104 protein-coding genes, 2 tRNA genes and 1 pseudogene (1 of these 107 running past the window's edge) are annotated in these 111,974 nt (G+C 61.9%); 46 read left to right on the top strand and 61 right to left on the bottom strand.

What is annotated here, in order from left to right:
* Positions 1–248, bottom strand: the 5' portion of a protein-coding gene (locus KBY75_RS02080) for a type II toxin-antitoxin system Phd/YefM family antitoxin (protein ID WP_254936056.1). 46 nt of this gene lie to the left of the window's left edge; the window shows 248 of its 294 coding nt (coding positions 1–248); the start codon lies at positions 246–248; its stop codon lies off the left edge, out of view.
* Between the two features lie 94 nt (positions 249–342).
* Between KBY75_RS02080 and KBY75_RS02075 the strand changes: the two genes are divergently transcribed.
* Complete coding sequence (locus KBY75_RS02075) at positions 343–876, top strand: hypothetical protein (RefSeq protein ID WP_255022779.1); 534 nt, start codon at positions 343–345, stop codon at positions 874–876.
* A 29-nt stretch (positions 877–905) separates the two neighbouring features.
* Here the strand turns inward: KBY75_RS02075 and KBY75_RS02070 are convergent.
* Positions 906–1,811: pseudogene (locus KBY75_RS02070) on the bottom strand (carbohydrate porin); the annotation flags it as partial.
* Between the two features lie 409 nt (positions 1,812–2,220).
* On the opposite strand from KBY75_RS02070, the gene KBY75_RS02065 reads away from it, so the two are divergent.
* Positions 2,221–2,970 carry a J domain-containing protein gene (locus tag KBY75_RS02065; RefSeq protein ID WP_254936059.1) on the top strand — a complete coding sequence of 250 codons (750 nt, stop codon included), beginning with the start codon at positions 2,221–2,223 and terminating at the stop codon, positions 2,968–2,970.
* On the opposite strand, the gene lipA is transcribed toward KBY75_RS02065, so the two are convergent.
* From lipA to KBY75_RS02050, 3 genes are all read right to left on the bottom strand, one after another.
* On the bottom strand, positions 2,949–3,875 hold the full coding sequence (gene lipA / locus KBY75_RS02060) for a lipoyl synthase (RefSeq protein ID WP_255022778.1): 927 nt from the start codon (positions 3,873–3,875) through the stop codon (positions 2,949–2,951). The genes KBY75_RS02065 and lipA overlap by 22 nt on opposite strands.
* Positions 3,876–3,894: 19 nt before the next feature.
* Positions 3,895–4,473 (bottom strand): recombination mediator RecR, encoded by a 579-nt coding sequence (gene recR / locus KBY75_RS02055; protein ID WP_315858406.1) that lies wholly within the window; start codon positions 4,471–4,473, stop codon positions 3,895–3,897.
* A 62-nt stretch (positions 4,474–4,535) separates the two neighbouring features.
* Entirely contained in the window at positions 4,536–5,246 is a 711-nt protein-coding gene (locus KBY75_RS02050; RefSeq protein ID WP_255022777.1) for a pentapeptide repeat-containing protein, read from the bottom strand.
* Positions 5,247–5,388: 142 nt separating this feature from the next.
* On the opposite strand from KBY75_RS02050, the gene psbP reads away from it, so the two are divergent.
* Complete coding sequence (psbP, locus tag KBY75_RS02045) at positions 5,389–5,919, top strand: photosystem II reaction center PsbP (RefSeq protein ID WP_254941218.1); 531 nt, start codon at positions 5,389–5,391, stop codon at positions 5,917–5,919.
* Entirely contained in the window at positions 5,916–7,001 is a 1,086-nt protein-coding gene (locus KBY75_RS02040) for an FAD-dependent oxidoreductase (protein WP_255022776.1), read from the top strand. Before psbP ends, KBY75_RS02040 begins: the two co-directional genes overlap by 4 nt.
* A gap of 162 nt (positions 7,002–7,163) precedes the next feature.
* On the opposite strand, the gene mqo is transcribed toward KBY75_RS02040, so the two are convergent.
* Together mqo and KBY75_RS02030 are read right to left on the bottom strand one after the other, a co-directional pair.
* Positions 7,164–8,648: a malate dehydrogenase (quinone) gene (mqo, locus tag KBY75_RS02035; protein WP_255022775.1), complete on the bottom strand. Its 1,485-nt coding sequence runs from the start codon at positions 8,646–8,648 to the stop codon at positions 7,164–7,166.
* Positions 8,645–9,070: a hypothetical protein gene (locus KBY75_RS02030; RefSeq protein ID WP_255022774.1), complete on the bottom strand. Its 426-nt coding sequence runs from the start codon at positions 9,068–9,070 to the stop codon at positions 8,645–8,647. Before KBY75_RS02030 ends, mqo begins: the two co-directional genes overlap by 4 nt.
* Positions 9,071–9,145: 75 nt before the next feature.
* On the opposite strand from KBY75_RS02030, the gene fumC reads away from it, so the two are divergent.
* The gene (gene fumC, locus KBY75_RS02025) at positions 9,146–10,561 is read left to right on the top strand and encodes a class II fumarate hydratase (protein ID WP_255022773.1); all 1,416 of its coding nucleotides are present in this window, start codon (positions 9,146–9,148) and stop codon (positions 10,559–10,561) included.
* A gap of 8 nt (positions 10,562–10,569) precedes the next feature.
* Here the strand turns inward: fumC and poxB are convergent, their stop codons facing one another.
* Positions 10,570–12,303, bottom strand: a complete 1,734-nt coding sequence (gene poxB / locus KBY75_RS02020; RefSeq protein WP_255022772.1) for a ubiquinone-dependent pyruvate dehydrogenase — start codon at positions 12,301–12,303, stop codon at positions 10,570–10,572.
* A 172-nt stretch (positions 12,304–12,475) separates the two neighbouring features.
* Between poxB and KBY75_RS02015 the strand changes: the two genes are divergently transcribed.
* Positions 12,476–13,816 carry an NHLP bacteriocin system secretion protein gene (locus KBY75_RS02015; RefSeq protein WP_255022771.1) on the top strand — a complete coding sequence of 447 codons (1,341 nt, stop codon included), beginning with the start codon at positions 12,476–12,478 and terminating at the stop codon, positions 13,814–13,816.
* A complete protein-coding gene (locus tag KBY75_RS02010) occupies positions 13,813–14,019 on the top strand; it encodes a hypothetical protein (RefSeq protein ID WP_106632756.1) in 207 nt (68 codons plus the stop codon). Before KBY75_RS02015 ends, KBY75_RS02010 begins: the two co-directional genes overlap by 4 nt.
* A gap of 4 nt (positions 14,020–14,023) precedes the next feature.
* Here the strand turns inward: KBY75_RS02010 and KBY75_RS02005 are convergent, their stop codons facing one another.
* Genes KBY75_RS02005 through KBY75_RS01980 form a run of 6 tightly spaced genes read right to left on the bottom strand, consistent with a single transcriptional unit; the run spans position 14,024 to position 20,736 of the window.
* The gene (locus KBY75_RS02005; protein WP_255022770.1) at positions 14,024–15,049 is read right to left on the bottom strand and encodes an FUSC family protein; all 1,026 of its coding nucleotides are present in this window, start codon (positions 15,047–15,049) and stop codon (positions 14,024–14,026) included.
* On the bottom strand, positions 15,046–16,071 hold the full coding sequence (locus KBY75_RS02000) for a hypothetical protein (protein ID WP_255022769.1): 1,026 nt from the start codon (positions 16,069–16,071) through the stop codon (positions 15,046–15,048). The genes KBY75_RS02005 and KBY75_RS02000 overlap by 4 nt, the downstream gene beginning before the upstream one ends.
* A 14-nt stretch (positions 16,072–16,085) precedes the next feature.
* Entirely contained in the window at positions 16,086–17,873 is a 1,788-nt protein-coding gene (locus KBY75_RS01995) for a TolC family protein (RefSeq protein ID WP_254936066.1), read from the bottom strand.
* Between the two features lie 17 nt (positions 17,874–17,890).
* Complete coding sequence (locus KBY75_RS01990) at positions 17,891–18,721, bottom strand: hypothetical protein (RefSeq protein ID WP_255022768.1); 831 nt, start codon at positions 18,719–18,721, stop codon at positions 17,891–17,893.
* 9 nt (positions 18,722–18,730) lie between these two features.
* A complete protein-coding gene (locus KBY75_RS01985) occupies positions 18,731–19,792 on the bottom strand; it encodes an FUSC family protein (protein WP_255022767.1) in 1,062 nt (353 codons plus the stop codon).
* Complete coding sequence (locus KBY75_RS01980) at positions 19,789–20,736, bottom strand: aromatic acid exporter family protein (protein ID WP_255022861.1); 948 nt, start codon at positions 20,734–20,736, stop codon at positions 19,789–19,791. Before KBY75_RS01980 ends, KBY75_RS01985 begins: the two co-directional genes overlap by 4 nt.
* Positions 20,737–21,003: 267 nt before the next feature.
* Between KBY75_RS01980 and KBY75_RS01975 the strand changes: the two genes are divergently transcribed.
* From KBY75_RS01975 to KBY75_RS01965, 3 genes are all read left to right on the top strand, one after another.
* On the top strand, positions 21,004–21,309 hold the full coding sequence (locus KBY75_RS01975) for a hypothetical protein (RefSeq protein ID WP_255022766.1): 306 nt from the start codon (positions 21,004–21,006) through the stop codon (positions 21,307–21,309).
* A gap of 113 nt (positions 21,310–21,422) precedes the next feature.
* Positions 21,423–23,321 carry a carbon-nitrogen hydrolase family protein gene (locus tag KBY75_RS01970; RefSeq protein ID WP_255022765.1) on the top strand — a complete coding sequence of 633 codons (1,899 nt, stop codon included), beginning with the start codon at positions 21,423–21,425 and terminating at the stop codon, positions 23,319–23,321.
* A complete protein-coding gene (locus tag KBY75_RS01965) occupies positions 23,318–24,655 on the top strand; it encodes a chloride channel protein (RefSeq protein WP_255022764.1) in 1,338 nt (445 codons plus the stop codon). The genes KBY75_RS01970 and KBY75_RS01965 overlap by 4 nt, the downstream gene beginning before the upstream one ends.
* On the opposite strand, the gene KBY75_RS01960 is transcribed toward KBY75_RS01965, so the two are convergent.
* Both KBY75_RS01960 and KBY75_RS01955 read right to left on the bottom strand, forming a co-directional pair.
* Positions 24,622–26,238 (bottom strand): gamma-glutamyltransferase family protein, encoded by a 1,617-nt coding sequence (locus KBY75_RS01960; protein WP_255022763.1) that lies wholly within the window; start codon positions 26,236–26,238, stop codon positions 24,622–24,624. The genes KBY75_RS01965 and KBY75_RS01960 overlap by 34 nt on opposite strands.
* Before the next feature lie 406 nt (positions 26,239–26,644).
* Positions 26,645–26,791: a hypothetical protein gene (locus tag KBY75_RS01955; RefSeq protein WP_255022762.1), complete on the bottom strand. Its 147-nt coding sequence runs from the start codon at positions 26,789–26,791 to the stop codon at positions 26,645–26,647.
* Between the two features lie 176 nt (positions 26,792–26,967).
* On the opposite strand from KBY75_RS01955, the gene KBY75_RS01950 reads away from it, so the two are divergent.
* Positions 26,968–27,450, top strand: coding sequence for an MgtC/SapB family protein (locus tag KBY75_RS01950; RefSeq protein ID WP_254936072.1), 483 nt, complete (start codon positions 26,968–26,970; stop codon positions 27,448–27,450).
* Here KBY75_RS01950 and KBY75_RS01945 read toward each other — a convergent pair.
* The 3 genes from KBY75_RS01945 to KBY75_RS01935 all read right to left on the bottom strand — a co-directional run bounded on the left by KBY75_RS01945 (position 27,432) and on the right by KBY75_RS01935 (position 29,777).
* Complete coding sequence (locus KBY75_RS01945) at positions 27,432–28,355, bottom strand: LCP family protein (protein WP_255022761.1); 924 nt, start codon at positions 28,353–28,355, stop codon at positions 27,432–27,434. The two genes, KBY75_RS01950 and KBY75_RS01945, sit on opposite strands and share 19 nt — an antisense overlap.
* Before the next feature lie 201 nt (positions 28,356–28,556).
* The gene (locus KBY75_RS01940; RefSeq protein ID WP_255022760.1) at positions 28,557–29,276 is read right to left on the bottom strand and encodes a MarC family protein; all 720 of its coding nucleotides are present in this window, start codon (positions 29,274–29,276) and stop codon (positions 28,557–28,559) included.
* 99 nt (positions 29,277–29,375) lie between these two features.
* Entirely contained in the window at positions 29,376–29,777 is a 402-nt protein-coding gene (locus KBY75_RS01935) for an RNA-binding protein (protein ID WP_255022759.1), read from the bottom strand.
* Positions 29,778–30,028: 251 nt separating this feature from the next.
* Between KBY75_RS01935 and KBY75_RS01930 the strand changes: the two genes are divergently transcribed.
* Positions 30,029–30,232 (top strand): hypothetical protein, encoded by a 204-nt coding sequence (locus KBY75_RS01930; RefSeq protein WP_255022758.1) that lies wholly within the window; start codon positions 30,029–30,031, stop codon positions 30,230–30,232.
* Between the two features lie 3 nt (positions 30,233–30,235).
* On the opposite strand, the gene KBY75_RS01925 is transcribed toward KBY75_RS01930, so the two are convergent.
* From KBY75_RS01925 to KBY75_RS01895, 7 genes are all read right to left on the bottom strand, one after another.
* Positions 30,236–30,472 carry a hypothetical protein gene (locus tag KBY75_RS01925; RefSeq protein ID WP_255022757.1) on the bottom strand — a complete coding sequence of 79 codons (237 nt, stop codon included), beginning with the start codon at positions 30,470–30,472 and terminating at the stop codon, positions 30,236–30,238.
* A gap of 82 nt (positions 30,473–30,554) precedes the next feature.
* On the bottom strand, positions 30,555–32,450 hold the full coding sequence (locus KBY75_RS01920; protein ID WP_255022756.1) for a DEAD/DEAH box helicase: 1,896 nt from the start codon (positions 32,448–32,450) through the stop codon (positions 30,555–30,557).
* Between the two features lie 219 nt (positions 32,451–32,669).
* Positions 32,670–32,999, bottom strand: a complete 330-nt coding sequence (locus tag KBY75_RS01915) for a phosphomannose isomerase type II C-terminal cupin domain (protein ID WP_255022755.1) — start codon at positions 32,997–32,999, stop codon at positions 32,670–32,672.
* Between the two features lie 32 nt (positions 33,000–33,031).
* Positions 33,032–34,609, bottom strand: a complete 1,578-nt coding sequence (locus tag KBY75_RS01910) for an AAA family ATPase (protein WP_255022754.1) — start codon at positions 34,607–34,609, stop codon at positions 33,032–33,034.
* Positions 34,606–38,391 (bottom strand): UvrD-helicase domain-containing protein, encoded by a 3,786-nt coding sequence (locus KBY75_RS01905; RefSeq protein WP_255022753.1) that lies wholly within the window; start codon positions 38,389–38,391, stop codon positions 34,606–34,608. Before KBY75_RS01905 ends, KBY75_RS01910 begins: the two co-directional genes overlap by 4 nt.
* On the bottom strand, positions 38,388–41,645 hold the full coding sequence (locus tag KBY75_RS01900; protein ID WP_255022752.1) for an exodeoxyribonuclease V subunit gamma: 3,258 nt from the start codon (positions 41,643–41,645) through the stop codon (positions 38,388–38,390). Before KBY75_RS01900 ends, KBY75_RS01905 begins: the two co-directional genes overlap by 4 nt.
* A 23-nt stretch (positions 41,646–41,668) precedes the next feature.
* Positions 41,669–42,328, bottom strand: coding sequence for a metallophosphoesterase (locus tag KBY75_RS01895; RefSeq protein WP_255022751.1), 660 nt, complete (start codon positions 42,326–42,328; stop codon positions 41,669–41,671).
* Positions 42,329–42,441: 113 nt separating this feature from the next.
* Here KBY75_RS01895 and KBY75_RS01890 point away from each other — a divergent pair, with 113 nt between their 5' ends.
* The gene (locus KBY75_RS01890; protein WP_254936083.1) at positions 42,442–42,765 is read left to right on the top strand and encodes a hypothetical protein; all 324 of its coding nucleotides are present in this window, start codon (positions 42,442–42,444) and stop codon (positions 42,763–42,765) included.
* On the opposite strand, the gene KBY75_RS01885 is transcribed toward KBY75_RS01890, so the two are convergent.
* Positions 42,762–43,082, bottom strand: coding sequence for an MgPME-cyclase complex family protein (locus KBY75_RS01885; protein ID WP_254936084.1), 321 nt, complete (start codon positions 43,080–43,082; stop codon positions 42,762–42,764). The genes KBY75_RS01890 and KBY75_RS01885 overlap by 4 nt on opposite strands.
* The gene (locus tag KBY75_RS01880) at positions 43,079–43,828 is read right to left on the bottom strand and encodes a pyridoxine 5'-phosphate synthase (protein WP_255022750.1); all 750 of its coding nucleotides are present in this window, start codon (positions 43,826–43,828) and stop codon (positions 43,079–43,081) included. The genes KBY75_RS01885 and KBY75_RS01880 overlap by 4 nt, the downstream gene beginning before the upstream one ends.
* A 179-nt stretch (positions 43,829–44,007) precedes the next feature.
* On the opposite strand from KBY75_RS01880, the gene KBY75_RS01875 reads away from it, so the two are divergent.
* From KBY75_RS01875 to grxD, 4 genes are all read left to right on the top strand, one after another.
* Complete coding sequence (locus tag KBY75_RS01875; RefSeq protein WP_255022749.1) at positions 44,008–44,700, top strand: 1-acyl-sn-glycerol-3-phosphate acyltransferase; 693 nt, start codon at positions 44,008–44,010, stop codon at positions 44,698–44,700.
* A gap of 71 nt (positions 44,701–44,771) precedes the next feature.
* A complete protein-coding gene (locus KBY75_RS01870; RefSeq protein ID WP_254936087.1) occupies positions 44,772–45,269 on the top strand; it encodes a hypothetical protein in 498 nt (165 codons plus the stop codon).
* A 37-nt stretch (positions 45,270–45,306) separates the two neighbouring features.
* Positions 45,307–45,540, top strand: coding sequence for a BolA family protein (locus KBY75_RS01865; protein WP_254936088.1), 234 nt, complete (start codon positions 45,307–45,309; stop codon positions 45,538–45,540).
* A gap of 4 nt (positions 45,541–45,544) precedes the next feature.
* The gene (grxD, locus tag KBY75_RS01860) at positions 45,545–45,868 is read left to right on the top strand and encodes a Grx4 family monothiol glutaredoxin (protein ID WP_254936089.1); all 324 of its coding nucleotides are present in this window, start codon (positions 45,545–45,547) and stop codon (positions 45,866–45,868) included.
* 25 nt (positions 45,869–45,893) lie between these two features.
* On the opposite strand, the gene KBY75_RS01855 is transcribed toward grxD, so the two are convergent.
* Positions 45,894–46,160, bottom strand: a complete 267-nt coding sequence (locus KBY75_RS01855) for a DUF6761 family protein (RefSeq protein WP_254936090.1) — start codon at positions 46,158–46,160, stop codon at positions 45,894–45,896.
* A gap of 177 nt (positions 46,161–46,337) precedes the next feature.
* Here KBY75_RS01855 and KBY75_RS01850 point away from each other — a divergent pair, with 177 nt between their 5' ends.
* Positions 46,338–47,099: a response regulator transcription factor gene (locus tag KBY75_RS01850; RefSeq protein WP_254936231.1), complete on the top strand. Its 762-nt coding sequence runs from the start codon at positions 46,338–46,340 to the stop codon at positions 47,097–47,099.
* Here the strand turns inward: KBY75_RS01850 and KBY75_RS01845 are convergent.
* Both KBY75_RS01845 and KBY75_RS01840 read right to left on the bottom strand, forming a co-directional pair.
* Positions 47,083–47,619 carry a hypothetical protein gene (locus tag KBY75_RS01845; protein ID WP_255022748.1) on the bottom strand — a complete coding sequence of 179 codons (537 nt, stop codon included), beginning with the start codon at positions 47,617–47,619 and terminating at the stop codon, positions 47,083–47,085. The two genes, KBY75_RS01850 and KBY75_RS01845, sit on opposite strands and share 17 nt — an antisense overlap.
* A complete protein-coding gene (locus tag KBY75_RS01840) occupies positions 47,616–47,900 on the bottom strand; it encodes a hypothetical protein (RefSeq protein ID WP_255022747.1) in 285 nt (94 codons plus the stop codon). The genes KBY75_RS01845 and KBY75_RS01840 overlap by 4 nt, the downstream gene beginning before the upstream one ends.
* A 132-nt stretch (positions 47,901–48,032) precedes the next feature.
* Here KBY75_RS01840 and KBY75_RS01835 point away from each other — a divergent pair, with 132 nt between their 5' ends.
* Positions 48,033–49,403 (top strand): glutamate decarboxylase, encoded by a 1,371-nt coding sequence (locus tag KBY75_RS01835; protein ID WP_255022746.1) that lies wholly within the window; start codon positions 48,033–48,035, stop codon positions 49,401–49,403.
* Complete coding sequence (locus KBY75_RS01830; RefSeq protein ID WP_255022745.1) at positions 49,403–50,092, top strand: MarC family protein; 690 nt, start codon at positions 49,403–49,405, stop codon at positions 50,090–50,092. The genes KBY75_RS01835 and KBY75_RS01830 overlap by 1 nt, the downstream gene beginning before the upstream one ends.
* Here the strand turns inward: KBY75_RS01830 and crtH are convergent.
* From crtH to KBY75_RS01810, 4 genes are all read right to left on the bottom strand, one after another.
* On the bottom strand, positions 50,067–51,596 hold the full coding sequence (gene crtH / locus KBY75_RS01825) for a carotenoid isomerase (RefSeq protein WP_255022744.1): 1,530 nt from the start codon (positions 51,594–51,596) through the stop codon (positions 50,067–50,069). The genes KBY75_RS01830 and crtH overlap by 26 nt on opposite strands.
* Before the next feature lie 27 nt (positions 51,597–51,623).
* Positions 51,624–52,997 (bottom strand): FADH(2)-oxidizing methylenetetrahydrofolate--tRNA-(uracil(54)-C(5))-methyltransferase TrmFO, encoded by a 1,374-nt coding sequence (gene trmFO, locus KBY75_RS01820; protein WP_255022743.1) that lies wholly within the window; start codon positions 52,995–52,997, stop codon positions 51,624–51,626.
* Positions 52,998–53,001: 4 nt separating this feature from the next.
* Positions 53,002–53,124: a photosystem II protein Y gene (locus KBY75_RS01815; RefSeq protein WP_106632785.1), complete on the bottom strand. Its 123-nt coding sequence runs from the start codon at positions 53,122–53,124 to the stop codon at positions 53,002–53,004.
* A gap of 73 nt (positions 53,125–53,197) precedes the next feature.
* Positions 53,198–53,701, bottom strand: coding sequence for a gamma carbonic anhydrase family protein (locus KBY75_RS01810; RefSeq protein WP_255022742.1), 504 nt, complete (start codon positions 53,699–53,701; stop codon positions 53,198–53,200).
* Between the two features lie 97 nt (positions 53,702–53,798).
* On the opposite strand from KBY75_RS01810, the gene KBY75_RS01805 reads away from it, so the two are divergent.
* Positions 53,799–53,870, top strand: a tRNA-Lys gene (locus KBY75_RS01805).
* 704 nt (positions 53,871–54,574) lie between these two features.
* Here KBY75_RS01805 and KBY75_RS01800 read toward each other — a convergent pair.
* A complete protein-coding gene (locus KBY75_RS01800; protein ID WP_254936097.1) occupies positions 54,575–54,850 on the bottom strand; it encodes a ribbon-helix-helix domain-containing protein in 276 nt (91 codons plus the stop codon).
* A 1,014-nt stretch (positions 54,851–55,864) separates the two neighbouring features.
* Between KBY75_RS01800 and KBY75_RS01795 the strand changes: the two genes are divergently transcribed.
* Positions 55,865–56,707, top strand: coding sequence for a sigma-70 family RNA polymerase sigma factor (locus KBY75_RS01795; RefSeq protein ID WP_254936098.1), 843 nt, complete (start codon positions 55,865–55,867; stop codon positions 56,705–56,707).
* Positions 56,708–56,731: 24 nt separating this feature from the next.
* Here KBY75_RS01795 and KBY75_RS01790 read toward each other — a convergent pair whose 3' ends face one another.
* Entirely contained in the window at positions 56,732–57,001 is a 270-nt protein-coding gene (locus KBY75_RS01790) for a ribbon-helix-helix domain-containing protein (RefSeq protein ID WP_255022741.1), read from the bottom strand.
* Positions 57,002–57,477: 476 nt separating this feature from the next.
* Between KBY75_RS01790 and KBY75_RS01785 the strand changes: the two genes are divergently transcribed.
* The gene (locus tag KBY75_RS01785) at positions 57,478–57,732 is read left to right on the top strand and encodes a ribbon-helix-helix domain-containing protein (RefSeq protein ID WP_315859038.1); all 255 of its coding nucleotides are present in this window, start codon (positions 57,478–57,480) and stop codon (positions 57,730–57,732) included.
* Positions 57,733–57,944: 212 nt separating this feature from the next.
* On the opposite strand, the gene KBY75_RS01780 is transcribed toward KBY75_RS01785, so the two are convergent.
* On the bottom strand, positions 57,945–58,379 hold the full coding sequence (locus KBY75_RS01780; RefSeq protein ID WP_254936101.1) for an Hsp20/alpha crystallin family protein: 435 nt from the start codon (positions 58,377–58,379) through the stop codon (positions 57,945–57,947).
* An 855-nt stretch (positions 58,380–59,234) separates the two neighbouring features.
* Between KBY75_RS01780 and KBY75_RS01775 the strand changes: the two genes are divergently transcribed.
* Positions 59,235–60,731: a diguanylate cyclase gene (locus KBY75_RS01775; protein WP_255022740.1), complete on the top strand. Its 1,497-nt coding sequence runs from the start codon at positions 59,235–59,237 to the stop codon at positions 60,729–60,731.
* A gap of 1,267 nt (positions 60,732–61,998) precedes the next feature.
* Complete coding sequence (locus KBY75_RS01770; protein ID WP_255022739.1) at positions 61,999–62,334, top strand: hypothetical protein; 336 nt, start codon at positions 61,999–62,001, stop codon at positions 62,332–62,334.
* Positions 62,335–63,519: 1,185 nt separating this feature from the next.
* On the opposite strand, the gene KBY75_RS01765 is transcribed toward KBY75_RS01770, so the two are convergent.
* From KBY75_RS01765 to KBY75_RS01755, 3 genes are all read right to left on the bottom strand, one after another.
* Positions 63,520–64,620 carry a glycosyltransferase family 2 protein gene (locus tag KBY75_RS01765; protein ID WP_255022738.1) on the bottom strand — a complete coding sequence of 367 codons (1,101 nt, stop codon included), beginning with the start codon at positions 64,618–64,620 and terminating at the stop codon, positions 63,520–63,522.
* 479 nt (positions 64,621–65,099) lie between these two features.
* On the bottom strand, positions 65,100–65,321 hold the full coding sequence (locus KBY75_RS01760; protein ID WP_255022737.1) for a hypothetical protein: 222 nt from the start codon (positions 65,319–65,321) through the stop codon (positions 65,100–65,102).
* A 40-nt stretch (positions 65,322–65,361) separates the two neighbouring features.
* Positions 65,362–66,219 (bottom strand): cupin domain-containing protein, encoded by an 858-nt coding sequence (locus KBY75_RS01755; RefSeq protein ID WP_255022736.1) that lies wholly within the window; start codon positions 66,217–66,219, stop codon positions 65,362–65,364.
* 587 nt (positions 66,220–66,806) lie between these two features.
* Here KBY75_RS01755 and KBY75_RS01750 point away from each other — a divergent pair.
* Complete coding sequence (locus tag KBY75_RS01750) at positions 66,807–68,996, top strand: beta-glucosidase (RefSeq protein WP_255022735.1); 2,190 nt, start codon at positions 66,807–66,809, stop codon at positions 68,994–68,996.
* On the opposite strand, the gene KBY75_RS01745 is transcribed toward KBY75_RS01750, so the two are convergent.
* The 4 genes from KBY75_RS01745 to KBY75_RS01730 all read right to left on the bottom strand — a co-directional run bounded on the left by KBY75_RS01745 (position 68,997) and on the right by KBY75_RS01730 (position 71,008).
* Entirely contained in the window at positions 68,997–69,446 is a 450-nt protein-coding gene (locus tag KBY75_RS01745) for a hypothetical protein (protein WP_255022734.1), read from the bottom strand.
* Positions 69,447–69,466: 20 nt separating this feature from the next.
* On the bottom strand, positions 69,467–70,036 hold the full coding sequence (locus KBY75_RS01740; RefSeq protein WP_255022859.1) for a triacylglycerol lipase: 570 nt from the start codon (positions 70,034–70,036) through the stop codon (positions 69,467–69,469).
* 51 nt (positions 70,037–70,087) lie between these two features.
* Positions 70,088–70,480, bottom strand: a complete 393-nt coding sequence (locus tag KBY75_RS01735) for a molecular chaperone DnaJ (protein ID WP_255022733.1) — start codon at positions 70,478–70,480, stop codon at positions 70,088–70,090.
* A 78-nt stretch (positions 70,481–70,558) separates the two neighbouring features.
* Positions 70,559–71,008, bottom strand: coding sequence for a PilZ domain-containing protein (locus KBY75_RS01730; RefSeq protein WP_254936110.1), 450 nt, complete (start codon positions 71,006–71,008; stop codon positions 70,559–70,561).
* 111 nt (positions 71,009–71,119) lie between these two features.
* Here KBY75_RS01730 and KBY75_RS01725 point away from each other — a divergent pair, with 111 nt between their 5' ends.
* Together KBY75_RS01725 and KBY75_RS01720 are read left to right on the top strand one after the other, a co-directional pair.
* Positions 71,120–71,761: a DUF3721 domain-containing protein gene (locus tag KBY75_RS01725; RefSeq protein ID WP_255022732.1), complete on the top strand. Its 642-nt coding sequence runs from the start codon at positions 71,120–71,122 to the stop codon at positions 71,759–71,761.
* Between the two features lie 58 nt (positions 71,762–71,819).
* Entirely contained in the window at positions 71,820–72,143 is a 324-nt protein-coding gene (locus KBY75_RS01720) for a hypothetical protein (protein WP_255022731.1), read from the top strand.
* Positions 72,144–72,152: 9 nt separating this feature from the next.
* Here the strand turns inward: KBY75_RS01720 and KBY75_RS01715 are convergent, their stop codons facing one another.
* Complete coding sequence (locus tag KBY75_RS01715) at positions 72,153–72,356, bottom strand: hypothetical protein (protein WP_254936113.1); 204 nt, start codon at positions 72,354–72,356, stop codon at positions 72,153–72,155.
* A gap of 281 nt (positions 72,357–72,637) precedes the next feature.
* Here KBY75_RS01715 and KBY75_RS01710 point away from each other — a divergent pair, with 281 nt between their 5' ends.
* Positions 72,638–73,351, top strand: a complete 714-nt coding sequence (locus tag KBY75_RS01710) for a hypothetical protein (protein WP_255022730.1) — start codon at positions 72,638–72,640, stop codon at positions 73,349–73,351.
* Positions 73,352–73,367: 16 nt separating this feature from the next.
* Here the strand turns inward: KBY75_RS01710 and KBY75_RS01705 are convergent, their stop codons facing one another.
* A complete protein-coding gene (locus KBY75_RS01705) occupies positions 73,368–75,536 on the bottom strand; it encodes a glutamine synthetase III (protein ID WP_255022729.1) in 2,169 nt (722 codons plus the stop codon).
* A 177-nt stretch (positions 75,537–75,713) separates the two neighbouring features.
* On the opposite strand from KBY75_RS01705, the gene KBY75_RS01700 reads away from it, so the two are divergent.
* Positions 75,714–78,113 (top strand): glycogen/starch/alpha-glucan phosphorylase, encoded by a 2,400-nt coding sequence (locus tag KBY75_RS01700; RefSeq protein ID WP_254936116.1) that lies wholly within the window; start codon positions 75,714–75,716, stop codon positions 78,111–78,113.
* Here the strand turns inward: KBY75_RS01700 and KBY75_RS01695 are convergent.
* Genes KBY75_RS01695 through KBY75_RS01685 form a run of 3 tightly spaced genes read right to left on the bottom strand, consistent with a single transcriptional unit; the run spans position 78,110 to position 79,977 of the window.
* Complete coding sequence (locus KBY75_RS01695; RefSeq protein WP_315858403.1) at positions 78,110–78,781, bottom strand: hypothetical protein; 672 nt, start codon at positions 78,779–78,781, stop codon at positions 78,110–78,112. The genes KBY75_RS01700 and KBY75_RS01695 overlap by 4 nt on opposite strands.
* Positions 78,782–78,817: 36 nt before the next feature.
* The gene (locus KBY75_RS01690) at positions 78,818–79,264 is read right to left on the bottom strand and encodes a universal stress protein (protein WP_255022728.1); all 447 of its coding nucleotides are present in this window, start codon (positions 79,262–79,264) and stop codon (positions 78,818–78,820) included.
* Between the two features lie 50 nt (positions 79,265–79,314).
* On the bottom strand, positions 79,315–79,977 hold the full coding sequence (locus KBY75_RS01685) for a ParB-like protein (protein WP_255022727.1): 663 nt from the start codon (positions 79,975–79,977) through the stop codon (positions 79,315–79,317).
* Between the two features lie 77 nt (positions 79,978–80,054).
* On the opposite strand from KBY75_RS01685, the gene KBY75_RS01680 reads away from it, so the two are divergent.
* Both KBY75_RS01680 and KBY75_RS01675 read left to right on the top strand, forming a co-directional pair.
* A complete protein-coding gene (locus tag KBY75_RS01680) occupies positions 80,055–81,176 on the top strand; it encodes a sirohydrochlorin chelatase (RefSeq protein WP_254936119.1) in 1,122 nt (373 codons plus the stop codon).
* A 445-nt stretch (positions 81,177–81,621) separates the two neighbouring features.
* Positions 81,622–81,891 (top strand): DUF2811 domain-containing protein, encoded by a 270-nt coding sequence (locus KBY75_RS01675; protein WP_255022726.1) that lies wholly within the window; start codon positions 81,622–81,624, stop codon positions 81,889–81,891.
* A gap of 153 nt (positions 81,892–82,044) precedes the next feature.
* Here the strand turns inward: KBY75_RS01675 and KBY75_RS01670 are convergent, their stop codons facing one another.
* The 6 genes from KBY75_RS01670 to KBY75_RS01645 form a co-directional block, all read right to left on the bottom strand.
* On the bottom strand, positions 82,045–83,691 hold the full coding sequence (locus KBY75_RS01670) for a GMC oxidoreductase (protein ID WP_255022725.1): 1,647 nt from the start codon (positions 83,689–83,691) through the stop codon (positions 82,045–82,047).
* Positions 83,692–83,775: 84 nt separating this feature from the next.
* Positions 83,776–83,852, bottom strand: a tRNA-Met gene (locus tag KBY75_RS01665).
* Between the two features lie 43 nt (positions 83,853–83,895).
* Complete coding sequence (locus KBY75_RS01660) at positions 83,896–84,867, bottom strand: asparaginase (RefSeq protein ID WP_254930077.1); 972 nt, start codon at positions 84,865–84,867, stop codon at positions 83,896–83,898.
* Between the two features lie 19 nt (positions 84,868–84,886).
* Positions 84,887–85,369 (bottom strand): CGLD27 family protein, encoded by a 483-nt coding sequence (locus tag KBY75_RS01655; protein WP_254936121.1) that lies wholly within the window; start codon positions 85,367–85,369, stop codon positions 84,887–84,889.
* A gap of 5 nt (positions 85,370–85,374) precedes the next feature.
* Positions 85,375–85,785 carry a ribosome silencing factor gene (gene rsfS / locus KBY75_RS01650; protein WP_254936122.1) on the bottom strand — a complete coding sequence of 137 codons (411 nt, stop codon included), beginning with the start codon at positions 85,783–85,785 and terminating at the stop codon, positions 85,375–85,377.
* Positions 85,778–86,413, bottom strand: a complete 636-nt coding sequence (locus KBY75_RS01645) for a DUF3318 domain-containing protein (protein ID WP_106632970.1) — start codon at positions 86,411–86,413, stop codon at positions 85,778–85,780. The genes rsfS and KBY75_RS01645 overlap by 8 nt, the downstream gene beginning before the upstream one ends.
* Positions 86,414–86,510: 97 nt before the next feature.
* Between KBY75_RS01645 and carB the strand changes: the two genes are divergently transcribed.
* From carB to KBY75_RS01610, 7 genes are all read left to right on the top strand, one after another.
* Complete coding sequence (gene carB / locus KBY75_RS01640) at positions 86,511–89,837, top strand: carbamoyl-phosphate synthase large subunit (protein ID WP_255022724.1); 3,327 nt, start codon at positions 86,511–86,513, stop codon at positions 89,835–89,837.
* A 210-nt stretch (positions 89,838–90,047) separates the two neighbouring features.
* A complete protein-coding gene (locus KBY75_RS01635) occupies positions 90,048–91,694 on the top strand; it encodes a ShlB/FhaC/HecB family hemolysin secretion/activation protein (RefSeq protein ID WP_255022723.1) in 1,647 nt (548 codons plus the stop codon).
* Positions 91,667–95,440, top strand: a complete 3,774-nt coding sequence (locus KBY75_RS01630; RefSeq protein ID WP_255022722.1) for a filamentous hemagglutinin N-terminal domain-containing protein — start codon at positions 91,667–91,669, stop codon at positions 95,438–95,440. Before KBY75_RS01635 ends, KBY75_RS01630 begins: the two co-directional genes overlap by 28 nt.
* Before the next feature lie 33 nt (positions 95,441–95,473).
* Positions 95,474–96,178 carry a DUF3386 domain-containing protein gene (locus KBY75_RS01625; protein WP_255022721.1) on the top strand — a complete coding sequence of 235 codons (705 nt, stop codon included), beginning with the start codon at positions 95,474–95,476 and terminating at the stop codon, positions 96,176–96,178.
* A 32-nt stretch (positions 96,179–96,210) separates the two neighbouring features.
* Complete coding sequence (locus tag KBY75_RS01620) at positions 96,211–97,101, top strand: ABC transporter permease (protein WP_254936125.1); 891 nt, start codon at positions 96,211–96,213, stop codon at positions 97,099–97,101.
* Positions 97,098–98,006, top strand: a complete 909-nt coding sequence (locus KBY75_RS01615) for an ABC transporter ATP-binding protein (protein ID WP_255022720.1) — start codon at positions 97,098–97,100, stop codon at positions 98,004–98,006. The genes KBY75_RS01620 and KBY75_RS01615 overlap by 4 nt, the downstream gene beginning before the upstream one ends.
* On the top strand, positions 97,987–99,000 hold the full coding sequence (locus tag KBY75_RS01610; protein ID WP_255022719.1) for an ABC transporter substrate-binding protein: 1,014 nt from the start codon (positions 97,987–97,989) through the stop codon (positions 98,998–99,000). Before KBY75_RS01615 ends, KBY75_RS01610 begins: the two co-directional genes overlap by 20 nt.
* Before the next feature lie 18 nt (positions 99,001–99,018).
* On the opposite strand, the gene KBY75_RS01605 is transcribed toward KBY75_RS01610, so the two are convergent.
* Genes KBY75_RS01605 through KBY75_RS01595 form a run of 3 tightly spaced genes read right to left on the bottom strand, consistent with a single transcriptional unit; the run spans position 99,019 to position 101,326 of the window.
* Positions 99,019–99,255 (bottom strand): DUF6447 family protein, encoded by a 237-nt coding sequence (locus KBY75_RS01605; protein ID WP_255022858.1) that lies wholly within the window; start codon positions 99,253–99,255, stop codon positions 99,019–99,021.
* A 32-nt stretch (positions 99,256–99,287) separates the two neighbouring features.
* Positions 99,288–99,587: a hypothetical protein gene (locus KBY75_RS01600; protein ID WP_254936128.1), complete on the bottom strand. Its 300-nt coding sequence runs from the start codon at positions 99,585–99,587 to the stop codon at positions 99,288–99,290.
* Positions 99,587–101,326 carry an ABC transporter ATP-binding protein gene (locus KBY75_RS01595; protein ID WP_255022718.1) on the bottom strand — a complete coding sequence of 580 codons (1,740 nt, stop codon included), beginning with the start codon at positions 101,324–101,326 and terminating at the stop codon, positions 99,587–99,589. Before KBY75_RS01595 ends, KBY75_RS01600 begins: the two co-directional genes overlap by 1 nt.
* 35 nt (positions 101,327–101,361) lie before the next feature.
* On the opposite strand from KBY75_RS01595, the gene KBY75_RS01590 reads away from it, so the two are divergent.
* The 3 genes from KBY75_RS01590 to folP are packed head-to-tail and all read left to right on the top strand — an operon-like array spanning position 101,362 to position 103,223.
* Positions 101,362–101,559 carry an RNA-binding S4 domain-containing protein gene (locus KBY75_RS01590; RefSeq protein WP_254936130.1) on the top strand — a complete coding sequence of 66 codons (198 nt, stop codon included), beginning with the start codon at positions 101,362–101,364 and terminating at the stop codon, positions 101,557–101,559.
* Between the two features lie 28 nt (positions 101,560–101,587).
* On the top strand, positions 101,588–102,316 hold the full coding sequence (gene tpiA, locus KBY75_RS01585; protein ID WP_254936131.1) for a triose-phosphate isomerase: 729 nt from the start codon (positions 101,588–101,590) through the stop codon (positions 102,314–102,316).
* A 58-nt stretch (positions 102,317–102,374) separates the two neighbouring features.
* The gene (gene folP, locus KBY75_RS01580; RefSeq protein WP_255022857.1) at positions 102,375–103,223 is read left to right on the top strand and encodes a dihydropteroate synthase; all 849 of its coding nucleotides are present in this window, start codon (positions 102,375–102,377) and stop codon (positions 103,221–103,223) included.
* On the opposite strand, the gene KBY75_RS01575 is transcribed toward folP, so the two are convergent.
* Positions 103,189–103,821, bottom strand: a complete 633-nt coding sequence (locus KBY75_RS01575; protein WP_255022717.1) for a hypothetical protein — start codon at positions 103,819–103,821, stop codon at positions 103,189–103,191. The two genes, folP and KBY75_RS01575, sit on opposite strands and share 35 nt — an antisense overlap.
* A gap of 279 nt (positions 103,822–104,100) precedes the next feature.
* Here KBY75_RS01575 and KBY75_RS01570 point away from each other — a divergent pair, with 279 nt between their 5' ends.
* Genes KBY75_RS01570 through KBY75_RS01560 form a run of 3 tightly spaced genes read left to right on the top strand, consistent with a single transcriptional unit; the run spans position 104,101 to position 109,349 of the window.
* Positions 104,101–105,777: an ABC transporter transmembrane domain-containing protein gene (locus KBY75_RS01570; RefSeq protein WP_255022716.1), complete on the top strand. Its 1,677-nt coding sequence runs from the start codon at positions 104,101–104,103 to the stop codon at positions 105,775–105,777.
* A complete protein-coding gene (locus tag KBY75_RS01565; protein ID WP_255022715.1) occupies positions 105,774–107,906 on the top strand; it encodes an ATP-binding cassette domain-containing protein in 2,133 nt (710 codons plus the stop codon). The genes KBY75_RS01570 and KBY75_RS01565 overlap by 4 nt, the downstream gene beginning before the upstream one ends.
* A 36-nt stretch (positions 107,907–107,942) precedes the next feature.
* Positions 107,943–109,349 (top strand): HlyD family type I secretion periplasmic adaptor subunit, encoded by a 1,407-nt coding sequence (locus tag KBY75_RS01560; protein WP_255022714.1) that lies wholly within the window; start codon positions 107,943–107,945, stop codon positions 109,347–109,349.
* A 356-nt stretch (positions 109,350–109,705) separates the two neighbouring features.
* Here the strand turns inward: KBY75_RS01560 and KBY75_RS01555 are convergent, their stop codons facing one another.
* The gene (locus KBY75_RS01555) at positions 109,706–110,008 is read right to left on the bottom strand and encodes a hypothetical protein (protein WP_255022713.1); all 303 of its coding nucleotides are present in this window, start codon (positions 110,006–110,008) and stop codon (positions 109,706–109,708) included.
* A gap of 156 nt (positions 110,009–110,164) precedes the next feature.
* Between KBY75_RS01555 and KBY75_RS01550 the strand changes: the two genes are divergently transcribed.
* The coding region (locus tag KBY75_RS01550) for a DUF5801 repeats-in-toxin domain-containing protein (RefSeq protein WP_255022712.1) at positions 110,165–111,974 on the top strand (1,810 nt) is incomplete at its 3' end.

Below are 111,974 nucleotides of genomic sequence, written 5' to 3'. Positions count from 1 at the left end.
TCGTTCAGCTTTACGGGTGGTGGAATCACAGGATTCTTGCCATTCCAGCTGATCACGCCGGCATCAATCGCTTTCTGCAGCGGATTGGTTGAGGCTGAAGCAGCTGGGTTCAGAGCTGTGATGCGTGCGATGGGCTTGCGATGGGAGGTGACTTCCACTACCTCGCCAGATTGGGCACGGGCCAGCCATTCGGAGAGATGGGTCTTGAGATCCCGCACCGAAACCTGGCTTGCGACTACTTCTGACACGCTTGGAGCCACATATGCGACCACATTAGCCGCCTCCCGCTGCGATGGGGCGTTGGGCAACGGTTGAGACTGGCCCAGGCCGTGGCGGTTGTGGATGTCCAGCTCTTCCCCCGGGGCACCTACCTGCCCCAACCCCAGCCTGGAGCAGCTGGAGCAGGAAGCCCGCACGCGCGGCCTGTTGCTGCGCCTGCAGGTGGGCCGGCCAGCTGGGTTGGCCTGGAGCCTGCGGCTGGGAGTGGCGCGCAGGGATGGGAAGAGGCTGGTGCTGCTGGGTGAGATCAAAGGCTGGGCCCTGCCTGCGGCCGCTGGCCTGCGGCTCGACACGATGCGGGTGCAGGGCGAGGACACGGCCGCCGTAGGACCCTTGATCTGGGCGGCCACCTTTGCCTGGGCCATGGAGGCAACCCCCTGCCGCCAGGCCACGATCCTGGCCATCCGCGACAGCGAGGCCCAGCACCGCCGCCTGGTGCGCTACTTCCGCCAGCTGGGCTTCAGCCCCCTGCGCGAGCTCGGTGCCGGCGTTGCCGATCTGGCCCCCCGGCTGATCTGGGGCGGGGGTGGTCTTTTGATGCGGGCCGATTGCACTGAGGTGTTGCGCCGCAGTGGACGGCGGCTGGGTCTGGACTGATCAACTTCCAAGCCGATGCCGGCCGCCAGGATCGGCTCGGCGTTGCTGCCATCGGGGTTGAGGATCAGCTGCAGCAGCGGCTGAAGACTGAGGTTGGCGTTCACCAGCCAGCTGTAGTTGAGTTCGAGCACGGTTTCACTGCTTTGGCCAGGCGAGAGGGTGGGGCTAAAGCGGCTGCTGCCGATCCCTAGGGCCAGCACGTCGAGGGGGCGGCCTGGCACTAGCCCCTGACTGAGCCAGCCCCCACCGAGAAATAGGGGTACGGGATTGGTGTCCCACTCGAAGCCAGCGTTTACGCCCAGCCAGAAGCGGTTGTCGAGCCCCAGTGGCAGCTGCGCCGCCATGGTGAGGGTGGCCATGGCGGCCCCATCCAGGTTGCCAGTGCTGCGGTTGTCGACGTAGCCGCTGGCGATCTGTAGGAGGGGCGGTGGCAGCTGGCGGTTGATTTGCTGGTCGCCGACGCGGATTGGCTTTTGCATCGCCGCCGCTCCCGGTAAGCGCTCATAGCTCCACTGGACTACCTGGAGGTGGCCGTTCAGGCGCTGCTGGTCGGGGTTGACGCCGAATAGGGAAGCCAGGCTGTATTCGGGATCCAGCAGAAAGGCGCCGTAGTGCCATTCGCCCCAGCGGCCGGCAGGCTCCGGTCGCCAACTCAGCTGCAGGCCAGGAGCGGTGTAGGGGTTGATTGGCAGCCCGTCAACACTGAGGTTGAGGGTGTCGTTGAGGGCTGAGTGCACGTAGGCATCAAGCACCGGTGCACTGACGAAACCGGGATTGAGCGAGAACACCCCGGCCTTGATGCCGATGCCTCCCTGGCCTGGCTGGCGCTCCACGCTGGCTTCGGTGAGCCAGAGGCCGGTGGGGTGGGCCGTGCTCTGCAGGGGGAAGGCGGCGCCGAGGCTCTTTGCGTAGTTGGCATCACCGCTGAACAGCATCAACTGCAGGTTGGTGCGCCAGTGGTCGGCTTCTTGCCACTGCTGCTGCTCCTTGGCCAGCCCGCTGCTGAATGTTGCCCCCAAGGTGAGTTGCTGCATCCAGCTGGCGCCTTGACGATCGCCACCGCTGGGGTTGGCCAGGGGCTGGGCCTGCAGGTTGAAGTCGAGGTCGAGCCAGCTGGCTGTTGGCGCCGGCTCTGCCAAAACTGAATACGGCAGCAGCCAATTGGTTGCTAGCAGCAGTAGGGGTGCCAGCAGGCGTTTGGAGGATCGTGCCGCGCCGCTCAAACGCTTACAGGCTCCAGATGGGGCTTGCCACTGGCTTGGAGTGGCGTTGGGGCAAGTATGCCGGTGCTGGCATCTCCATGCTCCGCAACAATGGCGACCTGGGTTGAGGTAGGGGGGTTGGATGGGTTTTGATCCCCGCCACTGGCGCCCCTCTGCCACCTCACCTCCGGTTACGGCCAATCTGGAGGAGCTACTGGCCGAAAACGAGAGCCTGCGCCGGGAGGTGCGGGCTCTGAGGCAGCAGTTAGACCAGCAAGTCTGGTCGCACCAGCAAGCCTGGTCGCAACAGCAAGCCTGGTCATCCAATCGGGCCCGCAGCCGTGTCACCTCCGCCGCTTCCCACGGGATCACGCCGGCTCGGCTGGAGCGCTGGGGAGCCGCCATGGCATCCCATCCCCGCTGGCAGGAGCTGCGCCTGGGGCCGCCCGCTGGTTTGCGGGGTTTGGTGGAGGAGTTGCGTAGCCAGTGGTGGGATCCGCGACTCGAGCTGGAACAGGAGCTAAACCGCCGCTGCCCCGGCCTGGGCTCTGAGCTGGTTGAGGCCTTGCGGGGACCCCACTGCCGCTGGCGCTGGGCTGTGCGGGCTGCCTTTGCGCTCTATGGTCCGCGCGCTCCAGAGTGGCTGGAGGAGGACCCAGTGCGGGTCGTGGAGGAGTTGCTGCGGCGCAGCCCAGGCAGCTCTGGCACAACCTCCAGCGCAGCTGATCCTCGCCAGCAAGCCCTAGCGCTGTTGGGCTTGGCGCCCGGTGCCAGCCCTGCCGAGATCCGGCGGGCCTACCGGCGACTGGCTAAAAACCACCACCCCGATCTTGGTGGAGAGGTGACGGCCTTCCATCGCCTTGATGCGGCCTATCGATTGCTGGTCGGTTGAGGGGCTGCGTGATAGCTGCTACGCACCAGCGGCCCGCTGCGCACCTGCTCAAACCCCAGCTCCCTGGCCCTGGCTCCCAGCTGATCAAATTCTTCTGGAGTCCAGTAGCGAGCCACCGGAATGTGGGCAAGGGATGGGCGCAGGTATTGGCCCAGGGTCAGGCGCTGGCAATCGACTGATCGCAGGTCGCCCATCGTCTGCAGCACCTCGGCTTCGGTTTCGCCCAGCCCCAGCATCAGCCCGCTTTTGGTGGGGATGGCGGGCGCCAGTTCGCGGGCAGCGGCCAACAGGGCCAGGGAGCGGCGGTAGGTGGCGCCCCGGCGCACCTCTCCTTGAAGATGTTCCACGGTTTCGAGGTTGTGGTTGAAGCAGGCGGGCTGCGCCGCCAGCACTGCGGCCAGCCGTTGGCGTTGGGCCGCTAACCCCTCCTGTTCGTCGCGCTGGCCGCCCCAGAAGTCGGGCGTTAGCACTTCGATGCCGATCGCCGGGCTGCGGCGGCGGATCGCGGCCATGGCGGTGGTGAATAGATGGGCGCCGTGGTCCGCTAGATCGTCCCGGGCCACGGCCGTGAGCACCACATAGGAGAGCTTGAGCGCGGTAACTGCCTCGGCTACCCGCTCGGACTCACCTGCGTCTAGGGGTTGGGGTGCCTGGCCCTTCTCCACCTGGCAGAAGGCGCAGCTGCGGGTGCAGATCGGGCCTCCCAGCAAAAAGGTGGCGGTGCCAGCGGCGTAGCACTCGGCTCGGTTGGGGCAGCGGCCCTCCTCGCAGATGGTGTGCAGCCGCTGCTGCTTCACCAATCCCTGCACGTTTTCCAGGGCTGAGGCGTTGCCCACCGGACGCCGCAGCCACTCGGGCAGCCGTTCGGCAGGTGCGATGCTACTGTAGCGGGTCGTGCTGGTCATGGCAGGGCCACCTTTGCGCTTACTCCACCTGGCGTCTGCCCTCAAAGGCCCGGGCAAGGGTTACCTCGTCGGCGTATTCCAGCTCGCTGCCGACGGGCAAGCCGTAGGCAATGCGGCTCACGGTGGTGAATGGTTTGAGCAGCCGGGCCAAATAAAGGCTGGTGGTATCCCCTTCGACGCTTGGTGTCAGGGCCAGGATCACCTCAGTGATGGACTCCTTGTCGACCCGGTTCACCAGGGGCTGGATCTGCAGCAGCTCGGGGCCGATGCCATCCATTGGTGAGATCAAGCCGCAGAGCACGTGGTAGTGCCCCTTGAACTCCCTGGTGCGCTCCATCGCCAGCAGGTCGCGGGAATCGGCCACAACACAAAGCTGGCCGTTGCCGCGCTCCTGGTTGCGGCAGATCTCACAGATCGGCTCGGCCGAGAGGTGGAAGCAGCACTTGCACTGGCCCACCTGGCTGCGGGCCGCCAGCAGGGCGTCGGCGAAGTTGCGTACCTGCTCCTCAGGCTGGCGCAAAAGGTGCAAAGCCAGCCGCTGGGCCGTGCGCGGGCCAATGCCAGGTAAGCGCTCGAACTGGTCGATCAGCCTGGCCAGGGGGCGGGTAAAGCCGCTCAGCAGTCCGCCGCAATTGCTCAGAACTTAAGCAGCCTGCTCGATCAGCTGGGATTGGGGGCTCCGCTATCGAGGCTGGCCCTATCAAGTTGTGCTGCATCAAGTTCTGCCCCATCAAGTTGGGCACCTTCAAGTTGGGCACCTTCAAGCAGGGCACCCTCAAGATCGGCGCCAACTAAAATCGCGTCACGCAAGTTGGCACCGCGCAGATCAGCCCCGCGCAAGTTTGATCCGCTCAGATCGGTGCCGGCCAGGTTGGCTCGGCGCAGCACGCTTCCTTCCAGGTTGACGTTGTGCCAATGGCCGTTGGCAGCCTGCAGATTGCGCAGGTCAAAGCCCGCTAGCTGCTGGCCGTCGATTGGGAGCCCGGCGCTGTTAAGGATTTCTAGAGCAGAAATACGCCCCACCAGCCATTTGACGCCGGTGGCATTGCAGTTCATCAGCAGCTCGTAGGCCTCGATGTTGTCGCGTTGGCGCCGTTTTTGAGCCTCCAGCACGTAGAGGAAAGCGGCCGTCACGATGCTGAGCGATTCCACATTGCCGACGCTGATCAGAGCCTCCGCATCCCGCCAAAGGCACCCCGGGGCCCAGCGGTTGTTGCGGCAGGTGGCGTAGCTGTTCACCACCAGCAGCAGCGCCATGGCCGCTGCACCCGATAGGGCTAGGCGGAACAGAAAGGAGCCGTCTAGCAGGCGGAAGAAGCGGGAGTCGTGACGACGCTGCTGCCGGTCCACCCAGGTGGATTGGCGTGGCATGGGGAGACTGGAGATCAGGAGCCCATGCTGACCCCTGGGGGCACGGCTGCCCAGCAGAATGGCGCCACGCAACGCGCCTTGAGCCATGGCTGTCTTTCGCAATCAGGCAGGTTTTCGCAATCGGGCTGTCCTACGTACTTTTATGCCGCGTCTGGTTGCCTTGGTGCTGGCGGGGCTGCTGGTTGCTTGCAGTGCTGCGGCAGCCGGGCTCAATGGTTTCCAGAGCCCCGATGGGCGCTATGCGTTCCTTTATCCCACCGGTTGGACGAGGGTGCAGGTGAGTGGCGGCCCCCAGGTGGTGTTCCACGACCTGATCAACAGCGATGAAACCCTCAGCCTGGTGATCTCGGAGGTGAACCCCACCAATGACTTGGAAAAGCTCGGCAGCGCCGTGGCGGTCGGCGAGCAGCTGCGCCGCACGGTGATTGCCCCTGAGGGCAGTGGCCGCCAGGCTGAGCTGGTGGAAGCGTCGGAGCGGCAGGAAGGCCCCCGCACCTTCTACGACCTGGAATACGCCGTGCACCTTGAAGACCGCGACCGCCACGAGTTGGCCACCGTGGTGCTTGATCGCGGCCGGCTGTACACGTTTGCGGCCAGCACCAACGAGATTCGTTGGGCCAAGGTCAAGGACATGTTCCATCAGGTCGTCACCTCCTTCACCCTGCTGGTGTGACGGTTTCGGCCCCCGCCGATGTGGTGATCGTTGGCGCTGGGGTGGCTGGTGGTCTGTTGGCCTTGGCGCTGCGGGAGCTGGGGGCGTCGGTGACGGTCGTCTCTGCCCCCGCCAGCCATGGGCCTTGCTCCGCTACCGAGCTCAGCTATGGCGCTCTGCCGGGATGGCCCCTGGCCCCAACCCCTTTAGGTCGCTTGGCGGCCGGAGCCTCTAAGCGCTGGCGGTTTCTGCAAGAACGCCATGGTGATTTGGGCTGGCGGCCCTGCCGCTTGCGTTTGCACGGGGCTGCCGCCGGTTGGCGGCCCCTTAGTGCCTGGTGGCCGCTGCCCTTCGCCCAGGTGGATTCCGCCGTGCTGACGGCGCGCTTGCCGCTGGCGCTGGCGGCGGCCGGAGTGAGGTGCAAAAAGGGCCGGGTGGAGCGCTTGGAGCCGCAGGCTGGGGCAGGCTGGGAATTGACCCTCAGCGATGGCTCCGGCCTGCCGGCAGCCCAGTTGGTGTTGGCGGCGGGCGCCCACTGCCGCCAGCTCTGGCCGCATCTGCCCCAGCGCTTGCGCAGCAGCTGGGCAGCGGCGCTGGAGCTGGCCTCCTTTGCGGCGCCGCTGGGCCGCACCGCTGCTTGGCTGCCGGTCAGCTTTGGGCGGATCGCTCTGGAGCGGCGCGCCGCTGGCCTGAGCCAGCCGGAGTGGCTGGTGGATGGGGGCCTGGTGCCCTGGGGCACTGGGGCCCTGCTGGGCCAGCACACCCTGGTGCGACCAGGCCTGGAGCTGGGCCCAGCGCCGCCGCCTATGGAGGTGGAAAGGCAACTGCGCCAAGAGCTAGCGACCCAAGCCTGGGGGGAGCCGCTGGCGGCCCTGCCTGGCCATCTGCGCCAGGCGGCCGTGGCCTTCTGCAGTGAGGGTTTGCCCCTGGTAGGTCCGCTTGCTGGGGCACCTGGGTTGTGGATGTTTACCGGCTTTAGTGCGGGCTTTAGCCAGGTGCCGGTGTTGGCGCCACTGCTGGCCCAGGCCCTGGCCGCTGGGGGAGAGCCGGCAGCTGCGGCAACGCGGCGCCTGCAGCAGCTGGGCCTGACAGCTGCCTTTTAATCCTGCAAACTAGGGGCCATGACCCAGGCCAGCCCCACCGCCGCGTCATGCAGGGAGTGGCCACGCTGGCGTCTAGTGCATTGGCGGGATTCATTTCAATGACCGTAGGAGCAGATCGATGGCCCTGCTCCCCCGCGTTAAATCAGTACGAATCAATAAGAATCAAGCATTCTGCAAACCTAGAACTGCCGCCGTCTCTGCTCGCACCTTTGTCAACATGGCGGCGTCCTGCTTGAGATCATGCCCATAGGAGGGAATGATTTCACTCATTTTGGCTTTCCAATCACCAATTAGTTCATCGCGCAGGACTGTTTCAATCATGGTCATCATGATGTAGGTAGCGGTGGAAGCACCTGGAGAGGCACCCAGCAGCGCCACCAAGCTGCCATCAGCCGCTGACACGATCTCAGTACCGAATTCAAGCTGGCCAGCAAAGTGCTTCTCCTTTTTAATAATCTGAACCCTCTGACCAGCAACCGCTAGCTCCCAATCGTCCTCGTTTACGCCTGGGTAATACTGCCTGAGCACATTGAAGCGATGGGCCTTGCTCTGCAAAACCTGGCCTACCAGATATTCCTCTAAAGGAAAATTATCTTTGGCCACGGAGAGCATCGGCAGGATGTTATCCAAGCGCAGCGATCGAGGCAGATCGCAGTAGGAGCCATTCTTCAGGAATTTGGTGGAAAAGCCTGCATAGGGTCCAAACAAGAGCCAGCGCTTGCCCTCAATAATGCGCGTATCTAGGTGGGGCACGGACATCGGCGGTGAGCCTGCTGCCGCCTTGCCATAAACCTTGGCTCGGTGCCGGTTAACCACCTCGGGTTTCTCGCAACGCAACCAGACCCCGCTCACCGGGAATCCTGCATAACCGTGGGATTCGGGAATGGCGGACTTCTGAAGCAGGGTTAAGGCGGCGCCGCCGGCGCCAAGAAACACAAAACGCGCATCGATCGTGCGCTCGCTACCCGTGGCCCCACGCTTAACAATAACGCGCCAGCCACCCTCAGGCCGGCGCTGCAGATTGACCACCTCCTCGTTGAAGTGCACCCTGAAATCAGTGTGCTGACGCAGCACAGAAAGAAGGTTGCTTGTCAGGGCGCCATAATTGACATCAGCACCGTTGTTGATGTGAGTTGCGGCCACCGGCTGACTCGCATCACGACCCTCCATCACCAAGGGGGCCCATTCCGCGATCTTGGCGTGATCCTCGGAATACTCCATACCGCGATAACAGTGATGGGCACTCATCAAGGCATGGCGCTTCTTCAGAAAAGCCTGATTATCACTGCCCATCACAAAGCTCATGTGGGGCACAGGATGGATAAAGCTGTCGGCCGAACCGATCAACCCCTTGCCCAACAGGTACGACCAGAACTGGCGCGATAGGTCAAATTCAACATTGACCTCCAGTGCTGTGGCGATATTGATCGTGCCGTCCTTACGCATCGGCGTGAAGTTCAGCTCACAATTACCCGCATGGCCCGTGCCAGCGTTGTTCCACGCACCGGAACTCTCCTGGGCTTCTTGGGGCATCCGCTCGATCATCTCGATCGTCAGATCCGGCTTCAGCTCTTTGAGGAACACGCCAAGCGATGTGCTCATGATGCCGGCTCCAACCAGGAGCACATCAACTGATTCGCTGGTCATACCTGCACCTCTGCTGTGAAACGGACATTGGCACCCGGTGCTAACACCACATAGATGCGGCGCCAGGGCTCCGTATCCAGCAATCTCCAGGAATGGCCTCCCCCTGCGGTGTCTTCTGCCAGGAGCAGGGTCGAAGGATCAAGAGTGAAATGCTCTTCTTCGCGAGTCACGAAATCGAGAGTGCCACTCAGGGTGATCACAAACTGGCGCGCTGGCGCCGTATGCCAATCAAAGGAGCCGCCTGAATCCGTTTGCTGAAACGCAATGCTGACAGCGTCAGTTTTTTGGCTCAGGAAGTCGCCACGGACACCGGGGTCAAGCTCAATCGCGCCATTCTGAAAATGAGACTGGCCATCATCGCCTGTCCACAAACGAATACATTTGAACATTTCGTCTCTAGCCGTGCTGGCATTTGCGCCCAATCTAAGTAAGCAGACTGGATTGGCCTGGATAGTTGCGAACGTTTAGATTAGGAATGATTGGCCTTGGTGGTCTCGATGACGGACATGCGCAACGAATCCGACAGCCTCGGCACGGTCTCCGTTCCAGCCGACCGGCTGTGGGGCGCCCAAACCCAACGATCTTTAGAACATTTCAGCATCGGACAGGAGCTGATTCCAGCCGAAATGGTCAGCGCCTATGCCCAATTGAAGAAGGCTGCCGCCAACGTGAATCACGCCCATGGACGCCTTACAGACAATGTCCATCAATTGATCGTTCAAAGCTGCAACGAGATCCTCGCTGGCCAGCATCGCGACATGTTTCCACTACACGTCTGGATGACTGGTTCTGGTACCCAGTTCAACATGAATGTAAATGAGGTGATTTCGAACCGCTGCTGCCAGATCGCCGGCACTCCCTTGGGAGCCAAGACACCTGTGCATCCAAATGACCATGTGAATATGTCCCAGTCGTCGAATGACACTTTCCCGACGGCGATGCATCTGGCTGCGGCAGTTGAGTGCACAACTCGTCTGATTCCGGCGATTCAGGCTTTGCATGATGCCATCGCGGCCAAAGCGAGCCAATGGAATGACATTGTCAAAATTGGCCGAACCCATATGCAGGACGCCACGCCTTTGACACTCGGCCAAGAATGGTCTGGCTATACCGGCATGCTCGCCGACAATCTTGATCGTCTTCGCGATGCACTCAAGGATGTCTATCAACTGGCAATTGGTGGAACGGCAGTCGGAACCGGGCTCAACGCCTCCAAGGGCTTTGCCGAAGATACGGCCCAAGAACTCTCCCTACTGACCGGGCTTCCCTTTATCTCGGCGCCCAATAAGTTCACAGTTCAAGGAGCTCACGATGCCTTGGTTCAACTCTCAGGTACTTTCCGAACTCTCGCCGTTTCGCTCTACAAGATTGCCAATGATATTCGTCTGATGTCTTGCGGACCACGCGCTGGCTTTGCAGAGTTGCAGGTCCCCGCAAATGAGCCAGGTTCATCGATCATGCCGGGAAAAGTAAACCCAACCCAATGCGAAGCACTAACCATGCTTGCCGTCCAAGTGATGGCCAACGATGTGGCGGTCGGCTTTGGTGGGGCGAGTGGCTATCTGGAGATGAACGTTTACAAACCACTGATCATTCATAATATTTGCAATTCGATCACGCTGATGACCGACGGATGCACCAACTTCCGCAAGTTTCTGATTGAAGGCTGCGAACCCAATCGAGAAAAGATCGCAGCATATGTCGAGAGCTCTCTGATGCTTGCAACAGCCCTGTCTCCAGTAATTGGCTATGACAAAACAGCCCAAATTACGCATCATGCGCTGGAGAAAAACCTCACACTCAAGCAGGCCGCTCTAGAACTTGGCTTGGTGAGCGAAGCTGATTTTGACCGAATCGTTGATCCGGTCAAAATGACAGCACCATCAATAGCCAAGGGCCAGGAGAACTCCTGATTGTGGTGTTAGCTGAGAAGGCGGCGGAATACGTTGGTATCCGCTAAATCAATCAGCTCTTCGCCACGGCCAGAGAGAATTGTTCGCAGGGCAAACAGGGAAAAGCCCTTGGCCTGCTCAACTGTGATGGTTGGCGGGATGATCAACTCCTCGCGGGCCGTCGCCACATCAACCAAAGCAGGTCCGTCGTGGGCAAAGGCTGCGCGCAGGGCTGATTCCAGATCATCGGGCTTGTCAACGCGCTGTCCAAACAAGCCGATCGACTTAGCCACTTCAGCGAAGTCGGGATTGTCAAGGTCGGTGCCAAAATTGACAAAGCCATTGGCCTTCATTTCTAGCTCTACGAAATTGAGCGAGGAATTATTAAAAACCACAATTTTCACCGGCAGCTTGTTCTGGCGCAATGTCAACAGCTCGCCCATCAACATCGCCAGCCCTCCGTCTCCGGCCATTGCCAGCACCTGACGCTCGGGAAATGCCGACTGGGCACCAATCGCCTGAGATAGGGCGTTGGCCATGGTTCCATGTGAAAAGGAGCCAATCAAATTGCGCTGCCCATTCATGCGCAGGTAACGGGCACACCAACCAGTGGGAGACCCCACATCTGGTATGAAAACAGCGTCCTCAGCGGCCAGGTCGCTCACCATGCGCGTCAGATATTGCGGGTGAATGGGCGACCTGTTGTGATCATTAATCGCAAGCTCATCGAGACTTTTTCTTGCTTGAACGTAGTGCTGCCTGGAGGAATCCAGATGCTGTCTGTCTGGATGATCCTTCAGCATGGGCAGGATGGCCTGCACTGTGTCTTTAACACTGCCAACAAGGCCAATATCGATGGGCGTACGCCGGCCCAGGTTCTCGCCCCGGATATCAACCTGGATGATCTTTGCTTTTGAAGGGTAAAACTGACGGTAGGGAAAGTCGGTGCCAAGCAGGAGCAGAACATCGCAACTTTCGATTGCCCTGTAGCCGGATGTGAATCCCAGCAGTCCGGTCATGCCGACATCATAGGGATTCTTATACTCAATGAATTGCTTGCCCCGCAGAGCATGAACCACCGGCGCTTTGAGCTTCTCGGCAATCGCTAACAGCTCAGCGTGGGCACCTTCAACACCCGCACCGCCAAAGATGGTGACCTTTTTGGCTGAATTGAGCAGATCGGCGGCTGCCTTCAGTTCGCCATCGGTGGGGCGCATCACCCTTGGCATGAACCTAATCGGCGCGGTTCGACGGTGAGGCTTGCTTTTTTTCAAAAAGATCTCACCGGGGATCACCACCACAGCAGCGCCCCTGCGCTCAATTGCAGTGCGCATAGCGATCTCAAGAACCCGAGGCAACTGCTCGGGGTCACTCACCAGCTCGCAATAAACGGAGGCTTCCCGCAGGACATCCTGTGGATGGGTCTCCTGGAAGTAGCTGCCGCCCATTTCTGCGGCGGGAATCTGCGCCGCAATTGCTAAAACAGGAACACGGCTGCGGGTCGCATCGTAAAGACCATTGATCAGGTGGATGCTTCCTGGCCCGCAACTACCCACACAAACAGCTAATTCCCCTGTCAGCGCTGCTTCGGCAGCAGCCGCAAGAGCCGCTGCCTCCTCGTGGCGTACGTGCTGCCAGGCGATCGATCCATCGCGGCGGAGAGCATCGGTGAAGCCGTTGAGGGAATCGCCTGGAATTCCGTAGATTCTCTTAACCGAGGCATCCTTCAACACACCAATAATGACATCCGCGATTGTTGACATTGCTCAGGTTAGGGACGCTAAGAATCACTTTGAAGCTAGCTACTACTACCAAAAGATGCCAAAAGACTTGCCCTCGCTGGGTCGGCTTCCGGCGCGGCCCTTGGCTGGTTTTTCCGCATAATCGTTGTATGGGCTTTAGCCAGGTGGCTTTTAATCCTGCAAAATGGGTGCCATGACCCAGGCCAGCCCCACCGCCGCGGAGCCAAGGTACCGCGGCCCATTTCAGCGCTTGCAGGCCCGCTGGCAGGGCCTGAGCGATCACAACCAGGTGGGCGTGAGCCTTGCTGGGGTGGGCGGTGTGTTGGTGCTCTGGGCCCTGTTCTGGCCCGTGCCCACCGAGGTGGAAGGCATGGGCGTGCTGATCTACCCCAACAACGCCGGCATCCTCAACGCCCGTGCCGGCGGCCAGGTGCGCGAGGTGTTTGTGAAGGAGGGTGAGTCGGTGGCGCGCGGCCAGGTGCTGATGCAGCTGTATTTGCCGGTGCTGGAGCGCCAGCTCGACCAGCAGCGCGGCAACCTGCGCCAGCTGCAGCGGCACAACGCCCAGCTAGACGAGCGCGATGCCCTGCGGCTCCTCACCGAGAAGCGGGCCCTGGATACATCCCTGGCCAAGTATTCCGACGATCGCCGTCGCTACGGCGAACTGCAGTCGACCTACTCCAGCAAACTGCGCAACCTCGATTGGCTGGCCCAGCGGGAGGTGGTGGCGCCGCTGTCTTCTGAGGTGGTGTCGGCTGAGCAGGGGCTCACAAGCACCAGCGTCAATCTCGATGACGTCAAAATCAACGAGAAGAACGTGCTGACCAACTACCAGCAGGTGAAGCTCAGCATCGAAACCCAGGCCCTGCAGCGCCGCTATCAGATCGACGATCTCAAACGTGAGATCCAGGTGACCGAGGCCAAGATCGGCTACGACGGCAAGGTGCATGCCGATCGGGACGGCACGGTGTTGGATCTGCAGGTGATCGCCGGCCAGACCGTGGGCACCGGCCAACGGCTGGGCACGATCGGCCGGCCTGAGCAACCCAGCGCCAAGGACCGCCCGCTGCGGGTGGTGGCCTACTTCGCGCCCGCCGATGCCCGCCGCCTGCCCCTGGGGCTGCCGGTGGAGGTGGTGCCGCAGTGGAACCAGCGCGGCCGCTTCGGCGGCATCGTGGGCAAGGTGACCCAGGTGCTCACCCTGCCCGCCACGGCAGACGACATCTCCACCACCACCGGCAACGCGCAGCTGGCCCAGGAACTCACCAAGAGCGGCCCGGTGATGCGCAGCGAAATCGAGCTGGAGCGCGATCCCTCCAGCGTGGACGGATATCGCTGGACTCTCTCGGGGGGCAGCGGTGTGTTCCCGATCCGCGACGGCCTCACGGTGTCGACCCACGCCTATGTGGAGTGGCGCTCGCCGATCAGCTACGTGATTCCTGGCCTGCGCTCCCTCACCGGCGGCTTCCGCACCCCTTGGATCGATCTGCGCTGGAACCAGCCCTCCTTGCGCCAGCCCAACACCGTTCCATGAGCTCCCCTGTGAAGTCGCCGTCCCTTCCCCGGATCCGCAATCCCCTGCTGCGGCAGGAGTTTCCCTGGCTGGTCAGCGAGGTGGTGCTGCTCTTGATCCTGTTCAACGCCAACCCGCCGGAGCTGTGGTTCTGGCTGGTGGTGCTGCTGGTGGTGCTGCTCTATCGCGTCGAGCGCTGGTGGTCGTCGCGGCCCAACGCCTGAGTTCTCAGCTCACAAGCTCTCGCCATTGGCGTTCGGTGCTCTCCATGGTGTGATCCATGCGGTTGAGCACCATCAATTGCGAGGCCACCCGCTGGAGTTGCTCGGGGCTGAGTTGCTGATAGGCAGCCAGGGATTTGGGCGACTGCAGCGAATCCAGGGGCAGGGCCAATCGGGGTTGGTTCGGCGGCGGCGGTAGCTGAGCTGAATCGCGCAGTTGCTGCTGCCAGGCCAGCAGCCGCTGGGCCACGCCCTCTACGAAGGCCACTCCAGTGGCGTAGTCATCCTGCAGCCCCCATCCCTGCCAGTCGGCATTGGCCAGCCGCCGCAGCTCATCAAGATCGAGGATTAGGGCCTCGCTGGCCTGGTCCAACAGCGCCCACATTCTTGCCACTGGATGCTGGCTCGCCAGGGTGCCCAGTTCCAGCAGGGCGCCCTGGCGTTGGTCGCGCAGGCTGATCAGGTTGATGCGCAGGTTGCGAATCTGTTGCCCCTGCTGGTGGCGCCGCTGCACTACCTGCTGCAAGGCTTCTCCCAGATCCACCAGCAGCTGCAGCAGTCCCTCGCGCTGCTGGATCCGGGCTCGAGAAGGCCAGAAAAGGCGCAGGCTGAGCAGGGCCATCAAGATGCCGAAGGCGGTCCAGAGCAAGCGCAGCGGGATCCAGCTGTCGAGCTGCTGGTCATGCGTCAGCCAGCCCATCACCACCACGAAGCAGCAGACCCCGTAGCCCACCGTGAGCCGCAACGAGCCGGCGATCAGCCGGGCCAGCAGTAGGGCCAGCGGCAGGGCTACCACCGGGGGCAGCTGGCCCCAGGCCCGGTAGCCAAAGAACACCACCATGGCTCCCACTGCGGTGCCAACCAGGCGCTGACGGCCGAGTTCGAGGGTGTTGCCGTAGTTGCCCACGGTGACGCTCAGCACAGCCAGGGAGGCGTAAAGCGCAAAGGGCAGGCCGGTGAGGCTGGCGAAGCCGTTCACCACCGTCACGGTTGCGGCGAGGCGCACGGTGTCCCGCAGGGCTGGGCTGGTCATCGGTTCGACGCCGAGAGCTGCGCCAGGGCGGATCTGAGCAGTGCCCGGCTGTGGAGCAGCTGTTTCAACACTTGGCACTGTTGGCCGATGGTAAGCAGCAGGGGCTGGGGAGCGCCTAGGTGCCCGGCTTCCTCAAGCCAAAGCTGAGCGGAGCTTGAGGGGCTCGGCACCGGGGCAGCGGCGGGCAGGGCATGCAGGCGCTCGGCAAGATCAGCAAGCGTGCTCCGCAGCAGCAGCTCAGGTCTCTCTGCCGGCACTGGGGTGGCCAGCTGCCGTAGCAGGGGCTCAAGCAGCAGCCACTGGCGCAACACCTGTCGCCAGAGGCTGCCGGCCTGGGCCCAGCGCGAAAGCCGGTGTTGGGTGTGGGCGGGCATCGGAAGGCCCTGGTTTTGGTCGCGGAGCTGTTGCAAAAGCTGAATGCTGGGCAGCAGATCCTGGGAGCGCAGGGCAGCTGGGGGTTCACCGCCGCTATCTAGCCACTGCTGCATGGCCAGGATTTGGGCCTCGAGTTGGCTGGCGATCCGGGCTTCCAGGGCAGGGAGCTGTTGCAGGGGGCGGCGTGGCCAGAGGGCCCAGGTGGCGATCTGCGCCATCAAGATGCCCACCACTGCCGCGAAGGCCAGGTCAAAAATCGTCGCCCAGTTGAACTGGTTGCCGCGGTGCATCAGTTCCACGGCCCAGCAGCTCAAATACCCCGTATTCAGGCCTTTGAGCAGCCCCAGGCTGCGCACCAGCACGCCGGTTAGCAGGATTGCCAGGCCCAGCACCACCCAACTGGTGGATATCTCTTGCAGCACGATGGCCGTGAGGAGGCCGATCAAGGCGCCGGCCACCAGCTGGCCGATGCTGCGGGCGGGGGTGAGGTCATTCTCATTCACGAACAACACAGCCATCACCAGAGCCAGGGGAAGCAGCTGGTTGCGCCCTGACCAAAACACGATCCCGATCGTCAGGGTGCTGGCCAGCCAGATGCGCAGACTGTTGCGCCAAAGAGGGCTTAGGGAGTGCAGGCCGGCAGCCATGGGGTGTCGCCCGTTCAGGGTTGGGTGATGGGGCTGCTGCTGAGCTGCAGCTGGGGCTGGATCGGCAGGTTTGGATCCCGGGGCATCGGCAGCAGTTCTTTCAGCAACTTCGCGTAGGTGATGTTCACGCCCACCGTGGCGTTGAGCCGCCGCACCAGGCTGTTGATGAGACGGTCTTGGGTGTTGGAGAGATTGAGCTCGTTGTCGAGGCCGGTTAGATAGCGCAGCCGCACGTCACGGAAGGCCTCCAGGGCAGCCGCCACGCCTCGGCGGGCTGAACTCAGCTTGGCCAGGCTGGCTTCGTGGTTGAAGAAGGCCTGCTCCATGCGCAGGCGGATGTCGTTGCGACTGGCGGCGTATTGCTGGGCCGTGGCCGCAGCCTGTTTGGTAAGGGCCCGGGCCTGGCCAGCGGTGGTGCCGGCATCAAACAGCAGCCAGGTGAAGGTCAAACCCACCGACCAGTCCCAGCCGTTGCTGGTGCTCAGGGGCAGGGCGGTGGAACCGCAGCAGCCGCCCCCGCCAAGAGTGAAGTCGCCGAGGCTGGTTTGGGAGCTGCTGCCACCGCCGCTGGCAAACAGCGAGAGTTTCGGCAATAGACCTGCCGCGGTGGCCTGGCTCTGCTGGGCCAGGGCCGTGCGGGTGGCCAGGATCGCCTCCAGTTCGGGGTTGCCCCGGTAGGCCGCCAGCAGGCTGGCCTCCAGATCGAGGGGCCAGCGGGGCTGCACCACGATCGGGTCGCTGGGGCTGGGGGTCACGCTGGCGGGCAGGTTGAGCAGCACCGCCAGTTGGCGGCGAGCCACTGCCCGATCCGCCAGAGACTGGATAAGGGTCTCTTCGTCGGCTGCCTGAATTGCCCGGCGACGCAGCACATCGAGCCTGGGCACTAGGCCCGCCTGCTTGAGGTCGAGGGTGTCCTGCAGGATCACCAGGTCGTTGCGCAGGTTGGCGTCGTAGACGCGCACCAGCTGCTCGTCTTGCTGGAGCTGGTAGTAAGCCTCACTCACCTGCAGCTGCAGGGAGCGCAGCTGGTTGGCATAGGTGTTGCGCTGCTGCTCCAGGCTGGCGCGGGCCGCGCGCACCGAGGGCGTGCGGGCGAAGTCGAGCAGGGCGTAGTTGAGTTGCAGGCTCCCCTCAACGCCCCATTCCCCGGAGGTGGCCGCCACGGAACCGCCGTTGGGCACATAGAAGGGGCCTGCGGTGGGCACGGGTGCCCCGCCTGACGGGGAGGGGCTGAGCAGCCCTGCAGGGTCAAACAGCGGGCCGAACCCCAGGTTGTCGTTTGGCTTCTTGGAGGTGGTGGTGCTGCGAGCCCCCTCGTAGCCACCAGTGGCAAAGGCGCTGATAGTTGGCCAGTAGCTGCCCATGGCGGCCTGGACGCGGGCCAGGGCGGCAGCCACCTGCTCGCGCTGGGCCTGCAGGGTGGCGCTGTTGGCAAAGGCGATGGCCAGGGCCTGCTCCAGGCTGAGGCTGGCAACGCCGCCAGCCTGAAGCTGCTGGGGGGTGGGCAGATCCAGGGGCGGGCCGGCCACCGTGTCGGCGGGTTGAATCGGACCGGTGGCGGGTTGGTTGGCCCGGATCAGGTTGGCGGGCAGCTCCGGTGTGCTGAGCACGTCGCCTACCGGGGGCTCGGGCTCGCTAGGCAGCAGCTGATCCAGGGCCCGCAGCTGCGCATCCAGCCGCTGCCAGCTGCGCTCCAGCAGCTTGGTGCTCTGGGGCTGGGCTGGGGGCTGGGCCAGGGCAGCCGGGGCCAGTTGGGCGGGGATGACCCCGAGCCACAACAGGGCCATAACGCGCTTGCGCATTGCCACGGTGATGCAGATCAGCGCCTTGGTCGGCGCATTCTGATTGGTGCAGCGGTTCTGCGGACCTGGGGGTGTTCGGCTTCAGGGGCGGCAGCTAGCTTCCTCGGTTTGCCCAGCACACCGGCGATCAGGATTGCCACATAGAGCTGGCCCACGATCGTGATGCCCACGCTGGCGGTGAGGCTGGTGAGGCTGCCGCTTTTTAGCACCGGGCTGCCGATGGTGGTGAGGCTGGCGAAGGCGGCGCCCAGCATCGCCGGTGCATGGCCGATGCCATCGGGTAGGGCATGGCCATGGGCCGGCAGGTTGAAAGCCGCCGGGTCGAGCACCAGCAGCGAATTGAGCACGATGCCGCCGGTGAATCCCACCAGCAGATACCCGGCCGCGGCTCCCATCAGCAGGTCGCCGTTGAAGAGTGGCTCCTCGGCCAGGGCATTGACCAGGTTCCAGAGCAGCTGCAGCATCAGCATCAGCCAGACCACCAGATGCACCACGCTGAGCTGAATGGCCAGGGCTGGGTCGAATACCAGGGCCATCTGCCACATCACCTCGATCAACAGCGCCAGGAGCCAGGCGAACCCCACCACCTGGCGGCGTAGCAAAGCCTTCTTTAGCCGCTGTTTCAGCTGCTGGGGAATCGCCTCGCCCGGCGATGGCTCGAGTCTGTTTTGAGGCAAGAGGGGCGAATCCAGCAGTACGGCGACGCTGGCGATCACTAGATACACCAGGCTGACCAGCCGTGGTGCTTCCTCAAGGCCGCGCAGACCCACCAAGGCCAATACCTCAACCGCCAGGAGGCCTCTGTAAAAAGCGTGGCGCTGTTGAAGCAGGCTGCTGATCACGGCCATCGATGTGCTTCAGCTCCTGTCGAGAATTGCCAGCCAGTTCCCTTCGCCATTGCGGATGGCCTGCTCGGCCTGACGGCAGAGCATCAGCCGGCTGGCGATCCGCTCGAGTCGTTCCAGGGAGGCGGTGTTGGCGGTGGGGTCGTTGAGCTCCTGGTCCAGCTCCTGCCAGCTGAGCGGCAGCTGCAGCCCGGTGTCGGGTGGTTTTGGCAGCCCCCGGCGAATACGGATCTGCCGTTCCCATCGGCCTAGCTGGCTTGCCATGGCCTGCAGCAACTCCGCTTCGGCCCGGTGCAGCTGCACCACCAGCTGGGGATCTTGTAGGGAGGGTGGCTCGCGCACCAGGCCGCCCACCAGGGTGATCAGGCGGGAGGCAGTGGCCTCGAAATTGGCCATCAGCAGGGTGGCCGGATGGCGCTCCGGCAATGTGCCCAGCTCCTGCAGCAGCACAGGCCGCTGCCCCCGGATGGCGATCAGCTGGTTGCGCAGGGCCTGGTAGCGGCCGATTCCGATCGCTTCAACCCCCTCCCCTTGGTCGGCCGCGGCGGGATCCACCCGCGCCGCCAGGTCGCAGAAGCAGCTCTGCAGCTGGCCGAGCAGGCCGGCGACCTGGGTCATGCTGGTGTCGAGTCCGCGGGCTGGCCAAAACAGCCGCAGGCCCAGCAGCGTGATCAGCACCCCGAAGCTGGTCCAGAAAAAGCGAAGCGGAATCCAGGCGGCCAGACCGCCCTCGTGGACGAGCCAGCCCATCACGATGACGATGCCGCCCACCTTGTAGCCCACCTGCAGCTTCAGCAGGCCGCCCAGCAGGCGCAGGGCGCCGAGGGTGAGCGCGAGCGCCAGCGGCATCGGCAGGCCCCGCAACCCCTCGTAGCAGATCAGCAACAGCACCGACCCGAGCGCCGTGCCCAGCAGGCGCTGGCTGCCCAGGGCGAGCGCTCCGCCGTAGGTGCCGGTGGACACCGCCAACACCGCCAGAGAAACGTATTGGCTGTCTCCCACCCCCGACAAGCTGGCGAAAGCGTTGCCGAGCCCTGCGGTGAAGGCTGTGCGCAGGCCGTTGCGGTTGATCACAGCGGAGCCATCCGGTTCAGCCCGCCCAGGCAGGCATGCAGCGGGCGCCCCTCCTCCGCGAGAGCCAGCAGCGGCAGCAGTGGGAGCTGCTGCTGCTGGGCCAGCTGCTGCCAACGCTGGGGCTCACGCCCTGGGGTCGGCCCGGGCTCTCCGCTGAGCTGCCGCTGCAGCTCCTTCACCGCGTGCCGCAGCAGATCGGCCTGCAGGCTCTGATGTTCGGGCAGGCCGGCCACCAGCCTCTCCCAGGCGATCCAGTGAAAGTGGGCCAGCTGCCATAGCCGCAGCCGTTGCTCCCAGCCGCTGCGTTTGAGGGCCTGATGGCGGGGGCCACTGCGCTCCTGGGCCACCAGTTGCTCCATGCATTGCAGGGCGTTGGTGAGCGGTGCCGGATCCAGCGGCTCGGGCCTGGATCGTCGTTGGGCCAGCCAGTCGCTGTAGGCCTGCAGCTGGGTCTTTAGGGCGTAACGCAGGCGCCCATCGGCTGCTTTGAGTTCGCTGCTGCTGTTTTGCGGCCAGAACAGCAGGCCCACCAGGATCGCCACAATGCAACCCACCACCGTGTCGAGGGCGCGGTTGAACACGTAGTCCCAGCCCAGCGCCGTATGGCCGGGAAGCATCAGAAACATCACAGCGATCAGCGCGGCCGTGCCTAAGGCGTTCTGCCAGCCCAGAAGCTGCAGCACAGGAATCATCACCAGCATCGACACCAGGACGCCGATCCAACCGCCGAGGATGGTGTGCACCAGGAAGGTGATGAGGCCCCCCGCCACGGTGCCCAGGATTCGGCCGCTGGCGGCCTTCAGTGAGTGGTCGTCGTTATCGTCGACAACCATCACCACTGCCATCAGCGGGTACCAGGCAAATTGAATGCGTTCGGTCCAGACGGCAATGGCGGCTGTGATGAGCGCGGCTACAAATAGCTTCAGGCTGTTGCGCAGCAGCATGTTTTGCACGGTCTGAGGCAGCTCTCCCCTGAGTCGAGCTTATGGGGATCGGCCCTGTTGCGCTTGGCTTACCCGCTGCGCTTGGCTGTCGTGAGGGGGCTGATATGAGCTGGCTACCGGCGCTATTCCCCGACCTGCCCATCCTGCGGTCTCCTGCTGAAGGGTCCTTTCATCGCCATTCCGAGGTGGTCATAAACGGGATAGGTGTTGTTGGTAGCGAGGGCGATGCTGAGCACAGAAAGACATTCATTAGCTGCTCGGTCTCCTTTGGATCCAGCCAACCAGAAAACTGATGCGTTCGATGTCTATCGCCAGAGCCAGATTCATCAGGCGCACTCCCAGTTCCAGGAGCGCCTGGTTCTGCAAGAGAAGAGCCGGTGGCTGACCGCCTTGCGGCACCCCCTCCAGAGGAAGCTGTCGACATTGATGTCGGCACGCACGGCTTCGGGCCCTGTGGGCGGTTGTACCAACAGCTCCTCGCCATACCGTTTGATCTTGGTAGTTGCGATGCCCCGCGAGCCCGAACCGATGGGCACGCTGATCAACTTCTTGGCCCAGGGTGCTCTGCGTTGAACCATCACGGACAAATAATTCCTTGCTAAGTGCGAAGAAGTGCCTGATCTCTCCTCCCCCTCGCCTGGCCCCAGGTGATTGCATTCTTAGGTGGGTAAAGCGCCTCTTACTGAATGTCGGCCCGATCTCACTTGCGCCTTGCTACCAGTTCCCTTGGCCTAGTGCTATCCGGCCTGCTGAGCAGTGGGGTGATGCTGCCGGCACGTGCCCAGGTGGACAGAGCCCAACTGGGCAGCCGTCCGGTGAAGGTGGCCGCTGTCGACTTCATCCCCGCCTGGGGCGACCTTGACGGCAACATTCGCCGCCTCGTGCAGGCGGCCGAGCGCGTGGCGGCCGAGGGCGTGCAGTACTCCGTCTTTCCGGAAACGGCGATCAGCGGCTACGACTTCGCCGATCCCGCCCAGTTGGCTCCCTTTGTGGACACCATTCCAGGCAGGGCCACCGACGCATTGCTGCCGGTACTCAAGCGCACCGGGATGCTCATGAGCGTTGGCATCGCCGAAAAGGACGCTTACACCGGGATTTTTTACAACACTGCTGTGTTGCTGGGGCCTGAGGGGATCATCGGCAAATACCGCAAAAACGGCCTCAATGGTCAGGACGTGCAACTGTTCGGCCCGGGCGACACCGATGTCGGCGTGTTTGACACACCGATCGGCCGCATTGCGCTGATCATTTGCTACGACGACACCTACTGGCAGTACGACCGTTTGGCCGCCCTGCGTGGAGCCCAGATCATCGGTTGGCATTCCGTATCGGATCGGGTGATGCCTGGCACTCCAGCGGCTCAGGCGAAGGGCAATCACTCCACCGTTGCCAGCGTGCAGCACATGAGCGCCCTCAACGGTTTGTGGGTGATCGGCGCCACCCGCAGCGGCATAGAGCGCAATCCGATCAATGGCAGCCAGCTTTATTACAACGGCGGCTCCAGCATCTGGTCACCCCAGGGCCGCAAGCTGGTGCAGGCGCCGGTGGTGCCACCCGAGGTGCTGCCGCCGGGATTGAACGGTTTCTTTGCTACCACGATCATTCCGGCGGAAGCCGATGCGGTGCGCGAGCAGCGCTTGGCGGCCCGCCGGCCTTCGCTCTACAACCCGCTGCTGGCCCTGCGCCGGGCACCTTTGGACAGCACCGCCACCGCGACACCGCGACCGGTGCAGTTGGCCGCCGCCCAGTGGACGGGTAACGCCTCGCGCCTCAGCAGCAGCCAACCCCAGTTCCAGGAGCTGCTGGTGCTCCCCGAGCTATCCAGTTTGCCCAGAGGCCTAAACGCCGCTGAGATCAGCCGCCGAGCGGAGCGGCGTGGCGGCGCCTTTGAGCAGCTGTTGGCCCGGCGCGCCAAGGCCGGCAGCGGCTACCTAGTGGGGAGCTATCCCGAGCGGGATGGCTCCAAGGTGTTTCATACCGTGGCCTTGGCCGGTCCGGCCGGCACCGTGCTCGGCCGCTACCGCGCCACCCACCTCAGCGCCGCCGAGCAGACCTGGGCCAGTCCTGGGAATGCCCCCATGGTGTTGAGCACGCCGCTGGGGCGCATCGGCCTGGCCACAGCCGCCGACCTCGCCGTAACCGAGGTCACAGGGCTTTACCAGAGCCTGCGTACCGATGTGCTGGCGGTGCCCTCCGGGGATCCTGCGGCGTTGAAGGTAGAGATCGATCCCAGGCTCTATGCAGTGATCGATCCCCCCACTGGCCGCGCCGACCTCCATCCCTACCTGGCCGCCAAGCTCGGTCAGTTCTGGCTGGTGAGTGGTGGCCGGCGCGTTGGAGCGTCCACGGCCGCGGGGATCTATGGCCCTGAACCCGTGGTGCAAACCCCCACGCTCACGGCTGCCCCTGGCGCGGATGCGGTGCGCCATCGCACGGTGGTGCCGGCACCGGGCACCTGGATCAACCAGCAGCAGCTGATTGATGGCCAGCGCAACGACCTGTTCAAACCCCTGGTGCTCGATCCCGCCAACCCTTGCTTCCAGAGCTGGAAGCGGGCGGGCCATGGCCCGGTGAGCTGCCCGTGACCCCGGTTCGTGTCCAGGCAGCGGCTGCCCTTCCTGGCTGGTTGCTGCTGGGGCTGCTGTTTGGGCTCCTGATGGGGCCCTATCAGGCCATCTCCGAACTCGGTTTCCGCTTGCAGCGGGGGCTCTGGCTGGCGGCTCAGCCCCAGCCCTTGGTCGGCTGCGTGGTGGTGTTTGCGGCCACGAGCCTGCTGGTGCTGCTGGCCTGGGGGCCGCTGGCCGCGGGCCGCGGTGGCGGCACAACGGCCCTGCTCGCCCTCGATCGCGCACCCCAGGCTGAGCGCAGCGCCAAGGAGGCGCTCTGGCTGCAGCAGCTCAGCCTCGCTACCCAGCTGCGGCGGCTGCCCCTGATGCTGCTCACCCACCTCGCTGGCCTGGCGGTGGGGGTGGAGTCGCCCTCGGTGGCGCTGGGAGCCAGCGTGCTGCTGGCCATCCGCCGTCGCTGGCCTCGTTTTCAGCTGCTGGCTGCCCTGTCGCCCCAGCTGGTGGCAGTGATCGGCGGCGCGGCCGGGTTGGGGGCGGCCTTTCGCTCGCCCCTGCTGGCGGTGGCCTACGGCCTGGAAGAGCTGGGCCAGCGCAGCGGCCTGCCGCTGGTGCTGCCGGCGCTGCTGCTGGCGGGCAGTGGCACCCTGCTGGCCACCACCATGGGCCAACCGGCCCGTCTGCCTGGTCTGGATCTCGGGGCCCCGGCACCGGAGCTGTGGGGTTGGGTGGTGCTGCTCACCCTGGTGGGGGCTGCTGGCGGAAGCCTGTTTGTGCGCCTGCTGCTGCCGGCGGCGGCCTGGGTAAAACGCCTGCTGGCCAAGCGGCTGCTCGTGGGCGCCCTGCTGCTGGCCGCCAGCCTCACGCTGCTGGCGTTCGTGAGTGGCGGCCTCAGCCTCAATGACGGCTCCCTGTCCCTGGCGCCGGCACTGAGTGGTAACTCAGTGGGCTCTCCGTTCCTCTGGCTCTGGCGCCTGCTGGCCAGCGTGCTCAGCCTGGCCCTGGGGGCTCCTGGTGGCCTGATGCACGACAGCATGAGTCTGGGCGCCCTGCTGATCAGTCCGCTGCAGGGCCTGCCAGGGCTCACCAGCAACGACCTGGCCCAGCTGGCCGCGGTGGGAGCCACGGCCCTGTTCGCAGCGGCCCATGGTGCGCCACTGTTCTGCGCTGCCTTCGTCTTTACCCTTCAGGGTGATCCAGCCCTGCTGCCACTGCTAATGCTGGTGGCAGCGATTGCGGCAGCCCTGGGTGAGCGCTGGCGCGGCGAGGGCTGGAATGACCACCAGGTGCGGGTGTTGCTGGAAGCGATGCCCAGCGCCCCTCAGAACCCGAGCGCCACGCCATCGAGCCGGTGATCCACGCCGGCCTCGAGGCTGGTGCATTGGCCACTGGCGTCGCGATGAATGCGCAGCATCTGGGCTGCCCCTTGGAAGCTCACGAAGCTGTAGGAATCGCCAAGTTGATGGCCGCGGGCCACCAGTTCGTTGCCCACCTCGACGCTGAACTGCGGATCGATGTGCACCTCCCCGCTGTGCATGATCAGCTTGAAGCGCGGCGCGTCCACGGACTGCTGGGGATTCATGCCCCGATCGAGGGCGTTCACCAGGATCTGGGTGAGCCCCTGGGGGTGGGCATTGCCGCCGATCACGCCCATTAAAAATTCGGGCAGGCCCTCGCGCAGCACCATCGCCGGCAGGATCGAGTGGCGCGGTCGATGGCCGGGCGCCAGGGCATTGGGATGGCCCGGCTGGCTGGAAAACTGCGCGCCCCGGTTGTTGAGTACCACCCCCGTGTCGCTCGCCACCAGCCCCGAACCGAACGGCCCGCAGATGCTGGTCATCAGCGACACGGCGTTGCCCTCTGGATCAACGGCGCAGACATAGCTGGTGTCGCCTGCATTGGCGCCCTGGGGCCGGGTGGCGAGTCGGGCTCGGTTGGTGATGCGGCTGCGGGCGGCAGCCAGACCGGCTGAGCTGAGGGCTTGCCGCACCTGCTCCAGCATGTCGGGGGTGGGCTCACCCACCACGTCGATCGCCAGCTCGAAACCTAGGCGGATCGCCTCAATCTGGTGGTGCAGCCGCTCCGCCTCATCCATCGAGGTGAGCGGCAGGCCATCGAGGATGCCGAGGGCATGGAGCGCCACCACCCCCTGGCAATTGGGCGGCATCCCCAAAACCTCTCGGCCGCGGTAGCCCACGCTGAGGGGCTCCACCCACTCGGCGCGATGCTGCTGGGCTGCCACATCCTCAAGGGTGGTGGGCACCCCGCCGGCGCTGATTGTGGTGGCGATCGCCTCGGCCACGGGGCCTTCATAGAAGCCTTGGCGCCCCTCCCGGGCCACACGCTCAATAGTGGCCGCCAGTTGCGGCAGGAGCATCAGCTGGCCGGGCTGCGGGGCGCTGCGATCGGCCAGCAGCAGCTCTCCCAGCTGGATGGGTGCGCCGGGCCCCAGCAATGCGGCGCCAAGGTCCCAGAAGCCGGCGATCGATTCACCCACCGGATAGCCCTCGCGCGCGTAGGCGATCACTGGCTGCCACAGCTGCTGCAGCGAGCGGCTGCCGAAGCGCTCCAGCAGCGCGCACCAGCCATCCACAGCACCGGGGATCGTGATGGTGGCGGCGCCGTGCTCCGGCATCACCGGCACGGAGCCAATGCGATCGAGGCTGGCGCCGCTCGGGGCACGACCGCTGCCATTCAGCCCGAAGACCTTTTGCTCCTTGGCCGACCACACCAGCACCATGGTGTCGCCGCCCAGCCCGCTCATCATCGGCTCGGCCAGCGCCAGCATGCCGGCCATGGCCACGGCGGCATCCACCGCATTGCCGCCCTGCTCCAGCACGCGAAGACCCACCCGGGTCACCAGCGGCGAGCTGGAGCTGGCCATGGCGCGCCCGGCAAACACGGGCGAGCGGCGATGCAGAAAGGCAGGGCTTGTCATGGTTGTGCAAGTCTTGACGCAAGCTTGACAGCCAAAAGCAGTCCAGGGAAGACACCTCTTTCGCAGGCAGAGTTGCGTTGGGAAGAGATTTGGTGTCACTGAGCTGTATCGAGACCTCCCTTTCTGTTGATTTGGCGGGAGGCCTGATCGGCTCCTTTCGTGCGCCTCGCTTATGAGAATCAGCAGGTCTCAAGAGGATCTCTATGATTTGCGTCAGGAATTTGTTGACAGATAAACGTCGGCCTCCCTGAAGTAAGTCCATTGCTTAGCTGAAATATAAGCGCATTGGCAGCAATAGATCTGCCGTTTCTTCTCCGTGTCGATCGAGGAGTAGAAATCCTCCAAGCATTCGCTCCTGCGGCACGCAGCCCACCACGGTGTCTAGGCCGCGGTTGAACACGTACTTTCAGTTGAGGGCGGCGTGGCAGGGAATCATCAGCAGCAACGACACCAGCACCCCGAACCCACCGCTGGGGATTGTGTGCACCAGGAAGCTGATCAGGCCTCCCAGCACCGTGCCGGTGATGCGGTCCACAACGATCACTACCGCCATCAGCGGATACCAGAGAAACTGAATGCGCTCGCTCTAGGAGGCGATCGCCGCGGTGATGAATAGGAACTTCAGGGTGTTGCGCAGCAGCAGGTTCTGCACTGTCTGCGGCAACGCTGAGCTGGCTAGAGCTTATGGGGATCAGCCACCTTGCGCTTGGCTGTCATGAGGGGGCTTTCATGAGCTGGCTGCCGGCGCTCACTCCCGATCTGCAGGTCCTGCTGCGCCTAGGCCTGGCGGTGCTGTGTGGTTTGGCCGTGGGCATCAATCGCGCCCACCATGGCAATACCAGCCATCCCAATCGCCTGCGGGTGCATGTGCTGGTGGGCCTCAGTGCCTGTCTGATGGTGCTGGCGGCCGGTGACGACCCCCAGGCCCGCAGCCGCGTCATGCAGGGGGTAGCCACCGGAATTGGCTTCTTGGGGGCGGGCGAGATCCTGGTGCCCCCTGCTGCTGACAAGAGGGGCCTGCCTGAGGTGCGCGGACTCACCAGTGCGGCTTCGATCTGGTTTACGGCTGCCCTCGGGGTGACCGTGGCCGCCTCTACCCCCTTGCTTGCAGGGGTGGCCCTGGTTCTGGCCCTGATCACCCTGTCTCAGCGGAGCAACGGCGACTCGCGGCCAGCCATTGATCCTGCAGCAGATCAGAAGAGGAATCGATAGCGGCCATCGCCGCTACTTTCAGCTCCGTTGGATCCATCCAGCACCGGCTGGGGCCACTCCGCTTCCCAATAGCTGATGTCATCGCGATAGAAGGGCCGTCCGCCCAGTCGCTTGGTTTCAAGCTGGGTCGTGCCCATGGCAGTGATCAGGCCACCCAGCTCCATGGGGCCTAGATCGGTTTTCAGATCCTTACCGGCTGCAGCCAGCAGGATCGGCAGGCGCACCAGATGTTCTGGCCTGGTGAGCTTGCGAAACAGGGCCTGTAGGGCCAGTTGCTGCCGCTCCAGCCGGCCAATGTCGCCCATCTCATCGTGGCGAAAGCGCAGGAAGCCTTCTAGGTCTTGGCCTTTGAGATTTTGCAGGCCGGGTTGCAAGTCGATGTAGAGGCCCTGACTGTTATCGGTGTAGGCCATGCGTTTCGGCACGTCCACCTCGATGCCACCAAGGGCATCGGCCATGCGCCGGATCGCAGACAAGTTCACCACTAGGTGGTGGGTGATCGGTCGACCCAACTTGCGCGCCAATTCCCGTTTGAGCAGATCGGTGCCCCCGAGGCTGTAGAGAGCGTTGATTTTGTGGGGTCCGTAGCCTTCGGCCTCGATGTAGGTGTCCCGAGGTACCTGGGTGATCCGGGTGATGCCCCCATCCACCCGCAGGCTGGCGATCACATCGGTGTTGCCACCACCCACATCGGTGCCGAGCAGCAGGATGTCTTGATTGGTGATGCCGCTCCAGGCCGCGAACGGATTGGTGATGGCGTTACTTGCGCCTGAGGCGGTGTCGCTGAGCAGTTCGGAGAGGGGACCCGCCAGCAACAGGCCTCCGCCGAGGCCGACCCCGATCGCCAGCAGGACGGCACCGCGTTTACTCCGCTTGCGGGGCCGCTTGGCCGGAGGGGTTCTCATCCCCTGAAAGCTATTGCACCAAGCGAACCTTTCACAAATGGGGGCTGGCCGTTGCCCAGAGCGGCCAGGCTCGAACGAGTTGATGAAGCTGTTGAGGCAGGCTTGCAGGGGCTGCTGTGGCAAAAAAGCAGAGACCACTGCCAAGAATTCACCCAGCGCCTCAGCCGGCGCGACAAATCGATCGTTACTGCGCCGAAAGGTTTAGATCCTGAACTGGATCTGCCCCAAGATCGTGCTGCTGCCGGTCACGATGAACTGAATGCCGATCGCCAAGGTGAACAAGCCCATTACTTTGATTAGCACTGTCATGCCCACATGACCCAGCATCAGCGTGAGGCGGGCGGCGAACACGAACATCAGCGCGATGATCAGAGCCGTCGCCAAAATCGCAGCAAACAGCTCGATGTGTTGATTGAAGCTGGTGGCGCTGTTGGCATAGACCGTGATCGTCGACATCGTGCCGGCACCAGTGGTGAGCGGTAGCGAGATCGGCACGATCGCTGAGGAGGCCATCTGCCCCATATCCATGTGGCTTACGTCGCAGTTCTTCTCGTGTGAGTCGCCCGGAGCTGTTGCATTTAGCATTTTTAGGCCGCTCGCCCCCAGCAACAAGCCACCGGCGATCTGGAATGCGCTAACTCCGATACCAAAGAACTGGAGCACCGCCGTGCCGAGGAAGTAGGCACCCAGCATGATCAGCAAACTTGAGAAGCTGGCAAGCGTGATCACGCGACTTACCTGGCGATTCGGCAACCCCTCGCTGAGGGTAAGGAAGGGCCCTATGGCCGGGAAGTTGTTGGCCACGGCGAACAGCCCCAGCAGGTAGTGCTGAAAGGTGCTGGGTAGAAGTAAATCGTGATTGAGCGCCATGGGGAAAAGCGGTGTAGCCCCATCATTCCGCGAGCCACTGCCGATGATCAACTCTGCAAAAAAATAACCCTGCCGTGGAGCTTCCGCGGCAGGGTTGGTGTAGCTCAGCTCAGAGCCGGAGAGCTTGGCGTACAGGCTGATGGGTTGGTTTTACCAGCGGTTGCCGCCACCACCGCCATATCCGCCGCCACCACCGCCGCCACCACCGCCGCCGCCATATCCACCACCACCGCCACCACGATTGCCACCGCCACCGCCACCGCCGTAGCCCCCACGGCCGCCACCACCGCCGCCACCACCGCCGCCACCTTCACGGGGAGTGGCTTTGTTGACGCGAATCATGCGCCCCATCCATTCGACGTCTTGAAGGTCGTCAATGGCCTTTTGTTCGGCCGCATCGTCGGCTAACTCGACAAAGGCGAAGCCCCGCTTGCGACCGGTTTCCCGGTCAAGGGGCAGGCTGCACTGGCGCACCTCTCCGTATTGGCCGAAGAGATCAAGCAAGTCCTCGCGTTCGGCTTGGAACGAAAGATTGCCAACGTAGATAGTCATTAATGAAGCAAATCCTGGAACTGATTCGGACGTGGCTGCGGTTCTTAGTGGCCCTAGTGGGAGCTAGGGGTGCCAAAAGACAGGCCGTACCCTTTGAATCATGGCCAACAATACTGGGTGGTTTGGCCCCTAGCTGGCACTCGCGGAGCGTTTCATGGAGAACCGTAAAGCGGTTCTGAAGAGACTGTGAGGTTCAACCGGTGATCCCGGATGTCGTCCCAATGTCAGCAAACTCTGATCAACGCAGACCCATGATCACAGCGCCTGTGCCTTGGAGCCTCGCCTGGCGTGAGGATGGCGAGCTTGCCACCCAGGATCGTTTTGACCTGCTGCAGAGCCTGGTTGCTTGCGAAAGTGCAGAGACTCAATCGACGTTGATCGCGGCCGTGGAGCAGTTATCGATTACTGATTTGACCAGCCTGAGTGTGGGAGGCGTGACCAGTCTTTGCGCCTGAGAGCTAGGTGCTGGGCTTGCTCACGGAGCGCTGGTCCAAGTTCCGCCCGCAGGCGTCATGGGCGTCCTCCACGTCGCTGCCCTTGGCAACTCGCTCACCAACGCAGGCGCAGGTGCGATCGAGTTGGGCAGCGGGGGCAACTTTGCCCTCTCTATGCAGTTCGGCTTGGTAAGCCGACATGCAGAAGGCTTTCACTACCTCGGCAACGCTGATAGAGCGGCTGGCTGGAACCAAGGACACCAGCCCCAGGCAAAGCAGTCCGATTAGGACCGGGCGCGGGGGGCTGAGGTTCATAGAGCAAAAGGGCGGAAGCCCGAGGCGTTCACCCCTGGAACCTGGAAAGTTGCAGGGGTTTGTTCATCACCCGAAGTTGGCGCAGACCCTGAAAAACGTCCTCGGGCATGCCCTTGGGTAGGTCCACGGTGCTGTGGGTGTCGAAGATCTGGATGCGGCCGATGGCTCGCCCGTTCAGACCAGCCTCATTGGCAATGGCACCCACGATGTTGCCGGGCTTGATGCGGTCGCGCCAGCCCAGTTCCACCCGGAAGCGCTCCATGTGATCTTCTGGCGGACCCACGGGGCGTTCGCCCCTGGGAGCTCCCCGGCCCACATCACGGCCAACCTCCCGACCCATTTCCCGGCCCCGTCCCCGGTCCCGGCCGAAGTCGCGACCGCCATCCCTACCGCCATCGCGGCCTCCATCGCGGCCAGGACCGTTCTGACGCACTTGTTGGAAGTTCTCTTCGCCCTGCAACAGCAGGGGCTTGCCCACCAGGCTCAGCTCGAGGGCCGCCAGGGCTAACTGCTCAGGGCTGGAGCCCAGCTCCTGGCCTACCCGTTGCAGGATTTCGCTGAGTAGGGCCCGTTCCTGCTCGCTGCTGGCTGGCATTTGCAGGCAGTTAGTGAGCTTGGTGCGCATCCGGTCGAGCCGGTTTTGATTGATGGTGGCGTTGCTTGGCACCTCCATCTCTTCGATCGGCTTGCCCACGGCCCGCTCCATGCCGCCCAGGAAGCGGCGCTCCCTCGGGGTTAGGAACAGGATGGCGTCGCCGCTGCGGCCAGCCCGACCGGTTCGGCCAATTCGGTGGACATAGGCCTCCGAATCGAAGGGGATGTCGTAGTTGATCACCAGGCTGATCCGATCTACATCGAGTCCGCGGGCAGCCACATCGGTGGCCACCAGTACGTCGACCTGGCCGCTCTTAAGCCGCTCGATGGTGCGCTCTCGCTGGGCTTGGGGCACGTCGCCGTTGAGCACGGCAACGTCGTAACCGTGCTGTTCAAGCGATTCGGCCACGGTGAGGGTGATCGCCTTGGTCCGGGCAAAAATGATCACACCCTCACTGGTCTCTGCCTCCAGTACCCGCTCCAGGGCTGCTTGCTTGTGGGGCGCATGCACCATCAAGAAACGCTGACGGATGCGGCTGGCATCTGCGGCCTTTTGCTTAATCGTGATCTCAGCAGGAGCGTTGAGATATTTCTGCGAAATGCGCCGGATTTCGGCCGGCATGGTGGCAGAGAACAGCACCACTTGACGCTGCTCAGGTAGTTGTTCGAGCACCCATTCGACGTCATCGATGAAGCCCATGCGCAGCATTTCATCGGCCTCGTCCAGCACCAGAGCGCGAAGACTGGAGAGATCGAGGGTGCCTTGACGCATGTGGTCCATCACCCGGCCGGGGGTGCCCACCACGATTTGTACGCCGCGCTTGAGCTGATGGATCTGGTCGCGGAAATCAGCGCCGCCGTAGATCGCCAGGGTGCGTACACCAGGTAGGTGGCTGGCATAGCTGTTAAAGGCGTCGGCTACCTGCAGGGCCAATTCCCTTGTTGGGGCGAGCACCAGCACCTGGGGCTTGCGCTGCTCGGGATCTAGGGCCGCCAGCATTGGCAGGGCGAAGGCAGCGGTTTTGCCGGTGCCTGTTTGGGCCTGTCCCACCAGGTCGCGGCCGAGCATCAGCTCAGGGATGGCGGCCTTTTGAATTGGTGAGGGCTCCTGATAGCCGATGGCTTCAAGGGCCTTCAGCAGTTCTGGGCCAAAGCCAAAGCGGGCAAAGCCCGAGGCAGTGGTTGGTTCTGTCTTGATTTCAGCTGTGCTGTTTTCAACTGAAATCAACTCAGCTGAATTGATTTCGGGGGTGTTGTTTTCAGTTGTTTGGGAGGGCGCGTCAATGTCGACGGAGCAAGCAAAGCTGCCGCCGTTGGCGTGTTCGGTCACGGGATGCAAAAGGCCTGGTTAATCAGGGCTTGGTGAAGTCCTTGAACGCAGGCCGGCAGAAACCCAATGGAGCCTAGAAATACTGAACGGATGGGCCGTTGCGGGGCAACTGAAGCTGCACTGCTTTACCCGATGTTCAGTTGTTCAGACCCTCAATTAACAAAACTGCCCTGCCCTTGAAAAAGGCTGAAAACAAATATTATCACCTCCCCGTCCGCTTCAGTTGCGGCCGAAGTCGTCCGCCAGGCGCTCGATGTCCGCTTCGCTCAGCCAGCCACCACGCTGCACCTCCACGATCTCCAGATCCGCCATACCTCCTTGGGCCCGGTGAATTGCCCCTTGGGGGATGAAGACGCTGGTCCCTGCCGTTGCGGTGATGGCCTCCTCCCCCACCTGTAGTTCACCGTCGCCGGCCACCACCACCCAATGCTCACAGCGGTGGTGGTGGCGTTGCAGGCTCAGCCGCTGGCCGCGGTGGATCAGTAGCCGTTTGACCAGGTATTGATCACCGCTGGCCAGCTGTTCAAACCAGCCCCAGGGACGTAACACCCGACCGGCGGGACTGTGGGGCTCAGGGCTAATCACAATTTCAGGCTGGCAGCCGCCGCCGAGCCGCGCAAGGGGGTGATCAGGCAGGCCCGCTGTCTGGCCCTGGTTAGGGCTGTGTAGAGCAGGCGCCGTTGGGGTCTGCCGGTGTCGGGCATCAGCACCCACACCTCTTCGGCCTCACTGCCCTGGGCCTTGTGCACCGTGAGGGCCAAGGCTGGTTCGGCTTCGGGTAGCTGGGCCGGGTGAATCCAGAGCGGCTCGCTACCACCCTGGTTTGCAAACAGCAGGCGGCGTTCGCGCCCTCGATTGACTTCCCTTTCCACCACCAGCCCCACGTCGCCATTGGCGAGTCCCAGTTCGCTGAGGTTGTGGCGGCACAGCACGGGCGTGCCCACTGGCCAGAATTGGGGCGAGCGGGCCGCCGCCTCCCCCAGCAGGGCCTGGTGGATTGCCTCCACCCCCCAGCGGCCCCGCCGCAGCGGTGTCAGAACTAGGAAGTTGTCCAGGCCCGCAAGCAGGCTGGCGGTGACGGCGGGATCGTCCAGATCGCCTGCCAGGCAGCACTCCTGCAGCTGGTGCTGGTGCTGCCGCAGTCGCTGCAGCAGCTCTGCTGGCAGCTGGCGTGGGTTGGCGGGCAGCCAGCGCAGGTTGTCGTCAGAGTTCAGCGGTGTGAGCAGGTCCTCGAGGGGCTGCTCAGCCTCCCTTAGGGCCGCTGCTACCGCAGCGATGGCCCCGTTGTTGCGGTAAGTGGTGCGCAGCTCGATGGCAGCTCCGCCCAGGGCCTGGCGGCGTTCGGGTGCCTGCAGCTCCAGCAGCACTGGTCCGGGGCCTACCGGTGGCAATTGGGCCGCGTCCCCCACCAGCACCAGCCGGCAGCTGGGGGGTAGGGCCTCCAGCAGGGCCTGCATCAGGGGAAGATCCACCATCGACACCTCATCCACCACCAGCAGGTCGAGGGCAAGGGGGTGCTGGCGGTTGCGGCCGAAGCGCTCGCCGCGGCTCTCCAGTAGTCGGTGCAGGGTGCTGCAGGGAAGTTGCAGGCTGCTGCTGGCTAGGGCTGCCCGTAGCCGACTCGCCGCCTTGCCCGTGGGGGCTGCTAGCTGAATGCGGCTGCCTGGTTGCTGGGCGAGCACCGCCGCCAACATGCGAGCCACGGTGCTGGTTTTGCCGGTGCCCGGACCGCCCTCAAGCAGCACCAGTCCGTATTGCAGCACCGCCGTGACGGCCCGCTGCTGGTCAGGATCCAGCCCGTCGCTGCAGCTTGCGCCGGGGCTCGCATCTGGCAGCTGCAACTGGGCCCGCTCGATCAGAGCCTGCAGCACCTGCTTGCGCTGGCGCTGCCAGCGGCGCCACAGCAGCCGGTCGCCCTCCAGCACCAGGGGACCATCCGGCTCGGCGCCCAGGGGTGAAGCCTCCAGGGCGCGGCGATGTTCGGCGCTGGGCAGGTTGATTTCCAGGCGACCCTCCGCCAGGGCGGCAGCCAGGTCAGTGATCAGTTCCGCCAGCAGGGGATCGGGGCTGCTGCCATGCAGCCGCGGCAGGGCTTCAGCCAGTGCCGCTGCCAGGGTCTGGAGCCAGCGAGGTTGCTCTAGGGGGGTGGGGCTGCTCATGGAGTGCCCCCCAGGGCCTGGTCCAGTTGGAGCAGGCGGGCCAAGGGCGGCTGCTCCACAAACATGCCGGGCACCGCGCTGGCCGTGGTGGGTCCTGGCACCCCGCGCAGGAACACGTAGACGTAGCCGCCCAGGTGCTGCTCGGGTCGGTAGCCGGGCAGGCGCCAGCGCAGGTAGCGGTGTAGGGCTACCAGGTACAGGTGGGCCTGCAGGGGGTAGTGGTTGGCGGCCATCAGCTCTGCCATTGCTGCTGCTCCGTAGTGGCGTGGACCGCAGTGCAGCGGCTGCCCCTGGTCGTCGCGCTCGCCCAGCCAGTTGCTCTTCCAGTCGGCCACCCACCAGCGCTCGCCCTGTCGAAATACCAGGTCGATCGAGCCGGTGAGAAAGCCCCGGCTTTCCACTTTCAGCTGGGCAAGCTGCTCGGCGTAAGCGCTGCCAAACCAGCCTTCGGGATGGTCGGCAAATGGACGCGCCAGGTCTGGGCTGCGCACCAGGCCGAGGGGCAGATCGAAGTTCATCTCATTGAGGCGGGCACCGCGCTCAAGCTGGGCCAAGCTGAAGTCGTTGCAGGGGCCGCCCAGGGGCGTGTGCCGCAGCTGCTCCAGCCCAATTAGCACCGTTTCGCCGTGCTGGGCAGCGATACCGGCCCGCTGCAGCTCGCGGCCCACCAGTTCGGCCTGGGCTGCCAAGGGTTGGCAGTAGTCGAGCTGCTCAAGGATGCGGTGCAGACAGTCGCCGGCCTGGGCGCCCCGGGGGAAGGGGGCCAGAGGGCTGTCCTGGGAATCGGCACCCAAGGCGTTGGCCGCCGTCGCTGCCTCGAGTTCGGTGACGATGGCATCGGTTTCGCGGCCCTCCTCCACGGCTGCGGGGGCGGCGCTGTGGCTGCCCTGGGTCCAGCTGGTGTAGCTGCTGCGGCCCCAGCTGCTGTCGAAGCCATGGCTGGGTACGGGGCCCCGCTGCAGGGGTAGGCCAGCAACTGCCGGGCCTGGTTTTAGCTGGCTGCGCTGGCCGCTGGCGGGGGGCTGCACCAGGGTGAGGGGCAGCTGGCGGCGGGCGATTGTTTGCTCCAGCCGCTCGCGCCACTCCGCATCACTGCGGCCGCTGTAGGGGTCGTGGTCGCTGGCGGGGGGCTGCTCCTGGTCGAACAGCCAGGGGTGCAGCGGATTGCCCTGCTGGCCCAAGGCCGGGCCCCAGGCCAGCACCAGCAGCAGCTTGGCCCGGGTGGCGGCGACATAGGCAAGTCGCTCCCGCTCCTGGAGCTCGGCCCCAAGCTGCTGCTGCCTGGCGCTCTGGCCTGGCCCCCAGTTGTTGTTCAGGTGTAGGTCGAGCACGGCTTCGGGCTGCCCGCCTTCAGGTCCGCCCGGGTGCCAGCGCACGCCGATGGACTGGCCGCTGCGGCTCTCAGCGCCGGCTTGCCAAAGGTAGGGACAGATCACCACTGGAAATTCCAGACCCTTGCTGCGGTGCACCGTCAGCACCGATACGGCCTCATCCACCACGTCGCTGTGGGGCTGGTGGGCTTCGGGGATGTCCCGGTCGGGATCGAGCCGCAGACGCCGCAGCCAGTCGGCTGCCGCTGCGGGACCCAGTTGGTCGGCATGGAGCCGCACGGCTACCAATTCACCGCACTGCTGTAAGTCCGCCAGCAGCCGGCCGCCGAGGGATAGCTGGGCCAGCCCCTTTTGCTCCAGCAGGCTCGCCAGCACCCCAAGCAGGCCGCGGCGGGGTAGTTCAAGGGCCAGCTGGGCTAGGCGTGCAGCCAGGTTGCTCCAGGCTTCGGGGCTTGCAGAGGCGATTTGCTCCGCGCTCCAGCCCAGCAGGGGAGAGGCGGCCAGCAGCCGCAGACGCTGGGTCCGGCCTGGTTCGGCCAGGGCATCGAGCAGTCGTTGCAATGCAGAGGCGCCGGCGCTTTCAAGCACGTCCCCCTGGCTCACCAGCTTGCTGGCTATGCCGCAGCGATCGAGGGCGGCGCGCAGCGCTTCGGCCTGACGGTGGGTGCCCACCAGCACGCATAGGTCGTTGGGGCCCAGGGGTTGGCGCTGCTCGCCCCGCTGTTGCATCAGCCCCTGGTTGAGCAATTCGGCGCTGAAGCAGGCGATCTGGTCGGGAAGTTGCCGCTCCAGGGCGCTGCGGCTGGGTGGTTTCTCACCAGCCAGCCGGCTGCCGCCGAGCCAGAGCAGCTGCAGGGGGTGCTGGCCGGCCGGTAGGAGCAGTTTGGTGTCGGTCGCCTGGGGCTGCACCGCCGGTACGGGCAGGTCGCTGCGGCGCAGCCCCGGCCCCATCAGGCCGTTGAGGCCGGCGACCAGGGCCTCGCTGGAGCGGTAGTTGTCGCGGAGGCTGCTGATGCCGCCGAAGCTGGCGGCGGCCTGACGGGCCCGCAGGTAAGTGCGCAGGTCGCCGCCGCGGAAACGATAGATCGCCTGCTTGGGATCTCCCACCATCACCAGTCGGTGCCGCTCAGGCTGGAAGGCCCGCGCCAGGATGCGCCACTGGATCGGATCGGTGTCCTGAAATTCATCGATCAGGGCAACGGCATAGCGGGCTCCCACCGCCTCTAGCAGGGGGGTACTGGCCTGCTCGCCCGGATCAAGACCCTCCAGCAGTTGGGCGAAACCAAGCCTTCCGCTCTGGCGCCGCCGCCGGCCCAGTTCAGCCCGGCCCCAGTGGCAGGCATGCAGCAGCAGGGCTTCTGCTGGTCCATCTAAAACCTGCGCGATCGCCTCCTGCAGGGGGCGTACGGGCAGGGAGGGGCCGGGTCCTTCCCCAGCGCCAGGTTCGAGGCTGCGGGCAACTTTGAGAAAGGCGCCGGGGTGGAAGTAATCGCGCAGCAGGCCCTGGCCGCCGCCCTGGCTGCCTGCCGTGGCGCCGTAGTCGCCGCCGATGGGCTGGGCAGCGATCCAGCCCCGCACCAGAGCGCAGCGGTCCTTGGTGGGTTTGGGAACGTAGGGGCTGGTGGTTTTGAAGCCCTGGCCGCGCCATTGGCTGGCGGCGGCGCAAAAGCCGGCCTCCAGGGCTTGGCCGTGGCTGGCCCAGAGCTGCTGGAAGTTGTGCCACGCCTCGTTCCATAGGGCCTCGAGCTGGGGCGCCAAGGGGGCGTCGGCCCGCAGCGTTGCCGGCAGGGAATCCAGGCCTAGGGCTGGATCGCCATCTAGCTGGCGCAGCAGGCCCTCGAGGCTTTCGGGGCCGCCAACCTGTTGCTGTAGCCCGGCCAGCAGGTGGCTTGGCAGGGGCAGCACCTGCTGTTGCCAGTAGTCGTGTGCCAGCTGGCGCACCAGGGTGCCCTTGTCGGTTTCGAGCTGCAGCTCCGGTGGTAGGCCCGCTTCCAGGGCGTGGCGCTGCAGGGTGCGGCGGCAGAAACCGTGGATGGTGGTGATGTCGGCGGCATCCAGTTCCTCTAGGGCCAGCAGCAGCCGGGCCCGCAACTTTTCGGCCCGCGGTCTTTGCTGCTCCAGCCAGGTGGCCAGGGTGGGATCGGGCGGCTCCAGATCTGGATTTTCCAGCCCTGCCAGGGCCCGCTGCAGGCGCTGGCCGATGCGATCGCGCAGTTCGGCGGCGGCGGCCTCGGTGAAAGTCACCACCAGCAGCTGGCGCAGCCCTAGCTCGGCCTCGGCCACGTAGCGCAACACCAACTGGGCCAGGGCGAAGGTTTTGCCGGTGCCGGCGCTGGCCTCCAGCAGCCGCAGCCCGGGATCCAGGGGAAAGGCATTGGCATCAAATGGTTGTGGGAGTGGCAGGGGCTGTTCAGGCGACCAAGCCTGCTCGCTGCCGGCAGACAGGTTCATATCAACCGCTCCCGCAGGGGACCAAGCAGCTCCCCAGCCCGGGCGGCTAGCTCACCGCTGGCCAACAGGGCGGCGCCGCTGAGTTCAGATCCGAAGCAGAGGGCCTGCTCCGGATCAAGCCGCTCGCCGCGCCTCTGAAAACCGCCCTCCCAGGTTTCGATGGCCCGTGCTTCACCCTTATCGAGCAGGGCCCAGCCGGTTTCCGGTGGCACAGGCCAGCAGCTCTGGCGCCATTGCTGGCGCAACTCCAGCAGCCGCAGTAGTTCGGCCCGGGCGCTATCCACCTGCGGCGCCTGCAGCCGCAACTGCACGCCGAAGTCCTTGGCACCCCGGGCCACCAGCACCCCATCCAGCGGCCCTTGGTCGGCGGCGGCGGCCAGCAGCAGCGCCAGCCACAGCTCCAGCCGGTGGCGGCTGCGCGGTTTGGCGGTGTGCAGCACCAGCACCGAGCTCCCCCGCCACTGCAGCTCCTGCTGGCAGTTTTGCCAGAGGGCTAGCTGGCGGCGCTCGGGGCCCAGGGCCTCGAGGCTGGCGTGCAGGCTGCGCCAGCGCTGGCTGAGCCCGCCGGCCTCCAGTTCGCCTGCCGCCACAGGAGGTAGCAAGCCCTGGCCGCGGTGGCGAGCCAGCCAGCCGGCGGGCCCATCGAGGGCTGGGTCGCTGGGGCTTTCGAGGGCCTGGCGCAACAGCAGCGCCCGCCCGCGCTCATCGAGGCTGAGGGGCTCGAGGTCGTCGAGGCCGTCGGCCCATTCCCGCGGCCTTAGCCCCAATTCAGCCAGCCAGCTGGCCTGGGGGGCAAGCAGCCAGTCGCGCAGATCCCCGTAGGCATCGCTGGGCTGGGCAGGGGGCGCGCTAGGGGGTTCGCTGGCCGCCAGGGGCCGGGGCGGTTGCGGTGAGCCACTCTGCTGGCGGGGTTGATCGAGCAGCAGGCGGGCCTTCAGCAGGCGCTCGTCGCAGCTGCCGGGCGGCCGCTCGCCGCTGGCTTGGAAATTGGCCCGGTCGAGGGGGTTGGCGGGGTGAGTTATCACCAGTTCGCTACCGCGACAAGGCAGCTGTCCCTGCAGCCACTCGAGCCACTGGCGCACCGGGGTGGCAGGTGGCAGCTCTTCGCCGCTGCGGGGGTCGCGGCTGCTCCAGGTCACCAGCAGATGGTCGCGGGCTGAGAGCAGGGCCTCCAGCAGCACGTAGCGGTCCTGGTCGGCCGGATTGGGATCGCCGAGGCGGCGCTGCTGCTCCAGCAGGTGGAAGCCGGGCCGCTTGCTCTGACGGGGATAGGCGTTTGCATCTAGCCCCATCAGCACGATCACCCGATGGGGAATCGCCCGCATCGGCTCGAGGGCGCTGATGGTGAGGGCGCCGCTGCGGTGGCCAAACCGGCCCGAATCGGCAGCCAGGCGCTCATCGAGCACTGCAGCTACCACGGGTGCGGCTAACTCCAGGTCACAGCCAGCGGCGGCCTGCTGCCAGTCGTCAATGGCGGCTAGCACCAGGGGTAGCTCCCAGTCCTGGCCACTCCCGCCAACCTGGTCGCCGTCGCCGAATAGGTCGCTCAGCAAGGCCCTTAGGCAGGTGTTCCAGGCCAGGCAACAGCGGGGTCGCCGCAGCTCCACCAGCCAGTGGCGCAGCCGGGTGAGCAGGTGCAGCCAGCGGCCCAACAGCTCGATGCTCTCGCCACTGGCCAGGGGGGCGGTGGCGGCCGGGGCCAGGCCGGGGTCGCAGGGCAGCACCAGACCCAGCAGCAGCCGATCGATCACCCAGCTGAGGCTGCCGCTGCCCAGGCCGCCGCGCTCCTTTGCATCGAGGCCCCAGTGGAAGCCGCCCCGCTGCAGCAGGGGATGCAGGGCCGCCATCTCGGCACCGCTGAGCTGGAAATGCCCCTGCAGCGCCGGACTCTCCAGCAGGGTTTCCAGGGCGGAGGCGGTTAGCCGCTCCCCCGCCAGCCGCAGCAGCTCCAGCAAGCTGCGGCTGAGGCTGGCTTCGCTCTGCTGGCTGCGGTCGGTGAGGCGCCAATTGAGGGGCACCCCAGTGGCCTCCTGATCGCCAAATACGGCCGCCACCAAAGGCGCTAGGCCATCCACCTGAGGCGTCATCACCAGCACATCGCGGGGCTGGAGCGTGGGATCGGCGGCCAGCAGCTGCAGGATGCGGTCCCGCACCACCTGCACCTGGCGCAGGGGGCCGGGACAGCGGTGGAACTCCAGGGAGCTGTCTGCTGGTGCCCGCTGCAGCAGGGGTTGGGCAGCCGGATCCGCCAGTTGTTGCTGCAGCTGATGCAGCAGGGGCGCTGGCCCCTGGCCCCGATGGCTGCTGGCTGGGGCCACAAACAAATCCTTTTCCCGCCACTGGCCCTGGAGGCTCTCGCCGCTGCCTTCGAGCAACTGCTGAAACTCGCCGCCGAGTCGGCCGAAGCGGGCCTCCAGGCCAGGGGCTTGCAGTAACCAGTCCCCATCAAGGGGCTGCTGCAGTGCGATCGCCTCGCTGAGCAGCTGGCGGCGGCTGGTGCAGCGCTGCCACAGGTCGCGGCAGGGGGTGAGCAGGTAAAGGTCCACATTTGTGTGCACGCTCAGGGCCTGCAGCAGCTGCACCTGGATCGGCGCCAGGCTGCTGAGCCCAAACAGGCGCAAGGGATCGGGCAGGCTGCCGGCCGGCGGCGCCTTGATCTGCAACTGGGCTATGGCCTCCAGCACCTGCAGGCCGAAGGGCTTCACCCCCAGGCGCTCCCGTAGCCGCCCCACCAGCAGCCGCTGCCACTCCTGCTCCGGCGGCAGGGGTGGGCCGTCCTCCCCACACCACCAGGCGGCGAGCATCTCAGGGCGATACAGGGCAAGGTCGTCTAGGGCATCGGCGATGCTGCGGCCCAGCTGCCATTGGGCCAGCTCGAGTTTGCTGCCGTGCTGGGGGTAGCGGCCTAGCCAGTGCTTAAGCGAGGTAGCTTCTGGGTGCTCCACAAGCTGGGGGAGCAGCTCCAGCACGGGCCACACCAGCTGGCTGGCACGCCAGGGATCCTGGTCAGCGCCGTTTTCGCCTAGCACCCCATTAACCATTTGGCGCAGCTGGCTGCCAGGAAATGGGTAGCGGATGTTGGCGGCGATGCCGCCGAGTCCCGCGGCCAGCTGTTCACCAAGCCAGCGGCTGGTGGGCCAGGTATTCACCACCACCTGCACCGTCTCGAGCGGCCCGGGAGGTGTGAGCAGCAACTGGGCGGCCAGGAGTTCGGCTAGATGTTCGGCCCGGTTGCCCCGGAAAACTGTGAGCACAACAGATGCTCAGCGGTGGGTCATCAAGGCAGGCAGCCTGCCAGCTCCTGGCTGAAGGAGGAGAGCCGGCGCTCTTGCAAGCCGTAAACGGCCTGAATGGCTCCGGTTTCGGGGCAGTAGGCCGAAAGCTCCCCGCCGTAGCAGGCGCCGGTATCCACCATCACGATCTGGCCGAGGCGACGCACTTGGTGCCCGGGGGTGTGGCCGATCACTACCTCACCGAAGCGACCGTCGTAGGCCTGCCAGAAGGGCATGCGGATGCTGAGGTCGGGTTCCCAGGTGTCGGGATTGAAGCCAGCGTGGGTGGCGAGCCAGCCTTTGCCGGCGTAGGTGAGGGGCAGCTGCTCCAGCCGCTCCTGCCAGATGCGGCAGTGGCGATCCCCGAGCTGCCGATAGGTGTCGCAGCCGGCCAAGGCCCGTTGAGCGGTCCAGTCGCCCTGCCGCAGGGCGGCCACCAGATCGGCTTCGTGATTTCCCATCAACCAGATGGCCCGACCGGAGCTCACCAGGCCCCAGGCCAGCTCCATGGTGCGGCGGATCTGGGGTCCGCGGTTGATCACATCACCGCAAAGCACAATTTTGTTGCCGGCTGGCAGACGAGCAAGCAGCCGCTCAAGCGCGTCGGCACAGCCGTGGACGTCCCCGATCACCCAGTGGTGGCAGGAACGTGAAGGGGACGTCATCAGTCCATCGCGTTGGTTCCAGTCTTGCCTGCCTGACGGCCACTTGTCAGCCCCCCAGCAATTCATGTCGACCGGCCAGCGCTGGTACGGTCGCCCCACCCAGTGACAGTCAGATGAATCCAGCGTCGTTGTCGGTGGTCCAGCGGGTAAACGCCCTGGTCAAAGCCCTAAATGGGGCTAAACGCACCAATGAGGCCTTGGCCCGCTGCGGTAACGGTGAGGAGATGCTCGACGTTCTGCTCGATGCCTCCGCCAAGCTCGGTCTGGGGCTCAGTCGCCAGCAACTTGCCAATACGCCCCCAATCCGCGATTGGGTCTGGTGGAAGAACAAGGAAGCCCTGCTCACCATTGGCGACGACAAGCCTCGCTACCAACAGGATGGCGGTCAAGGAGCCTCCGATGACGGGCCGCGCAAACGCTTTCTGGGGCTTTTTTAGGACGCGCTGGCTAGGGCGTCGGGGATGGCGGCACTGGGGGCTTCAAAGCGACCGGTGGCCACAAATTCCAGGCGCAGCTTGAGAAAGGTGATGAATTTCTCATCGGTGGACACCACCGCCGCCGCCGGCCGCGGCACGGCGCTGCCGATCGGTTCGAGTTGGGGTGCCTCGAGAAAGGCCGGCCGTTTCACCAACCAGAAGTCGATTTCCTTGCCCTGTTCTCCGTAGTGGCGCACCCTTTCGCGCAGCACCTCCTCAAGGGGCTCCTCAACGGTGAGGAACGCTTCGCTGGCGGCGATGAAGTGATAGGTGCTCATAGCTGGCGGCTGCCGAACAGGGGGTCGCGGCGCGGATTCTGTATCAGCGCCTTCATCTGCCGAACAGCTTCTTCTAGGCCCACCGCCAAGGCCCGGGCCACGATTGTGTGCCCGATGTTGAGCTCCTCCATGCCTTCGATGGCGGCGATGGGCTCCACGTTTTGGTAGGTGAGGCCGTGGCCGGCATTTACCCGCAGCCCGAGGCTGCGGGCGATGAAGCTCCCCTCCGTGAGCCGGGCCAGCTCGGCTGGCTGCGAACTCCAGTCGGCTTCGGCGTAGGCGCCGGTGTGCAACTCCACCCAGCGGGCGCCGGTGGCGCGGCAGGCCTCCAGCTGGCTCGCCTCAGCGTCCACAAACAGGCTCACGCCGATGCCGGCGTCTTGCAGCGCACCCACCAGAGCGCTGAGAGCTGGCTGCTGACCCGCTACATCGAGGCCGCCCTCGGTGGTTACCTCCTGACGCTTCTCCGGCACCAGGGTCACCATGTCCGGCTTGAGGCGTAGGGCGATCGCCTCCATCTCAGCTGTGGCGGCCATCTCCAGATTGAGCCGGCTGCGCACGGTTTGACGCAGTAGCTCCACATCGCGGTCCTGAATGTGGCGCCGGTCTTCCCGTAGGTGCACGGTGATGCCGTCAGCCCCCCCCAGCTCGGCCAGTAGGGCATAGCCCACCGGATCGGGCTCCACCGTGCGGCGGGCCTGGCGCACATTGGCGATGTGGTCGATGTTGACGCCGAGGCTGGCCATGGCTGGGGAGTGGTTGGCAGGCGGTGAACTCGCCCAAATCCTATGGATACTGCAACCTGCGCCGGCTCGGGACGCCAGTCCAACTGCCCGCGCTCGCGCCGAGCTCCATTGGCTAGCCCCTAGTTTTGAGGTTGCTCGCAATTAACGGGTTGTTGGCGGTTCAATCCGGCCCATCGGCGTTGTCCACCCAGGCCCCCTCTTCCAGGGAACAGGGGCTCTGCAATGGCATCAGCCCCTGGCTGGCACCGCTTGCCATGGTGGCTAGCCAGGACATTTGCCTGCGCTTCTTTTTCCGCAGCGTCCAGGTGCTCGGTAGCGAAAATCTGCCTCTTAGCGGGCCCCTGCTCCTAGCTCCGACCCACCGGGCCCGCTGGGATGCCCTGCTGTTGCCCCACGCCGCAGGCCGCCGCGTCACCGGCAGGGATTGCCGCTTCATGGTCACGGTTGATGAGATGCGCGGGCTGCAGGGCTGGTTTTTGCACCGGTTGGGCTGCTTCCCCGTGAGTCAGGGGCGCCCCTCACTGGCCAGCTTGCGCTACGCCGTTGACCTACTGGCTGCCGGCGAGCAGCTAGTGGTTTTCCCGGAGGGGCGCATCGTGCGCGAGGAGATTCCCCTACGGCTGCACCAGGGCCTCGCCCGCTTGGCCATGTTGGCCGCTGGTCAGGGCGTGACGGTGCCGGTGGTGCCGGTGGGCATCGCCTACGGCCATCGCCCCCCCCGCCGTGGGGATGGGGCCGTGCTCTGTTTCGGCCCACCTCTCAGCTTGGAGGGCCAGGGAAGGCAAGCTGCTAGCGCTTTCACCGCCCACCTCGCCGCAGCCATGGCCGTGGTTGAAGGCCAGGCCCAGGAAGCCCTGGGCCTGGCCCCCTAAAGTTGATTCCTATTCGTTTGCTGGTTGTGCGTAGGCCATCCCGCTTGATTTGCGGCTCTGCTTTGGCCTTGATGGCCCTCGCTGCTCCCCTGGCTCCGGCCCAGGTGCAGGCTCAGCAGGAGCCCCAAAAGGCCCTGGAGTCCACCGGCAGTCCGTTCAATCTTGAGGCGGTGCGCGCCCTGCTGGTGCGCGGTGACGCCGCAGTTGCCAAGGGCAATCTGGCCGAAGCCCGCAAGCTCTACGACCAGGCCCGAGATGCCTGTCGCCGCCTGCTCGGCTTTTATCGCGACCTGAGCGGCTCCTTCCGCGGACTCGATGCCCGCATCCCCCGCGAAATGGATCAGAAGGGGCGGGAAGCTTTGGAAACCATGGCCCAGGCGAACCTGCGCTTGGCGGCCCTGTTCCGTCGCCAAAACCAGCCTGAGGTGGCGGTGCCCCTGCTGGTCGAGGTGGTCAAGGTGATGACCCCGGCCAGCCCAGAGGGCCGCAAGGCTTTCCAGAGCCTGGTCGAGATTGGCTTCGCCGCCACTCCCTACACAGCAGGGGCCGCGGCAACCCCTGGCAGCTGACCACTAGATTTCCCCCGTTCGCTGCCTCGTCGCTTCGATGGTGCATCCAGACCAGGTGAAGGCCGCAATCACCTTGGCCATGCCCGATGCCCAGGTGGAGGTTGAAGACCTCACCGGCGGTGGCGACCACCTGCAGGTCACGGTGATTTCCGCAGCGTTCGACGGCCTGACCAGGGTCAGGCAGCACCAGCTCGTGTACGGCGCCCTACGCCAGGAATTGGCCAGTGAGGCGATTCACGCCCTAGCCCTGCAAACATCCACTCCCGCCTGAGTCCATGGACGCCACCACCCGCCAACGCATCGAAGAACTCCTGGCCAGCAGCCCGGTTTTCGTTTTTATGAAGGGCAATAAGCTCATGCCCCAGTGCGGTTTCTCCAACAACGTGGTGCAGATACTGCACTCGGTTGGGGTGCCATTTGAAACCTTTGACGTGCTCTCGGATGCCGAGATCCGTAATGGCATCAAGTCATTTTCCGACTGGCCCACGATTCCCCAGGTTTATGTGAAAGGGGAATTCATCGGTGGCTCCGACATCCTGATCGAGATGTACAACTCCGGTGAGTTGCGCGAGAAGCTGGAAGTGGCTCTGGCTAGCTGAAAGGGGCAGCTAGCTCCTCAGTGAGTCAGTAGCGCTCGCTTTCGTAAAGGCTGCGCGGGTCACCATCGGGACCCACAAAGCTGGAAGGATCGCGAATCCAGCGGTCGGTGAGCTCCTCTAGTCGCCGCTGGGAGATCGGATCGAGAACCGCAGTGCGGCGCAGGGCGTGGATGTAGCCATCGGCGTAGAGCCGCAATTCCGCAGGGCTGTGGAAGCGATGGGCCAGTTCCTGGCAGGCATCGCACAGCGACTGGAAGTGGCGGATGGCGTCTGGGTGTTGAAGCGAAGTCATGGGGTCGGGAGACCTTTATCCATTTTGCCCCTTGGAGCCAGAAGCCGCGATTGGGTGGTCTCCGCATAGTTGGTGGAGTCCACACAAACGCAGCGACTGATACGCGGATCCCCTGGCGGCTGCCGTTAAGGTGAATTCAACACAGTTGTGGACTCCATCAACTCCTCTAACCCGCCACTGCCGGCCTCTGGGGCCGCCAATCAGGCCGGAAGCCAGCCCCAGCGGGTTTTGGTGGTTGATCCCCACGCGACCCTGCGCACGGTGCTGGCCCAGCGCCTGCGGCAGGACGGCCATCTTGCGGCGGCGGTTGCTACGGCTCGTGAAGCTCTGGAGGTGTGCCAAGACCAATCTCCCGACCTGCTGATCAGCGCAGAGCTACTCGATGAGAGTTCCGCCCTGCGCCTGGCGGCCCAGCTGCGCTGCTCCGTGATGGTGCTCACGGCCCGCACCGGTTCCGAGCCGGTGGTGAGCCTGCTTGATGCGGGCGCAGATGATGTGCTGCGCAAACCTTTTGGCTTGGAAGAACTCGCCGCACGCTGCCGCACCCTGTTGCGCCGCGGCGGCACCGGTCTGCAGGAGCGGGTGTGCGTTGGTCCGCTTGAAGTTCACGTATTGCTCCGCCAGGTAACCCTGCGCGACCAGCCAGTCGAGCTGAGTCCACGGGAATTTGCCCTGCTTTGTGCCCTGCTGATGCCACCTGGGGTTGTGCGCAGTCGCCAGGAGCTACTGCGAATGGCCTGGCCTCCCTTCAGCGGTGGTCCCCGCTCGGTTGACACCCAAGTGCTCACCCTGCGCCGCAAGTTAGAGCAGGCTGGCTTGGGTGAAGGCGGCGGCATCGAAACGATGCGCCAGCAGGGTTATCGCTTCAGTCTGGAAACCCTGCCCGAAGCTTCTGCCGAAGAAGAGCCGGTGCGTCAGCAGCTCAACTCACTGGTTTAAGAGCCCAAACCAACTCTCCAAGCAACATGGCGGCACTCAGGCCGGCTAATAGTTGGTAGGTCCAAGGTGGGCTGATCCGGCCGATTGAGCTGGTGTTGATGCCCGTTTCCTGGCTGAAGCGGCCCAGAAACTGCTCGAAGGCTGCAACCCGTTGGGGCAGCAGGTAGGCCGATCCGTCTTCTCCCCTCACGTAAAAGACCCGGCCCCCCTGGCTTGTGGCTACTGGTGTGAGCCCGCTGATGGATTTCCAAGGCAGGCTCCAACCGCGGCGCAGCAGCCAGGCACACCAGCTGGGATGGCCAACCCGAATGCCATCGGCGTTTAGCTCAACGGCTTCACTGGTGGCTGCCACCACCAAGCCCAGCCCCAGGGGTAGGGCCAGCCACAGCAGCAATTTGAGCTCTGCTGGTGCCAGTAGGGGCAGGGGCGCCACCATTGCCAAGTAGAGAGCGATCAGGGTGAAGCGAATCAGGGCCGCCATTGGGTAGCGGACGCTGCTTACGGCCAAGGCGCCGGTCATCGATCTTCGGGAGAGCCGGGGAGGGGTTCGATCAGGGTTGCTGGCTGGTAGCGACCGCTGAAAACTTCCTGCTCGCGGCCTTTCCAGAATTCGCCAAGTCGCATCAGATCGGCGTGGGCCTCCTGCAGGCTGGCCATGTAGGCATCCGGGTCCATGCTGTCTTTGGCCTCCTTGAGCTTGGTGAGCCGCAGTAGCTGCAGCATCCAGGGCTTACTGAGCTCGCCGCGTTGCTCGAGGTAAGTGGCCAGCTCGGCGGAGCTGGGGGTAGGGGAGCCGGCCATGGAGATGCTGAATCGCTGACGTTATGGGCCCAGCCTATGGAGGAAGGGTGTGTCGTCGTTGGGCGCCAGACCTAGGTTTAGGCGCATTGGTTTTGATTTGATTTGGTTAACCGCCGCAATCGTTCCCCTCAGTTGAACTTGGAGTCGCGGCTGGGCCATCGCCTGCAGTTGCGCAATCTGCCGGCCCAGATTCCCCGCGACCGGCTTGGTGAGGAAGGGCTGGAAGCGGATCTGGCTTATCAGTTGGTGCACGATCATCTGATGCTAGATGGCAATGCCCGCCTGAATATGGCGACCTTTGTGGGCACCTGGATGGAGCCAGAGGCGCTGCAGCTTATGCAGGAGTGCGCCGAAAAAAATATGATCGATAAGGATGAATATCCTCAAACGGCAGAGCTGGAGGAGCGCTGTCTACATATTCTGGCTGATCTCTGGAATGCCGAATCTCCCGATCAGGCGATTGGCACCTCCACCACTGGATCAAGCGAAGCCTGCATGTTGGGGGGCATGGTGCTCAAGTGGCACTGGCGCCAAAAGCGGCGTGCCGCTGGTCTCGATGATCGGCGCCCCAATTTGGTGATGGGCACCAACACCCAGATCTGCTGGGACAAGTTTTGTGCCTACTTCGATGTGGAACCCCGGCTGGTGCCGATCACCCCCGAGCGGCTCCATCTCACTGGCGAGGAGGCAGTTGCCCATTGCGATCAGAACACCATCGGTGTGGTGGGGATTCTGGGCAGCACCTTTGATGGCAGTTACGAGCCCATCGGTGAAATTCACCGCTGCCTCGATGGGCTGCAGGAACGCACTGGTCTCGATATTCCGATGCACGTGGATGCGGCTTCGGGAGGTTTTGTGGCGCCGTTTAATTCACCGGAGCTGGTTTGGGATTTCCGGCTGCCCCGGGTGAAGTCCATCAATGCCAGCGGCCATAAGTATGGGGGGGTGTTGCCAGGGGTGGGCTGGGTGTTGTGGCGCGAGCAGGGGGCCCTGCCTGAGGAGTTGCGCTTCAACGTCAACTACTTGGGCGGCCAGATGCCCACGATCGGTATGAATTTCTCCCGTCCCGGGGCCCAGGTGGTGGCGCAGTATTTCAATTTTCTGCATCTGGGTCGGGCCGGATATGCCCTGCGCATGAGCAGGCTTGAAGCGATCGCCTGCGAGCTAGCTGATGGCCTAGCTGAGCTGGCCCCCCTGCAGCTGGTGAGCCATCCCCGCGGCCAGCTGCCTGTTTTTGCCTTGAAGTTGGATCCAGCGGTAACCAACTGGACGGTGTTCCAGCTATCTGACAAGTTGCGCGAGCGGGGCTGGCTTGTGCCTGCTTACACCATGCCCGCCGATTGTGCCTCGCTTGCCGTTTTGCGCTTTGTGGTGCGGGCAGGTTTCAGTCGCGATATGGCAGATCAACTGCTGGAGGACATCCGCCGGGCCGTCGATTGGTTCGAGCGGCTGCCGGGGCCCCTATTGGCACCGGATGAAGCTGAGCAGGCCTTTCACCATTGATGGAGCCGGGTTTGGTTATTGCACAAGGCACGGTTCAGCACTACCTGCTTGGTTTGCTGGCTATTGGCAACAACGTGTCGGCTTTGGGCGCCTTTCTGGCCCATAGCCGTGGCCTGCCAAGGGCAAAGGTGCGGCGCATCATCTTGATCAGCAGTGGCGCCTGCTTGGCGATGTTGCTGCTGTTTCTGCTGCTGGGGCCGGCGATTCTCGGCTTCTTCGGTATCTCGATCAGCTCCTTTCAGATTGCCGGCGGGCTGCTGCTTGGTGGTTTGGGGTTGGACATGATGAAATCTCGCCAGCCCGATGACGTCGAAATCAAAGCGGTTGCTGCCGGCACCGAGCCAGCCCATCTAGGCAACGATGCCCACATTTACGGCTTCGCCGTGGTGCCGATTGCCCTGCCGCTCACGGTGGGTGCAGGCACCTTTTCCGCCGTGATTTTGTTTTCCTATCAGGCGCAGAGTTCGGGAACGATGCCGGCCTTGGTTGCGGCGATTGGGGCTCTGGTGGTGGTGAACTTTGTGGTCTTCAGCTTCAGTGCGCGCATCGTCCGGCTCGTAGGTGATGTGGGGCTGAGTGTGTTTACCAAGGTGATGGGCATGTTCACCCTGGCAATCGGTGTGGAATTCATCCTGCGGGGCCTCAGCACGGTTTACCGCCAGCTCAATCTGGCAGCGCCCATGGGTTGAGCCCCAGGTCGGCGCCGATGCGGTGGGCGCAGGCAAAGCCACTGAATGCCACCGCATTGAGGCCCTGGCCCGGGAAACAGGAATCCCCTACCGCATACAAGCCGGGGAGGCCGGTGCGGTTGAAGGGCATCGGTAGCAGCCCCGGCAGGCGCAGGGCGGGGATTGGGCCGTAGCTGCCGCCCATGCGGCCCAGGAAGCGCCGGTGGCTGCGCGGCGTGCCGACTTCGCGGTGACGGATAGCCCCCTTTAGGCCGGGCAGGATCGCCTCGAGCCGGCCGATCAGCCGGTCAGCATCCGCCTGTTTTTTGGCCTGGTAGGCCGCTGGCGTCAGCCCCTGCCAGTGCTCCATGGAGCTGGGGGTGAAGGCATGCACGATGTGGCGCCCTGCCGGGGCCAGCTCCGGATCCAGCAGGGTCGGCATCGATACGAACACCACCCCCTGCTCTGCCTCCATCTCCTCCCAGCGCTCCAGCAGCAGGTGGTGGCAGTGGTAACCATTGGGCACGATCTGGGCATCGATGCCTAGGTGCAGGGAGAGAAAGGAGGGGGAGGGCTTGTAGCGGCGCCGCCAGGTGGTTTCGGCCTTGGGGGTGTGGGCTGCATCCACGAGAGCGCCAAAGGTGTCCCAGCGGGTGGCGTTGCTCACCACGCGGCGGGCCCGCAACTCTTCACCACTGGCAAGTTTCACCCCCACCGCAGTGTTGTTCTCCAGCAGCACCTTGGTCACACGCGCCTTGTAGCGAATCGCGCCGCCATGGCTCTCCAATCCCGTCACCAACTTTGCCGCGATAACACCAACGCCCCCTTTGGGGTAATTGATGCCGCCGGCATGACGATCGGAGAACACCATGCCGGCATTGATCATCGGCGTGAGGTCGGCGGGCATCACGCTCCAGCAGAAACACTCCATGTCGATGAACTTGAGCAGGGCCGGATCGCTGATGTGCTGCCGCGCCACGTCGCCCACATTCACCGGCAGCCAGCGGGCCAGGCCTAGGCAGGCCAGGGGGGCTTTGAAGAACACCTTGGCCAGATAGGCCGGATCCTCGAGCGACAGCAGCGGCATCGCGTCGAGGCAGCGGAACACCTGCCAGCAGGTGTCGTAGAAGGCGCGGATGCCCTTCGACTCGTGGGGAAACAGGGCACTGAGATCGCTGAGGAAGTGCTCGTAATCTCTGTCCACAGACACATTCAGCCCACCGGGTAGGTGATATTCGAGCTGGGCTGGATCGGGGATGGTGTCGCAGTGCTGGCCCACATCGGCCAGGGCCCGGGTGAGCAGGTTGGTGTGGCCCTTCTCCCCGAAGCCAAAGATCATCGAGGCGCCCACGTCAAATGTGTAGCCGTCACGCTTGAAGCTGCCGCCTGAGCCCCCCGGAATTAAGTAGCGCTCCAACACCAGCACTTTTGCGCCCTTGGCGGCCAGCTGGGAAGCGGTGACCAGGCCACCAACGCCGGCACCGATCACGATCACATCCCAGATGGGGGCAGGGTTGCTGGTCACCGTTGGGCTGGAGAAGCTGTTGCGACCCTAGGCAGCGGCGCTGGCGTCGTGCAGTTGTAGGGGCCGAGTGAAAGGCTCAAGATCCGCTAGGGCCCGGTCGCGGTAGGCGCCGTAGCGGGCCCGTTTCTCGCGGACGCGTTCGGCTAGCTCGGGCAGTAAGCCGAAGTTGGGCGGCATGGGCTGGAACTTCTTGCTGGGCGCTTCGGCGATGAAGTGACTAAGGGCGCCCAGCATCGTGGTTTTTGGCAGGCTCAGAGGTTCCAGGCCCAGGGCCAGCCTGGCGGCGTTGGTGCCAGCCAGCCAGCCGCCAGCTACAGCGGCTGCGTAGCCCTCAGTGCCCGTGATCTGGCCCGCGGCCAGCAGGGTGGGGCGGCTGCGGAACTGCAGGGTGGCATCGAGCAGCTGGGGCGATTCCAGGAAGGTGTTGCGGTGCATCACGCCGAAGCGCACAAACTCGGCGTTCTCCAGGCCTGGGATCAGCCGCAGCACCCGTTTCTGCTCGCCCCATTTCAGGTTGGTCTGGAAGCCCACCAGGTTCCAGAGGCGGCCGTCCTTGTCTTCCTGGCGCAGCTGCACCACCGCGTAGGCCCGCTTGGCGCGGCGCACATCGCGATCATTGAGGTCGCCCCAGCGTGGATCCCAGAGCCCAATTGGCTTGAGCGGGCCGTAGCGCATCGTGTCTTCGCCGCGGCGGGCCAGCTCCTCGATGGGGAGACAGCCCTCGAAGAAGTGAGCACTCTCCTTTTCAAAGTCCTTCAGCTCGGCCTGCTCGGCGCTTAGAAGCTCCTGCCGAAAAGCCAGAAATTGCTCCCGGTCCATGGGGCAGTTGATGTAGTCGGCATCGCCCTTGTCGTAGCGGGAAGCGCGAAAGGCCACGCTCAGGTCGATGCTCTCGCCCTCCACGATCGGGCTGGCCGCATCGAAGAAGTGGCAGTCCGCCCGGCCCGTGAATTCCCGCAGCTGCTCCGCCAGGGGCTCGCTAGTAAGTGGGCCGGTGGCCAGCACGGCGATTTCACCAGGGCCGGGCAGCTCGGTGTGCTCCCGCCGCTCCACCGTCACCAATGGGTGCTGCTCGAGGGCGGCGGTGAGGGCGGCGCTGTAGCGGCCCCGATCAACGGCCAGGGCGCCGCCTGCAGGCACGGCGTGGGCATCGGCGGTGCGAATCACCATCGAACCCAAGCGCCGCAATTCCTCTTGAAGCAGGCCTGCGGCCCGATCGCTACTTAGGGCGCCGAAGCTGTTGCTGCAGACAAGCTCACCAAATTCAGAGCTGTGGTGGGCTGGGCTGCGGCGCACTGGCCGCATTTCAACCAAGCGCACCGCCAGGCCAGCTTGAGCGATCTGCCAGGCGGCTTCCGTACCCGCCAGGCCAGCACCGATAACGAGCAGCTCAGAGCTCAAATGCTCAGGCGCGGGCGCGCTTGAGCAGCAGTTGCAGCTGTCCTACGGCGGCACGACCGATATGGAAGACGGCCCAGCTCGCGGCGAGCAGGATCGGAGCAACCACCAAAATCAGCCGACCGTCCATGGGAAGCCAAACAAGATCTGATGATCTTACGGACTGAACCTCAGGATTCGCCTGTCCAGCCCCGGATCTGTCGTCATCCGTTCGCCTGGGCATGCGCATCAGCGAGCTGGCGGTAGCGGCGGGCGTGCTGGCGCTGCTCGGCCCGGGCCTCAGCCGTGAGCTCTCGCTTCACCTGGGCCGGGGCTCCCATGACCAGGACTCCAGCTGGTACGTCGCGAGTCACCACCGATCCGGCGGCCACCAGGGCCTCCTCTCCCACGGTGACGCCATTGAGCACGATGGCGCCGATGCCGATCAGGCAGCCGTCTTTCAGGGTGGCGCCATGCACCACAGCCCGATGGCCGATGGTCACATCGGCGCCGATGGTTACAGGCTGATCGGGGTCGCCATGCAGCACTGCTCCGTCTTGCACGTTGCTGCCCTCACCCACCACGATCGAACAGACGTCGCCACGGGCGACGGCAGTGGGCCAAAGACTGACTCCTGCCGCTAGCTGCACATCGCCGATTACAACGGCCGTTTCGGCCACCCAGGCCTCGGCGTGGATCTGGGGTTTGGGCCAGGGAAAGACGCTCATCCGCTGGGGCCAGTTGTTAGGCCATTCTCACGGTTGCCTGGGCCCCCTTGGAGGAGGTCGCCCCTGGGTGATACGTTTCCTAAGTGCCCAAGGGCGCGGGTCGCTAGCTCAGCGGTAGAGCACTCGGCTTTTAACCGATTGGTCCTGAGTTCGAATCTCAGGCGACCCATTCTTGTCAGGGCCTTGGATCCAGGGCCAGAAACAACGTCTTTAATTAGCAACGGAAGTAAGACGCTTGGCCATCAGCCAATTAACTTTAGTGGCCTCGTGGTAACCGAATCCTAGTTTTCACGAAAGACAATTATCGTTGAGTCCGCTGTTATTGGAACCGTTGGTTCGAATTAGATCATTGCAGTTGTAATAAGCGACCCAGGGTGCAACTGAATGCTCAATGGGCTGATCTGCTGCATTGGCTATGGCGCTGGTAGAAGCCACAAAATTATGGTTCGGCGGCGACGTGATTCATTGCCTGAATTCTTCTAGCTTTGCTGGGCCACCAATCTCCTATTTGAGCCGAGCCCGACTTATGCTGATTGTCATTCCGGCAAGCGATGGGGATTGCTAAATGCAGCTACTTCGTCGTTTTAATTTATTAAAGACAGGGGTTTTAGGCGTATTTGAAGCTAGCTAGCCTGGCGGAATGTTGGTAATCAATGCAACTACCGCGCAGTGATTTTAGTCTGGTTGCCTGCAAACAGCAGTTCAACCCCAGGCGATCGCCGTGTATTGAACTGCTCTTCTGTGGGGTACTAGGATGGCTATGCGACCAATCGCTGTAAGACGTTTTCCGGATTAATTGATGTTCTCTGGATTAAAGAGCCAGGGAGGGTTCAGCCGCCTAATGCAAGTAGGAGGCAATGGGGGGACAAGAGCCTATGTCGACCTTGATGGCCTGGCTGGTAAAAGTGAAGATTGTGACTGTATTGCTCTTCTCGAGCTTCCGCAATCCTTTTGTTCTGAGGCGATTGCCATTTCCAGCAGAAAGGCTGCCAAATTGGAGACCGAACGACCTTGCCGATTGCTGCATTCCAGAATCTGGCGATAGGTTTGATCGGGGACTGTTACTGAGATGCGCCTGGGTTTGCGGAAGGCAGGTCGCGTGCCACTGTCTTGGTCCCAGGGTCCAGAATTACGGGTTTGAAATGTCATCGTTTCAACTCGATAAGGTTTATGGTCTTCTGGGCCAGCTCAGGGTGCAGTGAAATCGCTTCCTGCGCTTCACTCTAAATATCGCGCGAAATTGCGCTTTTGTGCAATATCGCGTTTAGTTATGTTAAGACCTGCTCCTGGGCTAGAAGCTCCTTTGAGTTCCTCCTCCCGGCTGGCCGTGGCGGCCAGCTTTGTCGAGTCGTTCTGGTAGGACATCATGCCTCGAAATCTGGCTGGTTGCAGCGGCTGGAATTACGCACCAAGTTGCTCAATGCCTTCCGAGCGTGATGCGACGCCTACTCAGTGCGAGCCGGCAAGGGAACCAGCGCTAGAGGAGCGTGCTGCTCAATGCACGCCTGCTGCGAAGGTGGAGGCTTGCTGCCCTGACCTAACCTGAGGCGCCTAAGTGAAATTTTGCTGCTACTTGGAGCGAATCATAATATGATCATCGAGGCATGTATTTGCTAGTCTTCAAATCCTCCTAGTACCGTTAGATATTTAGCCTGAGCGCGGAGTTGGCTTAGGTGAAACCAAGCCGTTGATAAGATGAATACAAATGAGCAGTATCCCAATGTGTGCCTAGCTCCGAGCTACTGACCCGGATTCAATCTGGATCTGCCGCACAATGTGTGTAATTTTTGGCAAAAAATAAGATTCCGAGTTCATGTTGCTAGTGGCTTGTCTACCGCTATTGGAATTAACTAATGCGATCGCCGCGGCCTAGGCATTCTTCGCATCTTAAGGCAGTTTAATGTATTAGTTGAATGGTGCTTGCGGAGCAACGCTTAACAGAGCCCGGTCACTGAGAATACGGGTTCATCAAAGTCATGCTTCCTTAGAGATGCGCCATCAATAGGGATAGACTAGGGAGTTGATAGACACTTATAAATAATCTTCCAGGCAACAGGGTGATCTAATGCTGCAGCATGCAGTATTAGATCATCAAATATGCTGTTTTGGACCTGGAGCGGGGGCGCATGGTGGAGCATTACCTAAGTTGACTCGCTGAACCTTATGTCGGATTGTCTCGGTGATTACCTCAAAGCCATAGGTCGTATTCCGCTGCTGAGGGAGGAAGAAGAGTTGGAGCTAGGCAGAATGATTAGACAATGGCGAGATGATAACAACTTGCCAAGAGCAAAACAGCAAGGTGGACGTCGAGCATTCGAGCGCATGGTGAATGGAAATCTAAGACTAGTCGTCAGCATTGTAAAGCAATATAAGCGTCGCATTCAGGGCAATGCAACCGATATGATGGATCTTATTCAGGCGGGAAACCTCGGGCTCATAAGAGCTGTAGAAAAATATGATCCAGCCAGGGGATATCGATTTTCAACTTATGGCTATTGGTGGATAAAACAAGCCGTAAGTAGGTTTATGCAAGACCATGGCCATGCAATTCGTGTTCCACATTCTTTGACGATGCAGGCATCAAAAGCAACACGCCAAAAAGAAATAAAAAGCTGCTGCCAAGATGCTGAAGGACTGGTAAAGCCGGACACCCTGCAAGATAAAATAGTTGCAAGAGTCAGGCTGCTAAACTTCTATAATAAGATGGTTTCATTAGATCAATGTTTCAGTGGAGGCGAGACCGGAGAGCTGAGCCTAAAAGATCTGATCCCTGGGCCCAACGAAAATGAGATTAACGACGACTATCAATGGATACACCAATATCTTATCCAGCTTTCACATGAAGAATTAGAGGTTTTGATGCACCGTTTTTTTGGTGAAAAGCGAATCTCTCTTCTTGATATCTCAAAATCGATGGGGAAGACCAAGCATCGCATACAGGGAGTGGAACGGCGTGCTCTTAAGAAACTAAGAGCAGTAATCGAACCAGCTGTAAACCCGAAGTGATGCTTGGCAGTATAGAATTGGGTGTTACGATCGCCGATGAAAACGATTAGGAGCGGTTTCTCCGTCAAACATCAGCTTGTTGAGTGATAGACCATCAACTACATGGTCTTTGCTGAGGATGCCCGCAAATTCTCTTTGATCCTTCAATGAATCCTCAAGCAGGAAGGCACAAAGGTTGGAAACTGAACGCCCTTCCTCGTCTGACCTTCTTATTAAAGCTTCGTGGACATGGTAACTCAGGGTAATTGATATTCTACGTGGCTGTCGCTGAAGAATCCGAATCTGATCATTCATTGTACTTTGCCTTTGATTGAAACGTGGTTTTAATGGCCAACTCAGGTACACCCTGGGTCGCCAATAGAATCATATAGGCGCATTCATGGGAGAGAACGCACTATATGGGCCACACGTGATGCCAACGAGATACATGTTGATTTACATATGCTTCACCATGATGTTTAGTGCAGCACTTTGCTGTAATCGTCACAGCAAAAGACAGTGCAGTAATGGGCCAAAGTGAGACCCTTTTTGCTCAGGCTTGGAGAACAGCGAGCGAAATTCAGCTCGCCCTCAGTTGCGATTCCTTCCAAAGCCAGTTCTCTCCAGTACCGTATAGAGCAGGTTAAGGGCAGAGGGTGGGGTCCAACTACCATTCCGCGCCAGTAAGGTCAGCAAGCCATTAAGAGAAGCTAAGATTTGTCGATTTAAATGAAATATGGCTTTGCGCTAAGTACCGCTTTAATATTATACCCCAAGCATTTTTTTTCGATGTGGATAAGATCGCATTTCGCAAGCCACGGCATATTTCTATTACGGTGCCTGAAAATGTCTATAATAAATTAGCTGAGACCAGCGCCCTCGAGGGACGCTCCGTATCCAATCTGGCGGCATATTTGCTAGAAAATATTCTTTTGCTTCAGTCAATCACGGCCGAAAAGGTCGATAAGGTTGACAGGAGAAGTCAAAATCGAAGAAGCTCGGAAATGACAAAGACAGAGTTTACGCCTACGTTCAAGCAGCTCTGAATCTGAGGCACTCATTGTTAGCAGGCTTGCCTCAGTATGGAGAATGATGCACCAAGGCCTACCAAGCTGGTGTTGATCAATAGAAGAGTATCATCGGTAAGCATTCATGCCTTTATAATACAATGCAAGCTCCCGAAACATCTTGATGTTCCGGGAGTAAAAATAAGACAAGAAAAATCCTGCCTAGACCGATTTAGAGCTGTGTCTTTGTGTTATTCGATCTGGATTTGGGTGGCGTTTGGGCTGAGGGCACCATCTTTTTTGGCGATGCTGATAATCAATTCGCCATCTGCGCATTTTGCATGAACAGAATTAAGGTCTGCATCGTCTGGTAGGGAGAATCTACGGCTGAATCCCCCATAGCTTCGTTCCAAACGGTGGAAATGCGGTTTGTTTTCCTCCTGTTCATGTTGTCGCTGGCCCTGGATCACCAATGTATCACCAACAAGTGCGACTGAGATATCATCTTTCTTCATTCCAGGCACATCAGCTTGGAAGCGATAAGTTCCGTCGCTTTCACTTATATCAACTTTTGGAGCCCATTCCCCAAGCGTTAATGGGGAGGCATTACGTAGTACAGGCCAGTTAAATGCCTTGTCTACCATGGCTTCCAACTCGTTCAAAGGTTCCCATTTGATCAGGCTCATTTTGAGACCTCGTATATGATTGACTCCTAAAGAGTAAGCAATAATTAGGCTGTTCCGTCGAAAATAGCCTTATCTGCGGTGTATGTGCAGTAGAGCTGCTTCGTAGGGGCTAGGCTATGGATAGAACCTAGTTTTGCAGAGTCATAATTTTTCACCATCGATGTCAATGCTGTTCAGTGAATCATCCCAAAACCATTTATTGCATCCCCCGCGTGGTGCCTATCTTTCAGTAGATGGTGAATCAAGACCCTTGTTTATGCGAGTAGCTGAAGGACGCTTGATCTTTGCGGCCGCTCATTACTATGGAATTATCTCTATTGGCTGCGAATAGGAAAACCTATGATCTTCGCCAAACATAACATGTAAAAGGTTTTCAATTTGCTCCATATTTTATCTGTATTGGCGTTGACCGAGTCAGTTGATTCAAGAATTTAAGCTTTCAAGTGATTCGGACAGTCATCGTGGCTGTGTACTATGTTGGGACTGGCTAAATCTAAATTTCCAGGATACATGGTATGCACTGGGGCTATCAATTAATTTCTTCCTGGCAATGATATTCATGTGCCACTTTCAGCCCTTGTCTATTTATTCCCTTATATCATCGCCGATTTAGGACTCCTCCTGTTCGCAGCTGGATTGGCTCACTATGGCGTATTTTCTCATTATTTGGCCCAGATGTACTTGAGGGGAATCTCTGCTATCTCTGTCGTGAGCTAATTGCCTTATTCATTAATTTCTCGTTCGGCATCATTTTGCGGCAGATCTGCAGTGATTACTATGCGGAAGCAGACTCTTCTTGGGTAGCGACTAGACAATAGATACTGGCACCTGCCTCACACCCAAAAACTATGAACCATGGCCATCCGAGTAAGAAGGGCTTGGGATCACTCATTAGGGGGCATGGGTGCGCTAGAAGAAGGAAGAAGTCCTGTAGCAGATCGTCCTGCGACTTCTGCTACTTGCAAAGTTGAAGCGACCACACCAGTATCCAATAATGGTGATTGTGCCAAGATAATTCTCAGGGATTCTAGCTTCCAGCGATTAATATATTTACGCCATCAATATCTAGCACAGCATGTGCTAGATGTTATTTGGACAATGGATTTCGAAGGAAGGTTTACTTATATTAGCCCTTCTGTACGTGCTATTCGTGGGTGGAGCCCTAAAGAACTTATGAATATGCCGCTGGATCGGCAGCTAACGCCAGAGTCGCTAAAGACCTTAAGAACACATCTTTTGCGAGCTAGAAATCTAGCTGTCATCGGATGCCCAGTCCGGATAGAAACTCAGATTGAAGAGTACTGTAAGGATGGCAGCACAGTGTGGATGGATATCAAGGCTGCCTATGCCATTGATAGGTTTGGTAAATGTTGCGAGCTTGTGGGTATATCTCGTGATATCACCAAGGAGAAGCAACTGAAAGACGAGCTTCTGCTTGAAGAGCAGCAGCACATTCTGCTAGGTGAGGAAATTCCTCAAGCAACATGGACTATGCTTGTAAATGGAAAAATTAAGTTTGTCAGTCCTTCAATTAAAAAGCTATGCGGTATTGCCCCGGCTGAGTTTACACGGAGAGGATTGGCTCAAATTCATCCACCAGATTCTCTGCAAAGAATACAAGATTATCTAACTAAGATTAATAGATTGAATGGTAAGTGTAATTCTTTGGCGACCTATCGCGGCGAGCTGGAGTATTGGTGTAAGGATGGATCTACTGCCTGGGCTGAGGTCGTTGCCATCCCCATCTTAAACAGAGATGGTCGAATTAAGCACCTTTTGGGTGTTAGCCATGATATTACAAAGCGTAGGATGTATGAAGAGCAACTTCGTCTTTCTATCCAGAATCTTAGTGACTTGGCCCTAAAAGATGGCCTGACAGGCGTATGGAACCGCCGACATCTTGAATCTGTAATAGGTGAGGCTGTTGCCAACTCAGATCGCTATGGCGATATCCTTACACTTGTGCTTTGCGATATAGATTGCTTTAAGTCTATAAATGATTGCCATGGTCATTTGGTTGGAGATCAGGTATTGATGGAATTTGCCCAGCGAATTTCTTCCTGTCTGCGAGATGGTGATAGCTTTGGTCGTTGGGGTGGCGAAGAGTTCTTGGTCTTGCTTCCCCGCGGCGATTACCGTGGTGCAAGTATTCTTGCAGAGAAGCTTCGCCGTTGCATAGCTGATGACCAATTCTCGGGCGCTGGCAAAGTTACTGCAAGCTTTGGAGTGGCTCAGCGGTATTTGAATGAATCTGCGCTTGAATGGTTTAGACGAGTGGATGAACAATTGTATAATGCTAAGCGTTCAGGTCGTAATTGTGTAATGGCTGCACCAACATTCGCTAACCATTGATCTCAACTTGCTTTTTGTCTAATTCATCATTAGTCATTCTATGCCCCTCTCTGTTGCTGCCTGGTCACTGTGAAATATGCTGTGAACTTGCTGCAGACGCATTGACTGTATTAAAATGACAATAATGAATATTGGGTTTCCCTTGGCTTAAAATGCTTCGTTGCTATGCACTTTAGAACCCTTTTCTTGAAGTGCTCATAGTACCAGAGTCGTTGACCCGGCTTAACTTAATTGGCTCACCAGCCGCCAATGTAAATTTGACCGATTGGAAGAAGCCACTGCTTTGCGATTGGGAAGTTTTTGCTAGTCCAAGGTATTGTTCAGCTTGGATGTCGTCTGTCGCGCAGTGCTCTTTTAAAACTGCTATCGGTGTAAGGTTGTTGCATCAAGAGTTGCTACCGACCATGGTCTCAGCATGTGGTGGCCTCAAGCCGTGAGGCCTAGCTGGCCTGCCTCTCTCAAAGAGGCAGGTATGCTGGATGAGCTTTAGGTCCCCGCCCGCTATTACCCCAAATTGCTCCTGCGTCGTTTGAACCACCGGGTAAAGCAAGTTGTCGGCTGAGAGGCAAGCGGCTTCATATCTCGCGGCACTCGATCCAGAGCGTGTTCGGCCTTAACACAAACGCAGACTGGAGTGGCGGATCAGCGTTCGGCGCTTAGCCATGGTTCAGCAGTGCTCGGTGAGCGTTGCAGTATGACTGGATACTAAGCCACAGATAGTTAAAGCAGTGTTTTGGCGGCAATTAAAACTGGTAAAAATAATTCAGCTATAGGGCCAAACAAGCTTCATGTCTTCGATCAATCAAAAGTGTAACTTCAGCTAGTGCTACAGAGATATCTTCTTTTTGCTCCTTGCGCCTCAATGGTTGAGCAATCATCGCCATTTCTTTGGCTTGTATTCGTTATGGCCACTAATTCTCTCTCCTCTTAGCTCGAAGCATTTTTTTATTTTGATTTATCATGCCATCTATTGTTGTCTGTTTCTAAGTTTTTGGATAGATCTTTTTTAAATAAATCCATTCCTGCGCTTTTCAGCTCTTTGGCTCACTAGGGCTAGATGTTTCTGCTTGATGTTGGTTATGGACGCTCATGTCTACAGTGTTTCTCTTCGTTTTGCTTGATGGCTTGCCATCTGATTATTGATTGTGGTGTAGAAAAAGCTATTTGTAAGCATGCTGCAGACTGATGTTTATCAGCGGCATCAGGCTGTAAAGTTACTGAATTATTGGCTAATCATTAATAGCTCGCTTTTAATGTAGTTGTTCTAATGCAATACCTGTACATGGCGCTTACACATCAGCAGTCTCGGCAGCTTGCCTGTTTCAAGCAATTTTTTATAAATGATCAGCCAGCTAATAACTGCGCTGCGAGTTTGGATGATCAGCAGTCATTGGATGACTCCATTCAGTCAATTCGAACAAGTCACTCTTCTGGTTCTGCTCGCCAATTTGCTTTGCTGCGTCTGTCTGATTCTCTTGATGATGCTTTCGTTATTGTAGATACAATGATTCAATCTGCTGAAAACCCTTTTCAGCGTAACCAGTTGGCTCATCTTGCTCGCTGCCTCTTTAAGGCAATAGATGCATCTAGTGTCCTAGGCTAGGAAATGTTGAGCAGGCTTTGTTTGTGGTAGATCAACCCCAAATTATACTTAAGACAATTCTTTTGCTATGTTTATGCCTGGGTACTCGCTGCCGAGGTGAGAGTGTATTGTGAGTCCATTGTTATGTAAGATTTCGTTTATTCTCCGAGGGGCTTTTGTGTTGTGATTTTACTTGGTTTGCTTCAGGTTCATTTCTAGTTCAAGTGGCTTGTATTGGTCCGTTTTAGCTAATGTATAAAGCCTCATTGTCGCAGGTACCGCCTGGATTTAGTTTTTTAAGTTTGTCATGGCTGGCAGTGCGCTCAATGCAGATCTCGATCATTTATTGAATCTGCTTGTGTCATCAGCGGCATTTTCATCAAGAACCTTCTCGTCCTTCTTTAGGTTTTACCTTGTGTGAATGGCCTTCTTTTTGCCTTCTTTTGGTTCAACTTAACTATGGCACTATTCCTCGGCTTGGCTTAACCGATTGCTACAAAATGGCTTCCTCAGTGTCCCTCAAGTGCTAAATTCAACCTTAGTAGCTATTGAGAAGCCGGTTTCCCATTCCGTCAACTTTTTTGCAGTCTGTATAAACTTGTTTGATTTCCTTGTCGACACTTTCGGGGGGATGTATTGCGCCCTACTTGGCTGATTGTTGGAGAAGCTTGGCTAGTTATTGTGGCGAGATAGGTATGTCAAAAATCCCTGTAATGCTATATCAGTTTAATGCTGTATGCGGCTGCAGAGTGCGATGCTGGGCTGGTATGAATGCTTATTCGATTTTATTGTAGAGCTGTGTCTAGGAGTATGTATATTCATGCTTTCTTCTTTTCTGTCCGCTATTGTGGCTTAAGTTATTGTACTGCCGCGATTGGCGGCATTCCGCTGCTGCGGCTCGACTGCTACCACCGCCGATCAAGCCTCCCCCTCTAGGTTGCTGGTGAGGCGTCCATTGATATAAAAGGCACCGACCTGGAAGCAGGTGCAATTAATGGGTAGAGTCCAAAGGCCTGCCCAGAGTGTTTTCACCCCCTTATGGAGCCTCTGACAACTCTGGTTCAGCCTCGATTTAGAGATGCCGCGGGTTTAATCTTCAATAGACTGCCCACTATTAGAATCTGGCCTAAGATGCTTCTCGTTCCCACTTTGACCAGTGCTAGATATTTGACTTGCAGCAATGTTGTTCCTATCGACGCGGAATATTCACCGGGTCTTAAATCGCCTTCCCTTCCATTCAACATGCCCCCGCTCGAGCTTGAAGATCGCGACGATGAACACCCCTAGAAAGAAAAGCACCGGGATCGGAAAGATCAGGTTGATCCAATGGAAGCGTCCTACCCGGCGGCTGAGCAGCAGCAACTGCACGGCAAAGGCTCCATAGATCAAAGCATTTGGGCCGATCGCGTGGGTCCCCACCAGTGGCCAGCCCAGCAAGGCGGCAGGCAGGCACCAGGCGGCCCAGAAGAGACCAGACAGCCACAGCAGCACCGCCAGCATCCAGGGCCAGCGCACTTCTCCGGCGGCCGTTGCAAAGTTCTTATCGAAGCCGTCCACCATGTCGGCCAAACCGCCCGGATACATGCGATAAGCGATTGAATCGCTGCCGAGCCAGGCGCTCACGGGCAGGCCCAGCTGCTCGTAGCGATGGGCTAGGAACCAATCCTCCACCACTTTGTCAGCCACTGCCTCATGGCCTCCGACCCGCTGATAGTCGGCCCGGCTGCTCACCATCGCCGGACCGAAGGCGACCCCACAGCTCGGCCCCAGCCTTACCGCCATTAGCCCCACCAGGCTGAAAAGCAGAGAGAGCTGTTCGTAAGGCTTCTCGGTGCGGTGATATGGCTGTACCGACAGCAGCCCTCCTCGCTGCTCGTGTTGGGCGAGCAACCGCTGCAGGAACTGCGGGGCAGGCTCGGTGTCGGCGTCGAGAAAAACCAAAATATCCCCCCGGCTGGCCTGCACACCGTGGTGCAGAGCCCAGGTCTTTCCGCACCACCCTTCGGGAAGAGGAGGTGGCTGAATCACCTTGATCGCAAGCGTGCCAGCGCTCTGGCGGGCGACGGCGGCGGTGCCGTCGCTGGAGTCATCGTCGACCACGATCACTTCATCGGGTCTGAGGATTTGGCAGCTAAGAGCCGCCAGCAGATTTGGCAGGGTCGCTGCCTCGTTACGGGCAGGTATCAGCACAGATACAGTCAGCTCCTGCAACGATGCGCTCGCAGGGAGGGACGGCAGGCTCAAGGCCAGAATCCAGCCCAACAGCCAGCGCACTAGCAGCGACACCTCCAGCCAGCCAATTAACACCCGGTGACCTGATGAGGTTTTTCAGGTTAGGGAGAGGGGCTGGAACAAACCACCATTACCTGTCCCGTGTCAATCAGGTTGATGGTTGTCCAGTACCACTTTGTCGCTGGGCGCCCCACCTCGAGGCCCAACTCAACCATTAATTGCCCTCCTCCTGATGAACCGGTAATGCTGGTGGTTGGTAGATCTCTCCAGACTGCGGATCCGATCGGTTTTGTTTAAAATAAGATGGCGGAAACCAAATCAGCTACTACCGATGGATGGAAAATTATTTGTTGGCGGCTTGCTTTTGATTTTTTTATTCTTGTATGTAGGAGTTTATCTGTTGACCAGAGGCCTTGCCCCACCCGTCTAAATCTGCTATTCGCCATGTTCTTAATTGGCTTCTGTCGTTGAGCTTGCTCAGCGATCGATTCTATTTATTAGGTGTGTCTCGCGGTGGGCAGAATTTAGCAGCTCTGCGCGAACTTCAGCATGAGCTAAAAGGTTTGCTTAGCTCTGCGGCGTTGCTGCCCGGCAAACAGCGCTGCACCCGTGGCAAGGAACACCAAGGCTTGCAGCAGTAGCAGAATGATCCCCAGTGCTGAGAAGGCAGTGATCCGGATCTTGGCCTTGATCAACTGGGTGAGCAGCAATGCGATCGTGGCCTTTAATCCGAGAATCTGGTTTGTACTAAACACATAAAAGGGGTTTAAAAGCATGGCGGATCTGCTGATGCTCCCATCCTGCAGACCTTAGTGGCTATTTGTGGCCTGGTGCTGCACAGGTTGGTACACCCGGTGCGCTTCCGGCCTTGCCTGGAGGGGCGTGCAGCTCCACGTGCTCTTGCTCGTTGGCATCGTTGCGGGCCACGATTGCAATGGCCTCCTCATTGGCGCTGAGGTTCACCGGCATGTGGTCTACGCCCGCTGGGATGAATATGAAGTCGCCGGTTTGGTTGACCACCGACCTCTCCAGGCACGGCCCGTAGAAGGTTTTAACGCGGCCTTCCAGCAAAAATATCGCCGATTCTGATCCCACATGGCGATGCGCATCTGCCTGCCCACCAGGGGGAATCACCACCCTGTTCATCGATAGGCCGCGGGCACCGCTGTTGGCGCCGGAAATACCCACAAACTGTTTTAGTTTCTGCTTGCTGCTGCTGCTTGTCAGCGGCCGCACGGTGACGATCTCGTCCGCCGCTTTGTGAGGCTTCCCGTTGGGGGCAGAAGCCGCTGGCACCGTGATGGGGCTGCCCTTCGGTGCCACGTAAACCACCACGATCACCGCTGGCTCAGGACCCAGGCTGACGCCCCGGTGCACTTTGTTCACCATTTCGATTAGGGCTTGGCCCGCTTGCAGCGATTTGCTGGCGCCGTCGTCGCTTTCGACTCGCAAGTTTCCCTGCAGCAACACGCCGGCATTGATCACCGGATGGAGATGGCGGGGCAGGGTTACCCCGGCAGGCACCGTGATGCGGAGCACGGTTACTTCGGCTTGGATATCGTTGAGCTTGGGTAGTAGATCCCCATTCCAGGAGCGATCGCTGCGGATTAAAGTTTCTACCTTCACGCCCAGGGCAGCAGCGCTATGGCCGTCATCGGCACGCGCATTTCCCATGCCCGTGCAAGTTGCCCAAGCCGCCAAGAACACCAGGGGCAGCAGCCCCAGCCTGGATTGTCTCTTCAAGGGTGCCGAAGTAGCTGGTCTGAATCCTCGGCCCTATTCAGCCTCAGATGTGAAGCTGCCTTCATGAAGTCTGATTTCCGCGGATGAAGAGCCATTGCGGCGGTGGTGTGGATAGTTGCCCTTTTGGCTTGGCCGAGAGATCGTGTGGACATCGGGATTCGGAGGCTCCACTGATGGAAGACACCCCCCCTGAGCATTTGCCAGGAGCGCGCTGACGATCCGGCCCCTGCTCCAACACTCTCGACGGATCTCTGACGTCTCTTGGCTGAAAAGCCTCCACCGCACCGCCCTAGGTGCCCCGGATTAATCGAGACGTCCCCCTAGTCACCTGGCCCCAGGTGCTTGCGTCAGCAGCTCCGCAGTACAACTGAAGACACCCGGATCTCACGATCTGATTGCTAACTAACTTGCGCCCAGCCGTGCCCCACCCCTCTGGGCAGGCACCACAGCTGGGTCAACAGAAGCCCGGGGCTCGCGCTCCGGGCTTCCTAGCTTTTATGCCGCTGGGGAAGAAGGCCATGCCTGCGCCACCAGAGACTCACCAGCAGTCGATTGAGCGCCGGGCCCAAGAGCTGCTGGCCCAGGTCAGCCTTGCCGAGAAGCTGGCTCTTCTGGAGGGCGATACCGACTTTTGGCCAGGCATGGTCGATATCGCTAGCCGTGATGCTTCCCACGTCCATCCCTGGCCGGCGGGGGCGCTGCCGCGCCTGGGGCTAGCCGGTCTGCAGTTTGTTGATGGCCCGCGGGGGGTGGTGCTCAAGGGTGGGGCGACTACCTTCCCGCCGCCGATTGCCCGCGGTGCCTGCTGGGACGTGGATTTGGAGGAGCGGATCGGCGAGGCTATGGCCCGCGAGGCCCGCAGTTTTGGGGCCAACTGGCTTGCGGCGGTGTGCGTCAACCTGCTCCGCCACCCAGGCTGGGGCCGGGCCCAGGAGACCTACGGCGAAGATCCGGTGCTGCTCGGCGCCCTAGGGGCGGCGATGACCCGAGGCATCCAGCGCCACGCCGTGGCCTGCGTCAAGCATTTCGCCCTCAACTCGATTGACAGCTCCCGCTTCCTGGTGGACGTGCAGGTGAGTGAGCGGGTGCTGCACGAGCTCTACCTGCCCCACTTTCGCGCCTGCGTGGAGGCCGGGGCGGGCTCGGTTATGAGCGCCTACAACCAGGTGAATGGCGAGTGGTGCGGTCAGCACCCCGCGCTGCTCAACGAAATCCTCAAGCTGCGCTGGGGATTCAGGGGATTCGTGGTCACTGACTTCATCTTCGGGGTGCGCGATGGCGTGGCGGCGCTGCGGGCCGGCCAGGACCTGGAAATGCCCTTCCGCATGATCTTTGCCGGTTGCCTGGCGGCTGCCGTTGCTGATGGTCGGCTGCCCCAGCAGCGCTTGGATGACGCCGTGCTGCGCCATCTTCGGGCGCAGCTTGCCGTGCCCCCGGGTTCCTATCCCACCAGCCTGCGCGGCTGCGCCGAGCACCGGGCCCTGGCCCGGGAGGCTGCCACCAAGTCGATCGTGCTGCTCCAAAACGAATCTGCAGCTTCAGGCCCGTCCGCCCCCCCCCTGTTGCCCCTGGATCCGACCCGCTCGCTGGCGGTGATCGGCAGCCTGGCCGCTGTCGCCAACCTGGGCGATCGCGGCTCTTCCGACACCCGGCCAGAGCCCGGCGTGGTGGTCACGCCCTTGCAGGGGCTGCAGGCAGGGGCTGCACCGGGGGCTGTGCGTTATGCCAGCGGTGAGCGCCTGGCTGAGGCCACTGCCCTGGCCGCCAGCTGTGACGCGGCCCTGCTGGTACTGGGCCTCGACTGGCGCCTGGAGGGGGAGCACATTCATCCCGGCGACATCGCGCCGATCCTGCGCCAGATACCGCCCCCCCATCACCTGCTGGGGCGCTGGTGGCCGCCGGTGGCTCGGGCCATTGCCGCCATCACCAGCTACGGCTCGGCGCGTCAGGGGGGCGATTTCGCCGCCGGAGACCGCACCAACCTGGAGCTGCCCGCTGAGCAGGTGGCCTTGATCGAGGCCGTGCGGGCGGCAAACCCCCGCACAGTGGTGGTGTTGATGGGAGGTGGGGCAATCTTGATCGAGGCCTGGCGCCGTGCTGTGCCGGCGATCCTGCTGCTCTGGTACCCGGGGGAGCGGGGCGGTGAGTCCTTGGCCGACGTGGTGTTCGGCCAGGTGTCGCCCAGTGGCCGCCTGCCCTTCGCCATTCCCACCAGCGCCGACCACCTGCCTGATTTCGAGCCCCGGGCTCCCCAAGTGCGCTACGACCTCTGGCACGGCTACCGCCGCTTGCAGCGAGACGGCAATCCGGCTGCCTTCCCCTTCGGCTTTGGGCTATCCTACTCAGAGCTGCGCCTCAGCCAGGCGGAGGCCGAGCTGCAGCCAAATCAAATTCGGCTGGCCGTAACTGCCCAAAATGCCGGCCTGCTGGCCAGTGAGGTTGTGGTGCAGGTGTACGCCGAACCGCCTGGGGTAGTGCTGGAGCGGCCTGAGCGCAGCCTGGTGGGCTTCGCTAGGGCGGCGCTGCAGCCAGGCGCCTGCCGGCGGCTTCAGCTGCTGATTCCGCTGCGTCAATTGGCCTATTTCGATGAAGTATCGAGCCACTTTTGGCTGGAGGCTGGCTGCCATCGCTTGCGGGTTGGCCAACACAGTGAAGATGGGGGGGTGCTGCTGGAGATCAATTGCGAGGCAAAGGATTTGGGCCCCTGATCAGCCTTTGCCCAACAGGCGCTGCAGCCGCAGGCGGTTATAGCGCTGCACCCATAGGCAGGGCAGATTGAAGGCGGTAGCAAAGGCGAGGTTGATCAGCACCCCCGCCGGCGGTAGCCACAGGGGCGTGATGGTCCAGAAAAGCCACAGGGCCAGATGCACCAGCTCGGCTCGGCGAGTTTCCAGCACCAGCCGCTCCAGCTTGCGGCGCTCGCGGCTCACCAGGCTTGCCTTGGCGATCCCATTGGGCAGGGCGTGACCGGCATCGGGTAGCCAGGGCTTCCAGCGGCGGATCGCCAGCCGCTTTTCAAAGCCCTGTTGCTGTTCGCGCCAGGGCCGCCGCATAAACCAGTGCTCCCGCTCCAACCAAGCGGCTGGCAGCCTGTTGGCCAGGGAGCCCACCAGCAGGCTCCAGAGCAGCCAGCCCAGGGCGCTGGAGGAGGCTGTCATCAGCGGAGAAAGGTTTGTCATCAGGGCCGCAGCAGTTCCTGGGCCAGTAAGTGCACCGATTTGGGAGCGCGCAGCAGCTGGGGATGGGCCCACACCGGCAGCATCTGGGTGCGGCCCAAAGGCAGCACGGCCCGCCAGCCGGGCAGCACGGCTAGGTCGATGGCCGAATAAAAGCTGCAGCAGTCGATCCCGGCCAGGGCTTCGAGGTTGCCGTTGAGTTTGGTGAGCAGGGGGCTGCCCGATTTGAGGTCGGCGATTCCCGCCAGCAGGCGGCCCGGCCAGGGTTGGGCGGTGAGGGTGCCTTGCTGGGGACTCCCCACGCTGATGAAGCGCCTGGTGCGTCGTTGGCCGCCCAGCAGCTGGATCCAGGTGCGGGCGATTACGCCGCCGATCGAAAAGCCCAGCAGATCAATGGGTTGCTCCAGCCCGAAGGCCGCTTCGATATGACAACCGAGTAGTTCGGCCGCCTCGGGGACGGGGGTGAGGCCAAACCGCAGCGGTAGCTCGGGGATTAACAGCGGTTGGCGCTTGTCCCCCAGGCAGCGCTTAAGCGCATTGAAAACCGCGGGGCTGTCGAGCAGCCCGTGCACCAGCACCAGCGGGGTTGCATCGGCGATGGGACCACCATCCGATTCACTTACTCAATCTGACCTTTCCACCACGGTGCTGCGGCCTAGCAGCAGATCCCGCGCCCCATTTACCCGTTGCATCGTGTCGTGACTGCCACCGCGGTCTGGGTGGTGTTCGGCGGCGGCGCTCTTCCAAGCCCGGTTGACGTCGTCGGCGCCGATGCGCCCGGCCAGGGGCAGGTGCAATCGCTGACGCGCCACGATCGCATCAAGATCGGGATGCTTACCCAAAGGGCCCCAGTCCGCTTTGCTCAGCGCGGGGCTGCGCTTTTTGCCTCCTTTGCGTCGTGCCTTGCTTTGGCCCGATCCACCGAATCCCCGCTGGGACTGGCTTGTCTCTTCTGCCGGCGCGGCGGCGGCCCGCGGCGATCGGGTCGCCACCAGACCGGTCAAATTGGCTTGCATGGTCTGGGGCATCAGCTCTGCCGCGATATATCCACTGTCCTTCATGGCCGGCTAGCCCCGTAGTGGCCTAGGCGACGCTCATCGCTGGCTAGGGGCGAGATAACGCTCGTAAAAAAGGCCAGATTCAATCGGCGTTTCAAAGGCCAGTCCGAGAAAAAAGGTGATGCCCTCCTGGGTGCGCCAAGCCAGCCGGGCTTCCATACGGTGGTCGAGACGTTCGTAGTGATCAAAAATTGTCAGCGTGAAGCTGTCGCCCGTGAGGCTTTCGATGGTGCTCTGGGTGAAAACGCACACTCCGCCTTCCCCCAAATCCCAGACCTTGATAATGCAGCGCACCCCGTCGCTGCCCACTAGCTCCCCTTGGAGAGCGCCACTTCCAAGGGGGGCAGGACGGCGGACGTAGGCCCGGCGGGGAGTGCCACGACGGTCCGAACCCTTGCTGGCATCCCGGCGTGCTGCTCGTCGATCGCTTTCGCCGCGGCGGTCCCGGCCCGGTGCTCGGAAGGGAGGTTGGCTGTCATTGACCATTGGTCTGCGCCACCTGGCTTTGAGAAATAGCCATCTTTATCCTCGCAAGTGGTGTTGCTGAAGGGGTGTCGCCTCAGCCAGCCGCCCCGACTTGTTGATTAGTTTGCCGAGATGCGCATTGCTGTTGCGATTTTGCTGGTCAGCGGCTTGCTGGCGGGGTGCTCCGGGGAGCGACCCACTTGGAAGGCTGCCAATGCCCTGGTGGTTGACTGCACAACAGACAAGCAGCGCAGTTTTCACGTGCATCTTGCCGCTGACAGCCGCAACGCCACCGTGCTCAACGAGTTCAAAGACTCTGGAGACCACCTCAACGACATGCGCGATGCCAGGCGTTCAGCAGGGACCTACCAGCTAGCGGGTGACCGCATTCAGATAGATCTTTTTCTCAAGGACGGTGCATTTGGTGAGGCACAAGGGGAATTGGTGAAGCTTTTTATTGACCAACCCTCGATGGACTTCCAGCTGATTGCCCTGTCACCCGGGGGTGGACGATCCCAGCAGGCCAGGCTGCTGGCCCTAGGCCGTTGCGTCACCAGCCCCTACTCAGGCCTGGACGCCCACCAGCTCCACCCCAGTTCAGACAAGTTCACAACCAAAGCTTTGGCTGAGCAGCGGGCCCAGGCGCTCGGCTGTGAGGGCGCCCATGCCATGGGCTCGATCTGGATGCCTTGCGCTTCTGGAGCGTCTTATGACAAGGCCGCAGGCACTGCGGCCCACCCAGTGTCAGATGGGTCTAAAATTAAGAAGAGGTGAGGCGCGCTTGGCGCGATCGGTCTGCTCTGGCCTGCGTTGTGGGGGTTTTATGAGATCGGTGACCAGATTTCGCCTGCGAAACAGGCCTCTGGCTGTGTTCTTCAACCTCCGCGAGGGTCAGCGTTGGCCAGTGGAGCTCCCCATGGAGGGTTGGTTGCAGTGGGAGGGAAGGGTGCTGCCTGTCATTCCCGTTGATATAGCCAACTTCAGTGCCGGTGGCGTGGCGATATGGGTTGACCCAAAGCTCGATATATGCCCCGGCGGCCATGGCGTCTTAATTACCCAGGCCCATGGCCGTGGCTGTGGCTACCGGCCGGTCAAGGGCTGCTGGCAGGTCAAGGGTGCCAAACGTTCTTTAGTGGGCCTTGCCTTCGAGCGCTGAGGCTGGCTTTCAGTCTTCAATCAGTCGCCGAATCCGGCTGGATTGGGACCCGGCCACGACCCCCTGGCCATCGGGGCTAAGACTGGTTTTAGGCAGCCGGCGACTCGGTTTTACCTCTTTCACCCGTACGGCGTAAACGTGTAGGCCGATGGCCACCCCAAGCAGCAGCAGCAGGCTGAAAGCTGTGCGATGGCTGCCGTCGCGGCTCGGCATCGGTGGAGGTGCTGGATTGCTGATGACCCCAGTCTCTCAGGAGCAAGAGATGTGAAGACCTCCCCGATCCCAATCCAGGGCCAGCCAGCGCTCCTAGGATTTGCTTAAGAATTGAACGGCAAAAAAAGTCGATGCGTGTGCCATCCCTGCTAGCTCTGGCGGCCCTTGTGGGCTTTGTGATCGTGGAGTTAGTGCTCTGACCGGCAGCCATGAACACCGCTTTAAACGCTAAGGGCTTCTAGGGTCCGCTTTTACTGCGCCCCTGACCTGTGCAGGCACCCATGCTCCATTCCCTAGCCTTTCTGCTGTCCAGGGGCCAGGAATTGCCCGAAGAGGGCGTTGATTGGCAGGCTTTGGTTGCGGCCCAAGGCCAACAAGGTCCCGATCGCGGCCGGGGTCTGAGGCTGTTTCGGATGCCAGATCAATGGCAGGGCAGCCTCGATGAGCTGATAGCTAGTGGCTGCGCCACCATCGCCGGCGAAGATCCCCTCGGCTCAGCGCCAGAGCGACGTTCCCTGATCTGCGATGCCGTGGTGACTCACTTTGACGTGCCCTCCCTGTGGATCGGCGTCTACGCCGTTAGGGGCCCCGCCGACGGCTCCTGGCTGCAAGTGCAGGAGGTGGAGCTGCTTGATCGCTTCCCCCTGGCTGAGGCAGCCAATGAAACCTGCTGGTTTTATCCCACTGATAACGGCTCCTACCTGTGTTGGGAAAATCAGACTGGCCTGACCCTGGCGCCGGGATGGTTGCCAGAGCAGGGGGGGCAGGAGCTTCCGATCGCCTATGACCGCGGCGAGGTGCATGTGCTCTGGTCTCTGATGGCCGATGACCAGGCGCTTACCTGTGTGGGCCTCACCTATCAGCGCCGGCGTATCGAGTGGCCGTTGCTTGAGCGCAGCCCAGAACCCAGCGCCACCTGGACCAGCTTTGAGGTCGACACGATGGCTGACCCCAGCTATCTAGAACGCGCCCGCATCAGCGTTTTTCCCCAGTGAGCGGGCGCAGCCTGGCTCAACGCACGAACAGCATCTCCTGGTAGGTGGGTAGGGGCCAGAGGTTGTCGTCGACCAAGGCCTCCAGGCCGTCAACCACCACGCGAAGGTCGCCCATCAACGGCACCAGGGTGTCGGCGCAGTAGCGCATATGGGCTTCGGTGCCGTGGGGGGGATTGTCGATGGCGCTTTGCAGCTGGCCGCTGATGTTCATCAACGACTGGCATAGTCCAGCCACCTCCTTTGGGGTTTCCGGCGATACCTGGATGCCTAGGGAACTCTGCAGTTGCAGGGACTCAGCTAGTTCGCCGAGGTAGCGGATCGCCGCCGGGTACACCTGGGTGCGGGCGATCTGGACGGCCAGCTTGGCTTCCACATCGATCGCCAGGATGTACTGCTCGGCGTAAACCTCAAAGCGGCTCTGCAGCTCCACGGCCGAGAGCACGCCGGTGCGCTCGAACAGCTCGCGCATTGATTGGCGCTCCAACACCGGCAGGGCATCGGCGGTGGTGCGCAGGTTTTCCAGGCCCCGCTCCTCCACGGCCATGCGGTGCCACTCATCGGAGTAGCCGTTGCCGCCAAACACGACGGCGCCATGCTGTTCGATCAGGGTCTTGAGGACGGCCAGAGCCCCTTCTTCCAGGCCGTAGCCACTGGCCAGCTTGGCCTCCAGCTCGCTGGAGATCCAGTCGAGGGAATCGGCCAGGATGGTGTTCAGGGCCACAAGCGGGCCAGCCACCGATTGGTTGGAGCCGACGGCGCGAAACTCGAAGCGGTTGCCAGTGAAGGCGAACGGCGAGGTGCGGTTGCGATCGCCGGCGTCCTTGTCGAATTCCGGCAGGGTGTCCACGCCGAAGTCCATCACGCCGCCGAGGGCCGAGCCGGAGAGCCGGCCCTCGCGGATTTGGTTGAAGACATCCTCCAGCTGGCTGCCCAGATACACCGAGATGATTGCCGGGGGCGCTTCGTTGGCGCCGAGGCGGTGGTCGTTGCTGGCGGTGGCGATCACGGCCCGCAGCAGGGGGCCATACATGTGCACGCCGCGGATCACCGCTCCGCAGAACATCAGAAACTGCAGGTTTTCATGGGGCGTCTTGCCTGGATCGAGCAGGTTCCCCTGGGTGGCGTTGCCGATCGACCAGTTGACGTGCTTACCAGAGCCGTTGATGCCGGCGAAGGGCTTCTCGTGCAGCAGGCAGGCCAGACCATGCTTCTTCGCCGTGCTGCGCAGAAGGGTCATGGTGAGCTGCTGGTGGTCGGTGGCCACGTTGGCGGCCTCGAAGAAAGGCGCAATCTCAAACTGGGATGGGGCCACCTCGTTGTGGCGGGTTTTGGCCGGAATCCCCAGGCGGTACATCTGCCGCTCCACCTCCTGCATGAACACCTGCACCCGCTCCGGGATGGCGCCGAAGTAGTGGTCATCAAACTGTTGGCCCTTGGCCGAGGGCCGACCAAACAGGGTGCGACCGGCCAGCAGCAGGTCTGGTCGCAGGGGCACGTAGGCGCTGTCGATCAGGAAGTACTCCTGCTCGGCGCCGCAGCTGGAGTTGACCGGGGCAATGGTGGTTTCCCCCAGCAGGCTGAGCAGCCTGTGGGCCTGCTTATTTACCGCTGCGATCGAGCGCAGCAGGGGGGTTTTTTTGTCGAGGGCCTCGCCGGTCCAGGAGACGAAGACGGTGGGGATGCAGAGGGTGACGCCGTTGGGCGTCTCCATCAGCCAGGCGGGGCTGGTGATGTCCCAGGCGGTATAACCGCGGGCTTCAAAGGTGGAGCGGATACCGCCATTGGGAAAGGAGGAGCCGTCGGGCTCGCCCTGCACCAGCACCTTGCCGGTGAATTCGGTGAAGACCGTGCCGTCGCCCTGGGGTGAGATGAAGCCGTCGTGCTTCTCGGCAGTGGAGTTGGTGAGAGGATAAAAAACGTGGGAGTAATACAGGGCACCTCGGGCGGTGGCCCATTCCTTCATCGCCTGGGCTACCACGTTGGCTACCGACACATCGAGCTTGCTGCCCTCCTTGATGGTGCGCTGCACCGATTTGAAGATCTCCTTCGGCAGCGCCGCCTTCATCTTGTCGAGGGTGAATACGTCGCTAGCCCAGAGCTCATCGAGGGGCTGAATCGGAGCTGTTGGGGCGGCGGGGCGGCTGAGAATCTTGTCGAGGGCTTGAAGGCGTGGTTGGGAGGGCATGGGGAGTTCGCCACTGAACGTCAATCCACCTACCCAAAGCTGTTCCTCCCTCCAATCTTTGCTGCGGTTGATACCAGCGGCGCGATTGGCCCCGGCTTGGCGTGTGCGGTAACCGTGACCACGCTCCTGCGAATTTGAGGTGCCAGCCCCAGACTTTCACTTTGTAGGGAGTCAGGTATGGCCTCAGCTGATAGCCAGGCTCTGAAGGAGTCGATGCAAAGGCATCTCTTCTTCAGTCAGGCCAAGTCCAGCTCCCTGGCCACCAGCCACGACCACTACCGCTGCCTGGCTTTAGCGGTGCGTGATCGCCTGCTCAAAAACTGGGTCGACACCGCCGACACCTACACCCGCGAGCATGTCCGCACGGCCACCTACCTGTCGGCGGAATATTTACTGGGCCCGCACCTGGAAAACAACCTGGTGAATCTGGGCTTGGTGGAGGCAGCCCGGGAGGCCTGCACCAGCTTGGGCTTGAGCCTCGAGGAGCTGATCGCCGAGGAGCCCGAACCCGGTCTTGGTAATGGTGGCTTAGGTCGACTGGCCGCCTGCTTCCAGGAGTCGATGGCGACGCTGGAGCTGCCAGCGATCGGTTACGGCATCCGCTACGAATTCGGCATCTTCCGCCAGCAGATCACCCCCCACGGCCAGGTGGAGAGCACCGATCCCTGGCTGGCCCATGGCAATCCCTGGGAGGTGATCCGGCCGGAGTGGAGCTATCCGGTGCAGATCGGTGAACACACCGTGATCGGCGTCGCCTACGACACCCCGATCCTGGGCTACGGCGTAAACACAGCGAACACCCTGCGGCTCTGGTCGGCGGTGGCTCCTGAGGCCTTCGATTTCGCTTCCTTCAACGCCGGCGACTACACCAGGGCCGTGCTGCGCAAGATGCAGGCGGAGACCCTCTCGAAGGTGCTTTACCCCAACGACGAGCTGGACCAGGGCAAGCGGCTGCGCCTCTCCCAGCAGATCTTCTTCGTTAGCTGCTCCCTGCAGGACATGTTCCGCATCCTGCGGGGCCAGGGTCTGGAGGTGACCGACTTCCACCGCAAGTTTGCGCTGCAGCTAAACGACACCCATCCAGCTATCGCCGTGGCTGAGTTGATGCGGCTGCTGATGGATGAGCACGGCATCGATTGGGATACCGCTTGGTCGATCACCACCGCCAGCATCAGCTACACCAATCACACCCTGCTGCCTGAGGCCCTTGAAACCTGGGGCGTGGAGCTGTTTGAGCAGTTGCTGCCCCGCCAGCTGGAGATCATCTACGAGATCAACACCCGCTTCCTGCGCATGGCCCGGATTCGCTATCCCGGCGATTCCCAAATCCTGCAGCGCATTTCCCTGATTGAGGAGGGCCCGCAGCGCCGGGTGCGCATGGCCCACTTGGCTGTGGTGGGCAGCCACCACGTCAACGGCGTGGCCGAGCTGCACAGCACCCTGCTGAAGCAGCACCTGTTTGCTGATCTGGCCCGGATCTGGCCGGAGCGCTTCACCAATGTCACCAACGGCGTCACACCGCGGCGCTGGCTTGCGGTGGCCAACCCACCGCTGGCGGCCCTGCTCGATGAGGCGATCGGCGATCGCTGGCGCACCCACCTCGAGGAGCTGCAAGGGCTTGCCGCCTTTGCCGACGACCCTGCGTTCCTGGAGCGCTGGCAGGCGGTGCGGGATCTCGGCAAGCAGCGCCTCGCCCAGTACATGCGCCGCGAGCTGGGGGTGCTGGTGGACCACACCTCCCTCTTCGATGTGCAGGTGAAGCGCATCCACGAATACAAGCGCCAGCACCTGGCGGCCCTACAGATCGTGGAGCGCTATCTGCGCATTCGCGCCGGTGAAGACCTGCCGCCGCGCACTTTTGTGTTTGGTGGCAAGGCGGCTCCGGGCTATGCCCTGGCCAAGTTGATCATCCGCCTGCTGGTTGGTATCGCTGACGTGGTCAACATGGACCCGGCCATGGATGGCCGCCTCAAGGTGGTGTTCCTGCCCAATTTCAGCGTCAGCCTGGGCCAGCTGGTGTATCCAGCGGTGGATCTCTCCGAGCAGATCTCCACCGCTGGCAAGGAGGCCTCCGGTACCGGCAACATGAAGATGGCTCTCAATGGTGCGGTCACGATTGGCACCCTCGATGGGGCCAACATCGAAATCCGTGATTGCGTTGGGGCGGAGAACTTCTTCCTCTTTGGGCACACCGCTGAGCAGATCGAGCAGCTGGGCCACAGCGGTTATCACCCGATGCCCTGGATCGAGCAGGACCCGGCCGTGCGCCAGGCCCTGGAGTTGATCGGCTCGGGCTACTTCAGCGAGGGTGATGGCGAGCTCTTCCACCCCTTGCTTGCCAGCCTCACCAGCCACGACCCCTTCCGGGTGATGGCGGATGTGGCCGACTACCGCCGCGCTCAAAATGCCGTGGATGAAGCCTGGCTCGACCGGGGCCGCTGGGCGCGGATGTCGCTGCACAACACGATGCGCTGTGGCTTCTTCAGCAGTGATCGCTCGATCGCTGATTACGCCGAGCGCATCTGGAAGGTGGGCCGGGTGCCGGTGCAGGCCAGCGCCGCTGCTCCGGCGCCCTAGGCGCTCGGGGGCTCCGGCTTGTCGCTGTCCTTAAGCGAGGGGAAGCTGGAGCGGATCAGCTGGGCTACCTCCTGGTTCATCTGGGTGCGGAAGTCGGCAGCGGCGCCAGCTTCGAGCACCGGATAGGAGCGGGCCCCAACGTTGCGCAGGGGCTTCCAGCTGGTGGCTTCCTGCTGCTTGAGTGCTTCCAGCGGTGCGTCGAAGTCGAAGCTGAGCTCCCGCCCCTGGGCGGCGATGGCTGCGATCCAGGCCTCCCGGGCCGGCAGTAGGGCCTTGGCCTTGAGGGTGTCAGGTAACCCCAGCACCGGCTCGTAGTGATCCAGGGCTCGTAACTCGGCCTCGAGCAGAATCACCCAGGCAGCTTCTTCGCCGGGCTGCAGGCCAAGGCCTTCGGCGGCGGCGAGCATGGCGTCTCGATAGAGACACAGCCAGCGGTAGTGAGATTTCTGCTGCAGTGTTTTTTTGAGCGAGCTCTTGCCATGGGCAACCCGCTTGGGCAGGGCTGCTTCAGCCCGCCGCAGCAACACCCGATCTTCCGGCTCCAGGTTGATGGCGCCCCAGCGCTGCCGGTATTCCCAGAGCTCCTCGTATTGGCGCACTTCCTCAGGCGTCCAGCCCAGGCCCTGCAGTTCTTCGCCCCTGCTCGTTTCGTCCTTAGCCACCGGCACGCCTGTTGCTGTCGCAGGCAGCGTAGTGGCCGGAGCTCAACGCACAACCAGCACCGGGCAGCTGCTGTGGGTAAGCACCCGGTGGGTTTCGCTGCCCAGCAGCACCCCCTCTAGGCCGCGGCGGCCATGGGATGCCATCACAATCAGATCAGCCCCATGGCGACCTGCCGCCTCCACGATTGCCGCATAGGGCGTGGCGCTAACCACGGTGTCCTGGTCGCTGACCACCCCGGCGGCCTGGGCCGCGGCTGCGGCTGCCGCCAGAATTTGCTCGGCGCCATGGCGAGCGGCTTGCACTAGGGCGGTCACCGTATTGGGGTCCACCAGCTCACCCACGCCCACTAGGGAGATGGGGAAGTTGGATTGCGCGTGGAAAAAGGTGATGCGAGCTCCCAGGCTGTGGGCCAGCGCCACCGCCTGCTGCACGGCCTTGCCTGAGAGCTCGGAGCCATCGGTGGGCACCAGCAGGTGGCTGTATGGCATTTACGGCGCAGGCGGGCGGTGGAGCTCCAGCCTGGGGCAGCTGGCGCCGCCTAGCAACTGCCTGAGCCTTTCCAGCCAGCTAAGTGGGCAGCGGCGCGGGAGCGGGCCAGGGCGCGGGCGCGGGGCAGCGCTGGCTCGAGTTGTTCGGAGCTGAAGGGCGGCAGGGGGCGGCTGCGCAGCCAGGCCCCCCAGCGGAATTCGTGGAAGGGAATCAGCGGTGCGGCACCTAGCACCCCTTCCTGCTTCAGCTTCCACACCAAGCTGCGGTAGGGGTCGTCCTGTAGGCCTGTGAGCTGCTCGGGCAGGGCGCTGGGGGGCAGGGGCCCCAATCCCCTGCCGTCATAGAGGTAGAGCCAGCCGCGTTGATGCAGGGCAGCAAGCACCTGCTCGGGGTCGGGGCTGTCGAGCTCGAGCACCACGTAGCCGAAGGCGGTGGCGTCGGGTTCGATCTCGATCAGGGCCCGTAGGCGGTGGTGGCGGTCGACCATCCATACGCTGCCAGCAGCGCTGCGCACCAGCGGCACGGGCTTGCTGCCCAGGTAGGAGCGGCGTTCGCGGGCATTTTCGGCACCGAAATCACGCAGCCTGCTGCGCACTTCAGCCAGTCCCACGCAGAGCTGGGTCGGGCGCAGCTGGGCGATGGGCACCTCAAGCAGCTCACCCCCCGGGAGCGGGGCCGGCAACGGCTGGTATGGGGGAAGGCGCAGGGCCATGACGTCAAGGCAGCCCGGATATCCCCATCCTGGCCCGCTGCTTCCCGGAATAGGGTCGCCCTCAAGTGCGAGTGGCCATGGCTTCCCCCTCCCATCCCGACCTGAGTGCTGGCCCCCACGGCCCGATCGGGGTGCTGGTTTGCGGCCACGGCAGCCGCAATCGGCTGGCAGTAGCCGAATTTGCCGAGCTGGCTAAGGGCCTCCAAGCACGGCTGCCCGAGGTGCCTGTGGAATACGGCTACCTGGAATTTGCCAGGCCGATCCTGCGCGATGGCCTGGAGGCGCTGCGGGCTCGGGGCGTAAGCCACGTGCTTGCCGTGCCGGCCATGTTGTTTGCAGCGGGCCACGCCAAAAACGACATCCCCTCGGTGCTCAATACCTACGCGGCCGAGACGGGCCTGCGTATCGACTACGGCCGCGAACTGGGCGTTGACCTGAAGATGATTCAGGCGGCCGGGGCCCGGATTCGCGAAGTTCTCGATGGGGCCGCTGCAGAGGTGCCCCTGCACGAAACAATGTTGGTCGTGGTGGGCCGGGGCTCGTCCGACCCCGATGCCAATTCCAATGTCGCCAAGGTGACGCGGATGTTGGTGGAGGGTTTTGGTTTTGGCTGGGGTGAAACGGTTTATTCCGGGGTCACCTTTCCGTTGGTGGAGCCTGGACTGCGCCAAGTGGTGAGACTTGGCTATCGCCGGGTTGTCGTTTTCCCCTATTTCCTGTTCTCCGGGGTGCTGGTGAGCCGGATCCAGCAGCACACCGAGAGGGTGGCCCAGGACCATCCCGAGGTGGAGTTCCTGAAGGCCTCCTATCTGGCTGATCACCCCCTAGTGCTGGACACCTTTGTGGAGCGGGTGGCTGAGGTGGTGCGCGGTGACGCCAACATGAATTGTTCGCTGTGCAAATACCGGGCCCAAGTGCTCGGCTTTGAGACTGAGGTTGGGGCGCCCCAGCACAGCCACCATCACCACGTTGAGGGGCTCACCGACGGCTGTGACCTCTGTGAGCGCGAGTGCACCGGTGCCTGCCAGCCCGATGGCGTGCCGATTCCAGTGGGCGGCCATAGCCACGATGACTCCCACGGGCACAGCCATGACCACGGCCACAGCCACGACCACGGGCACAGCCATCACCATCCGCCCTACCCCCACGCGGACCATCCCCTCGGTCCCACAACCCTGCGCCAGGGCAGCAGCAGCTGAGCCCTCTGGGAGATGTCAGGGGATCAGCAGCTAAATCTGCGTTGCAGGCCCAAATCGGAATTAATCCAGTTGGTTTGACCTGGCTGAGTCTTCTCGGCGCGCCGGAAGTCTCGCGAGACTCCAGCTCATCAGTTCTGCTGATTGGTTATCCCTTTCCCCATTTTTGGCGTCTTTTCCCCGGTTTATTAGGGTTTTTCCCCAGAACAGGGGCCTTTGAGCCAGTTCAGGCCTGCCTGTTGGGGAATAGCGGCTTTTGTTCTCTCTGACCTTGACAGCACAGGCGGCGGCCGCCCTCGCAGGCTTTGCAAATTCTCGCTGCCCCTTGTGGAACCGCCGGCACAGGCAATCTCAGTTGAGAACGGTGTGGTTTCGCCTTGGCTTTCAGGCTTTGACGGACCTGGCATCGATGTGGCCTACTGAGGCCTACCCAAACTCTTATTTCGTAATGACAGCCGAGCGCAGTCACCTCCAGCGCTGTATGGAGCAGCCCAGCTGCGCAGAAGTTTTAGTGGAGGCTGAAGCCGGCAGCATCAGCCTGGAGGCGGAGGTGCCAGAGGTGTTGTTCGATGGCATGCGTGAGTTCCTGCGCAGCCACCCCCAGTGGGATCAATACCGCTTGATCTCCTCAGCTCTTTCCAGCTTTCTTTTTCAGCACGGCTGCGCCGATAAGGGAGTGAGCCAGCACTACCTCAACGGCCTGTTCCTGCGCCGCTAAATTTTTTAAACCTGGTGGCAGTTAATAAAAAAAAGACGGAGGGGCCAACCTCCGCCTGGGTCTCCCTTGCCCGACCCTTTAGAGGTCGACTTTGCCATTGTGAGCAGGGTTGCTCAAGCCGGTTGTGGCGATAGACACCGGATTGCAACCGGTTTATGGGGCTCCTTGGCGCAACCTGGCGGCAGCGGCTTCGCAAGCGCGCCAGGTGATGGCCATTTCAGTGAGGGTTGGGCTCTGCCAGCCGGCCCGGGGCCAGCAGGCCCCATCGACTACCAGCACATTGGGGGCGCCCCAGCACTGGTTGAGGTGATTCACCACACCTGCCTCGGGTTGGCTTGCCATGCGGGCACCGCCGAGTTCGTGGATGTAGTAGCCAGGTGGTGGCGCCTCGGGGCTTACCGCCAGGCTGGTGCGGATCCAGGGCTCCAGCAGCGGCAGCACAAATAGCTCTTCGATGGGCCTGATCTGCCCCCCACCAGCTGCCACCACCGCCTCCATGCGCCGGTGCATGTGGGCCACTAGGCGCTGCTCGTTTGCCCCCCAGCGGCAGTTGATGTGGGCGGTGGGTAGCCCCCAGGCATCGAGTTGTTCGCCGTTCAACGTCACCTGGTTGTCGGCGTTGGGTTGCACGTCGCCGTGACCGATTAGAAAGCCGACCGCCTCGCCACGGCGGCGCTGCAGCAGGGCGGGTGGATCAAAGCGCTGAAGGGCAGTCCAGAGGCCGTAGCCGCCACAGAAATCAGCTTCGCTGCCAGCGTCAAGGTTGACCGTGTTGGGTATGAAGCAGCTACCGGCCCCTGAAAGTTCGCTGGGCCCATCCAGGGCCGGCACCCCGGGAATCGAAAAGAAGCGACTGCTGGAGATGTGGTCCATCAGATAACGACCGAGGCTGCCGGATGGATCGATTAGGCCGCCGCGTTGGTGGGCTTCGCTCGAGTGCAGCAGGATCCGCAGGGTCTCGATCGTTGAGGCGCAGAGCACCACCAAGGGCGCCTCAATGCGCTCGTGGGCTGCCGATTTGCCGTCTACCAGCACCACTCCCCGGGCCCGGTCGCCGTCGAGCAGTAGATGGCTCACCACTGCGTTGCTGCGCACCTGGGTGCGCCCCGTTGCCAGGGCCCGTGCCAAGGTGCGCCCCTGGCTGGCGGAGCGGGGCCAGCCCGCACCTCGGTGCAGGTTGAAACCGCGCGAGTGGATCAGGGGCAGGCCGAGCTCGTCGCCGATGCGGCGCTGCAGGTGGCGCTCGCCCGGGGTGAAGGGCAAGGGCGCCTGGAAGTGGCCATCGGGCAGCTGGGGCAGGCCGTCGCAGGCGCCGTGCACCTCCAGCAACTGCTCAAGGCGGTTGTAAAAAGGCGCTAGCTCGGTGCTGCCGATCGGCCAGCTTGCCCCCTGGCCATCGCGCTCAGCAGCACCGAATTCGTAGTCGGAAAGGCGCAGGGTGATGCCTCCCCAGGTGAGGCTTTTGCCCCCCACCTGCCGGCCCCGGCTCCACAAAAACGGGGCGTCGTCTGGGGTGGAGTAGGGATTGAGCCGCTCATCGACAAACAGCTGGGGATTGTGTTTCCAGAAGCCCGGATGGTGGCGCTGCAGGCGTTGCTGGCCGCTGGCGATGTGGGCCACACGTCGGGCCGTATTCAGCGGTTCGCTGCCGAAGGCCTGGCGGGATGAGAGCTCAGGACCGGCCTCCAGCACAAGCACCCGCAACCCCGCCTCGGCCAGCACCATGGCAGCCACACCGCCGGTAGCGCCGGAGCCCACCACGATGGCGTCGGGCTGGGTCACGCTGGCGGGGATGGCCATCTTCTGGGCGGTGATCGCTGGGGCAGCGCAGGTGAACGTTCAAACAACAAAGCCCCGACAGGAGACTGCCGGGGCTTTGGGAAGTGGTGGCGGGGGCGAGATTTGAACTCGCGACCTTCGGGTTATGAGCCCGACGAGCTACCAGACTGCTCTACCCCGCGTCGACCTCTTAACCATACCAGTCGAAGTGCCTAGTACTGCCGCTCAGTCGAAGCGCAGCTCGCCGATCACCTCCAGACGCAGATGGGGGGCTGGGATCAAGAAGCGGGTGCGCAGCTCTTCAAGCGCTATCGGCGTTAGCCAGTCGAGCTGCTCGAGCAGGTGCAGGGCTACGGCTTGCTTGGCTCGGGCGGAGCCGTCTTCCACCTTGATCGCCACCCCCATGCCTTCACCGACGCGGCTGAGGCACTGGATGCCTTCAGCTCCGCCCTTGCTCACCACTTGACCGTGGCCGCCGCGCATCAGTTCGGTGTCAAAGCGCCCCTCCCCTGCCACTAGTTCGGGGTGGGCCAACATCGCCCGGCTGAGGCGCTCCAGATCTGCCTGGCTGCCGGCGCCAAGGTGGGCGTAGAGCAGGGCCATCTGGGCCAGTTGCAGCTGCAGGGTGGGGGCGCCGCAGTCGTCACGGGCGGTGAGCAGCTCGGCGGCTGGCAGGGCGAGCAAATCGCCCACGCGCTTGAGCACCTCCTGCTGCAGAGGATGCTCTTTTTGTAGGTAGCTCTCGGTACTCCAGTTCAGTTGCCGGCAGGTGGCCAGGAAGGCGGCGTGCTTGCCGGAACAGTTGTGCTCAAGGGGGCTTTTGCCGCAGTCGGGCACGGGGCATTGCAGCTGCTCGGCCTCGATTTCAGCGCCCCAAAGCAGCTTGAAGGCCTCGCGGGCGTGCATGGCCGTGCCGGTGTGGCTGGCGCAGGCGATCGCCAGGCCCCGCTCGCCGCAGTTGCAGTGGTCGGCGGCGCCACTGCTCACAAAAACCGTGGCCTGAAAGGGCTTTAGGGCAGAGCGCACAAAGCTCAGCTGCTGGGGATCTCCTGCCCGCATCAATACGCGGCCGCGGCCGTCGCAAACCACCGCGTGCACCCGGTGGCGCGATTCAACTATGCCGTTGCGCAGCAGCCGCACCTCTAGGGGAGGGACGCCCCCGCGGGCGGTGCCACCGAAACTGGAGGACAGGGTCACTAGAGCCCAGGAGCTGATCTCAAAGAGCCTGACAGAGGCTGGCCCCCACCAGGGCCAGGATTACCGCCAGGGCTGCACCCTGCTGCAGCCGCCGCAGCACCGGTTGCACCTGGTGCTGGGCCACCAGCAGGTCCTGCTGGCGCCAGGCCAGGGGCTTTTCCCACACTTGTCCGTCGTACCAGCCTGATTCCTCGTATTCGACCCGCTCGGAGATCAGGCGGCGGTGCACGTAGTTCCAACCGAGCCACTGGCGCACGAGCAGCAGCATCGGCAGCGCCACTGCAGCCACCATGCCCGCCAGCACCAGCTGGGCAGGGTGGTGGCGCAACACCCAGCTGCCACTAGCCACCAATGTGGAGAGGGGCAGCAGCAACAGCCAGCTGGTGGCTAAGGGGCGCAACAGACCTGGCAGGTCGTGGGACGGCCAAACGAAAAACCAGGAGGCCAGCAACTGCTCGTATTCCTGCAGGGGCCGTTGCTCGGGCGGCACCGGGCACGGCATGGCGTTCAGGGAGAAACTGCTGGGGTTGAGCTTACGAAGCGCACCTGTTCACCGTGGCCCCAGAAGGATTCGAGGTCGTAGTAGGTGCGCTCGCTGGGGGTGAGCACGTGCACGATCACTTCGCCGTAATCGAGCAGCATCCAACGGCCCTCCTTCTGGCCTTCGCGCCGTAGGGGTAGGCGGCCGGTGGTCTCCTCGATCTGATCCTCAGCCGAGCGGGCGATAGCCCGCACCTGCACGTCGGAGAGGCCGCTGCAGATCACAAACCAATCGGCCAACGACGAAACCTCGTCAACGCGAATCAGACGAATGTCCACGGCCTTGCGGTCGTCACAGGCTTCTGCCGCCAGCTTGGCCAGCTGCTCGCTGTCGAGCTCCTGGTGGGTCGTGGACCTGCCAGCGGGGGAATCAGCCATAGACGTTCTCACTGGTGACGGATTGACGCGAGCCCTGTTGCTGGGCCATTTCAGCCCGAGCCTTGCCGGCACTCTTGCGCAGTGCCTCGAGCCGGTCTTCGTAGAAGGCGCGCTTCTTTTTCTTGCGGGTCTGCTCCACCAGCTCCTTGAGGGCGCCGCCCAAGCTCTTGTAGGCATTGGGCAGGGTGTAACCGAAGCGGGTGGCTAGGTCGATGGCCCGCTCATCGGCGGCGATGGCGTCCTGCAGTCGCTTTTCGGAGTTGTTTTTGAGGTAGAGGCGGTAGCCGGCAAAGCCGGATAGGCCCAGGGCCATTACCAGTAGGAGGCCGTCCTGCACCCACAGCTCACCGATGGCTCCACCCAGGCCGATCGCCAGGGCCGCCATCTCCCAACCGTCGCGGGGCACCGCATCGTTCTGGACGCGGCCCACCTCGTGCCAAAACAGCAGGTTGCGGTGATCGATTGCCAGCCCATCCCAGCTTTCCAGGTCGACCTGAATTTCGACTTCATCGCGGCCGATCTCCTCGATGGTGATCAGGGGCGGTTCCACCGAGGCGGCCGCTTCGACAAATACCCAGCTCTGCAGTTCAGGGGGCAGCAGCCCTTTCAGGCGCTGGAGCTCACTCATCTAGGGCTTCCGCGTTATCAGTCAGGTTAGCGATTCCAGCCGCAGCTGCTGCCAGGGGGGCGTGAGAGGCTAGGCAGGTTTGGCTTGCCCACCCCCTATGCCCCGCCGCACGGACCTCAGGCGCATCCTGCTGCTGGGCTCGGGGCCGATCGTGATCGGCCAGGCCTGTGAATTCGATTATTCCGGCACCCAGGCTTGCAAAGCGCTGCGGGCAGAAGGTTTCGAAGTGGTGTTGGTGAATTCCAACCCGGCTTCGATCATGACCGATCCGGACATGGCGGATCGCACCTACATCGAGCCCCTTACGCCCGAGGTGGTGGCCCGGGTGATTGAGATCGAGCAGCCCGATGCCCTTCTGCCCACGATGGGCGGCCAGACCGCTCTCAATCTGGCGGTAGCCCTGGCTGAAAACGGCACCCTGGAAAAGCACGGGGTGGAGCTGATCGGCGCCAACTTGCAGGCGATCCGCAAGGCGGAAGACCGGCTGCTCTTTAAGGAAGCGATGGAGCGGATCGGCGTGGCGGTGTGTCCCTCCGGCATCGCCAACACCCTGGAGGAGGCCGAGCGGGTGGGCGAGGTCATTGGCAGCTACCCCCGCATCATCCGGCCGGCCTTCACCCTCGGTGGCAGCGGCGGTGGCATCGCCTACAACCCCGAGGAGTTCCGCGCCTTCTGCAAAAGCGGCCTGGAGGCCAGCCCCGTCTCCCAGATCCTGGTGGAGCAGTCGCTGCTGGGCTGGAAGGAATTCGAGCTGGAGGTGATGCGCGACAGCGCCGACAACGTGGTGATCGTTTGCAGCATCGAAAACCTCGATCCGATGGGGGTACACACCGGTGATTCGATCACCGTTGCACCGGCCCAAACCCTCACCGACCGCGAATACCAGCGGCTGCGCGACCAGTCGATCGCGATCATTCGCGAGATCGGCGTCGACACCGGCGGCAGCAATATTCAATTTGCGATCAACCCCGCCAACGGCGATGTGGTGGTGATCGAGATGAACCCGCGCGTATCGCGCAGCTCGGCGCTGGCTTCGAAGGCCACAGGCTTTCCAATCGCCAAGATCGCCGCCCGCCTGGCGGTGGGCTACACCCTCGACGAAATCGTCAACGACATCACCGGTGCCACCCCGGCCTGCTTCGAGCCCACGATTGATTACGTGGTCACGAAGATTCCCCGCTTCGCCTTTGAGAAGTTCCGCGGCAGCCCCGCATTGCTCACAACTTCAATGAAGTCGGTGGGCGAGGCGATGGCTATCGGTCGCTGCTTCGAGGAGTCGTTCCAAAAGGCGTTGCGCTCCTTAGAAACGGGCCACGCCGGCTGGGGTTGCGACCGCCCCGATGCCGCAAGTGACCCCACGCTTGCCCCCGATCCCACCGTCCTGGAGCGGGCCCTGCGCACCGCCACGCCTGAGCGCATTTTCGCCGTGCGCGAGGCGATGCTCGCCGGCCGCAGCGACGACGAGATCCACCAGCTCAGCGCCATCGATCCCTGGTTTTTGGCCAAGCTGCGCTGCATCCTCGAGGCTGAGCAGCGGCTGCTGCGGGGCCGGCAGCTGGAGCAACTCGATGCCGCCGCCCTGCTGGAGCTCAAACAGCTGGGGTTCTCCGATCGCCAGATCGCCTGGGCTACTGGTAGCGATGAACTCACGGTGCGGCGCCACCGTCAGGGGTTGGGCATCAATGCCGTGTTCAAAACCGTCGACACCTGTGCGGCGGAGTTTGCCTCCAGCACCCCGTATCACTACTCCACCTATGAGCGGCCGCTGGAGCGGCTCAACGCCGCCGGTGCGCTCGAGATCGTGCCGCCGGAAAATGAGGTGCAGCCGGAGAGCCGTCGCAAGGTGATGATCCTGGGCGGTGGGCCAAACCGCATCGGCCAGGGCATCGAATTCGACTATTGCTGCGTGCACGCCTCCTTCGCCCTGCAGGCGGAAGGTTTCGCCACCGTGATGGTGAACAGCAACCCGGAGACGGTGTCAACCGATTACGACACCAGTGATCGGTTGTATTTCGAGCCGCTCACCCTCGAAGACGTGCTCAACGTGATTGAGGTGGAGCATCCCGAGGGGGTGATCGTGCAGTTCGGTGGCCAAACGCCGCTGAAGCTGGCGATGCCGCTGCTGCGCTGGCTGGCCTCTCCCGAGGGCCTGGCCACCGGCAGTCGCATCTGGGGCACCTCACCGGAATCAATCGATTCGGCTGAAGACCGGGAGCAGTTCGAGGCGATCCTGCGCCGGCTGGAGATCCGCCAGCCCCGCAACGGCCTGGCCCGCAGTGAGGCCGAGGCCCGGGCCATCGCCGCGCGCGTGGGCTATCCAGTGGTTGTGCGCCCCAGCTACGTGCTGGGCGGACGCGCCATGGAGGTCGTCTACGACGAAGCCGAGCTCAACCGCTACATGGTGGAAGCGGTGCAGGTGGAACCCGACCACCCAGTGCTGATCGACCAATACCTCGATAACGCCATAGAGGTGGATGTGGATGCCCTTTGCGATCGGGAGGGGGTGGTGCTGATCGGCGGTGTGATGGAGCACATCGAACCGGCCGGCATTCATTCGGGCGATTCGGCCTGCTGGCTGCCGTCGGTGAGCCTTAGCGAGGCGGCTCTCGCCACGATCCGCGCCTGGAGCCGGGACCTGGCGCTGGCCCTGGGGGTGCGCGGCCTGATCAACCTGCAGTTTGCGGTGCAAATCGACCCTGAGCAGGGCGAGCGGGTTTTCATCATCGAGGCCAATCCCCGGGCTTCCCGCACCGTGCCCTTCGTGGCTAAGGCCACCGGCGTGCCCCTGGCCAAGGTGGCCAGCCAGCTGATGGCCGGCCGCACCCTGGCGGAGCTGGGGCTCACGGCCGAACCCATCCCGCCTCTGCAAACCGTCAAGGAGGCGGTGCTGCCCTTCAAGCGCTTCCCGGGTTCCGACACCTTGCTTGGCCCTGAAATGCGCAGCACCGGCGAGGTGATGGGCATCGCCAGCAGTGCCGGCATGGCCTATGCCAAGGCCGAGCTAGCCGCAGGCGAGGCCCTGCCCACCAGCGGCACGGTGTTTCTCTCCACCCACGACCGCGACAAGCCTGCCCTGTTGCCCGTGGCTGAGCGGCTGGTGGGGCTGGGCTTTGCCCTGATCGCCACCGGTGGCACCGCCGAGGCACTTAGGGCCGCTGGCCTGCAGGTGGAATCAATCCTCAAGGTGCATGAGGGCCGGCCCAACATTGAAGATGCGATCCGATCGGCCCGCATTCAGCTGATCATCAACACCCCGATCGGCCGCCAGGCAGCCCACGACGACAAGTATCTGCGCCGGGCCGCCCTCGACTACGCCGTGCCAACGGTGACAACCCTGGCCGGGGCCCGGGCGGCGGTGGAGGCGATCACCGCCCTGCAGCAGCAGACCATCGAGGTGAATGCCCTGCAGGACATCCATCGCTGAGCCTGAGGTAACAACTTTTTGTTACAACAAACGCCTGCATTCCAGGACATCGCGAGGCACATCTGGTGCGACTTTGCATAATAGAGTGCGAACCATGTTTGGCACTTGTCTAAAAGCGCAGCTTTTGATTTTTCGCGTTGCGGCTGCGCTCTGGCTGTTTCTTCGTTTGCTCTTTTCGGCCTGTCAGCGCAGGCTCAGCCATCTGGCTCGGTGGAACGCCGCCTTCAAGATGAGCAGCAGCGTGAACGCCTTGAGCAGCTGCAGGATCAGTTGCGCCAGCCCCAGCAGCCCCTGATTGAGGGTCAACCTGCGCCGCTGAAACCCGACAGCGAGACAGCCCCAGAACCCGAGCAGGCGCAGCCTATCCAGGGGGTGGAGCTGGATGGGGCCGAGCTGCCGCCCCTGACGTTTTTGGACCGGCTGCGCCAAGGATTTCTTGGCCAGCCCGCAAGCCCAGCCCGGCTTAGCCAGCTGCGGATTGATCTGGCTCAGGCGTTTGAGCAGGCCCACCTCCTTGCCCAGGTAGGCCAACCCCAGTTGGTTGGCGATGGGGTGGTTCGGCTGCCAGTCGTGGTGGCCCGGCTAGGGACCGTTCAGGTAGTTGATGACCAGGGGCCAATCCAGCCTGGCTGGGCGATCGCGACGGTGAACGATGCGGTGGGCAGCGGCCGGGAGTTGCGGCTCGACAAGCTTGAAAGCGCCTTGCTCAAGCTCAACGATCTGGGGGGAGTTCAGGCCACCGCTCGCCTGGAAGCAGGGGAGCGTCCCGGTACCACCAATGTTTTGCTCACTCTGAACACCACTCGCCAGGTCCAGGGCGAAGTGGCCCTCAACAACCACACCACCAAATACACCGGCCCGTACCAGGCCCAGGCCAGCGCTGCATTTAACGGGCTACTGGGCCGCGGCGAGGTGCTGGGCCTCAATGGCAGCTATTCGGGTGATCCCTTCACCTTGGGAAGTAGCTCCGCGGGCTTCAATCTCAACTGGCCGCTCACTCCAGGCGGGCTGAGCGCCGTGGCCTCGGTGAACTGGAGTGACTACCGCCTGCTCGATGAATTTCAGAGCGACGACTACACCGGTTCGTTTGTGGGTGGAAGCGTGGGCCTGAGCCAGGTGCTGTGGCGCCGCCCCACCGAAAACCTGTATTGGCGTGCCACTGCCGATGGCAATCATTCCAATGACAGTGTGTTGGGGTTTGAGTACTCGAACCGCACCAGCTGGGCCGGGCGTTTAGCTCTTCTGGGCGATCGCCAGGACAACTGGTTGGGCTTGGGAATCAACAGCGGCATCTTCACGCTGTCTGTGGGAACCCTGAACCTCGATGGACCCTATGAAACCGAGATTGATTTCTTGGGTCCAGATAAGGCGGGCCCCTGGGGAAAGATCAACCTGCTGCTCAACCGCTACCAGATGTTCCGCAATTCTCCCTGGTCGCTGGAGCTGCTGGCCCAGGGCCAGCTGGCGTTCACCAACCTCGACTCGGTGGAAAAGATGTCGCTGGGCTGGCCCAACGGCATACGTGCCTACCCGCCCGGTGAGGCCTCGGGGGACTCGGGGGTGGCGCTGCAGTTCACTGCCCGCTATCAACTAGCTCGCAATCTGGTGGCCAAGGGATTCGTGGATGGCGGCTACATCTGGCGCTGGACCGATCCCTTCACCGGCTCGATAACCCCCAATTCGTTTGGCCTCTGGGGACCGGGCTTGGGTCTGGAGTGGGGCACCCGTGGCGATCTGTTGGCATCCGTGGATGTGGCCTGGCCGTTGGGCAACAACCCCAACACTCCATTCGGAGTGGATGTAGATGGCACCGATGCCGATGTGAGGGTTTGGGTGTCGCTGAGGAAGTGGCTATGAAGATCAGACGTGTCAAACCCTGGTGGGTCTTGGCGGGTACGGCCGCTATCAGTCTCTCTCAGCTGTTGATCGCCGACCCGGTGTTCGCCCTTCCCGACTACCGGGGTGGCGGCACTGCCTATGTGGAGGGTTTGCAAAGCGGCTCGAACTCCAGCATTCGTGTTACTGGTGAGCGAGGAATGGTGCGCTGGCACAATTTTTCGGTAGCGCCGGGGGAGGTGTTCCGGATCGAGGGAAACCGCAATCAGGCGATCCTCAACCTGGTGACCGGCCCGGATGCTTCCCGCATCGGCGGCTTGGTGGAATCCGGCCCGCGCTTCCTGCTTAGTAATCCCAACGGCATCGAGATTCTGGGCACGGGCCGCATCGTGGCTCCTTCCGTGTGGCTTACAACCGGCTGGATCGATCCTGATGCTTGGCTCAACCGAGCAGGAGTCTACGAAGGCCAACCCGACGATTATCTAAATATCACTCTAGATCGCAAGAGTGCGATCAAACTCGATGGCACGATCTTGGCCCTCGATGCTGATCGAGGGGGCTTTGCTGGTCTCTTCGCTGAATCAATCCAGCTTGGCAATACAGCACTGGTCGACGCATCAGGTCCGCTTGGCGGGGGAAAGATCCTGGTAGGGGGGAGCTGGCAAAACAGCCAGCCTTGGTTGAGTCAATCAACTCTGGTAAATATTCAACAAGGAGCTGTATTAAATGCTTCAGCGACCAAGAAGGGTAATGGCGGAACCATCATTGCGTGGAGTGATATTAAGAATCCTGCATCGAAGACATTTGCCAATGGCACTTTCATAACTAAAGGCGGCCCAGAAGTGGGAGATGGTGGGCAGATTGAGACATCTGGCTATTGGCTTGATGTCAGTACGATTCGGGTTGATGCAACTTCGGAAAGAGGTCTAACGGGAACATGGCTTTTGGATCCGGAGTCTATTCAAATCGTAGGAAGCTCAGCCACAGCCTCTGTAGGTGCTGGCGGCGGAGCGATCAACGCTGCTTCAGGGAATACGTCGATCCTCAGCACCGACCTTGACACGCAACTGGCTTCAGCAAATATCACGCTTACTGCTAATACAGACATCAATTTTACAAGCAACTTTACTTACACAGGCAGCACAGACAGAAGCCTGGTTCTTGATGCAGAGACCATTGCCTTAGGTGCCAACATAGCGGCCAACGGCACCGGCAAGCTAAATCTCACATTTGGAACATCAAAGCCAGGAAACCTCTATACAACAGGAAGCTCAAATAGAAGTATCATCACAAACAACGGTGGCATCACGATCAAAGGAAATATTGGAGGTTCTGCGGGCTTAGCGCTCAATTCGGGATCTGGGATAACTTCACTAAATAGCGGAGCGACAGGAGGCTTTAATGCAACTGCTACAACAATCTCCACGGGATCTATCAACTTCACTTATTCAGGAAGTAATGGAGCTTCCATCGGAATCAATTTCAAAGACGGCTCTCTTTCTGGTGGAACTCTCTCCTCTGGGTCAAGCGTGCCCAAGGGTTATGTGGAATTCAAGAGTGGTCATGCTGTTGAGCTAGATGCCAGCAATAGCACAAGTGTTTTAATCTGGACAACATCTGACCTTTCAGCGGCGCCTATAGAAGTCAAAAACGAAGTCGCAGCGAATGGCCGTTGGACTCCAACATCGAATTACACCGTTTATCAAATCGCATACACAAAAGCCAACGGCTCAAACACAACTGTTCGTTCCGGGGCAAATACTGTAACAGTCTCACCAAATAGTATAAGTAGTGCTGCTGTACTCCCGGCCCTGTCTGTCACCGGATCTCTGATCACCATCGGCGGTAGCATTACAACATCGGGGGATCAGTCTTATGCAGGTCCCGCAAAACTAGGCTCCACATCTATATCGCTTAATACTAATGGTGGCAATATCTTATTTGCAAGCACGTTCGATGGAAACGGCAAAGATCTAGTCATTGCTTCCGGGACTGGCGTTGGAACAATAACATTCTCCGGTGCTGTCTCAGGCGTCGGCGATGGCACTGGTGCTGCAATTACAATCGAATCGTCCGGCCTTGCTCGCTTCATGAGCGCTGTTTCTGGAGCCAGTGGCATTGTCTCTTCCAATCCAGGCGGCTCCACTCGCTTTGATGACAATGTCACACTGTTAGATGGTGATACAGCTTCGTCTTTTGCGGGTACAACAACGTTGGATGGACTAACCTGGATTGGTTACGACGGTCTCACCTTCACAGGCGCCATCACGCTTTCTGGAGCGGATACGACTCTTAACTCTAATAACAGTCCAATCAATGCTCAAGGAGCTGTTAATGGAGCACAAGATTTCACGTTGAATGCTGGTTCGGGAGGAATATCATTTAATTCGATAGGCAACGTCACACCGTTAACAAGCCTGAGTCTGCTGGGATCTGGTTCCAATACATTCAATGGCAATATCACAGCAACTGGCAATGTAAATCTCCTTGGTATATCTCGAGCAAGAGCGGTAGGCTTGCCGACTTTCAACGTTGGAGGAACCCTTACCTGCGACATAGGTGGCAATTGTCCAACGTCAACTCCAACTCCAACGTCAACTCCAACTCCAACGCCAACGCCAACTCCAACGCCAACGCCTACTCCTACTCCTACTCCTACTCCTGCTCCTACTCCTACTCCTCTACCTGCAGATATCACTCGTGGAATTAGCGCGGCTAACGCGGCAATTAATGCCATAACGTATCAAGTAATTAGTCAGTACGGCTGGGTGCCAATTGGGCCGGAATTATCTTCAAATGAGCCTGCTCAGCTAATATCTCTAGGCCGTAGCTCTGAGGACCTTCCTTTAAGTGCTGTTATTGCGACTACACCAGTAACAAGTAATAGTGGTGGTGGGGCTAACTCCGGTGGCTCCGCTAACACCGCCCCTGGAACAGGACAAGGCGCCGGTGGACCCGGTGATGGAAACGGACCAGGTCAAGGAGCTGGACAAGGACTTGGAGCCTCCGGAGGTGGCGGTGGTGGACCTTTACTCTCTGGTGGTGGCACAGGTAGCGGTGGTGGGGCTAACTCCGGTGGCTCCGCTAATACCGCCCCTGGAACAGGACAAGGCGCCGGTGGACCCGGTGATGGCAATGGACCAGGTCATGGAGCTGGTCAGGGTTTAGGCCCAGGAGGGCGTGGTCCTCAGCCCGCCCCATACGCCGACAATTCACCCAGCATGAATTCAACTGGAATGAATCCATCTGGCGAGAATCCGGCCGGCGAGAATCCACCTGGCGCCACCCCTCCTGGCTCTAACCCATCTGGCTCTAACCCAGCTGGAATGAATCCATCTGGCGAGAATCCGGCCGGCGAGAATCCACCTGGCGCCACCCCTCCTGGCTCTAACCCATCTGGCTCTAACCCAGCTGGAATGAATCCATCTGGCGAGAATCCGGCCGGACCAAATCCCGCCGTTCCAGCGCTGATTCGGGAGGGGGTGCTCGAGCTCGGGGCAGCTGTTAACCCAATGGGTGGGTTTAGCTATCAGGTGCCAACTAGGTTGTTACTTCAGGTCAACCCCAATCTTGACCTTCTCTCCCCCACTTCCGCCTCTCTTCCCGGTGGTGGCGACCTCCCCAGTTGGCTCGTTTATCAGCCAACCACCCGTACCTTCACCGCCTCGGAGCCGCCTGCGAATGCTCTGCCTTTCCAGGCTCAGATCAACCTGCTCAACTCCGCCGGCCAGATGCTCAGCTTGCCGGTGTTGATCGCCCAGCCTTAAGGCTTCCTAGGATTATCAAACAGAAGAGCTGCCATGACCGCCACCCCCAACGTTCCCACCAGTCCCGTGCTCGTTCTAGGCGGCGACTGCACGGCCGCTTTCCGGGCCGCCTATGAAAATCGCTACACCTGGGATCCGGATTTCGGTGGCTATCAGGGCCGCTGCATCTGGGAGCAACCCGGTGATGCGGCTCAAGACGGTAAGCGTGTCGAGGGCAGCTTCGTGGTGGGCGCCGACCTCAAGGCCACGGTGACTGGCGTCGCTGATGAGGAGATTCACAAGGCCCTGGCCTCCCAACTGTGGGAGGTGGCGATCCACCGGGTGCGGCGCAGCTTTGAGCAAACCCACGGCGCTAACACCTTCAGCGCCGGCGACACCGACGCGGTGGGCACTGAGGTGATCGTGGGCGGCAAAAACGAAGGTGATCGCTATCGCATCAAGGGTGATGTGGTGACGATGGTGCATCGCCACATCCACGGCACCGTGGTGACGATCTTCACCGAGAGCACAACAGACACCGGCAGCGGCTACCTGAGCCGTAGTTACACCAGCCAGTACGCCGATCCGGCAACCGGCGCAGCTAAAGGGGGTATCAGCCGTTTCACCGACACCTTTGTGCCGCTTACCGAGGCTGGCCCCTGGGTGCTGAGCGAGCGGGTGGTTGAGACCGCTGCTCATGGCGACACGCCGGCCGGCCACCAGGTGTTTCGTTTCGAGGATCTTGCCCCCTTGGCTTAAGCCAAGAGGCCGCTGCTAGGCACAATGCAGCCATGTTTTCTCTTTGGATTGGTGCCTACGACCAGGGCTTGGCCTATGCCGGCCTAGCCCTGGGCACCTACCTGACGCTGCGCGTCCTCAACTTTCCAGACCTCACGGTGGACGGCTCCTTTGCCCTGGGAGGTGGCACCGCTGCGGTGTTGATCAGCCAGGGTGCCCCGGTGCCGGTGGCCTTGGGGCTGGCGATCTTGTTTGGCTGCTTGGCTGGCATGGTTACCGGCCTGATTCACACCCGTCTAGGTGTGAATGATCTGTTTGCAGGCATCCTGACCACCACGGGCCTTTATTCGATCACCCTGCGCCTGATGGGGCGCTCCAACATCCCCCTCTCTGAAACCCCAGCTGGAATTCTGGCCCTGCCCGACCTGGGCCTGGGCCTGGATGGTCAATGGGCCGTGGGATTAACCCTGGCGACCGTTGGGATGATCCTGCTGATCTCCTTCCTGATGGCCACCGATTTCGGCTTGTCTTTGCGCGCCCTAGGCAACAACCCCACCATGGCCCGCGCCAACGGCATCAACCAGCGCCGCGGGCTCACGGTGGGAATTGCTGCTGCTAATGGTCTGGTGGCCCTGGCCGGGGCGCTGGTTGCCACCTATCAGGGCTTTGCAGATGTGACCATGGGCATCGGCTCGCTGATCCTCGGACTAGGCATGGTGATCATTGGCGAAGCGGTGCTGCGGCCGCGCTCGCTGCCCTGGGCCCTGCTGGCGGTGGCGGTTGGGGCGATTTTGTTCCGCACCATGATCGCCATCGCGCTGCAGTTGGGCCTCGAACCGGTTGATCTCAAGCTGGCAACGGCCCTGCTGCTGTTGATCGCCCTGGCTTTCGGACGGCTGCGCATACCCGGTCTTTCGGCAGACCAAGGGAGGCAGGAGCAATGAGTACTGCTTCGGGTCTAAGAGTCCCTGGTCTCAGCGCCCCTGGTCTCAGCGCCCCTGGTCTCAGAGTGCCTGGTCTCAGCGTTGAAGAGCTCAGCTGGGGCCATCCCCTGCCTGGATCGGGCTGGCGGCAATTATTCAGCGGTTTCTCGCTGAGCTGCCCCCCCGGCCAGTTTCTGGTGGTGATTGGCAGCAACGGCTCTGGCAAGAGCACCCTGCTCAATCTGGTGGCGGGTACCTTGCGCCACGGAGCTGGCCGTATCCACCTGGGTGGCCGCCCCCTGCACCGCCTGCGAGATCACCAGCGGGCCCGCTGGATCGGCCGGGTGATGCAAAACCCTCTGGAGGGCACTTGTCCGGGGCTGACTGTGGCTGAAAACCTGCGGCTGGCGGAGCGGCGCAACAGGCCAGCCAGGTTTGCAACAGGTTTTTTGATTAGTGCCTTTGGTGGCATCCATCCCAATGGCGGCGACCGCAGGCGCTACCGCGAGCTGCTGGGCGAGCTGGGCTTGCCCTTGGCCGACCGGCTCGATGAACCGGTGGGTCAGCTTTCCGGAGGTCAGCGCCAGACCCTTAGCTTGGTGATGGCAACCCTGGGTTCACCGGATCTGCTGCTGCTCGATGAGCACACCGCTGCCCTTGACCCCCGGGCCGAAGCAACGGTGATGGCGCTCACCGAAAGGTTGGTTCGTCAGCTGGGCACTACCGCCTTGATGGTGACCCACAGCCTTGAGCAGGCCCTGAGCCACGGCGACAGGTTGGTGATGCTCCATGAAGGTGGCTTGATCGGCGACTGGAATGCTGCCGAGCGTGAACATCTCGACCCGTCCTCATTGCGGGCGATGTATGGCGCCGCCATAGTTGCCCCGCAGTCTTCCAGTGCCACAAATGGGTCTTCAGCGTCGTGAATTTCTGAGCCTGGTAGGGGCCGGCGCTGTGAGCACGGTGGTGCTCTCCGCCTGCGGCAAGCTCGGCGGCGGCACCAAGGTGAAAGGCCCCACCATCGGCATGCTGCAGATGGTGGAAGCCCCGCCTCCAACCAACACCCGCAAGGGCTTTGAAGCGGCCCTGGCAGAAGCTGGCTACATCCCTGGCAAAAACGTCAATTTCATCCAGAAGGATGCCGCCGGCGAGCTGCCCAACACCACCTTGGTGATGAAGCAGTTTGTGGGCGACCAGGTGGACATGATCCTGGCGGTGGGCACCCCGCCCCTGCAGGCCGCCATGAAGGTGGCCCCAGCAACCACTCCTGTGGTGTTCTGCTATTGCTCCAATCCCTGGGGTGCTGGAGCGGGCACGCCTCCGGGTGCCGTGGGTCAGCACAAGCCAAACGTGGTTGGCACGATCGGCACCAACCCGGTGGGCAAGGAGCTCGATTTGGCACGCCAAATCAACCCTGAGCTCAAGACCGTGGGCCTGATCTTCAACCCCGGCGAGCCCAACTCCGAATACGAAGCCAAGGTGCTTAAGGAGGAGGCGGCTAAACGCAACATCACCGTTGTGGAGCAGTCGGTGGCCAACTCCGGCGAAGTGATGCAAGCCGCCCAGGTGCTGGCCGACAAGAAGGTCGAGGCCTTCGTGAAGATTGGCGATTACGCCACGATTCAGGGCTTTGGCTCGATTGCCAAGGTGGGCCTAGAGAAGAAGATTCCCGTGTATTCGGTGGATGCCGACGACATCAAGCTGCCCGGCTGCCTGGCCACTATCGGCTGGGCCTACTTCGATGACGGCTACGCCGCAGGCAAGCTGGCGGTGCGGGTATTGAAGGGAGAATCGCCGGCCAAGATGGCCTTCGAGCCCCTCACCAAAACGGAGTTGATGGTGAATAAGGCCACCGCCGAAGCGATCGGGGTAACGCTGCCTGAGGAGCTGATCAAGGAAGCTCAGAAGGTGGTGAGCTAGAGCCCACCCCCCATCAGATCACCCCTCTTTTCGGGGAAGGGGGGTGATGTTTTGCAGCTTGTCGTTGAGCTGGCTGGCCATAGCTTGGCGGCCTACGGCAAGCACCTTCAAGGTGTCTTCATGCATGCGCAGCTGGGCATCAGCTACCTGCATGCCTCGCACCAGCTCCTTCATCTCATCAGGCAAGCCGTTGAGGTCGTAGCGCTTGCCCTCGAAGGTGAGCACGGGGGGCTGGTTGCCCGACTGCTGGGTGATGTTGTCCACGAGAGGCAAAAAATCTGCAGCTCTCAGGATACGGGTGGCAGGCCAACCGGTCGCTTGAAGAAAAACATCAGCAGCGGGCCCACCTGGGCCGCTTCCACCATCTCCCAGTTTTCCTTGCCGAGGGCATTGAGAAAAAACTGCAGCTGTTCGGCTGGGTGGCGTGGTTTGGTGGCTGCGGCGTCGTATTGCTGCGGGAATTCCTTTTTAAGAAACTCCGGGCTTAGGGCGCCGCCGAGCCGCTCACTATCTGCCTTGGGTGAGGGAGGGCCAGGAGGATTGCCGCTCTCCACGTTGATGTGGATCACCCGGTATTCCCAAGACATCAGGCTTGCAGATGAATGAATTGGCGCTCGCAGAGCACGCGGTAGCGGCCCCCCTGCGCCATCAGCTCATTGTGACTGCCCTGTTCGACGATGCGACCGCCATCGAGCACCAGAATCCTGTCTGCACCCTGCACGGTGGCTAGCCGGTGGGCGATCACCAGCACGGTGCGGCCCGCCATCGCCTGCTCCAGGCCCCGCTGCACCGCCTCCTCCGCTTCGGCATCGAGGGCGCTGGTGGCTTCATCCAGCAGCAGCACCGCCGGGTTGCCGAGCACGGCGCGGGCAATGGCCAGTCGTTGCAGCTGGCCACCAGAGAAGTTGCTGCCCCGCTCTTCAATGCGGCTGGCGTAGCCCTGGGGCAGGGCCTCGATGAAGCCGGCGGCGTTGGCGAGGCTGGCGGCCTGGCGGATGGCAGCCTCGCTGGCGGGCCGGCCGAAGGCAATCGCTTCAGCCACCGTGCCAGAAAACACACTGCTTTGTTGGGGCACCAGGGCTACGGCGCGGCGCAGCTCCCGCGCCCGCAGATCGGCTAGGTCGTGGCCATCAAGCAGCACCCGGCCCTGCTGGGCGGTGTTGAAGCGCAGCAGCAGGGAAAACAGGGTGCTTTTGCCGGCGCCGGAGGGACCCACCAGGGCCACTACCTGGCCAGGCCGCACCTGCAGATCCAGGTCGTGCAGCACCGGTTGGGTGGGGTTGTAGCCGAAGCGCACCTGCTCAAGCACCAGCTCGCCGCGCACGCTGTCAAGCGGCTGGGCCGAGGCCCGGTCTGGAGCCTCCACCGGTTCGGCCTCGATCGCCCGCAGTCGCCGCAGCGAGGCCTGGCCCTGCTGAAACTCGTTGAAGTTGGTGGTGAGGTGGGAGATCGGGTCGATCAACATCAGCAAGGCGGCCACGTAGCTGCTGAAGCCCTGGCTGTTGAGGCCGCCGGCCTGAATCCTGGCGGCGCCGAGCAGCAGCACGGTGAGGATGCCGGCAGCTTCCAGAAAGCCCACCACCGGGTGTTGCATGGCCAGCAGCTTGAGGGTGCGGTAGCGGGCCTGGCGGTGCAGGTCGATTTCAGTGTCGAAGCGCTGCTGCAGCCAGGGTTCGGCCGCGAAGGCGCGCACCAAGGGCAGGCCGCCGATCGCCTCGCCCAGCAGGCCCGCCAGTTCGCTCACCTGCTTCTGACTGCGTTCGGCGGCGGCCATTACCCGGGCGCCAAAACTGCTCACCAGCAGCACCACCACTGGCGCCAGCAGCAGGGTGGCCAGGGCTAGGGGCCAATCGAGCCACACCATGTAGCCGAGCACCACCACCAGCTGCAGGGCGCTGGGGGTGGTGTCTTGGATGGTTTTGTAGATCACTTCGCCCACCCGGTCGGCGTCTTCGGTGAGGCGATAGGTGAGGTCGCCGGCTGAGAGCTTCTCGAGGGCGCCGAATTCAAGCCGTTGCAGTCGGGCAAATAGGCCCCGGCGCAGCTCCTGACTCACCCGCAGGGCCGGCCCTGCCAGCAAGGTGTCCTGGCCGAACTGGGCCGCCTTCTGCACTAAAAACAGCCCTAGGGCCGCGGCGATCGTGCGCAGCACCACCGAGAAGTTGCCGGCGCCGATAGCGGGGATCAGCTGGCCCGCCAGCCAGGCAAGCAGCGGCCAGCAGGCCACATAGATCAGCATGCACAGCCCACCTGCCAGCAGGCGCCGGCGGTGGGGTTTCAGCAGCGGCCAGAGGTGTCGAAACCCGGCCGGTGAGGGTGCAAGCATGCGGTAACGCTATCGCTGCTCCCCCAAGCCGCCCCTTGAAACTCGACCAATTCCTCAAATACCAAGGCCTGGTAGGCACCGGTGGTGAAGCCAAGCTGCGCATTCAGCGCGGTGATGTGCGGGTGAATGGCGCCATAGAAACCCGTCGCGGTCGTCAGTTGGCCCCCGGTGATGCGGTCGATATCGATGGCCGCGAGCTGCTGTTTATGGGGACCCGGCCGCCGGCCCATTAGGTTTTCCTGACAGTGCTGGAGAGGGCCGATGCGTAAGGCCGTGATCGCGGGTAATTGGAAGATGCATATGACCTGCGCTGAGACGCGGGTATTTGCAGCCACGTTTCGGCCCCTGATTGCCGATCTTCCAGACGACCGGGAGGTGGTGATAGCGCCGCCTTTCACCTCGATTCCCACCCTCTGCCGCCACCTGGAGGGTGCTGGCGTGGAGTTTGCTGGCCAAAACGTGCACTGGGAAGACCAAGGGGCCTACACGGGCATGATCTCGGCGCCGATGCTGCTGGAGCACGGGGTGAGCTACGCCATCGTTGGCCACAGCGAGCCGCGCAAGTACTACAGCGAAAGCGATGAGCAGATCAACCTGCGCGCCCGCAACGCCCAGCGCCATGGCTTGATACCGATCCTGTGCGTGGGTGAAAGCCTCGATCAGCGGGAATCAAATGAAACCGAGCGGGTGATCCACCGCCAGATCGAACAGGGCCTCGAGGATGTGGATCCCACCCAGGTGGTGGTGGCCTACGAGCCGATCTGGGCGATCGGCACCGGCAAGACCTGCGCCGCCGAGGAGGCCAACCGCATCTGCGGTCTGATCCGGGGCTGGGTGGGCAATCCCGGCGTCACGGTGCAATACGGCGGCTCGGTGAACCCTGCCACCATCGACGATCTAATGGCCCAGAGCGACATCGACGGCGTGTTGGTGGGTGGGGCTTCCCTCGATCCGGTGAGCTTTGCCCGCATCGTCAACTACGGCCGCTAAGACTGGCCCCCTGAGACTGGCCCCCTGAGACCGGCCCCCTGTGACTGGCGCCGCTGTGATGGACCAACCCCGTTTCGCTTGGGGTGAGCGCACCGCGGTGATGGGGGTGCTGAACCTCACACCCGACTCCTTCAGTGACGGCGGCCGCCTCGCCAGCGTGGCGCAGGCGGTGCGCGCCGCTGGGCGGATGCTGGCCGAGGGAGCCGACCTGCTCGACCTTGGCGCCCAGAGCACCAGGCCCGGCGCTGAGGAGGTGGGCCCCGATCGGGAGCTGGCGCGGCTGCTGCCTGCTCTTACGGCCATTCGCGCGGCCCATCCAGGCGCCCTGCTCTCGATCGACACCTTCCATGCGGCGGTGGCCGAGGCGGCCTTGGCGGCGGGCGCCCACTGGATCAACGACGTCAGCGGCGGCCGGCGGGATCCGGCCCTATTGCGCTTGGCTGCTTCTGCCGGCTGCCCCCTGGTGTTGATGCACAGCCGCGGCGATAGCCGCAGCATGAACTCCCTTGCCCACTACGGCGATGTGGTGGCAGAGGTGCGGGCTGGCCTATTGGCGGCCACTGAAATGGCTCTGGCGGCGGGGGTGCAACCGCTGCAGCTGATCTGGGATCCGGGGTTGGGCTTCGCCAAGGACACCGACCACAACCTGGATCTGCTCCGGGGCCTAGGCACCCTGGCGGCGGAAGGCTTTCCCCTACTGGTGGGGCCTTCGCGCAAGCGCTTCATCGGCGCGGTGCTGAGCGAGCCCAGGCCGCGGGCGCGGCTATGGGGCACGGCGGCGGTGTGCAGCCAGGCGATTGCCCAGGGGGCCCGCATCCTGCGAGTGCACGACGTTGGGCCCATCGTGCAGGTTGCCCGCATGGCCGATGCGCTCAGGCCTGGTAATCGATCTGGCCCTTTTCGTTGACTTTGGCCAGCGAGAAGAAGCGGGCCGTGGTGGGGGAGATCAATCCGAGCTCAGCCAGCAATTCGCCGACGCGGCCCCCCTTGCTGCGTTGCAGGTCGAGCGCCTGATCAAGTTGTTCGGGGGTGATGCAGCCCATTTCCACCAGGCGCCCACCCAGCCGCTTCTCATTGAAGCCCTGCTCATCGAACAGGCCGGGGTTGAGCAGCAGATCCAGCATCTGGGGCGGCACCTGCAGGTTGAGCCGTAGGAATTCGCCGAAGCGCTGGGTTGCAGCGAAGGGGCGGTAGTCCTGTAGCAGCTGCTCCAGCTCTTCGATGTTGAGGAGGCCGGCCTGCTCCAGCTTGCTGCCGAGGGTTTGGCGGTGAAAGCTGGTGTCTGTGCTGGCAGCGGCATTGAGATCGCCCTCCACAACTTGAGGCGCTTGAAAAGCCTCCTTCACCCATGGGTCGCTGCCAAGGAAGCCAAACAGCTCGCGCGGGTTAAGGGTGAGGCTGCCGAGACTTTCTTCGATTAGCTCTTCGAGAAAGGCTACCTCCGTAGTGGGACCAATCACCTGGAAAGGTAGGCGGGCACTGTTGCCGTTGGCAACTAGCTCCAATTGGACTTGATCCGAATTCAAACGGAACCGGTACATAGCTCAGCTCTGAACTAATACTGCACGGCTTGCAGTAGTGGACTCAAAAATCAGCCTAGCTTTGATTTGCCAGTTTGCCTTGGAAAGGATAGTTCCTTTCTGAGAATATTCTGAGAATTCGTGGCCAAGCCAGCTTGACAAGCTTACATTTGGTATGGCTGCAGATGAGATTTGATGAGAACCCTAGAGGCGAGAGAGCAGAGTCGATTTGCTTTGCATATCTTTGCCCGGCCGGCAGGCCGGTTGGCCTCCAGCATTCGAGGCGCCTGGAATACCAGCTTTGATCTGATCGAAGAGTTTGTTGGCCACCGCTTTTTCCAGTCGCTTCGAGATGTTGACTGGAGTAATTACCAGCTGGGTCCGATCTTGATCGCCTCGGTGTTAATTAATCTGCTGGAGCTGGCCTCCCCGCTTTATATCAACATCGTTTACACGTCCGTGCTGCCTAGTGGCGCGATGTCGAGCCTGGTGGTAATGACGGTAGCCGTGGTGCTGCTAATGGTGTTGGGTGGCTGGCTCAAGATCGTGCGGCTTGGATTCACCGGAGGTGACGGAGCCCGACTAGAGCATCAGCGGCGGCTTGAGGGGCTGGCTCACTTCTCCCAGATGCGCCTAAGCGATTACCTAAGCGTCTCGCCTGCCACCCACCTGGAGCGACTCAACAGCATCAACCTGCTGCGCGATGAGAGTGCTCTGCAGTCGCTCACTACCGCGATCGACCTGGTTTTCTCTCTGTTGTTCGTGCTGGTGCTGTTCCTGATTGCAGGCAGCGTCGGCTTCGTGGCGGTGATTGCCATTGTGATTTATATGCTGAGGGCCTTGGCATTCGCTCGCGAATACGAGGGGATCAGCAAGCAGCGAGACCGGCTGGAGCTCGAGCGGTTTAGCTACCAAGACAAGCTGATGGGCTCTATCGACTTGATCAAGTCGAACGGGTTGGGCCGTCAGTTTCGGGTGGGCAACGAACAGCGGCAGGAGGAGCTGGCTTGGCAGCGCATGGTCAACAACAACTTCAGCGGTAGATACCAGGCGTTTGGTTCGCTGATGAGCCAGCTCACATTTGCTGGCATTGTTACTTGGGGTGCCCTGCTGGTGATCCAGGGAAGGTTGCTGGTGGGTGCCCTGGCGGCGGCCCTGCTGCTGGCCGGCAAAATCCTCAGCCCTTGGCAGCAGGCCATGGGCTTGTGGAGCAGCTACCGTCGCCTGGCCCATTCCCGCGACGAATACGACGCCCTGATGGCCACACCGGTGGAAGGGGAAGGCGGCGATAAAAAATTGGCCATGTCTGCTGATGGCGCTCTCAGCCTTGCTCTCGATGGCCAGCCCCTGGCGGTGATTCCCAATGGTTCGGTGGCCCTGCTGCGCAATCAGCAGTTTGGCGCCAGCGCCCGCCACCTATTTATGGCTCTGATTCAGATTGAGCCTGAGGCTCGTCTGCATCTCAACGGTCTGCCCGTGGCCAGTTATCAACGCGAGGCCCTGCGCGCCTGCATTAGCCATGTAGACCCCGCGCGCCAGTTTTTTGAGGGGACCCTGCTGGAGAACATCACTAGCTATCAGCCGCGCCGCTACCAGCGCCGGGCCTTGTTCTGGACCTTTCTCACCGGCTTGGACACCAAGGTGAGGGGCTTGCCCCATGGATACGACACGGCAATGGGCACCTCGGTGCCTTCTGGGCTGTCGCGCGATGCCCAGCAGCTCTTCCAGGTTGTCAGCGCCCTAGCTCGTTCACCCCAGGTGCTGCTGTTGGATCTGAGCGATTGCTCTTACGGCAAGGAATTCATCGACGGCCTGCAGCGCATTTTGAGCCGCACCAAAGGCCGCACGACTGTGCTGATCAGCGGCGCCGGACGGGTGCTCAGTTCGTTGAGTGACCAGCAAATCGATATGCCGGCCAAGGGCCGGGAGGTGCTCGCATGACTATTTCTGCATCCCGCTCCATGTTGCTGCGCGATCTAACTCTCAGTCCAGAAGCGCCGATGGCCTTCTGCATACGGCTGCTGCTTCAGCAGATGCTGTGGACAGGCCGTTCCGATGAGCTGTTTGAGCTGTTCGGCAACGACCCTCGCCACATGGACCTGGTCGATGCACGCAACTTGCTGCTGCGGCTCGGTTACGGCAGCCGTCTGGAAGGTCTCGAGAGCTGGAGCCAGCTCAACCCCCAGCTGCTGCCAGCCTTGTATGTGGCTCCAGACAACGTGCCCTACGTGCTGTCGATCACCAGTAAGGGGGATCTTGTAGCCGGCAACGTCAATGGTCGCGTCGAACTCCATACCCTGCCGACCGGCGGCCGGCTGGTGTTTCTGCAGGACAAGGGCAGCACCGAGCGGGTGACCCTGCTGCAGCAAATCCTTTACCGCTTCACCAACCGGATCTCGGTGCTTTACGGCATCAGCTTTGTCCTGGCGTTGCTGGCGATGACACTGCCCTTTTACATCCGGGCCATCTACAACGTTTCAATCCCGAGCACCAGTGTGCTGTCCACCTTCTGGATCTTTCTGGGGGTTGTGCTGCTATTCGTGCTCGATTGGATCCTGCGCCAGTGGCGCACCAACCTGCTCTCCCAGCTCTCGGGCCGGCTCGATGCTCTGCTGGGAGTGAATCTGGTGGAGAAGCTGTTTGGCCTCGACTACCGCCAGATTGAGACCCTTGGCCAGCACGGCCTCACCAACCGGTTGCGCAATCTTGACGGCCTGCTGGCCTATTTGCAGGGCCCCCTGGCGCTGGCCTGCCTGGATTTTCCCTTTGTGGTGATCTACTTAGGCGCCATTGCAATGATTGCAGGACCGCTGGTGTTTGTGCCTCTGGTATTGATGGTGCTCAGTGGTCTGTTGGTGTGGTTGCTGTCTCGCTACTACACCGGTGCCTCCGAGATCAATCTGGCCACGGGTATCGGCATCACCCAGGCCCAGCAGGAGCTGGTAAATCGTTTCCTTGAAGTGAAGCTGGCCAATGTGGAATGGGTGTGGTTGCAGCGGCTGCGAGGGCTGTCGGCCCAGAGCACCAGCAGTGGCCTCACGATCAACCGTCAGGTGGGCCGGTTGCAAGTGATTGTCAGCACCACCGCCCAGCTGGCAAGCGTGCTCACCCTGGCTATCGGTGTCTGGTTGGCCTATTCGAGTGGTCAGGGCCCGGCGGCCATGGGCAACTTGATTGCCGCCATGTTCTTCGTTTTTAGGGTCTTCACACCGTTTCAGCAACTTATGAATGCCCTGCTGCGCTTCGATGCGATGCGTAAGCAGTATGGCCAGCTCGATCAGTTCTTCAGGCTGCGCAGCAGCACTCGACCCTCTGGTGCCTTGGTGAGTGCACCGCGCATGCGGGGATCGATCTTGCTGGATTCAGCGGCCTGCCGGCTGGGCGGCGAGGCTGCCCTAGCGATCACCCGGGTGTCGCTCTCGGTGGCACCCGGTGAACTGTTGGCGATCACCGGCAATGCCGGTTGCGGCAAGAGCACGGTGCTGCGAGTTGTTGACCAGATTTACCCGCTGGTGAGCGGCACCCTGCTATTTGACGGTAAGGACTACCGCCAGTTCAGCGTCGAAGCCATTCAGCGCAATATCGCCTATCTGATGCCCCAGAGCGAGCTGTTGCCCGGCACCATTTGGAGCAACCTCACGGCCATGAACCCGGACGTAACAGTTGACGGTGTGCGGCAGATCTGCGCCAGCCTGGGCTTGCTCGATTTTCTCGATGGCCTAGCTGAAGGCTTCGACACGCCGCTCACGGATGAGATTGCCTATCAGCTCCCCAATGGAGTGCGCCGGCTCATGGCGTTAGCGCAGGCGTTGATCAAGGATACGCCCATTTTGTTGATAGATGACATCAGTCAGGGGTTGGCTCCTGATCAGTTCCAGGCGGTATTGGATGCCCTGCCATCTTTCCGGCGTTGCACCTTCAGCGGCCAGGACCGCAGCGTGATTCTGGCAACAGACAACAAGTTGCTGCTGGAGAAGGCTGATCGCCTCTGCATCCTTGATAAAGGCATCACCTCTTTCCAGGGCACGGCTGAGGAGCTGCGAGCGCGTATGCAAAAGACAACAGTCTGATCCCCCCTTTTTTGATCTAACACCCCCTTAACCGCCATGACCTCCATACCCGCCAACGGCCACAACTCCATTTCTGGCAGCGCCCTTTCTGATCCCTCTTCCCTTGCCTTGCCGCCCGCCGGCGGCCTGCTGTCCCGGCTGCCCGGCATGGACAGCCCTGATGCGATCACGCTGGTGGGCCGCAGCCGGCTCAGCCAAGCCTTGGAGCTGGAGGAAAAACCTGACAACCGCTACCTCCGACTCAGCCTTTACGTGCTCGGAGCGGCGGCCTTGATCTTCTTCCCTTGGGCGGCGCTCACCCCCATCACCCAGGTGGTGAATGCCTCCGGTGAGGTGATTCCTGAAGGTGAAGTGAATGTGGTGCAGCACCTTGAAGGCGGCATTGTGTCGCGGGTTGATGTGAGCGACGGTGACGAGGTGCGCGTGGGCGAGGTGATGCTGGAGCTGCGCCCCAACCTGGTTGAAAGCGAATACCGCGCCACTGAGCAACAGCTCAAAAACCTCCTTCTGCAGCAACAGCAGCTGCAGGCTGCGATCCGTGGTGAGCGGGTGCTGCCACCCACTGAGGGCATCAAGGAGGGCAACAAGGTGAGCCAGGCCCAGGTGGACCTGCTCAATAGCCGCATGGACAACCGCGAAGACCAGATCAAGGCGGCCCAGGCCATGGTGGGAGAGAAGCGAGCTGAGGTTTCGGGTCTAAACAGCCAGATTGCCCTCTATCTGAAGCAGCGGGCGATGTGGGCTGGATTGGTGGCCTCGGGAGCCGCTTCCCGCCTCAACCTGCTCGATATCGATACCAAGCTCGCCGAGATGCGCGGCGCCCGTAATGAGTCGCTCAAGGCCCTCTCCCAGGCGGAGGCAAACCTCAATGGCGTGCAGTCGGGTCTGGTGTTCGAGCAAAACTCCCAGGTTGCCCAGCTGGTGAATGAGGAGGCCGTGGTGGCTGAAAACATCAAGAAGGTGCGCAACCAGTTGGAGCGCACCAAGATCACGGCCCCGGTGGACGGTGTGGTGAGCGACCTGCGCTTTAAGGCCCCCGGTGGAGTGGTCGGTCCTGGTGCGGTGGTGCTGTCGGTGGTGCCAAACAGCACCCAGAGGCTGGTGGAGGTGCGGGTTCCGTCTGGTGATATCGGCTTTGTGAAGCCGGGCCAAAAGGTGGATGTGAAACTCCAGCCTTTTGATTCCACTATTTATGGCTCGGTGCCCGGTCGGGTGCTGAGTATCGGTGGTAATTCCGTTCAAGATCCCGACGACCGCAAGTACTACTACAAGGCTCGTATCCAGCTAGACCGCCAGTTTGTAGATGTGGCCAATCGTAAATATCCAATTGCTGTTGGTATGCCACTTGTGGCCGATATCAAGGGTCCCCAACGCAGCGTACTGCGCTACATCTTCCAGCCATTCACTCGCACCCTTGATTCAGCATTGCGTGAATCGCGCTGAATATTTGGCTTGCTTACTTTGCCTCTTAAGGTCGCCTTGTGGTGGCCTTTTTTTATGTTTGACAAGAATTGACTGCGGCGGGTTTGGCAGCTCTGAACCCGCTCGACAGTGTTTGCGTGCCCAAAATAGCGTTCTAAGTTACCTCGATCCGTAATAAACCCTGATCGGGCAAACTTCTCAGCCACCTCTCAGAAACCCCAAACTGACTCTACTGCAGTCATTCCCAGGTTTATTGGATCTTCCGCTAAGCCCAGGGCTCCCTGGTGAGCTGCCAATGGGCGGTTCTCCCCTTGATTAGCTGAATTGATTTGCATAGTTTGGATACAGACGAATGTATCGAGACCATGGCGGAAGATCTAATCACCATGCTCACAGACGGCGCCCAAGCAGCCGAAGATGAGAGCCGTCTGGCAGGCAACATGCAGGACGCCGCGGTGGTAGATACCGCCGGCAGCATGGACAATCCCGGTGGCAGCACCCCAACGGGCGGAGCTACCGACAACACGATCACCGAGCAGGCCCCAGAGAGCCAGCCCCCTGCTGTAGGAGTGACTCAAGATATTCCTGAGCCCGAGACCGATGTCGGCGGTGGTGGTGGTGGCGTGCTCTTGGTGCCACCGCCAACCACCTTGGCGACTGAAGAGCCCGTAATCGCTCAAGCGGGTGTGGCTCAATCTGACCCGACCCTGCAGGAGATTGCCGCCCCCGTAGCTGCAGAGGAGCTAGCACCTGAGCCAACGCCGGAGCCCACTCCTGAGCCGACTCCGGAGCCTCCAGCACCTGAGCCGCCCGAGGAGACCAATGCCCCGCCCACGGTGATCGTGCTTCCAGCGGATCCTGGGGCCCCCGCTGACGGTGACAGTGATCCAAGTAATGATGACGACAACTTCAACGAGGAGCTGCGCAGCGATCCTTTGATCCAGCTGCCCCCCGGCTTGGTGTCTGAGGTTGGTCTGGAAGATGGCCTGTCGCAGTTCGCCACCACCCAGGGCACCATCGTGATCGGCGATCCCGATGGCATTGGCGACATCGCCACCGTGCTGATAGCTGGACAGCTGTTTACGCTCAGCCAGCTGCTCACAATCGATCCGCTTAGCCCCACTTTCCAGATCCCCCTGGAAGCTGGAGACGGTGACACGGAAACGGAAGGGGTGCTCACCCTGCAGGGCTTTGATCCCGTCACTGGCGTGATCAGCTTCAGCTTCACGCTCACCAGCCCGGTGAACAACACCAATCCCCTGGGCAATCCAAATATTGATCAGAACTCGGCCTTGGTGCCGATTTCTGCCACCGTTACAGACCTAAGCGGTGCTACTGCCACCGCTACTGGCGGCATTCGGATTGTGGATGCCACGCCGTTTGTGCTGGCTTCCACTGAAGAGCTCCCTCCGCTGATCGTGGATGAGAGTGTTGGTGAGATCGGCACGCTTGATGGTACTGAGAACGCTGCTGGCTTCGACACGGTGTCTCTCGATGTCAGCCAGTTCTTCGACAGCAGCGCTGATCCTGGCATTCAGTTTGGTTTTGGGGCTGATGGGCCTGGAACGGTCTCTTATGCGTTGGTACTAAACGGCACCGGTATCCCCTCGGGCTTGTTTGCACTCGGCAGTATCGGTGCGCCAGGTGCAGAGATCCTGCTCTCGCAAGTATCACCTACCTCGGTGATCGGCTCAGTAGGCGGTGTTACCTATTTCCAGATCACCATCAGCCCCACTGGCGAGCTCTCGCTCTCTCAATCGTCGGCCATCTGGCATCCCGACACGTCGTCTAACGATGAATCCGTTTTCCTTAACTTGGCAGATGCTGATCTTCTTCAAGTTCAGCAGATCGTTGCTGATTTTGATGGAGATCAGGCGTTTGGTAATCTGAACATTGGGCAAGGCATTTTTGTTTTTGAAGATGATGGACCGAAGGCCGTTGTGCTGCCCACCCCAATTACAGCGACGGTGGATGAGAGCGGTCTGAATCCGGTATTGGAGGCAAGCGATCTTTCGACGGGTAATCCGGAGAGCGCTGCGGATACGGCTGGAACGAGTGATGAGGTGAGTGGTTTGGCCTCTGTGTCGACGCTGTTTGTGGTCGGAGCGGATGAAGCACCAGCACCTGGGACGACGTATGGATTCGCGGCGGATGCCAGCAGCCTGAATGCGCTGAGTTTGACGTCGAAGGGTGCAGGTGTGAGCTGGTCGAGCAGCAGCGCAGGCGGATTCAGCACTTTGACGGCGGTTGCTGAAGGCCGTACGGTGCTGACGGTGACGATCAATCAGTCAACGGGTGCGTGGAGCGCGGACCTGGACGACCAGTTTGATCATGTTGATGACGGAGCGAATACTGAGAACACGGTTCTGGCGAATGGAGGAGCTGGACTGTCTGGGATTGATCTGTCGGGGGTGCTGACGGCGACTGATTTCGACGGAGATACGGCGACCGGAGCAACAGCTGGATCGTTTGTGCTGACGATTGCGGATGACATTCCGGTTGCGAATACGAGCCGGACGCCAATTACAGCGACGGTGGATGAGAGCGGTCTGAATCCGGTATTGGAGGCAAGCGATCTTTCGACGGGTAATCCGGAGAGCGCTGCGGATACGGCTGGAACGAGTGATGAGGTGAGTGGTTTGGCCT

This window comes from Cyanobium sp. T1G-Tous (genome assembly GCF_024345455.1).
In the GTDB taxonomy this organism is placed as follows: Bacteria; Cyanobacteriota; Cyanobacteriia; order PCC-6307; family Cyanobiaceae; genus Cyanobium_A.
Note: the sequence above shows the minus strand (reverse complement) of the source record. Positions and strands in the feature narration are given on the sequence as shown.

What these genes read in the sequence shown, in the direction of transcription:
- KBY75_RS02050 (WP_255022777.1), bottom strand. Translation starts at nt 5,246, where the DNA reads ATGCCACGCCAATCCACCTGGGTGGACCGGCAGCAGCGTCGTCACGAC.
- KBY75_RS01685 (WP_255022727.1), bottom strand. Translation starts at nt 79,977, where the DNA reads ATGGCCCTGCGCCTTCCCCCATACCAGCCGTTGCCGGCCCCGCTCCCG.
- KBY75_RS01970 (WP_255022765.1), top strand. Translation starts at nt 21,423, where the DNA reads ATGTCGGCCCGATCTCACTTGCGCCTTGCTACCAGTTCCCTTGGCCTA.
- KBY75_RS01700 (WP_254936116.1), top strand. Translation starts at nt 75,714, where the DNA reads ATGGCCTCAGCTGATAGCCAGGCTCTGAAGGAGTCGATGCAAAGGCAT.
- KBY75_RS01890 (WP_254936083.1), top strand. Translation starts at nt 42,442, where the DNA reads ATGAATCCAGCGTCGTTGTCGGTGGTCCAGCGGGTAAACGCCCTGGTC.
- KBY75_RS01710 (WP_255022730.1), top strand. Translation starts at nt 72,638, where the DNA reads ATGCTCCATTCCCTAGCCTTTCTGCTGTCCAGGGGCCAGGAATTGCCC.
- folP (WP_255022857.1), top strand. Translation starts at nt 102,375, where the DNA reads ATGGACCAACCCCGTTTCGCTTGGGGTGAGCGCACCGCGGTGATGGGG.
- KBY75_RS01620 (WP_254936125.1), top strand. Translation starts at nt 96,211, where the DNA reads ATGTTTTCTCTTTGGATTGGTGCCTACGACCAGGGCTTGGCCTATGCC.
- KBY75_RS01950 (WP_254936072.1), top strand. Translation starts at nt 26,968, where the DNA reads ATGAGCTGGCTGCCGGCGCTCACTCCCGATCTGCAGGTCCTGCTGCGC.
- KBY75_RS01980 (WP_255022861.1), bottom strand. Translation starts at nt 20,736, where the DNA reads ATGCTGCTGCGCAACAGCCTGAAGCTATTTGTAGCCGCGCTCATCACA.
- KBY75_RS01615 (WP_255022720.1), top strand. Translation starts at nt 97,098, where the DNA reads ATGAGTACTGCTTCGGGTCTAAGAGTCCCTGGTCTCAGCGCCCCTGGT.
- KBY75_RS01995 (WP_254936066.1), bottom strand. Translation starts at nt 17,873, where the DNA reads ATGCGCAAGCGCGTTATGGCCCTGTTGTGGCTCGGGGTCATCCCCGCC.
- KBY75_RS01705 (WP_255022729.1), bottom strand. Translation starts at nt 75,536, where the DNA reads ATGCCCTCCCAACCACGCCTTCAAGCCCTCGACAAGATTCTCAGCCGC.
- KBY75_RS02010 (WP_106632756.1), top strand. Translation starts at nt 13,813, where the DNA reads ATGAGCTCCCCTGTGAAGTCGCCGTCCCTTCCCCGGATCCGCAATCCC.
- KBY75_RS01885 (WP_254936084.1), bottom strand. Translation starts at nt 43,082, where the DNA reads ATGAGCACCTATCACTTCATCGCCGCCAGCGAAGCGTTCCTCACCGTT.
- KBY75_RS01930 (WP_255022758.1), top strand. Translation starts at nt 30,029, where the DNA reads ATGATCACAGCGCCTGTGCCTTGGAGCCTCGCCTGGCGTGAGGATGGC.
- KBY75_RS01715 (WP_254936113.1), bottom strand. Translation starts at nt 72,356, where the DNA reads ATGCCGAGCCGCGACGGCAGCCATCGCACAGCTTTCAGCCTGCTGCTG.
- KBY75_RS02000 (WP_255022769.1), bottom strand. Translation starts at nt 16,071, where the DNA reads ATGGCTGCCGGCCTGCACTCCCTAAGCCCTCTTTGGCGCAACAGTCTG.
- KBY75_RS01880 (WP_255022750.1), bottom strand. Translation starts at nt 43,828, where the DNA reads ATGGCCAGCCTCGGCGTCAACATCGACCACATCGCCAATGTGCGCCAG.
- KBY75_RS01895 (WP_255022751.1), bottom strand. Translation starts at nt 42,328, where the DNA reads ATGACGTCCCCTTCACGTTCCTGCCACCACTGGGTGATCGGGGACGTC.
- KBY75_RS01815 (WP_106632785.1), bottom strand. Translation starts at nt 53,124, where the DNA reads ATGGACGGTCGGCTGATTTTGGTGGTTGCTCCGATCCTGCTCGCCGCG.
- KBY75_RS01595 (WP_255022718.1), bottom strand. Translation starts at nt 101,326, where the DNA reads ATGCTTGCACCCTCACCGGCCGGGTTTCGACACCTCTGGCCGCTGCTG.
- grxD (WP_254936089.1), top strand. Translation starts at nt 45,545, where the DNA reads ATGGACGCCACCACCCGCCAACGCATCGAAGAACTCCTGGCCAGCAGC.
- rsfS (WP_254936122.1), bottom strand. Translation starts at nt 85,785, where the DNA reads ATGGCTGATTCCCCCGCTGGCAGGTCCACGACCCACCAGGAGCTCGAC.
- KBY75_RS01745 (WP_255022734.1), bottom strand. Translation starts at nt 69,446, where the DNA reads ATGACAGCCTCCTCCAGCGCCCTGGGCTGGCTGCTCTGGAGCCTGCTG.
- KBY75_RS01560 (WP_255022714.1), top strand. Translation starts at nt 107,943, where the DNA reads ATGACCTCCATACCCGCCAACGGCCACAACTCCATTTCTGGCAGCGCC.
- KBY75_RS02075 (WP_255022779.1), top strand. Translation starts at nt 343, where the DNA reads ATGTCCAGCTCTTCCCCCGGGGCACCTACCTGCCCCAACCCCAGCCTG.
- KBY75_RS01755 (WP_255022736.1), bottom strand. Translation starts at nt 66,219, where the DNA reads ATGGGAAATGCGCGTGCCGATGACGGCCATAGCGCTGCTGCCCTGGGC.
- KBY75_RS01830 (WP_255022745.1), top strand. Translation starts at nt 49,403, where the DNA reads ATGGAGCCGGGTTTGGTTATTGCACAAGGCACGGTTCAGCACTACCTG.
- KBY75_RS01750 (WP_255022735.1), top strand. Translation starts at nt 66,807, where the DNA reads ATGCCTGCGCCACCAGAGACTCACCAGCAGTCGATTGAGCGCCGGGCC.
- KBY75_RS02005 (WP_255022770.1), bottom strand. Translation starts at nt 15,049, where the DNA reads ATGACCAGCCCAGCCCTGCGGGACACCGTGCGCCTCGCCGCAACCGTG.
- KBY75_RS01780 (WP_254936101.1), bottom strand. Translation starts at nt 58,379, where the DNA reads ATGAGCCTGATCAAATGGGAACCTTTGAACGAGTTGGAAGCCATGGTA.
- KBY75_RS01800 (WP_254936097.1), bottom strand. Translation starts at nt 54,850, where the DNA reads ATGACATTTCAAACCCGTAATTCTGGACCCTGGGACCAAGACAGTGGC.
- KBY75_RS01730 (WP_254936110.1), bottom strand. Translation starts at nt 71,008, where the DNA reads ATGGTCAATGACAGCCAACCTCCCTTCCGAGCACCGGGCCGGGACCGC.
- KBY75_RS02015 (WP_255022771.1), top strand. Translation starts at nt 12,476, where the DNA reads ATGACCCAGGCCAGCCCCACCGCCGCGGAGCCAAGGTACCGCGGCCCA.
- KBY75_RS01810 (WP_255022742.1), bottom strand. Translation starts at nt 53,701, where the DNA reads ATGAGCGTCTTTCCCTGGCCCAAACCCCAGATCCACGCCGAGGCCTGG.
- KBY75_RS01795 (WP_254936098.1), top strand. Translation starts at nt 55,865, where the DNA reads ATGTCGGATTGTCTCGGTGATTACCTCAAAGCCATAGGTCGTATTCCG.
- KBY75_RS01845 (WP_255022748.1), bottom strand. Translation starts at nt 47,619, where the DNA reads ATGACCGGCGCCTTGGCCGTAAGCAGCGTCCGCTACCCAATGGCGGCC.
- KBY75_RS01645 (WP_106632970.1), bottom strand. Translation starts at nt 86,413, where the DNA reads ATGAGTGAGCTCCAGCGCCTGAAAGGGCTGCTGCCCCCTGAACTGCAG.
- KBY75_RS01870 (WP_254936087.1), top strand. Translation starts at nt 44,772, where the DNA reads ATGGCCCTCGCTGCTCCCCTGGCTCCGGCCCAGGTGCAGGCTCAGCAG.
- KBY75_RS01680 (WP_254936119.1), top strand. Translation starts at nt 80,055, where the DNA reads ATGGCTTCCCCCTCCCATCCCGACCTGAGTGCTGGCCCCCACGGCCCG.
- KBY75_RS01670 (WP_255022725.1), bottom strand. Translation starts at nt 83,691, where the DNA reads ATGGCCATCCCCGCCAGCGTGACCCAGCCCGACGCCATCGTGGTGGGC.
- fumC (WP_255022773.1), top strand. Translation starts at nt 9,146, where the DNA reads ATGACGGACATGCGCAACGAATCCGACAGCCTCGGCACGGTCTCCGTT.
- KBY75_RS01610 (WP_255022719.1), top strand. Translation starts at nt 97,987, where the DNA reads ATGGGTCTTCAGCGTCGTGAATTTCTGAGCCTGGTAGGGGCCGGCGCT.
- psbP (WP_254941218.1), top strand. Translation starts at nt 5,389, where the DNA reads ATGCCGCGTCTGGTTGCCTTGGTGCTGGCGGGGCTGCTGGTTGCTTGC.
- KBY75_RS01955 (WP_255022762.1), bottom strand. Translation starts at nt 26,791, where the DNA reads ATGGCGGTAGTGATCGTTGTGGACCGCATCACCGGCACGGTGCTGGGA.
- KBY75_RS01675 (WP_255022726.1), top strand. Translation starts at nt 81,622, where the DNA reads ATGACAGCCGAGCGCAGTCACCTCCAGCGCTGTATGGAGCAGCCCAGC.
- KBY75_RS01865 (WP_254936088.1), top strand. Translation starts at nt 45,307, where the DNA reads ATGGTGCATCCAGACCAGGTGAAGGCCGCAATCACCTTGGCCATGCCC.
- KBY75_RS02065 (WP_254936059.1), top strand. Translation starts at nt 2,221, where the DNA reads ATGGGTTTTGATCCCCGCCACTGGCGCCCCTCTGCCACCTCACCTCCG.
- KBY75_RS01760 (WP_255022737.1), bottom strand. Translation starts at nt 65,321, where the DNA reads ATGCTTTTAAACCCCTTTTATGTGTTTAGTACAAACCAGATTCTCGGA.
- KBY75_RS01625 (WP_255022721.1), top strand. Translation starts at nt 95,474, where the DNA reads ATGACCGCCACCCCCAACGTTCCCACCAGTCCCGTGCTCGTTCTAGGC.
- KBY75_RS01565 (WP_255022715.1), top strand. Translation starts at nt 105,774, where the DNA reads ATGACTATTTCTGCATCCCGCTCCATGTTGCTGCGCGATCTAACTCTC.
- KBY75_RS01790 (WP_255022741.1), bottom strand. Translation starts at nt 57,001, where the DNA reads ATGAATGATCAGATTCGGATTCTTCAGCGACAGCCACGTAGAATATCA.
- KBY75_RS01905 (WP_255022753.1), bottom strand. Translation starts at nt 38,391, where the DNA reads ATGAACCTGTCTGCCGGCAGCGAGCAGGCTTGGTCGCCTGAACAGCCC.
- KBY75_RS01735 (WP_255022733.1), bottom strand. Translation starts at nt 70,480, where the DNA reads ATGCAAGCCAATTTGACCGGTCTGGTGGCGACCCGATCGCCGCGGGCC.
- KBY75_RS01690 (WP_255022728.1), bottom strand. Translation starts at nt 79,264, where the DNA reads ATGCCATACAGCCACCTGCTGGTGCCCACCGATGGCTCCGAGCTCTCA.
- KBY75_RS01770 (WP_255022739.1), top strand. Translation starts at nt 61,999, where the DNA reads ATGCAATACCTGTACATGGCGCTTACACATCAGCAGTCTCGGCAGCTT.
- KBY75_RS01840 (WP_255022747.1), bottom strand. Translation starts at nt 47,900, where the DNA reads ATGGCCGGCTCCCCTACCCCCAGCTCCGCCGAGCTGGCCACTTACCTC.
- KBY75_RS01725 (WP_255022732.1), top strand. Translation starts at nt 71,120, where the DNA reads ATGCGCATTGCTGTTGCGATTTTGCTGGTCAGCGGCTTGCTGGCGGGG.
- carB (WP_255022724.1), top strand. Translation starts at nt 86,511, where the DNA reads ATGCCCCGCCGCACGGACCTCAGGCGCATCCTGCTGCTGGGCTCGGGG.
- tpiA (WP_254936131.1), top strand. Translation starts at nt 101,588, where the DNA reads ATGCGTAAGGCCGTGATCGCGGGTAATTGGAAGATGCATATGACCTGC.
- KBY75_RS01910 (WP_255022754.1), bottom strand. Translation starts at nt 34,609, where the DNA reads ATGAGCAGCCCCACCCCCCTAGAGCAACCTCGCTGGCTCCAGACCCTG.
- KBY75_RS01935 (WP_255022759.1), bottom strand. Translation starts at nt 29,777, where the DNA reads ATGACTATCTACGTTGGCAATCTTTCGTTCCAAGCCGAACGCGAGGAC.
- KBY75_RS01655 (WP_254936121.1), bottom strand. Translation starts at nt 85,369, where the DNA reads ATGCCGTGCCCGGTGCCGCCCGAGCAACGGCCCCTGCAGGAATACGAG.
- KBY75_RS01960 (WP_255022763.1), bottom strand. Translation starts at nt 26,238, where the DNA reads ATGACAAGCCCTGCCTTTCTGCATCGCCGCTCGCCCGTGTTTGCCGGG.
- KBY75_RS01775 (WP_255022740.1), top strand. Translation starts at nt 59,235, where the DNA reads ATGGCCATCCGAGTAAGAAGGGCTTGGGATCACTCATTAGGGGGCATG.
- KBY75_RS01990 (WP_255022768.1), bottom strand. Translation starts at nt 18,721, where the DNA reads ATGGCCGTGATCAGCAGCCTGCTTCAACAGCGCCACGCTTTTTACAGA.
- lipA (WP_255022778.1), bottom strand. Translation starts at nt 3,875, where the DNA reads ATGACCAGCACGACCCGCTACAGTAGCATCGCACCTGCCGAACGGCTG.
- KBY75_RS01855 (WP_254936090.1), bottom strand. Translation starts at nt 46,160, where the DNA reads ATGACTTCGCTTCAACACCCAGACGCCATCCGCCACTTCCAGTCGCTG.
- KBY75_RS01600 (WP_254936128.1), bottom strand. Translation starts at nt 99,587, where the DNA reads ATGTCTTGGGAATACCGGGTGATCCACATCAACGTGGAGAGCGGCAAT.
- KBY75_RS01945 (WP_255022761.1), bottom strand. Translation starts at nt 28,355, where the DNA reads ATGAGAACCCCTCCGGCCAAGCGGCCCCGCAAGCGGAGTAAACGCGGT.
- poxB (WP_255022772.1), bottom strand. Translation starts at nt 12,303, where the DNA reads ATGTCAACAATCGCGGATGTCATTATTGGTGTGTTGAAGGATGCCTCG.
- mqo (WP_255022775.1), bottom strand. Translation starts at nt 8,648, where the DNA reads ATGACCAGCGAATCAGTTGATGTGCTCCTGGTTGGAGCCGGCATCATG.